Origin of the sequence: Pantoea sp. JGM49, from assembly GCF_018257655.1 — a bacterium.
GTDB classification, from domain to species: Bacteria; Pseudomonadota; Gammaproteobacteria; order Enterobacterales; family Enterobacteriaceae; genus Pantoea; species Pantoea communis.
In genome coordinates this window covers 1-115,343 of record NZ_JAERJM010000002.1, presented here as the reverse complement: position 1 = coordinate 115,343, position 115,343 = coordinate 1, and the positions used below count along the sequence as shown (strand labels likewise).

At 54.8% G+C, this 115,343-nt stretch carries 111 protein-coding genes and 2 tRNA genes (1 of these 113 running past the window's edge); 39 read left to right on the top strand and 74 right to left on the bottom strand.

Features of this window, described 5'->3' with window-relative positions; translation table 11 throughout:
* On the bottom strand, window positions 1-447 hold the 5' end (the start) of the coding sequence (phoR, locus tag JK231_RS03680) for a phosphate regulon sensor histidine kinase PhoR (protein WP_211728023.1). Its footprint begins 864 nt before the window's first position; only the first 447 of its 1,311 coding nucleotides appear in the window; the start codon lies at window positions 445-447; the stop codon falls past the left edge of the window.
* Window positions 448-462: 15 nt separating this feature from the next.
* Window positions 463-1,152, bottom strand: coding sequence for a phosphate response regulator transcription factor PhoB (gene phoB, locus JK231_RS03675; RefSeq protein ID WP_034830536.1), 690 nt, complete (start codon window positions 1,150-1,152; stop codon window positions 463-465).
* Between the two features lie 197 nt (window positions 1,153-1,349).
* Here phoB and sbcD point away from each other — a divergent pair, with 197 nt between their 5' ends.
* The 3 genes from sbcD to JK231_RS03660 all read left to right on the top strand — a co-directional run bounded on the left by sbcD (window position 1,350) and on the right by JK231_RS03660 (window position 6,847).
* A complete protein-coding gene (gene sbcD, locus JK231_RS03670; RefSeq protein WP_211728022.1) occupies window positions 1,350-2,561 on the top strand; it encodes an exonuclease subunit SbcD in 1,212 nt (403 codons plus the stop codon).
* Window positions 2,558-6,235 carry an SbcC/MukB-like Walker B domain-containing protein gene (locus JK231_RS03665; RefSeq protein ID WP_211728021.1) on the top strand — a complete coding sequence of 1,226 codons (3,678 nt, stop codon included), beginning with the start codon at window positions 2,558-2,560 and terminating at the stop codon, window positions 6,233-6,235. The genes sbcD and JK231_RS03665 overlap by 4 nt, the downstream gene beginning before the upstream one ends.
* 192 nt (window positions 6,236-6,427) lie before the next feature.
* Window positions 6,428-6,847 carry a cell envelope integrity TolA C-terminal domain-containing protein gene (locus JK231_RS03660; protein ID WP_160834007.1) on the top strand — a complete coding sequence of 140 codons (420 nt, stop codon included), beginning with the start codon at window positions 6,428-6,430 and terminating at the stop codon, window positions 6,845-6,847.
* Here JK231_RS03660 and JK231_RS03655 read toward each other — a convergent pair.
* Together JK231_RS03655 and JK231_RS03650 are read right to left on the bottom strand one after the other, a co-directional pair.
* Window positions 6,807-7,868: an AraC family transcriptional regulator gene (locus JK231_RS03655; RefSeq protein WP_160834008.1), complete on the bottom strand. Its 1,062-nt coding sequence runs from the start codon at window positions 7,866-7,868 to the stop codon at window positions 6,807-6,809. The genes JK231_RS03660 and JK231_RS03655 overlap by 41 nt on opposite strands.
* Before the next feature lie 471 nt (window positions 7,869-8,339).
* Window positions 8,340-9,344, bottom strand: a complete 1,005-nt coding sequence (locus JK231_RS03650) for a phosphotransferase (protein ID WP_211728020.1) — start codon at window positions 9,342-9,344, stop codon at window positions 8,340-8,342.
* Between the two features lie 270 nt (window positions 9,345-9,614).
* Between JK231_RS03650 and eat the strand changes: the two genes are divergently transcribed.
* Window positions 9,615-10,979, top strand: a complete 1,365-nt coding sequence (gene eat, locus JK231_RS03645) for an ethanolamine permease (RefSeq protein ID WP_034830527.1) — start codon at window positions 9,615-9,617, stop codon at window positions 10,977-10,979.
* Window positions 10,980-11,044: 65 nt separating this feature from the next.
* Here the strand turns inward: eat and mak are convergent, their stop codons facing one another.
* Complete coding sequence (mak, locus tag JK231_RS03640; RefSeq protein WP_058961461.1) at window positions 11,045-11,956, bottom strand: fructokinase; 912 nt, start codon at window positions 11,954-11,956, stop codon at window positions 11,045-11,047.
* Between the two features lie 145 nt (window positions 11,957-12,101).
* Here mak and rdgC point away from each other — a divergent pair, with 145 nt between their 5' ends.
* Window positions 12,102-13,013, top strand: a complete 912-nt coding sequence (gene rdgC, locus JK231_RS03635; protein WP_034830523.1) for a recombination-associated protein RdgC — start codon at window positions 12,102-12,104, stop codon at window positions 13,011-13,013.
* 105 nt (window positions 13,014-13,118) lie between these two features.
* Here the strand turns inward: rdgC and ppnP are convergent, their stop codons facing one another.
* From ppnP to aroL, 7 genes are all read right to left on the bottom strand, one after another.
* Window positions 13,119-13,403 carry a pyrimidine/purine nucleoside phosphorylase gene (ppnP, locus tag JK231_RS03630; RefSeq protein WP_034830521.1) on the bottom strand — a complete coding sequence of 95 codons (285 nt, stop codon included), beginning with the start codon at window positions 13,401-13,403 and terminating at the stop codon, window positions 13,119-13,121.
* 104 nt (window positions 13,404-13,507) lie between these two features.
* The gene (locus tag JK231_RS03625; protein ID WP_211728196.1) at window positions 13,508-14,185 is read right to left on the bottom strand and encodes an AroM family protein; all 678 of its coding nucleotides are present in this window, start codon (window positions 14,183-14,185) and stop codon (window positions 13,508-13,510) included.
* Window positions 14,186-14,187: 2 nt separating this feature from the next.
* Window positions 14,188-15,120, bottom strand: coding sequence for a DUF1177 domain-containing protein (locus tag JK231_RS03620; protein ID WP_211728019.1), 933 nt, complete (start codon window positions 15,118-15,120; stop codon window positions 14,188-14,190).
* A gap of 15 nt (window positions 15,121-15,135) precedes the next feature.
* Window positions 15,136-16,695 (bottom strand): OPT/YSL family transporter, encoded by a 1,560-nt coding sequence (locus JK231_RS03615; RefSeq protein ID WP_058961463.1) that lies wholly within the window; start codon window positions 16,693-16,695, stop codon window positions 15,136-15,138.
* Between the two features lie 170 nt (window positions 16,696-16,865).
* On the bottom strand, window positions 16,866-17,618 hold the full coding sequence (locus JK231_RS03610; protein ID WP_034830515.1) for an IclR family transcriptional regulator: 753 nt from the start codon (window positions 17,616-17,618) through the stop codon (window positions 16,866-16,868).
* A 290-nt stretch (window positions 17,619-17,908) separates the two neighbouring features.
* Complete coding sequence (locus JK231_RS03605) at window positions 17,909-18,100, bottom strand: YaiA family protein (protein WP_034830514.1); 192 nt, start codon at window positions 18,098-18,100, stop codon at window positions 17,909-17,911.
* Between the two features lie 111 nt (window positions 18,101-18,211).
* Window positions 18,212-18,736 (bottom strand): shikimate kinase AroL, encoded by a 525-nt coding sequence (aroL, locus tag JK231_RS03600; RefSeq protein WP_034830512.1) that lies wholly within the window; start codon window positions 18,734-18,736, stop codon window positions 18,212-18,214.
* A gap of 286 nt (window positions 18,737-19,022) precedes the next feature.
* Here aroL and JK231_RS03595 point away from each other — a divergent pair, with 286 nt between their 5' ends.
* Complete coding sequence (locus JK231_RS03595) at window positions 19,023-19,727, top strand: DUF2076 domain-containing protein (RefSeq protein ID WP_058961466.1); 705 nt, start codon at window positions 19,023-19,025, stop codon at window positions 19,725-19,727.
* Here JK231_RS03595 and JK231_RS03590 read toward each other — a convergent pair whose 3' ends face one another.
* The gene (locus JK231_RS03590; protein WP_034830508.1) at window positions 19,728-20,171 is read right to left on the bottom strand and encodes a YaiI/YqxD family protein; all 444 of its coding nucleotides are present in this window, start codon (window positions 20,169-20,171) and stop codon (window positions 19,728-19,730) included.
* A gap of 141 nt (window positions 20,172-20,312) precedes the next feature.
* On the opposite strand from JK231_RS03590, the gene proC reads away from it, so the two are divergent.
* A complete protein-coding gene (proC, locus tag JK231_RS03585; protein WP_211728018.1) occupies window positions 20,313-21,125 on the top strand; it encodes a pyrroline-5-carboxylate reductase in 813 nt (270 codons plus the stop codon).
* A gap of 66 nt (window positions 21,126-21,191) precedes the next feature.
* Here proC and JK231_RS03580 read toward each other — a convergent pair whose 3' ends face one another.
* The 7 genes from JK231_RS03580 to JK231_RS03550 form a co-directional block, all read right to left on the bottom strand.
* Entirely contained in the window at window positions 21,192-22,727 is a 1,536-nt protein-coding gene (locus JK231_RS03580; RefSeq protein ID WP_097117523.1) for an FAD-dependent oxidoreductase, read from the bottom strand.
* Window positions 22,728-22,881: 154 nt separating this feature from the next.
* Complete coding sequence (locus JK231_RS03575) at window positions 22,882-24,036, bottom strand: amidohydrolase family protein (protein ID WP_249221624.1); 1,155 nt, start codon at window positions 24,034-24,036, stop codon at window positions 22,882-22,884.
* Window position 24,037: 1 nt separating this feature from the next.
* The gene (locus JK231_RS03570) at window positions 24,038-24,811 is read right to left on the bottom strand and encodes a glucosamine-6-phosphate deaminase (RefSeq protein WP_211728016.1); all 774 of its coding nucleotides are present in this window, start codon (window positions 24,809-24,811) and stop codon (window positions 24,038-24,040) included.
* A 2-nt stretch (window positions 24,812-24,813) separates the two neighbouring features.
* A complete protein-coding gene (locus tag JK231_RS03565) occupies window positions 24,814-26,337 on the bottom strand; it encodes a sodium:solute symporter family protein (RefSeq protein ID WP_211728015.1) in 1,524 nt (507 codons plus the stop codon).
* Window positions 26,338-26,572: 235 nt separating this feature from the next.
* The gene (locus JK231_RS03560; protein ID WP_034830548.1) at window positions 26,573-26,875 is read right to left on the bottom strand and encodes a PsiF family protein; all 303 of its coding nucleotides are present in this window, start codon (window positions 26,873-26,875) and stop codon (window positions 26,573-26,575) included.
* Between the two features lie 136 nt (window positions 26,876-27,011).
* Window positions 27,012-27,266, bottom strand: a complete 255-nt coding sequence (gene iraP / locus JK231_RS03555) for an anti-adapter protein IraP (RefSeq protein ID WP_034830496.1) — start codon at window positions 27,264-27,266, stop codon at window positions 27,012-27,014.
* 206 nt (window positions 27,267-27,472) lie between these two features.
* Window positions 27,473-27,622, bottom strand: coding sequence for a hypothetical protein (locus JK231_RS03550; RefSeq protein ID WP_211728014.1), 150 nt, complete (start codon window positions 27,620-27,622; stop codon window positions 27,473-27,475).
* A gap of 253 nt (window positions 27,623-27,875) precedes the next feature.
* Between JK231_RS03550 and JK231_RS03545 the strand changes: the two genes are divergently transcribed.
* The gene (locus tag JK231_RS03545) at window positions 27,876-30,956 is read left to right on the top strand and encodes a beta-galactosidase (RefSeq protein ID WP_211728013.1); all 3,081 of its coding nucleotides are present in this window, start codon (window positions 27,876-27,878) and stop codon (window positions 30,954-30,956) included.
* Here JK231_RS03545 and JK231_RS03540 read toward each other — a convergent pair.
* Window positions 30,895-32,202 (bottom strand): multidrug efflux MFS transporter, encoded by a 1,308-nt coding sequence (locus tag JK231_RS03540; protein ID WP_034830491.1) that lies wholly within the window; start codon window positions 32,200-32,202, stop codon window positions 30,895-30,897. The two genes, JK231_RS03545 and JK231_RS03540, sit on opposite strands and share 62 nt — an antisense overlap.
* A 393-nt stretch (window positions 32,203-32,595) precedes the next feature.
* On the opposite strand from JK231_RS03540, the gene JK231_RS03535 reads away from it, so the two are divergent.
* Window positions 32,596-32,850 (top strand): biofilm development regulator YmgB/AriR family protein, encoded by a 255-nt coding sequence (locus tag JK231_RS03535; protein WP_097117529.1) that lies wholly within the window; start codon window positions 32,596-32,598, stop codon window positions 32,848-32,850.
* Between the two features lie 114 nt (window positions 32,851-32,964).
* Here JK231_RS03535 and JK231_RS03530 read toward each other — a convergent pair whose 3' ends face one another.
* The 3 genes from JK231_RS03530 to JK231_RS03520 form a co-directional block, all read right to left on the bottom strand.
* Window positions 32,965-33,282 (bottom strand): hypothetical protein, encoded by a 318-nt coding sequence (locus JK231_RS03530; protein WP_058961474.1) that lies wholly within the window; start codon window positions 33,280-33,282, stop codon window positions 32,965-32,967.
* Between the two features lie 172 nt (window positions 33,283-33,454).
* Window positions 33,455-33,754: an I78 family peptidase inhibitor gene (locus JK231_RS03525; protein ID WP_097117531.1), complete on the bottom strand. Its 300-nt coding sequence runs from the start codon at window positions 33,752-33,754 to the stop codon at window positions 33,455-33,457.
* A gap of 320 nt (window positions 33,755-34,074) precedes the next feature.
* Window positions 34,075-36,669: an EAL domain-containing protein gene (locus JK231_RS03520; protein WP_211728012.1), complete on the bottom strand. Its 2,595-nt coding sequence runs from the start codon at window positions 36,667-36,669 to the stop codon at window positions 34,075-34,077.
* A 216-nt stretch (window positions 36,670-36,885) separates the two neighbouring features.
* On the opposite strand from JK231_RS03520, the gene JK231_RS03515 reads away from it, so the two are divergent.
* Window positions 36,886-37,533 carry a CPBP family intramembrane glutamic endopeptidase gene (locus JK231_RS03515; RefSeq protein WP_211728011.1) on the top strand — a complete coding sequence of 216 codons (648 nt, stop codon included), beginning with the start codon at window positions 36,886-36,888 and terminating at the stop codon, window positions 37,531-37,533.
* A 42-nt stretch (window positions 37,534-37,575) separates the two neighbouring features.
* On the opposite strand, the gene JK231_RS03510 is transcribed toward JK231_RS03515, so the two are convergent.
* On the bottom strand, window positions 37,576-37,761 hold the full coding sequence (locus JK231_RS03510) for a hypothetical protein (protein ID WP_034830477.1): 186 nt from the start codon (window positions 37,759-37,761) through the stop codon (window positions 37,576-37,578).
* A gap of 213 nt (window positions 37,762-37,974) precedes the next feature.
* Here JK231_RS03510 and JK231_RS03505 point away from each other — a divergent pair, with 213 nt between their 5' ends.
* Both JK231_RS03505 and JK231_RS03500 read left to right on the top strand, forming a co-directional pair.
* On the top strand, window positions 37,975-38,145 hold the full coding sequence (locus tag JK231_RS03505; protein WP_007887091.1) for a hypothetical protein: 171 nt from the start codon (window positions 37,975-37,977) through the stop codon (window positions 38,143-38,145).
* 111 nt (window positions 38,146-38,256) lie between these two features.
* Window positions 38,257-38,490, top strand: coding sequence for a hypothetical protein (locus JK231_RS03500; RefSeq protein ID WP_160834018.1), 234 nt, complete (start codon window positions 38,257-38,259; stop codon window positions 38,488-38,490).
* Between the two features lie 111 nt (window positions 38,491-38,601).
* Here the strand turns inward: JK231_RS03500 and yniD are convergent, their stop codons facing one another.
* The 6 genes from yniD to JK231_RS03475 form a co-directional block, all read right to left on the bottom strand.
* Window positions 38,602-38,709: a small membrane protein YniD gene (yniD, locus tag JK231_RS25455; protein ID WP_097117533.1), complete on the bottom strand. Its 108-nt coding sequence runs from the start codon at window positions 38,707-38,709 to the stop codon at window positions 38,602-38,604.
* Window positions 38,710-38,787: 78 nt separating this feature from the next.
* Entirely contained in the window at window positions 38,788-39,216 is a 429-nt protein-coding gene (locus JK231_RS03495) for an OsmC family protein (protein ID WP_034830472.1), read from the bottom strand.
* 66 nt (window positions 39,217-39,282) lie between these two features.
* On the bottom strand, window positions 39,283-40,473 hold the full coding sequence (gene lldD, locus JK231_RS03490) for an FMN-dependent L-lactate dehydrogenase LldD (RefSeq protein ID WP_097117534.1): 1,191 nt from the start codon (window positions 40,471-40,473) through the stop codon (window positions 39,283-39,285).
* A complete protein-coding gene (gene lldR, locus JK231_RS03485; protein ID WP_034830467.1) occupies window positions 40,473-41,258 on the bottom strand; it encodes a transcriptional regulator LldR in 786 nt (261 codons plus the stop codon). Before lldR ends, lldD begins: the two co-directional genes overlap by 1 nt.
* Window positions 41,255-42,904: an L-lactate permease gene (lldP, locus tag JK231_RS03480; RefSeq protein ID WP_211728010.1), complete on the bottom strand. Its 1,650-nt coding sequence runs from the start codon at window positions 42,902-42,904 to the stop codon at window positions 41,255-41,257. The genes lldR and lldP overlap by 4 nt, the downstream gene beginning before the upstream one ends.
* 228 nt (window positions 42,905-43,132) lie before the next feature.
* On the bottom strand, window positions 43,133-44,302 hold the full coding sequence (locus tag JK231_RS03475) for a cyanate transporter (protein ID WP_211728009.1): 1,170 nt from the start codon (window positions 44,300-44,302) through the stop codon (window positions 43,133-43,135).
* 87 nt (window positions 44,303-44,389) lie between these two features.
* On the opposite strand from JK231_RS03475, the gene JK231_RS03470 reads away from it, so the two are divergent.
* A complete protein-coding gene (locus JK231_RS03470; RefSeq protein WP_211728008.1) occupies window positions 44,390-45,250 on the top strand; it encodes a LysR substrate-binding domain-containing protein in 861 nt (286 codons plus the stop codon).
* Between the two features lie 89 nt (window positions 45,251-45,339).
* Window positions 45,340-46,707 (top strand): amidohydrolase family protein, encoded by a 1,368-nt coding sequence (locus JK231_RS03465; protein WP_211728007.1) that lies wholly within the window; start codon window positions 45,340-45,342, stop codon window positions 46,705-46,707.
* 78 nt (window positions 46,708-46,785) lie between these two features.
* Here the strand turns inward: JK231_RS03465 and JK231_RS03460 are convergent, their stop codons facing one another.
* Window positions 46,786-46,983 (bottom strand): hypothetical protein, encoded by a 198-nt coding sequence (locus JK231_RS03460; RefSeq protein WP_034825302.1) that lies wholly within the window; start codon window positions 46,981-46,983, stop codon window positions 46,786-46,788.
* 388 nt (window positions 46,984-47,371) lie between these two features.
* Between JK231_RS03460 and dbpA the strand changes: the two genes are divergently transcribed.
* From dbpA to JK231_RS03445, 3 genes are all read left to right on the top strand, one after another.
* The gene (gene dbpA, locus JK231_RS03455; RefSeq protein ID WP_211728006.1) at window positions 47,372-48,751 is read left to right on the top strand and encodes an ATP-dependent RNA helicase DbpA; all 1,380 of its coding nucleotides are present in this window, start codon (window positions 47,372-47,374) and stop codon (window positions 48,749-48,751) included.
* 126 nt (window positions 48,752-48,877) lie between these two features.
* Window positions 48,878-49,840, top strand: coding sequence for a chemotaxis protein (locus JK231_RS03450; protein WP_034825306.1), 963 nt, complete (start codon window positions 48,878-48,880; stop codon window positions 49,838-49,840).
* Between the two features lie 300 nt (window positions 49,841-50,140).
* A complete protein-coding gene (locus JK231_RS03445) occupies window positions 50,141-51,697 on the top strand; it encodes a methyl-accepting chemotaxis protein (RefSeq protein ID WP_097117540.1) in 1,557 nt (518 codons plus the stop codon).
* 37 nt (window positions 51,698-51,734) lie between these two features.
* Here JK231_RS03445 and JK231_RS03440 read toward each other — a convergent pair whose 3' ends face one another.
* The 11 genes from JK231_RS03440 to proB form a co-directional block, all read right to left on the bottom strand.
* Window positions 51,735-53,024, bottom strand: coding sequence for an HAAAP family serine/threonine permease (locus tag JK231_RS03440; protein WP_097117541.1), 1,290 nt, complete (start codon window positions 53,022-53,024; stop codon window positions 51,735-51,737).
* A 498-nt stretch (window positions 53,025-53,522) separates the two neighbouring features.
* Window positions 53,523-54,518, bottom strand: a complete 996-nt coding sequence (locus JK231_RS03435; RefSeq protein WP_097117542.1) for a glycosyltransferase family A protein — start codon at window positions 54,516-54,518, stop codon at window positions 53,523-53,525.
* Complete coding sequence (locus JK231_RS03430) at window positions 54,515-55,822, bottom strand: oligosaccharide flippase family protein (RefSeq protein ID WP_058961536.1); 1,308 nt, start codon at window positions 55,820-55,822, stop codon at window positions 54,515-54,517. Before JK231_RS03430 ends, JK231_RS03435 begins: the two co-directional genes overlap by 4 nt.
* Window positions 55,823-57,000: 1,178 nt before the next feature.
* Window positions 57,001-58,746 carry an amylovoran biosynthesis protein AmsF gene (locus JK231_RS03425; protein ID WP_097117543.1) on the bottom strand — a complete coding sequence of 582 codons (1,746 nt, stop codon included), beginning with the start codon at window positions 58,744-58,746 and terminating at the stop codon, window positions 57,001-57,003.
* A 201-nt stretch (window positions 58,747-58,947) separates the two neighbouring features.
* The gene (locus JK231_RS03420; RefSeq protein WP_097117544.1) at window positions 58,948-59,241 is read right to left on the bottom strand and encodes a hypothetical protein; all 294 of its coding nucleotides are present in this window, start codon (window positions 59,239-59,241) and stop codon (window positions 58,948-58,950) included.
* Window positions 59,238-59,582: a hypothetical protein gene (locus JK231_RS03415; protein WP_176505737.1), complete on the bottom strand. Its 345-nt coding sequence runs from the start codon at window positions 59,580-59,582 to the stop codon at window positions 59,238-59,240. The genes JK231_RS03420 and JK231_RS03415 overlap by 4 nt, the downstream gene beginning before the upstream one ends.
* Window positions 59,583-59,584: 2 nt before the next feature.
* The gene (locus JK231_RS03410) at window positions 59,585-60,052 is read right to left on the bottom strand and encodes a hypothetical protein (RefSeq protein WP_034825324.1); all 468 of its coding nucleotides are present in this window, start codon (window positions 60,050-60,052) and stop codon (window positions 59,585-59,587) included.
* Window positions 60,053-60,233: 181 nt separating this feature from the next.
* Window positions 60,234-60,512 carry a hypothetical protein gene (locus JK231_RS03405; protein WP_034825325.1) on the bottom strand — a complete coding sequence of 93 codons (279 nt, stop codon included), beginning with the start codon at window positions 60,510-60,512 and terminating at the stop codon, window positions 60,234-60,236.
* 413 nt (window positions 60,513-60,925) lie between these two features.
* Window positions 60,926-61,657, bottom strand: coding sequence for a helix-turn-helix transcriptional regulator (locus JK231_RS03400; RefSeq protein WP_211728005.1), 732 nt, complete (start codon window positions 61,655-61,657; stop codon window positions 60,926-60,928).
* 352 nt (window positions 61,658-62,009) lie between these two features.
* The gene (proA, locus tag JK231_RS03395; protein WP_211728195.1) at window positions 62,010-63,263 is read right to left on the bottom strand and encodes a glutamate-5-semialdehyde dehydrogenase; all 1,254 of its coding nucleotides are present in this window, start codon (window positions 63,261-63,263) and stop codon (window positions 62,010-62,012) included.
* 10 nt (window positions 63,264-63,273) lie between these two features.
* Window positions 63,274-64,377: a glutamate 5-kinase gene (gene proB, locus JK231_RS03390; RefSeq protein ID WP_034825331.1), complete on the bottom strand. Its 1,104-nt coding sequence runs from the start codon at window positions 64,375-64,377 to the stop codon at window positions 63,274-63,276.
* A 246-nt stretch (window positions 64,378-64,623) separates the two neighbouring features.
* On the opposite strand from proB, the gene ompC reads away from it, so the two are divergent.
* A complete protein-coding gene (gene ompC, locus JK231_RS03385) occupies window positions 64,624-65,742 on the top strand; it encodes a porin OmpC (protein ID WP_097117547.1) in 1,119 nt (372 codons plus the stop codon).
* Window positions 65,743-65,854: 112 nt separating this feature from the next.
* Here ompC and crl read toward each other — a convergent pair whose 3' ends face one another.
* The 3 genes from crl to gpt all read right to left on the bottom strand — a co-directional run bounded on the left by crl (window position 65,855) and on the right by gpt (window position 68,193).
* Entirely contained in the window at window positions 65,855-66,256 is a 402-nt protein-coding gene (crl, locus tag JK231_RS03380) for a sigma factor-binding protein Crl (RefSeq protein ID WP_097117548.1), read from the bottom strand.
* Window positions 66,257-66,365: 109 nt separating this feature from the next.
* Window positions 66,366-67,613, bottom strand: a complete 1,248-nt coding sequence (gene frsA / locus JK231_RS03375) for an esterase FrsA (RefSeq protein ID WP_211728004.1) — start codon at window positions 67,611-67,613, stop codon at window positions 66,366-66,368.
* 121 nt (window positions 67,614-67,734) lie between these two features.
* Window positions 67,735-68,193 (bottom strand): xanthine phosphoribosyltransferase, encoded by a 459-nt coding sequence (gene gpt / locus JK231_RS03370; protein ID WP_034825338.1) that lies wholly within the window; start codon window positions 68,191-68,193, stop codon window positions 67,735-67,737.
* Between the two features lie 254 nt (window positions 68,194-68,447).
* On the opposite strand from gpt, the gene pepD reads away from it, so the two are divergent.
* The 4 genes from pepD to JK231_RS03350 all read left to right on the top strand — a co-directional run bounded on the left by pepD (window position 68,448) and on the right by JK231_RS03350 (window position 73,837).
* Entirely contained in the window at window positions 68,448-69,908 is a 1,461-nt protein-coding gene (gene pepD, locus JK231_RS03365; RefSeq protein ID WP_166933648.1) for a beta-Ala-His dipeptidase, read from the top strand.
* 330 nt (window positions 69,909-70,238) lie between these two features.
* The gene (locus JK231_RS03360; protein ID WP_211728003.1) at window positions 70,239-71,744 is read left to right on the top strand and encodes a sugar ABC transporter ATP-binding protein; all 1,506 of its coding nucleotides are present in this window, start codon (window positions 70,239-70,241) and stop codon (window positions 71,742-71,744) included.
* The gene (locus JK231_RS03355; protein WP_160834030.1) at window positions 71,741-72,739 is read left to right on the top strand and encodes an ABC transporter permease; all 999 of its coding nucleotides are present in this window, start codon (window positions 71,741-71,743) and stop codon (window positions 72,737-72,739) included. Before JK231_RS03360 ends, JK231_RS03355 begins: the two co-directional genes overlap by 4 nt.
* A gap of 27 nt (window positions 72,740-72,766) precedes the next feature.
* Entirely contained in the window at window positions 72,767-73,837 is a 1,071-nt protein-coding gene (locus JK231_RS03350) for a sugar ABC transporter substrate-binding protein (protein WP_211728002.1), read from the top strand.
* A 73-nt stretch (window positions 73,838-73,910) separates the two neighbouring features.
* Here the strand turns inward: JK231_RS03350 and dinB are convergent, their stop codons facing one another.
* Window positions 73,911-74,966, bottom strand: a complete 1,056-nt coding sequence (gene dinB / locus JK231_RS03345; RefSeq protein ID WP_038648775.1) for a DNA polymerase IV — start codon at window positions 74,964-74,966, stop codon at window positions 73,911-73,913.
* 243 nt (window positions 74,967-75,209) lie between these two features.
* On the opposite strand from dinB, the gene dpaA reads away from it, so the two are divergent.
* The gene (gene dpaA / locus JK231_RS03340) at window positions 75,210-75,953 is read left to right on the top strand and encodes a peptidoglycan meso-diaminopimelic acid protein amidase (protein ID WP_058961547.1); all 744 of its coding nucleotides are present in this window, start codon (window positions 75,210-75,212) and stop codon (window positions 75,951-75,953) included.
* Here dpaA and JK231_RS03335 read toward each other — a convergent pair.
* Both JK231_RS03335 and lpcA read right to left on the bottom strand, forming a co-directional pair.
* On the bottom strand, window positions 75,924-76,691 hold the full coding sequence (locus JK231_RS03335; RefSeq protein WP_058961548.1) for a class II glutamine amidotransferase: 768 nt from the start codon (window positions 76,689-76,691) through the stop codon (window positions 75,924-75,926). The genes dpaA and JK231_RS03335 overlap by 30 nt on opposite strands.
* A gap of 49 nt (window positions 76,692-76,740) precedes the next feature.
* Window positions 76,741-77,319, bottom strand: coding sequence for a D-sedoheptulose 7-phosphate isomerase (lpcA, locus tag JK231_RS03330; RefSeq protein WP_211728001.1), 579 nt, complete (start codon window positions 77,317-77,319; stop codon window positions 76,741-76,743).
* A gap of 243 nt (window positions 77,320-77,562) precedes the next feature.
* On the opposite strand from lpcA, the gene fadE reads away from it, so the two are divergent.
* A complete protein-coding gene (fadE, locus tag JK231_RS03325; protein WP_097117554.1) occupies window positions 77,563-80,007 on the top strand; it encodes an acyl-CoA dehydrogenase FadE in 2,445 nt (814 codons plus the stop codon).
* A gap of 124 nt (window positions 80,008-80,131) precedes the next feature.
* On the opposite strand, the gene mtnK is transcribed toward fadE, so the two are convergent.
* A complete protein-coding gene (gene mtnK, locus JK231_RS03320; protein ID WP_097117555.1) occupies window positions 80,132-81,331 on the bottom strand; it encodes an S-methyl-5-thioribose kinase in 1,200 nt (399 codons plus the stop codon).
* A 105-nt stretch (window positions 81,332-81,436) separates the two neighbouring features.
* Here mtnK and mtnA point away from each other — a divergent pair, with 105 nt between their 5' ends.
* Window positions 81,437-82,456: an S-methyl-5-thioribose-1-phosphate isomerase gene (mtnA, locus tag JK231_RS03315; protein WP_160834031.1), complete on the top strand. Its 1,020-nt coding sequence runs from the start codon at window positions 81,437-81,439 to the stop codon at window positions 82,454-82,456.
* 168 nt (window positions 82,457-82,624) lie between these two features.
* Here the strand turns inward: mtnA and JK231_RS03310 are convergent, their stop codons facing one another.
* From JK231_RS03310 to JK231_RS03300, 3 genes are read right to left on the bottom strand one after another with little or no spacing between them, the layout of a single operon-like run.
* On the bottom strand, window positions 82,625-83,167 hold the full coding sequence (locus JK231_RS03310; RefSeq protein WP_097117557.1) for an acireductone dioxygenase: 543 nt from the start codon (window positions 83,165-83,167) through the stop codon (window positions 82,625-82,627).
* Window position 83,168: 1 nt separating this feature from the next.
* Window positions 83,169-83,852, bottom strand: a complete 684-nt coding sequence (mtnC, locus tag JK231_RS03305) for an acireductone synthase (RefSeq protein WP_034825368.1) — start codon at window positions 83,850-83,852, stop codon at window positions 83,169-83,171.
* The gene (locus JK231_RS03300) at window positions 83,849-84,463 is read right to left on the bottom strand and encodes a methylthioribulose 1-phosphate dehydratase (RefSeq protein WP_211728000.1); all 615 of its coding nucleotides are present in this window, start codon (window positions 84,461-84,463) and stop codon (window positions 83,849-83,851) included. The genes mtnC and JK231_RS03300 overlap by 4 nt, the downstream gene beginning before the upstream one ends.
* Before the next feature lie 130 nt (window positions 84,464-84,593).
* Between JK231_RS03300 and JK231_RS03295 the strand changes: the two genes are divergently transcribed.
* Together JK231_RS03295 and JK231_RS03290 are read left to right on the top strand one after the other, a co-directional pair.
* Complete coding sequence (locus JK231_RS03295) at window positions 84,594-85,754, top strand: pyridoxal phosphate-dependent aminotransferase (RefSeq protein WP_211727999.1); 1,161 nt, start codon at window positions 84,594-84,596, stop codon at window positions 85,752-85,754.
* Window positions 85,742-86,515, top strand: coding sequence for an amidohydrolase (locus tag JK231_RS03290; protein ID WP_211727998.1), 774 nt, complete (start codon window positions 85,742-85,744; stop codon window positions 86,513-86,515). Before JK231_RS03295 ends, JK231_RS03290 begins: the two co-directional genes overlap by 13 nt.
* 41 nt (window positions 86,516-86,556) lie before the next feature.
* Here the strand turns inward: JK231_RS03290 and katG are convergent, their stop codons facing one another.
* The 10 genes from katG to hpxU form a co-directional block, all read right to left on the bottom strand.
* Window positions 86,557-88,755: a catalase/peroxidase HPI gene (katG, locus tag JK231_RS03285; protein ID WP_097117561.1), complete on the bottom strand. Its 2,199-nt coding sequence runs from the start codon at window positions 88,753-88,755 to the stop codon at window positions 86,557-86,559.
* Between the two features lie 263 nt (window positions 88,756-89,018).
* A complete protein-coding gene (gene uraH / locus JK231_RS03280; RefSeq protein ID WP_034825380.1) occupies window positions 89,019-89,354 on the bottom strand; it encodes a hydroxyisourate hydrolase in 336 nt (111 codons plus the stop codon).
* Complete coding sequence (gene uraD, locus JK231_RS03275) at window positions 89,351-89,845, bottom strand: 2-oxo-4-hydroxy-4-carboxy-5-ureidoimidazoline decarboxylase (protein ID WP_160834033.1); 495 nt, start codon at window positions 89,843-89,845, stop codon at window positions 89,351-89,353. Before uraD ends, uraH begins: the two co-directional genes overlap by 4 nt.
* Window positions 89,846-89,856: 11 nt before the next feature.
* Window positions 89,857-91,116, bottom strand: a complete 1,260-nt coding sequence (hpxK, locus tag JK231_RS03270; protein ID WP_211727997.1) for an allantoate amidohydrolase — start codon at window positions 91,114-91,116, stop codon at window positions 89,857-89,859.
* On the bottom strand, window positions 91,113-92,348 hold the full coding sequence (locus tag JK231_RS03265) for an alanine--glyoxylate aminotransferase family protein (RefSeq protein ID WP_211727996.1): 1,236 nt from the start codon (window positions 92,346-92,348) through the stop codon (window positions 91,113-91,115). Before JK231_RS03265 ends, hpxK begins: the two co-directional genes overlap by 4 nt.
* Window positions 92,349-92,368: 20 nt before the next feature.
* The gene (locus JK231_RS03260; RefSeq protein ID WP_034825388.1) at window positions 92,369-93,100 is read right to left on the bottom strand and encodes an amino acid ABC transporter ATP-binding protein; all 732 of its coding nucleotides are present in this window, start codon (window positions 93,098-93,100) and stop codon (window positions 92,369-92,371) included.
* Window positions 93,081-93,737 carry an amino acid ABC transporter permease gene (locus JK231_RS03255; protein ID WP_058961561.1) on the bottom strand — a complete coding sequence of 219 codons (657 nt, stop codon included), beginning with the start codon at window positions 93,735-93,737 and terminating at the stop codon, window positions 93,081-93,083. The genes JK231_RS03260 and JK231_RS03255 overlap by 20 nt, the downstream gene beginning before the upstream one ends.
* On the bottom strand, window positions 93,734-94,402 hold the full coding sequence (locus JK231_RS03250) for an amino acid ABC transporter permease (RefSeq protein ID WP_211727995.1): 669 nt from the start codon (window positions 94,400-94,402) through the stop codon (window positions 93,734-93,736). Before JK231_RS03250 ends, JK231_RS03255 begins: the two co-directional genes overlap by 4 nt.
* Before the next feature lie 4 nt (window positions 94,403-94,406).
* Entirely contained in the window at window positions 94,407-95,192 is a 786-nt protein-coding gene (locus JK231_RS03245; RefSeq protein ID WP_097117567.1) for a transporter substrate-binding domain-containing protein, read from the bottom strand.
* A gap of 194 nt (window positions 95,193-95,386) precedes the next feature.
* Entirely contained in the window at window positions 95,387-96,226 is an 840-nt protein-coding gene (hpxU, locus tag JK231_RS03240) for a MurR/RpiR family transcriptional regulator HpxU (protein ID WP_097117568.1), read from the bottom strand.
* A gap of 175 nt (window positions 96,227-96,401) precedes the next feature.
* Here hpxU and JK231_RS03235 point away from each other — a divergent pair, with 175 nt between their 5' ends.
* Genes JK231_RS03235 through hpxZ form a run of 4 tightly spaced genes read left to right on the top strand, consistent with a single transcriptional unit; the run spans window position 96,402 to window position 99,965 of the window.
* The gene (locus JK231_RS03235; protein ID WP_211727994.1) at window positions 96,402-97,988 is read left to right on the top strand and encodes a gamma-glutamyltransferase family protein; all 1,587 of its coding nucleotides are present in this window, start codon (window positions 96,402-96,404) and stop codon (window positions 97,986-97,988) included.
* An 11-nt stretch (window positions 97,989-97,999) separates the two neighbouring features.
* On the top strand, window positions 98,000-98,185 hold the full coding sequence (gene hpxX, locus JK231_RS03230) for an oxalurate catabolism protein HpxX (protein WP_211727993.1): 186 nt from the start codon (window positions 98,000-98,002) through the stop codon (window positions 98,183-98,185).
* Window positions 98,182-99,579 (top strand): AtzE family amidohydrolase, encoded by a 1,398-nt coding sequence (locus JK231_RS03225; protein ID WP_211727992.1) that lies wholly within the window; start codon window positions 98,182-98,184, stop codon window positions 99,577-99,579. Before hpxX ends, JK231_RS03225 begins: the two co-directional genes overlap by 4 nt.
* A gap of 2 nt (window positions 99,580-99,581) precedes the next feature.
* Window positions 99,582-99,965, top strand: a complete 384-nt coding sequence (gene hpxZ, locus JK231_RS03220) for an oxalurate catabolism protein HpxZ (RefSeq protein ID WP_097117571.1) — start codon at window positions 99,582-99,584, stop codon at window positions 99,963-99,965.
* A 107-nt stretch (window positions 99,966-100,072) separates the two neighbouring features.
* Here hpxZ and puuE read toward each other — a convergent pair whose 3' ends face one another.
* From puuE to JK231_RS03205, 3 genes are read right to left on the bottom strand one after another with little or no spacing between them, the layout of a single operon-like run.
* The gene (puuE, locus tag JK231_RS03215; RefSeq protein WP_097117572.1) at window positions 100,073-101,032 is read right to left on the bottom strand and encodes an allantoinase PuuE; all 960 of its coding nucleotides are present in this window, start codon (window positions 101,030-101,032) and stop codon (window positions 100,073-100,075) included.
* 34 nt (window positions 101,033-101,066) lie between these two features.
* Window positions 101,067-101,798, bottom strand: coding sequence for an allantoin racemase (gene hpxA, locus JK231_RS03210; protein ID WP_097117573.1), 732 nt, complete (start codon window positions 101,796-101,798; stop codon window positions 101,067-101,069).
* Entirely contained in the window at window positions 101,795-102,517 is a 723-nt protein-coding gene (locus JK231_RS03205) for a GntR family transcriptional regulator (RefSeq protein WP_097117574.1), read from the bottom strand. Before JK231_RS03205 ends, hpxA begins: the two co-directional genes overlap by 4 nt.
* Before the next feature lie 145 nt (window positions 102,518-102,662).
* Between JK231_RS03205 and JK231_RS03200 the strand changes: the two genes are divergently transcribed.
* Window positions 102,663-104,156, top strand: a complete 1,494-nt coding sequence (locus JK231_RS03200) for an NCS1 family nucleobase:cation symporter-1 (protein WP_034825407.1) — start codon at window positions 102,663-102,665, stop codon at window positions 104,154-104,156.
* 79 nt (window positions 104,157-104,235) lie between these two features.
* On the opposite strand, the gene JK231_RS03195 is transcribed toward JK231_RS03200, so the two are convergent.
* From JK231_RS03195 to dnaQ, 3 genes are all read right to left on the bottom strand, one after another.
* Window positions 104,236-104,312, bottom strand: a tRNA-Asp gene (locus JK231_RS03195).
* Window positions 104,303-104,431 (bottom strand): hypothetical protein, encoded by a 129-nt coding sequence (locus JK231_RS25640; protein WP_255464768.1) that lies wholly within the window; start codon window positions 104,429-104,431, stop codon window positions 104,303-104,305. The genes JK231_RS03195 and JK231_RS25640 overlap by 10 nt, the downstream gene beginning before the upstream one ends.
* A gap of 15 nt (window positions 104,432-104,446) precedes the next feature.
* On the bottom strand, window positions 104,447-105,178 hold the full coding sequence (gene dnaQ / locus JK231_RS03190) for a DNA polymerase III subunit epsilon (RefSeq protein WP_034825408.1): 732 nt from the start codon (window positions 105,176-105,178) through the stop codon (window positions 104,447-104,449).
* A gap of 53 nt (window positions 105,179-105,231) precedes the next feature.
* Between dnaQ and rnhA the strand changes: the two genes are divergently transcribed.
* Window positions 105,232-105,699: a ribonuclease HI gene (rnhA, locus tag JK231_RS03185; protein ID WP_034825410.1), complete on the top strand. Its 468-nt coding sequence runs from the start codon at window positions 105,232-105,234 to the stop codon at window positions 105,697-105,699.
* On the opposite strand, the gene JK231_RS03180 is transcribed toward rnhA, so the two are convergent.
* On the bottom strand, window positions 105,684-106,418 hold the full coding sequence (locus JK231_RS03180; RefSeq protein ID WP_097117577.1) for a class I SAM-dependent methyltransferase: 735 nt from the start codon (window positions 106,416-106,418) through the stop codon (window positions 105,684-105,686). The genes rnhA and JK231_RS03180 overlap by 16 nt on opposite strands.
* A 40-nt stretch (window positions 106,419-106,458) precedes the next feature.
* Here JK231_RS03180 and gloB point away from each other — a divergent pair, with 40 nt between their 5' ends.
* The 5 genes from gloB to JK231_RS03160 all read left to right on the top strand — a co-directional run bounded on the left by gloB (window position 106,459) and on the right by JK231_RS03160 (window position 110,976).
* Window positions 106,459-107,214 carry a hydroxyacylglutathione hydrolase gene (gloB, locus tag JK231_RS03175; protein WP_211727991.1) on the top strand — a complete coding sequence of 252 codons (756 nt, stop codon included), beginning with the start codon at window positions 106,459-106,461 and terminating at the stop codon, window positions 107,212-107,214.
* Window positions 107,215-107,285: 71 nt separating this feature from the next.
* Window positions 107,286-108,656, top strand: coding sequence for a murein transglycosylase D (gene mltD, locus JK231_RS03170; protein ID WP_034825415.1), 1,371 nt, complete (start codon window positions 107,286-107,288; stop codon window positions 108,654-108,656).
* A 298-nt stretch (window positions 108,657-108,954) separates the two neighbouring features.
* A complete protein-coding gene (locus JK231_RS03165; RefSeq protein WP_249221613.1) occupies window positions 108,955-109,929 on the top strand; it encodes an MFS transporter in 975 nt (324 codons plus the stop codon).
* Complete coding sequence (locus JK231_RS25450; protein WP_249221612.1) at window positions 109,887-110,273, top strand: MFS transporter; 387 nt, start codon at window positions 109,887-109,889, stop codon at window positions 110,271-110,273. The genes JK231_RS03165 and JK231_RS25450 overlap by 43 nt, the downstream gene beginning before the upstream one ends.
* 7 nt (window positions 110,274-110,280) lie before the next feature.
* Window positions 110,281-110,976, top strand: coding sequence for a cyclase family protein (locus JK231_RS03160; protein WP_211727990.1), 696 nt, complete (start codon window positions 110,281-110,283; stop codon window positions 110,974-110,976).
* Here JK231_RS03160 and JK231_RS03155 read toward each other — a convergent pair.
* Together JK231_RS03155 and JK231_RS03150 are read right to left on the bottom strand one after the other, a co-directional pair.
* Window positions 110,973-111,773: an endonuclease/exonuclease/phosphatase family protein gene (locus JK231_RS03155; RefSeq protein ID WP_058961574.1), complete on the bottom strand. Its 801-nt coding sequence runs from the start codon at window positions 111,771-111,773 to the stop codon at window positions 110,973-110,975. The genes JK231_RS03160 and JK231_RS03155 overlap by 4 nt on opposite strands.
* A gap of 148 nt (window positions 111,774-111,921) precedes the next feature.
* Window positions 111,922-113,100, bottom strand: a complete 1,179-nt coding sequence (locus tag JK231_RS03150; RefSeq protein WP_211727989.1) for an MFS transporter — start codon at window positions 113,098-113,100, stop codon at window positions 111,922-111,924.
* 100 nt (window positions 113,101-113,200) lie between these two features.
* Here JK231_RS03150 and yafC point away from each other — a divergent pair, with 100 nt between their 5' ends.
* Entirely contained in the window at window positions 113,201-114,109 is a 909-nt protein-coding gene (gene yafC, locus JK231_RS03145; protein WP_211727988.1) for a DNA-binding transcriptional regulator YafC, read from the top strand.
* A gap of 12 nt (window positions 114,110-114,121) precedes the next feature.
* Here yafC and dkgB read toward each other — a convergent pair whose 3' ends face one another.
* Window positions 114,122-114,925, bottom strand: coding sequence for a 2,5-didehydrogluconate reductase DkgB (dkgB, locus tag JK231_RS03140; RefSeq protein ID WP_211727987.1), 804 nt, complete (start codon window positions 114,923-114,925; stop codon window positions 114,122-114,124).
* 169 nt (window positions 114,926-115,094) lie between these two features.
* Window positions 115,095-115,171 (bottom strand) — tRNA-Asp (locus JK231_RS03135).
* Window positions 115,172-115,343 lie beyond the last annotated feature (172 nt).

Genomic DNA, 115,343 nt, shown 5'->3' with positions numbered 1-115,343 from the left:
ATAGCGCAGCAAGTTGAGGATGTTCTGGCCATTATCTTCTGGCCAGCGCAGCCCGAGATGCTGTTGTGCCAGCCCGTTGCACCAGAAAATGGTGCCCTCTTCGGTGGTCAGGATCACTGCATCCGGCAGGGATTCCGCGCCGCTACGAAAGCGCTTAATCAGGTTACCCAGCTCGCGACGTCGACGGCGGTTACGCAGTTGCATCTGGTACAAGCCGTAGAACAAGGGCTCCCAGCTACCGCGACCGGCGGGCGGCGTCATGGAACGATCGACCCACAGCCAGTGCGACAGACGCATCAGATTTCTAAAGTGCCAAAACATCACACCTGACACCGCGATCAGCAGTAGCCAGGGCAGATAACCGAACAACAGACCAAGCACCAGCGCGGGCAAACAGACCAGCGCCAGCTCAGTCAATAATCTCTTCCAGGAGAGTCGTTCCAGCACGGTAAAAGACTCCGTTTAGTAGCGGGCAGAGAAACGATACCCTGTTCCGCGTACGGTTTGAACCATGCGATCGTGGCCAGATACTTCCAGTGCTTTACGTAAACGACGGATATGCACATCAACGGTACGATCTTCAACGTAGACGTTGGTGCCCCATACGTGGTTCAGCAGTTGTTCACGGCTGTAAACACGCTCCGGATGCGTCATAAAGAAGTGCAGCAATTTATATTCGGTGGGTCCCATTTCCAGCGGGGTACTTTCCGACATCACGCGATGCGAGGAAGGATCGAGGCTCAGACCCTGCATCTCAATCACCTCTTCCACCGCCATCGGTGAAATACGGCGCATCACCGCTTTGATACGTGCCATCAGCTCTTTCGGTGAGAAAGGCTTGGTGATGTAGTCATCGGCGCCGACTTCCAGACCGCGTACGCGATCTTCTTCTTCACCGCGTGCCGTCAGCATCATCACCGGGATGTCGCGCGTCATGGCTTCACGTTTCAAATGTTTAATAAACTGAATACCGCTGCCGCCAGGCAACATCCAATCCAGCAGAATTAAATCAGGCCAGGGTTCGATCAGCTTACCAATCGCGCTGTCATAGTCTTCTGCCTCAATAGGCTGGTAATCATTCTGTTCCAGCACGAAACATAACATTTCACGGATGGGAGCTTCGTCTTCCACAACCAAAATGCGCTTAGCCATTATAACTCCTGCTTTTGTGACAATAGGTCACTGGGATTTGCGGCGCCATTATGCGTCAGTTTTATGACACTTTTATGAAAAACCCTCCCTATGATAGATAGTGATAAAACAGAAATGTGACAACGACTATCGCTTTTTTTTCTTTGCGATCTGAAGAGGTTATAATTCGCCTTCGCTTAACGAAGCAGGGAGTATTCATGCGCATCATTCACACCGCGGATTGGCATCTTGGTCAGTTCTTTTACAGCAAAAGCCGGGCGGCCGAGCATCAAGCCTTCCTCGACTGGCTGCTGGCACAGATTACGCAGCATCAGGTGGATGCCTTAATCATCGCGGGAGACCTGTTTGATACCGGTTCGCCACCGAGCTATGCGCGTGAAATGTTTAACCGCTTCGTGGTGGCGCTACAGCCAACGCACTGTGAATTGATTGTGCTGGCGGGCAACCATGATTCTGTCGCTACCCTGAATGAATCACGCGAGTTACTCGCCTGTTTAAATACGCGAGTGATCACCAGCGCCACGCCACAGGGCGAACAGCAGGTGCTGACGCTGCATCAACGCGATGGCACGCCGGGCGCACTGCTGTGCGCGATTCCCTATTTACGTCCGCGCGATATTTTGCGCAGCCAGGCGGGACAATCCGGGCGCGAGAAGCAGATCTCACTGCTGGAAGCGATTGAGCAGCATTATCAACAGTGTTATGCCGCAGCGCTGGCCGAGCGGGCAGATCGCGCACTTCCCATCATTGCCACCGGTCATCTCACCACCGTTGGCGTGACCAAAAGCGACTCGGTGCGCGATATCTATATCGGCACGCTGGATGCCTTCCCGGCGCAGGCGTTTCCCGCCGCGGATTACATTGCCCTGGGCCATATTCACCGTGCCCAGCGCATTGCTGATAGCGATCATATTCGCTACAGCGGTTCACCGATTCCGCTCAGCTTTGATGAATTAGGTCGCGAGAAAAGCGTGCTCCTGCTGGAGTTCAGCGCTCAGCTGGAAAGCGTCACTCCCCTCCCGATCCCGCAGTTCCAGCCAATGCAGATGCTAAAAGGCTCAATGGTGGAGATCGAACAACAGCTGAGCGAATTTAGCGAGGGAGATCGCGAGCAGCCCGTCTGGCTTGATATTGAAATCACCACGCAAGAATATCTCAGCGATTTACAGCGCCGTGTTGAGCAACTGACCGAAGCCCTGCCGGTGGAAGTGCTACTGGTACGCCGCAGCCGCGAACAGCGTCAGCGCAGCCTGGCACGCATGGATAATGAAACGCTAAGCGAATTGAAAGTCGAAGAAGTGTTCGCCCGCCGTCTGGCGCAGGAAGAGCAGTTTGATGCCGAACAAGCCGAACAGCTCACCCAACTGTTCCGCACCACCCTCGCCGCGCTGGAGAACCCGTCCGCATGAAAATCCTGACGTTACGCTTTAAAAACCTCAATGCGCTGCGCGGTGAATGGTTTATCGATTTCCGCCGTGAACCCTTTGCCAGCAACGGCTTATTTGCCATAACCGGCGCGACCGGCGCGGGGAAAACCACCTTGCTGGATGCCATTTGCCTGGCGCTCTATCACCAGACGCCGCGCCTTGGCGTGCTGTCGCAGACGCAAAACGAACTGATCACCCGCGACACCGCCGAATGTCTGGCAGAAGTGGAATTTGAGATCAAAGGCGAAGCCTGGCGCGCCTTCTGGAGCCAGAACCGCGCACGCGGCCAGGCGGATGGCAAATTGCAGGCACCGCGTGTCGAGCTGGCGCGCGTGGCGGATAACCAGATTGTGGCCGATAAGGTGGGTGACAAACTCAAGCTCATCGAAACGCTCTCAGGCCTTGATTTTGACCGTTTCACCCGTTCAATGATGCTGTCGCAAGGCCAGTTCGCTGCCTTCCTCAACGCCAAGCCGGGCGAACGCGCCGAACTGCTGGAAGAACTCACCGGCACCGAAATTTACGGCCAAATCTCGATGCAGATTTACGAGCGCTGGCGCACCGCACGCAGCGATCTGGAGACACTGCGCGCCCGCGCTGGCGGCATGATGCTGCTGGATGAGACGCGTCGCACAGAGCTGATGCAGCAGGTTGAAGCCTTAACGGCGCAGGAAAAAACGCTGAGCGAGCAGCTTGAGCAAGCGCAACAGCAACAACAGTGGCTGACGCACTCGCAACAGCTGGCGCAGGAGCAGCAGCAAGCCGCACAGGCGAACCTGGATGCCGAACAGGCATGGCAGCGGGCGGAAAGCGATCGCCAACGTCTGGCACGCGCGGAACCGGCTGAAAAGCTGCGAGAAAAACTTCAGCAGCGTGAGCAGTTGCAACAAGATTACCAGCTCGCAACCCAGCAGGCGCAGCAGCTCCACACGCAGCAGCAAAATGCGCAAACCGCGCTGCAGCAGGGTGAAAAAAGTTATCAGACGGCACAGCAGGCGCGTGAGCAGGCACTCGCCGATCAGCAGCAGCTGGAAACCTTGCTTACCGAACAGGTGATTCCGCTCGACCAACAGCTCGCCAGCCGAGCACAGCAGTTGGCGGAGCAGCAGCGCCTGCATGCGCAACAGTCACAGACAGTGCAGCAAAGCCAGATCGCGCTCAGTCAGCATCTGCTAACACGTGAGCGCTTACAACAGCAGCTGGCAGAACAGCAGACATTTCGCAGCCGTGAAGCGGCGGTAGCAGACTGGGGGCCAGAACTGACGCGCTGGCAAGCTGATATCGCCCGTTTCGATGAACGCGAGCAGGCGCTGACACAACTTCGTGCGCAACAGCAGCAGCAAAACGCGCAACTGACCCAGCAGCAGCAGGCGATTGCCGAAGGTGATCGCAGGTTAGAACCTCTGCAGCAGGCTGAGACGCAGGCCAGCCAGCAACGTCAGCAAGCGGAGCAGGTACTCACTTCACTTGAGACTGAAATCAGCAGCACCTCACTGCGTGACGCGCTGACACAGCATCAACAGCAGCGCGCGGCACGCCACCAGCTCAGCTTACTGGCGGCGCGCTGGCAATCGTTGCAGCCGCAGTTGCAACAGCGGCAACAAAAACTCACGCTGTTACAGCAACAGCATCAGCAAGACGAACGCGCTTTGCAGGCACTGCGCGACGATTACAAACGTGAGAACCAGACGCTGCTCGATCTGCGCAAAATCTGCGAGCTGGAGCGCACCATTGCACAGTTGGCTGATGAACGCGCCCGGCTGCAGCCCGATCAGCCCTGCCCGCTGTGCGGTTCGTGCCAGCATCCGGCTATTGCGCAGTATCAGCAATTACAACCAGGTGAAAACCAACAGCGGCTGGCGGCACAGGAAACGCGGGTTAACAAGCTCAAAGAATCAGGCACGGCGAAAAGTGAACAGCACAAGCTGTCGCTTCAGCAGCAGCAGGTGCTGCAACAGGAGATTGCCGAATTCGAACAGCAACTCGCGGTGGCGCGCGAGCAGTGGCAAGCTTTCAGCGGTGAGCTGGCACTTACCTGCACGTTAGATCAGCAGGAAGTCTTTACGGCGTGGCAACAGCAGCAGGATGCGCAGGAAGCCACGCAGCAGCAGCAACTGCAGCAGCGCGAAAATGCGGCGCGAGCGTTACAACAGGCCAAAGACGCGCATCTGGTACAGCAACAACAGTGGCAGCAGCAGCATAGCGCACAACTGCTGGCACAACAGCAACTGAACAACCTGCAGCAAACGCTGGATGAACTTAATCAGCGGGAAACTCAGGAACATAGCGCCTGGCAGCAGTTAGCGCAGCAACTGGAACAGCAGCTTACGGCACATCAGTTTGCGCTGCCCGAACGCGATGCCCGTGCCAGTTGGCTGGCTACGTTGCAGCAGCGCTGGCAAGCCTGGCAGCAGAGTGAGCGCTTGCTGGCTGAGTTACAGCCGCAACTGGCTAAAGCCGACAGCGAGCAGAACAACCTGCAAAGCAACCTGACGCGCGAGCAGCAGCAGCTGGAGACATTGCAGCACGCGCTCAGCAGCCTGCAACAGCAGCACGCAGAACAGCAGCAGCAGCGTCAGCAACTGTTTGGCGATCGTCAGGTGAGCGTTGCGCGTCAGCAGCAGCAGGCCTTGCTGCAACAGTGCGAACAGGCGCTGGCGCAGCAGTTACAACTGTGGCAGCAGGCACAAAGCCAGCTGCACAGCCTGAATGGTCAGTGTGAGCAAATTGATAGCCAAATTCAGGCCATGCATCTGCGTATGCAGGCGGCAGAAACGGCGTTTAACAGCGCACTCCAGCAGAGCGCCTTCGCCGACGAGCAGGCATTGCGCAGCGCGTTGCTGGACGAACAGGACATTCAGCATCTGCGCCAGCATCTGCAAGCCCTGGAGCAACAGCGTCAGCAGCAGATTACCCTGCACCAACAGCTGGCGCAGCGCGTCACTGCCCATCAGCAACAGCGCCCTGCCACGCTAAGTGACGAAGTGGCGGCGGGTATTGCTGAACAGCTGGAATCCCTGCGTCTGGCCCTGCGCGACAATGCCCGTCAGCAGGGTGAAGCGCAGCAGCAGTTGCACAGTGATGCCCAACAGCGTCAGCAGCAGCAATCATTACTGACGCAGATTGCCAATGACGAGGTGGAGTTGACGCAACTGGGTCGCCTGAATGATTTAATCGGTTCAGCCAAAGGCGATAAATTCCGCCGCTTCGCCCAGGGATTAACGCTCGATCATCTGGTATGGCTGGCGAACCGTCAGCTGGATCGCTTACACGGACGCTACCTGTTGCAACGCCGTGTCACCGATGAGCTGGAGCTGGAAGTGGTCGATACCTGGCAGGCCGATGCCACGCGCGATACCCGCACGCTGTCCGGCGGCGAAAGCTTCCTGGTGAGTCTGGCACTGGCGCTGGCGCTGTCTGATTTGGTCAGCCACAAAACGCGCATCGAATCGCTGTTCCTTGATGAAGGCTTCGGCACGCTGGACGCCGAAACACTCGACACCGCGCTGGATGCCCTCGACGCATTGAACGCCAGCGGTAAAACCATCGGCGTGATCAGTCACGTTGAAGCGATGAAAGAACGTATTCCGGTGCAGATCAGGGTGCGGAAGATGAATGGACTGGGTTACAGCAAGCTGGAGTTGCCGGGGGAATAAACGTCCGTCCCGCCATCAAATGAGCCTCTTTTCACAGGGTGCGGCTGTCTGGCCGCACCTGACATTCAGCTGTGCGTCGTGCGAGCCATTGAGCGAAAAATTCTGGATCTAATCAGAGTCAGAGAAATGCCATAGCAATCCCCTTACTGCTCGGTAAACTGGCCACCATGTTTTGCAAATCCGGGCAAATAGATGAACGTATTTCGCCGTATTGCTGGCACATTGTTGTTGAGTACCCTACTCAGCGCCTGCCAGCATGCCCCATCGCATCCCATGGAAAGTATGACCAACCTGTGCCAGCCACAGAGCGAACCGGGCAGCGCATCCTGCAAATGGACTGATGAGATGCAGCGACAGCTCAACCGGCAATTTTCCGATGCGGCACATTACGCGGGACAGCAATGTATGGTGCGACTGGAGTGGCAAAACAGCGGGCGCTATGCAGTCACGCAGACGCAAGGTGATGAAACCCTGTGCCTGCGCGCCTGGCAGTTGATTGGTCAGTCGAAAGGATTACCGCCGCCACCGGATCGCACCCAACCCGCGTGGTTCGGCTTTGCGCCGCATCAGGCTAACTCGCCAGCCCATCCTGTCGCCACTGGCGCGGGCTAATGCCAAACCAGCGCCGGAAGGCGCGTGAAAACGCACTGACTTCGGAATAGCCCAGCAGCAGCGCCATCTCCGAGATCGGCAACTGCTTTTGTTGCAGGTAGTGCGTGGCCATTTCGCAACGCACTTTATCCACCAGCGCGGTGAAGCTGATGCCCTCTTCGCGCAGCCGCCGTTGCAACGACCAGCTCGACAGCCCCATTTTATCCGCGATCTCTTCCAGCACCGGTTCGCCCTGCATCAACGATAAGTTGACCTGCGAACGCGCCTGCTCCACCACGCTTTGCAGTGAAGCGCTGCTATTCAGACGGCGGATGGCATCCTGCATCACCATTAACAACATCGGATCCTGCTCTGGCATGGTGCGCAGCAGATCGCGTTTGGGGATCAGCAGTGAGTTGAACGGTTGATCGAACCACACTGGCGCATCAAACACTTTGCAGTGCTCGTGCCACTGCTCCGGCCGGGGATGCTCAAAATGCACCTCGCGCGGCGCCCAGTTTTTGCCGGCCACGTGACGGATCAGATTGAGGAACATGCCGAGCGTCAATTCCGCATCCTGCCGACGTGAGAGGATCGCCCCGTGTCGCACCTGATAATCCAGCCGCCAGCAGTCGCCTTTATCGACCAGGCGCGTCAGCGTATCGTGCTGATGCCAGGGGAAAGCATTCACCACGTTGTGCAGCGCCTGCTCCAGCGTCGGTGAGCATAAGCCGATATAGCCAATCAGCCCTAATGACTGCGGTTTGAACTGCTTGCCGTAATGCAAACCGAAGTTATCAAAACCAGAGTGGCGCGCCGCTTCTTCCATCACTCGGCAATAGTTGACCAGACCAAGGCTGAGCGTCGGGCTGGCCAGCAGTTCGGAATCAATGCCGCTGATACCAAAAATACGATCAACATCGCCGCCTTTGTCGGTGATAAAGGTGCTTAAGCCGGTTGCAGCTGCTGCCAGCACGCCACGGTTGTTGGCTTGTGCCGAGAGCGAGCTGTACGCTTCAGAAGGAGTCATCAGTGATTGCATCGGAACCTCACAGGGATCGCGCGAGTGAAACTAATGGTGGGATCCAGCAAGATTCGTACCATGACGCACTCAATGGTCGTCATCAATGACGACGCGGCAAGGTTCGGGAGTATTCTCCGGCATGCGCGTTGGTGCACACGCGGCCCAATGGTCCGGTGACGTACCGTAACGTGCACATTGCTGCACACCTGGCTAAAAGCAGCCCAATGATCCGGTGACATTCGGTAACGTGCGCATTCCTGCTCAACAGAATAAAAGCGGCTCAATGGCCCGGTGGCATTCAAAATGCATGCACATTGATGCACATCTGGCTAAGCGCGGCCCAAAGGTCCGGTTGCATTTAGTTTCGCCGCGACCGCTTTCTGTTCATATCATAGCGGCGCGATTTATCGCGCAACGGCGTGAAGGTCATCTCACAGAGCGCAATAAATTGCGCCGCTACGACGCACTGCTGCCCGCTACTGGTGCAACTCAAACGCCAACCGGCAACTGATTGGTTTCCAGATAGCGACGGCACAGACGCACTGAGTGATCGGCCCAGCGCGGCCCCAGACTCAATGCCATCTCGGTGTCGGCATGGGTGCCCATCCACGCTGTCATCTGAATGCGACGTTGGATCAGCAGCGTCGGCACCAGCGCCATCTCCTCATCAGTGATGTGCGCCACACGCTCGTAACCCTGGATCCAGTTATCCACCCATTCGGCGGCACGCGGATGATGCTCAACAAAACTGATCGCCGCCGCCAAATCGTGCAGATACCAGCCCATGCCGCAGTCATCAAAATCAATCACCCGGGTTTCACCTTTGTGCAGCAGCAAATTGGTGAGGCGCAGATCAGCGTGGATCAAGCCATAACGATCCTGTCCTTTACCAAAGCCCTGCAACTCTTGCCCGACCCGCGCCACTGCTTCAGCGACAATGCCATGATCGGCAGGATTGAGATTGGGCGCATCCTGCCAGCGGCCCCAGTGGCTGTGATCGCTGACCATGGTGTGATGATCCCAAATGATACGCTGGAAGCCAGCCGGTTTTTGCCAGCTGCGACTGTGCTGATGCAGGCGCGCAGTGATGTGCCCGAGCTGCTGGAAGGCTTTGGGATCGACCTCGGTGGTGGGCATCTCGCCCTCGATCCAGTGGAACAGCACCGCATGTCGCATGCCGCCATCGGGCATGGCTATTGTCAGCACCGTTTCGCCATCACTGGCCGGGATCGCCTGCGGCACCATAATGCCAATCTCACGCAGCGCGTCGAGCCACAGCAGCTCACTCTGGATATCCGCTTTGCTGTGATAGTCAGGTCGATGCAGGCGCAACGCATAACGTTTACCGCCCGCCAGCAACAGAAAGGTGGCGTTCTCCGAGCGACAAAGTAGCTTCAGCTCGCCCTGCAAGGGCGCGGGATAACAGGCCAGCGCCTGCTGTGCCAGCACGGTGGTTTCCGCATCAGTAAGGGTATCGGATTGTTTGGCGCTCATTCATCTGTCTCCAGCATCAATCTTAAAGGAAGCAAGTGTTATCAGCATGGGATGACAGCGTTCTGACTGCTTGACCGCAGATAACCCAAAGTTGACCGCAGCGTACATCTGGCACTTTTCTTGCCTCAGAGTTGACCGTGGAGGACAAAACTCACTGCGCCTGCGTCAAGTTTTCCCGCTGCAGGCGGCGGCATTATCACTTCACTGTAGTGCATAGAACAAAACAGCGCGGTGCAGCCGCCGCACAACAATCACGACGGGGAGACGATTATGACGAGTAAGCTCAAACCCACGCTGGGCACTCTGCATTTGTGGGGTATCGCGGTTGGACTGGTAATTTCCGGGGAGTATTTTGGCTGGAGTTATGGCTGGGGCGTAGCGGGCACGTTGGGGTTCCTGATCACTACCGCACTGATCGCCACCATGTACACCTGCTTTATTTTTAGCTTTACCGAGCTGACCACCGCCATTCCACACGCCGGTGGCCCGTTTGCTTACAGTCGCCGCGCCTTTGGTGAAACCGGTGGTTTGATTGCCGGTCTGGCGACGCTGATTGAGTTTGTGTTCGCCCCACCGGCGATTGCCATGGCGATTGGTGCTTATCTCAACGTGCAGTACCCGGATCTCAATCCGAAAACCGCTGCGGTCGGCGCATATCTGGTTTTCATGACCCTCAATATCCTCGGCGTGAAGCTGGCAGCGATGTTTGAACTGGTGGTGACGGTGCTGGCGGTGCTGGAACTGCTGGTGTTTATGGGCGTAGTGTCGCCGGGCTTCAGTATCGCCAATTTTGCCGCTAACGGTTGGGCGGGAAGCGATCATTTCGGTATGCCAGCCCTTTCCGGCATCTTCGCGGCTATTCCTTTTGCCATCTGGTTCTTCCTCGCCATTGAAGGCGCCGCCATGGCCGCCGAAGAGGCCAAAGATCCGAAGCGCACCATTCCCAAAGCTTACATCACCGGGATTCTGACGCTGGTGGTACTGGCGATTGGCGTGATGCTGTTGGCGGGCGGCGCAGGCGACTGGCGTAAACTGTCTGACATCAACGATCCGTTGCCGCAGGCGATGAAGATGATCGTCGGCGAGCATTCAAACTGGATGCATATGCTGGTGTGGATTGGCTTATTCGGACTGGTCGCCAGCTTCCACGGCATTATCCTCGGCTATTCACGTCAATTCTTTGCCCTGGCGCGCGCCGGTTATCTGCCGCAGGGTCTGGCGAAACTGTCACGTTTCCAGACGCCGCATCGCGCCATTATTGCCGGTGGCGTAATTGGTATCGCGGCAATCTACAGTGATGGTCTGATCAACCTGCAGGGCATGACGCTGACGGCGGCGATGATCACCATGGCAGTATTTGGCGCCATCGTGATGTACCTGATGAGTATGCTGAGCCTGTTCAAATTGCGCCGCACCGCACCCGACATGGAACGCAGCTTCCGCGCGCCGGGTTATCCGATTATTCCCGGTATCGCGCTGGTGCTGTCACTGGTGTGTCTGATTGCCATGCTGTGGTTCAACCCGGTGATTGGCGGCCTGTTCGTGGGGATTATGGTGGTGGGATATATTTACTTCCTCGCGACCAAAACTCAGCGTCAGAATGCGCCGCAGGATGCGATGTTGATGGGTGAGTAATCGCGGGACCAGAGGGCGCAAAACTGCGCCCCTGTCCAAAGGTCGCTATTGAGGCGACCTTTTTTCTAGGATTTCAGCGGCCATAACCATGCCGCACCGCGCACACCGCTTGAATCGCCGTGCACCGCTTTCAGCACTGGCGTTTCGCACTCGCGGCCAAACACCCACTGCTTCATCAGGGCTGGCACTGTCTGATACAGGCGATCGTTATTACTCATCCCGCCGCCCAGCACGATCACATCCGGATCGAGCAAATTCACTACCTGCGCCAGCGACTTAGCTAAGCGCATTTCGTAACGGCTCATCGCCAGCTCTGCTACCGGATCCTGCTGCTCAATCAGTTTGATGATCTCTGCGCCCTTCAATGCTTTACCGCTCAAACGCTGATAATCGATGGCAAAGCCGGTACCCGATACAAAGGTTTCAATACAGCCCTGCAAACCGCAATAGCAAGGTACTTCTTCGCGATGGCGAAGTTCATCTTCATCCATCCACGGCAAAGGATTGTGGCCCCACTCGCCCGCATTACCATTGCCGCCAATGCGCGATTCACCGCCAATCGCCACGCCCGCGCCCGAACCGGTGCCGATGATCACCGCGAACACCAACGGCTGACCCGCGCCTGCACCATCCACCGCTTCGGAAACCGCTAAACAATTCGCGTCATTGGCGATGCGCACGTCACGATTCAGCGCCTGCGCCAAATCCTTGTCCAGCGGCTGTCCATTCAGCCAGGTGGAGTTGGCGTTTTTTACCCGCTGGGTGTACGGCGAAATCGTGCCGGGAATGCCAATGCCCACCGTGCCTTTTTCCCCGGTTTTCTCCTCTGCCAGCAGCACTAAATCCACAATCGCCTGGACTGTGGCGGCATAGTCATCGCGCGGGGTATTGACGCGGTGACGGAACAGCTCTTGCCCCTGATCGGAGAGCGCAATCACTTCAATCTTGGTACCGCCTAAATCAATCCCAATACGCACGATTTATTCCTCATTATTCGTTCAGGTGACAGATACAGTAGAAGGCTGAATCGGGAAAGGCAATGAAACCAATCCGATGTTTCGCTATCATGCGCGCTGACTTTGAGACTTGTGCGCCCGATCGCACCCACGGTAAGGAATCCCGATGTTGTGGTTTAAAAATATGATGGTTTATCGTCTGAATCGTGACATCCCGCTGTCCGCAGACGATCTGGAAAAACAGCTCGACGCCTTCACGTTTTCGCCGTGCGGCAGCCAGGATATGGCGAAAACCGGCTGGGTGTCACCGATGGGCAACCGCGGCGAAGCGCTGACGCATGAAATCAACGGCCAGATCGTGATTTGCGCCCGCACTGAGCAGAAGATCCTGCCTTCGCCGGTGGTGAAGCAGGCGCTGGAAGCGAAGATCGACAAGCTGGAAGCGGAACAGAGCCGCAAGCTGAAGAAGACCGAGAAAGACTCGCTTAAAGATGAAGTGCTGCATAGCCTGCTGCCACGCGCGTTTAGCCGTTTCAGTCAGACGTTTATGTGGATCGACACCGTGAACAACCTGATCATTGTCGATTGCGCCAGCGCTAAAAAAGCAGAAGACACCCTGGCGCTGTTGCGTAAAAGCATCGGTTCGCTGCCGGTGGTGCCGCTAACGCTGGAAACCCCGATTGAGCTGACGCTGACCGAATGGGTGCGTTCTGGTGAATTGCCGGCCGGTTTCGCGCTGATGGATGAAGCAGAGCTGAAAGCGATTCTGGAAGACGGCGGCGTGATCCGGTGTAAGAAACAGGATCTGATCTCCGATGAGATCGCCACCCACATCGAAGCTGGCAAAGTGGTGACCAAACTGGCTCTGGACTGGCAGGAGCGTATTCAGCTGGTGATTGCCGACGATGCCTCGATCAAGCGTCTGAAGTTCAGCGACACGTTGCGTGAGCAGAATGACGACATCGACCGCGATGATTTTGCCCAGCGTTTTGATGCCGATTTCACCCTGATGACCGGCGAACTGGCCGCGTTGATCAGTAATCTGGTGGAAGCGTTAGGCGGCGAAGCCAAGCGCTGAAGCCTGAATCGTTTACCCCCCACCTGGCTACGCTGAAGCCAAAAAGAAACCGGGAATGCTAAAAGCATTCCCGGTTTAATGATGACTCATGCTGAAAGTCCGCGTTTACAGATAGCGGCAGAGATAAGACGTTGGCTCAGCCACCTGCAAGTGGAATTCGCTGTGACCCGGCACGTTGAAAACCGAACCGGCTTCGTACCATTTCCACTCGGTTTCACCTGGCAGCAGCACTTTCAGTGCGCCGCTCACGACCGTCATCTCTTCCGGCTGTCCTGTACCGAAGGTGTACTCACCTTCTGCCATCACGCCAACGCTGGCACGGCCAATGGTTACGCTGTCGAAACCAATGGATTTCACTTTTCCGTCGAAATACTCACTTACGTTGAGCATGTTACTTCCTCACAGCACATTATGGTGTCTGGCAGATTACAAGGGAACTCGCTGATCTGTCACGCGAAAAAGCAATACAGATCGCGACTTGTGATCGGCCTCAGTCAGACGATCAACTCTGCCGCTAACTTCGCCACCAGCACGTTGGATAACAGTACCGGAATGCCCAGCATTTTCTGCAGGAAATCCCGGTGCTTCTGGTGATAGCCAATACAGTCGAGCACCACCACATCTGCCCCCTGCTCTTGCAGCGACAGGCCCGCCTCGATCAAATCATTCTGCTGTGCCAGATAAGGGCTGGCGACGGCAAAGCATGGCGCGCTGTTCAGATTCCGCCATTTACTGGCCTGCTCAGCGATCTGCTCTTCTACCGGCACGACAATCCCCACTTTATGTTCCTGCACGATGGCCTTGACCAACGGTGGGATAATGCGGTCCGGCTCCAGCAACAGCGCCTTTTCGGTTTTCAGCGTGCCAAATTCACCGGTGCACAGCAGCAAAATCGTATCGTAGCCCTGCTGTTCCAGCGCCGTAATCTTGCGTTGCAGTCCCTGCTCAACTTTTGGCCCCGACAGGCGCACCTGCTCGCCGGTGGTCATACGCGAAACCAGCACTTTCTCACCCGCTTCAGGCGAGAAGAACTGCTCCACCTCAGCGAGTGTCAGGCCGTCGAGTAATCCGGCGTGAGCGACTTGCTCTTCCGGTAAGTGATCCTGCAGCAGCGGCAGAATATCGCTACGCGGGGATTGAGCAATCGTTAAGGTAACCAGGGACTGTTTCATCATTAAGCTTTCCGCGTACGCAGGTGACTGAGACTACCATACAAAGAGTGTAGTAATGCATACTCTTGTTTGTCATAGAACTGACAGGTTTCACGGCCAAACTCTTTCGCCACTTCCACCGCAAACTTCACGGTCGCCGCGATATCGACTTCATGGCTGGCACCGGTGCCGCAACCTGGCACGACCGATTCCGCGCAGATCGCCACGCCAACCACTGGCACATCGGTGGCGGTTGACGGCTGCAGGATGCTGTTAAGGTGATACACACCATTGCCATAAGGCGTGATGTCCTGCGTAGTGATCGGGAAGGTCACAGCAGGAAGACCGCTGGTCATCTCCATAATGCGCAGCAGATCTTCTGATACGCGCAGGATGTAACCCTCTTTCACTGTCGGCGAGATCGCGTAGCCTTTATGATTCAGGATACGGTTACCTTTGGTGGTATCGATGGAGAGAATCGCGTCCACGCCGTCGATCACTTCGTTGTCATTCATGGTGATGTCATCGCATGGCGAGTCCATGAAATCCACCGGCTCATGCGGACGGGTTGGCGCATCCGGGCAGATGTGAGTAGTGATAATCACGTCACCCGCCAGCACATCGCCTTTGGTCTGCATCTGTGTCAGCTTCAGCGCACTGCTCACCGCCGCCACTGCGCCATCTGCATCCGACACCATACCGATACGCGTTGGACGCGCACCGATGCCGCCTAAACGACCGACAATGCCCAGCGTGGGTGCGGTGCCGCCTTTGCTCTTGCCCTGCGCACCAGGAATATCAATGCGCACGAAATCAGTACGCCCTTTCGGGCCGGTGACGCGCTTGAAGCTGGCGGTCACGCCTGGGTAGCCGGCAAAAAGATCCACCACCTGCTGGCCATCCACGTAGGCGCTATCGAGTAACTCAAAAACCTGCAGTGTCTGCTGTAAACTCATATTGAATTCCCTGGGTTATTTCTTGGTGCTACTGGCAAAAAGAGAATGGAAGAAGCTGTACAGCGCGTCGCCCGCAATAAACCCTGCGGCCATCACCTCCATCGGTGAACGTCCACGCTCGCCCCACACTCGAATGATCAGGATACGCAGTGCGATCCCCACCATCACCGCCCAACCTGCTGCGGCGTTGTTGATTAACAAACCGGTCGCCAGCAATACGCCTAACTGACGCTTCGGCCCACCGATAAACTGAATAATCGCACCCGGAATCGCCCACATCAGCAAGCTTCCGGCAATGCCTGGCTCGGCACCGGCCTGAATGGTTTTGGCGTAAACGCGTGCCACTGGTGGCAGCAGGTTTTCGGCGAAGAACAGGTTGTGTGCGTACCACACCACTGGAATACAGATCACAAAGGCGATCATCGCGGCGATTAACTGGATACGGCGGCCCCACAGCTCTTGCTGTAGATCGGCACCGTTACCGCGCAGGATAAAGCCGGCTTTCAGGTCGTAGCCCATATCGGCAAAGGCCGGTCCTGTTGCGGCGGTGAAGCCACACAACAGGCAGAGCGCCAGCGGCGGGAAGCCGAGCAAAATACCGAGGATCAGGGTTATCAGCGCTACGGCAAAGGCCGGGAACCAGCCTGAGTGCATCGCGGCGATGCCGACAATCAATTCATGCACGAAGGCAGCAAACGCGGCATACACGATAAACAGCACCAGCATCGGCAAGCCCATCTGGCTCCACAAACCGCCCGCCAGTGCCAGCAGCGTGGAGATGATGATGTAGCCAACGGTGCCGAAGCCGAGAGAACGCTTCACTTCGCTGTCGCTGCGGCTGACATTCAGCTGATCGTTGCGACGGCTGACAATCACCTGCACGACCTGAATCAGCGCCACCAATCCAGCGCCGACCATCATGCCGTGTGGGATATACAACGCATTGATATCGATACCAGCAACCGGTTGCGCATATGCACGCAACAGAAAACCAATACCCAACATGCTCAGCGCCCAGATATTGCCAATAAAAGCAGTACCGAAGGCTGACATGGGGATTTTCAACATCGAACCGGCAATGCCGCCGACAATACCCACCACCAGCAACCACGCCTGACGGCCGCCTTTATCGCCGGCTTTGATCGCTTCCGCGGCTGCCACGCCCGGTGGCCACGCATTGCTGGCCGGGAACACGCGGGTATCGAACAGGCGGTATAGCAGATAGGCATCCAGCAGCATCGCCGCACTGACACCGACAAACAGCGGCAGTACCAGCTGCGGTTCACCCAGCGCCCACGGCACGGCAATCGGCATCAGCAGACTGTTCGCCGCACCAAAGGTGGCAGAAGAGATGGCGGTTTGCGCAAGGTTCTGTACTTCGATGGAGCGATAACGACGGAACCATTGCAGAGGAATGCGCGCCAGCAACATGGCAAACAGCGCACCGATAATAGAGGTATTGGGTGTCACCCCAATGGTGGTAATCAGCTGAACCCCGATGATGGCACCTGCTACAGACAGCAGAACCAGCATTAAGCCCACGCCGATACTTTTTATTGGATTATGTTGACGCATATTATCCCCGTATTTTCACCCTGTAGAAAACGCGTAATACGTTTTATGCCCGACACGCGGGACATCAACGCTTTTAATAAATCGTTCCCTGATTTTTGAAATAGGCAGGTCCGAAGACCTGCTATTTCCCTGGTGTGGCGCGAATAAACGCCTTTAAATCGAAAATAAGGTTATGCGCCGTATTTCTCGGCCATCAATGCAGCCGTTGCGCGCAGTTCGCTGAGCAGCGCGTCCGGATAACCCGGGGCCGCTTCTTGCGAGAGAAACGAGAGACACAGTGCGGCACTTTCGCCGCGATGTTTATTGGTGACCGCCACCGCCAGTGAGCTGATGCCCGGCAACGTCTCATTGCGTGCCAGTGCCCAGCCCTGCTGGCGAATCACCGCTAATTCTTTACAGAGTGCATCAATGTTCAGAGGCGAGTTTGCGGATGCGGCTTGCCAGTCATCGGCAAAACGCGCACGCACTTCGTCATCACTCAATTGTGCCAGCAGCACGCGCCCGGTAGAGGTACCGGAAAGGGAAACACGCGTACCTGGCGGCGTGACGAGTTGGGTGAAAAAACGGCCGTGATACATGCGCATCACCAGAACGTCTTGCCCATCCAGCACGGAGATGTACCCCATACAACCACTGCTGGCCGCCAACTGCGCCATCGGCGCAGAAGCACTATCAACCAACGGCGTTGATAAGTAGTGCCCCGCAACTGAAAGCAACACACGACCAATCTGGAAACAGCGACTATCGGGATCACGCTCAAGCAATCCTTCACTTTCCATGGTCGCCAGCAGGCGAGAAACGGTACTTTTCGGCAATCCCAACGCGTCAACCACCTCGGTGAAGGTCAGGCCCGGATGGCCCTGCGTCACGCCAAAGCGCTGGAAAAGCTTAAGTACGGCAGCGGCGTTTTCGAGTGTGGTCATGGCGTCGGTTTCACTATGTGGAACTGAGTTCCTATATCAATACAGTGAAAGTAATTCGCTCTGCTGATCGGGTCAAGCGCAAATTTTGAACCGGCTATATTTGCGTCGATTTAACGCAGGATAAAATACGGCGCAAACTGAAAATAAAGTGACGTCATCAGGCAAGCAGGAATAACAGCAGAAAAGGATGGCGGTTCTGGCGGGCATATTAGTCATTTTAAGGCAGTTGAAAATAACTGTTTAGCCACGGAAAGTCATCACTGGTTAACAGGCGTCCCTGCCCGCGAGATTTACTCTTTATCCGCGTCTTCATAACGCGCTTTGGCATCCTGCGCTTCGGCTTCAGTTTTGTGCTCACTGATCAGTGAATCGGGCTTCGGATGGTCAGCGCGTAACTCATACCACGTCACAGTATTGCCTGCCGCGCCTTTCTCAACGGCAACGATGCGCGCTTCTCGCGGGTACGGTGGTTTGGTTGGCATAGATTTCCCTCTTATGTCTGGTTTCCACACAGACAGCGGCGATCCCCCTGTCTCTAATAAAGTATAGACAATGGAGGATCGCGAGAAAAAAGAGGGATAAATCTGAAGGGGTTAGCTGGCGCGGGCGAGCGAGAGGGATTGCAGAATTTGATCAACAACCTGTTCTGGCGCCTGCATGGCATTCACTTCATGGTGCGCGGTCTGGCGGTAAAGATGCGCGCGCTCGCGCAGAATATCGCTCATCTCCTCGGCAATCGGACGACCGGTTAGCGTCGGGCGCTGTGCGGCTTCGGGCTGACGTTCAAGACGATCGGCCAGTACCGTTGACGGGGCATTTAACCAAATCACCTGCCCATGTTCGCGCATAAAGCGACGATTCACCTCAGCCAACACCATCCCGCCGCCGGTGGCAATCACCGTTGCCGGCGCTGTGACCGCCCGCAGCGATTCAGTCTCGCGCGCACGGAAGCTGTCCCAGCCTTCAGCCGCGACGATTTCCGCCACGGTGCGCTGCGTCGTGAGCTGCAGGTTATGATCGGTATCGCTAAAGGCATAACCAAGCGCCTGAGAGAGGGCCTGGCCGATAGTGGTTTTACCGCAACCGCGTGCGCCGATCAGATAGATGGGTAATGACATCCGGGCTCATCCTCCGCCGTATTTATGCCGCACGGGCAAGGTCATCAGGTCAATATTGCGTCGCATGATACCTGGATTTTATTTTATCAGCCACCCGCGAAGCACGATTTACGCGTATTTACGGCCATGAATTCACTATCAACATGATTAATAAAGATAAAATGATGCGTATTTCGTGCATCAACCTATTTGTAAGCACGGGCAACATTTCCTTACCAGGCCATTGATTTACTTTCTGTCACGTTGACCACATATAAGAAGGTACGAATCATTGGAGGTTCACACCATGCAGAATGAAGAACAACAGTTAATTGATAATCTCTTTAGCCGACTGAAACAGGCTGAAACCCAGAGCGGACCGCGTGATGCCGGTGCCGAACAGCTGATTAAACAGCACTTGCAGAGCCAGCCTGGTGCGCCTTATTACATGTCACAGGCAATCCTGATTCAGGAAGCAGCGCTGAAAAAACTCAACGCTCAGGTGGCCGACCTGGAGAATCGCCTGGCACAGGCTCAGCAACAACAACAGCAAGCACCGCAGCAAAGCAGCGGTGGTTTCCTGTCGAGTCTGTTTGGCGGCGGTTCTCGGCAGTCTGCACCGCAGCAGCAACAGCCAGTGTGGGGCAGCGCGCCGCAGCAGCCTCAGCAGCAATACGCGCAGCCCCAACAGCAATATGCGGCTCCGCCTGCGCGCGGCACGGGTTTCCTCGGTGGTGCATTACAGACAGCTGTAGGTGTGGCCGGGGGCGTGGTGATGGCCGATATGCTCACCAGCATGTTCCATCATTCTCAGCCGGAAGAGATTGTGAATATCATCAACGAACCGGCGCTGCCGCAGGTGGATAACAGCCTCGATACCTTTAACGGTAATGACAGCAACAATGCCTTCCTGAACGACAACGCCAGCTGGGATAACAACAGCTTTGCGGATAACAACGACTTCAGTGACTTTGGTGGCGGCGACTACGACGACGATGACAGCTTCGTCTGATTAGCGCTGGCGTAACCACTTATCCAATTCGTTAGCAAACAGCTGGCGGTCACGTTGGTTTAGCGCCGACGGGCCGCCACTTTGCACGCCACTCGCTCGCATTGTTTCCATAAAATCACGCATGGTCAGACGCTGACGAATGGTATCCGGTGAGTAGCGCTCGCCGCGCGGATTCAACGCCGCAGCGCCCTTCTCCAGCACTTCTGCCGCTAAGGGAATATCCCCGGTGATCACCAGCTCGCCCGGCTGCACACGCTTCACAATCTCGTTATCAGCCACATCAAATCCCGCCGCGACCTGCAGCGTTTTCAGCCACGGTGATGGCGGTACGCGCAGCGGCTGATTCGCCACGAAAGTCACGGTGATTTTGGCGCGTTCGGCGGCTCGGTACAGCACTTCTTTGATGACATTGGGGCAGGCATCGGCATCAACCCAAATCGACATGTGTTTTCCTTTTTCCTACAGAATTGCAAGCGATCTTGCCCGCTTGCGGCAGAATGGCAAATATTTTTACGCGGCTTGTTATTCAGCACAGCTGTCGTAAGCTAACTCGCACGAGAAAATGAACACTTAAAGGATAGAGCGATGCTGGAGAAGAAAATCGGGTTTATCGGCTGCGGCAATATGGCGAAGGCCATTATCAGCGGACTGGTCAACAGCGGGCTGATTGCCCCGGCTAACATCTGGGTTTGCGACCGCAAACCGGCCACCAATCAGGCGATGGCAGAGCAATATGGCGTGACAGCGGCTGAAAGCCCAGAGAGTCTGGCACGTGAAGTCGATATCCTGTTTGGTGCCGTGAAACCGAATGCGATTCTCAAAGTGCTGAAAGATCTCGCGGGTCAATTGAAGAAGGATTCGCTGGTGGTGTCGATCGCCGCAGGCGTCACCCTCGATTCACTGGCTGCCGTGCTGGGGCACGACCGCAAAATCATCCGCGTGATGCCGAATACGCCGTCGCTGGTGAACGAAGGCATGACTTCGATTACCCCTAACGTACTGGTGGAACCGCATGAAGTCGACGAAGTGGTTGGCATCTTCGAGAGCTTCGGCAAAGCGGCGGTGGTGAATGAATATCTGATTCATGCCGTGGTCGGTGTGAGTGGTTCGGCTCCGGCCTACGTATTTATGTTTATCGAAGCAATGGCAGATGCTGCCGTGCTCGGCGGCATGCCGCGTGCGCAGGCCTATCAGTTCGCGGCACAGGCGGTGAAAGGTTCCGCGCAGATGGTGCTGGAAACCGGCAAACATCCTGGCGAATTGAAAGATATGGTGTGCTCACCCGGCGGTACCACCATCGAAGCGGTGAAAGTGCTGGAAGAGAAAGGCTTCCGCGCGGCGGTGATCAACGCGATGCAGCAGTGCATGGCCAAGTCCGAAGCATTAAGTAAGCAGTAACCTACCCGGTTTAATCAGGTGCGCATGCCTGCGCACCTGAATCCGTCCAATGTTGTGCAGCCCTCTTTACGCGCCCTGCCCCTGATACGCTTCAAACAGCGCCAGCCCTTGCGCCAGCGTCATCGGTTGCTGCATGGTTTCCACCAGCGCCGCTGTCAGCGTGTACATCCCTGCTGAACACACCGCCGCGATGATGCCCTGACGACAATAAAAGGCGATAAAACTTTTGTCCTGAAGCGATCCCAGCAGTCGGTAGTCGTCCCACTCTTCGGCATGGCCCAGATATTCGTAGCGCGTACCGTAGTGTGCGGTCCAGAAAAACGGCACGCGATCATACATCATACCTTTGCCCAGTATATTGAGAGCCGCGATTCGCCCCTGCTGCTGCGCCACACGATAATGCTCAATACGCTGCGGGCCACGCGGCGTGAGATAACTGGCGATATCGCCCGCGACCCAGATATTGTCAGCAACGCGTAGCTGCCCGTCGGCGAGCAGGCTGCCATCGTCCTGCAGTGGCAAATCATGGATGAAATCCGTCGCCGGTTTCACGCCAGTGGCAAACAGCACCTGACTTGCTGGCACCGATTTGCCCCCTTTCAGACGCACCGCTTGCACCTGTTCTTTCCCTTCCAGCGCTTCCGGCTCACCCTCAACAAATTTCACCCCATTGCTGCGGTGCAGATCGTGAAAATAGCGTCCAATCTCTTCACCAAACTGCTTAGCAAACGGCAATGGATGGCGGGCAATCACCGTGACATCCACATCACGATTGCGCAGTGCACCCGCCATCTCCATACCGATAAAACTATTGCCGATGATCACCAGCTGCTCTGTTTGATCCACCTGTTTGAGCAGTTCATCCGCCTGATTTAGCGAACGTAACAGATGCACACCCTGCAAATCCTTACCGGGGATGTTAAGAGGCTGCGGCACGCCGCCGCTGGCAATAATTAGCTGGTCAAATTTCACTGTCTGACCATCAGCAAGAATCAACGTCTGATCCTGCGCCTTGAGTTGCGCGACCTCGCCCTGAATACGCTGTAGCGAACCCAGCACATCCGGCTTAAGGAGTTTAGGCACGTCCTCAATCGCCATTTTTCCCGAAGGCACAAACTTGCTCAGCGCGGTGCGATCGTAAGGGGCGGCGGATTCGCGCTCCACCAGCACAATGCGCCCGCTGAAACCTTCATCGCGGAGCGTCCAGATCGCCGCACTGCCTGCGGCTCCGGAACCTAAAATCACGCACACCGGTGATTCGCCCTGAGCGGCGGGCGCACTGGCGGGTGTCATCGCTTGTGGATTCACCAGCACCTTGCCCTGTTCAACACGCACCGGATAGCGTTTGAGGTTGGCCAATGCCAGCGGCTCACACATCTTGCCATCGCGCAGTTGAAATACCGCCTTGTGCCACGGACACACCAGCTTGTCGCCGCAAATTGCACCCTGCTCTAACGGCGCTCCCGCATGGGGGCACTTTGCCTGCAACGCCTGCACCCGTTCGCCATCGCGAACCAGTACCATATCGATATCACCCACGGTGAATTTGGTGGGTTTGTGCTGCGCCAGCGACTTGAGTTCCACGACAGATTGATAGCTCACGATTAGCCTCCTGCGTTGTTATTGGATTTGACGACATTAAATCCCTACAAACAGTAAGCCTGGCAAAGCAGGAGAATTTCGCTGAAGAAACAAAGCGTAACGGCGGATAAGATATTACTTATCACACCGTTAGCGAGGAAAATAAAATCGCGCTTCAGGCTGAGGCGGCTTGCCACACCTTTTTGCCCTGTTTGAGACAGGCGACTAACGCCACGCCCCCATCTGGCTGGGGTTTCAGCAACAACACATCCGCCGGCGCACCGGGTGCCAACCCATGCTGCTGTGGCAAATCTAACTGCCGTGCCGGACGAATCGATGCCATCTCAATCGCCTGCTGCAAAGAGGCTAATTGTTGCCGCAGCAGAAAATTGACGCCATCCAGCAGGCCCCGCGCGGAACCGGCCAGCAGCTGTGGCGCATCCGCCATACTCAGCCGCCCTTCCGCGCTCAGTTGCACGCGTCCGCCTATTGCCGAATCGTAGATGCCCGGCGGCTGCCCGGCAAAGCAGGTCACATCACTCACCAGCAGCGCCTGCTCGCCCTTCGCCCGTAAAAAGACTTTCAATACCTCAGCGGGCAGATGATCACCATCGGCAATCAGCGTGGCCGCCAGCGCATCTTCCGCCAGCTGCTGCCAGATGTAATTGGGATGGCGCGGCAGTTGCAGGTGCGCGCCATTGCCCAGATGAGTTGAAAGCGAAGCGCCCGCCAGCACCGCATCATGAATCTGCGCGGCAGAGGCTGAGGTGTGCCCAATCGCCACCCGCACCTGCTGCTTCACGCAATGCTGGATGAGCTCGCTGCTTTGCGGCCATTCCGGTGAGAGCGTCAGCAAACCAATGCGCTGCTGCGCGGCCCGTTGCCAGCTTTCAAACAGAAACACATCCGGCGCACAGATCGCCTCCCGTGGATGCGCACCGCGCGGGCCGTCCTCCGGTGACAAAAATGGCCCTTCCAGATGAAAACCCGGCACCGCCAGCGCGACGTCCGAATAGTGTTCACAGGCGCTGGCCAGTCGCTGCAACGCTTGCGCAATCTCTCCGGGCTGAGCGGTGATCACCGTCGGCATAAAGCTGGTGACCCCTTGTTGCCACAACGCGTGCGTGGCATTCAGCACATCCTGTTCGCTAAAAGGAAAGTGATTAAAGTCCACGCCCTGAAAGCCGTTAACTTGCAGATCCACCAGCCCCGGCGCCAGAATCAGATCGTTATCGGGCTCTGGCAACGATCGCACCTCTGCCAGCAGGCCTTCACACATGTAGAGCTCAATCGGATCCAGCGTGCGGTAATCGCGACCGCGTAATAGCATTTCAGTCAAAAATCACCTCCGCGCAGGCATCGGCGTCGGTATATAGCGTGCAGTTGGGATGCTGGCGCAATCGGGTTGCCGGGCAAGCCGTGGATATCGCGTCGTGCAATGTTGCCTGCACCGCTGCGCGTTTGGTCGCGCCCGGCACCATGCAGAACAGCCTGGTGCCACGCATCAAAGCGGGAATCGTCAGCGTCACCGCGTGCGTCGGCACCTGCTCGAGTGTGGGGAAACAGCCGTCGTTGACCTGCTGCTGACGGCAGGCGTGATCCAGTTGCACTGTCTTGACGCTAAGCGGATCGCTGAAATCCGCTACCGGCGGATCGTTAAAGGCCAGATGGCCATTTTCACCAATGCCCAGACAGACCACATCGATCGGTGCCGCCTCCAACTTGCGCGCATATTCGCGACACACTCCCGCTGGATCGCCACCTGAAGGGATGAGATACACTTCACCAGGTTGTACCCGGTCAAACAGATGTTCACGCAGGAAATGGCTAAAGCGCTGCGGCGCATCTTCATTCAACCCAATGTATTCATCCATATGAAACGCGTGAATACGCGACCAGTCGAGATTCGGCGCGGCAGCCAGCGCGGCAAGAAACTCAAGTTGTGAGGGGGCGGCAGCAAATACCATCCGCACCACCGCCTGCTGTTGCAGTAATTGCTGCAAATAGGCGATGGCATCCTCTGCCGCCGCGATGCCTAATGCATCACGATGGGCGAAGCGCTTGACCCACAAGCAGTCGCGCTTTCCCTGTTGTAAAAGCGTCATTCTTATCCCTCCTGAGAAGCGTTGTGACTTTTCGGCCAGTGCGCACTGGCGGGCATATCCTGATCCTGATTGAGTGCCGCGAGCAGCGCGTCGACTTCCGGACTGACCGGTGCACGACGCAGCCATCCCATCACCACAAACAGCACCAGCGATGACATCACGGGGGCGGCCACCTGAGTGGCAGTGCTGACATCAGTAAAGATAAATTTCACGCAGAAAAAGGTGCCCACGCCCACGGCCCAACTCACCAGCGCCGCGGCACTGCCGCTACGACGAAATGCGGGCAGTAAGCCTAAAAGCATCGGAATCGAAATGGGCCCCACTAATCCACCGAACCAGATAATCAGCAGAGACAGCACACCGCCGAAACGGCTGGCATTCATGGCGATAATCAACGTGGTGATGATGAAGAGAAAAGCCGTCAGACGCGCGACGAGCAGCGAGCTTTTACCGCGCTGAAAATGGCGCGGCAGCATGCCGGGCAGAATGTCACGCGTAACCACCGCCGTGATGGCATTGGCATCTGATGAAGTCATCGACAGTGTGTGAGTGAACATCGCCACCAGCACTAATCCTATTAACCCATTCGGCAGTAATTCCATCGCCATCACAGAGTATGAACGTGAGGGATCGCTAAGATTGGGGAACAGCAGCGGTGCCGCCCACATCGGCCAGAACAGTATCAGCGGCCAGATCAGGTAAAGTGCGGCCGAGAGCAACGCCGCTTTACGTGCATCGCGACCCGCCGGTGCGGCGATGAAGCGCTGTGCCAGATTCCAGGTGCCGCCGTTGTAGCTCAGGGTGTAAATCACAAAGTAGGCGAGGATAAAGCCGAGCGTATACGGCTCCTGAACGATGTCGGTGTGCGTAGCGGGCAAGTGCTGCCAGATGGTGAACAGTTCGCCGAAACCGCCCAGATGCATCGCCACGGCCACCACCATGACCATCGCGGCAACAAACTGCACCACAAACTGGCCGAAATCATTACAGGCATCGGCCCATAAACCGCCCATCACGGTATAAAACAGGCTAAGCGCCCCGGAGATGCAGATGCCAATCAACGGATTTAACCCGGTAAAGACATTGATGATCACGGCAATGGCGGCCCATTTGGCGCCGACGTCGAAGGTTTTCAGCAGCACCCCACTCCACGCCAGCACCATTTGCGTTGGCAGGTTATAACGCGTCGCGAGGTACTCCATCGGCGATTCGATATTCATATGGATTCGCAGTCTGGCCCAGCGTGGGGCAAACAGGCGCGACCCGATTAATACCGCAACGGAGATGGGAAACGCCCACCAGAAATAGATGGTGATGCCCATGTTATAAGCCACTGCCGCATAGGCCACGAACACGGCCGCACTGTAGCCGGACATATGATGCGAGACGCCCGACAACCACCAGGGCATTTTCCCGCCTGCCGCAAAGAAATCACGCGTGCTGCCGACTTTACGCATCGCCCAGAGCGTAATGGCCACTATCATCAGCGCATACAGCGCCATCACAGCATAATCAAGCACATTCATAGCCGTCTCCACAGGTCAAAGCTGCCCGACGAAAGCATCCGGTTCGAGGGGAAGGATAGATTATTTTTTAATTAGTCCTTATTTAGGATTAATACATCCTGGCAGCATTACCGCGTTTAAAATGTGACGACGCTCCGGCTATTACTTTTTCTTCTGACCGGTGAATGGGAGCGAGTGAGAAGCAATAAAAAAGGGCTCATACACAGTATGAACCCTTAAATCAGGTGCAATTCGATTAGGCTTTTTTCAGGCAGGAACTCATAAAGGTCTTGCGTGCATCGCCGCTGAGTTTTTTATCAGCCGCGTCGGTATTACAGGTTTTCATCTTCATTTGCTGCGGCGTCATGCTGCCCATCTTGCTGTCTTTTTTCAGACAGTCGCTCATGAAGGATTTACGCGCATCCCCTTTTAAATCCTGAGAAGATGCGTGTTGATTACACATTGTCATTTTATTTTGTTGGGCGGTTTTCTCTGCTGCACCCGCATTGCCCGCCAACAGCAGGCCTGCTGCTATCATTGCCAAAAGACACGATTTCATTGCCGGAATCTCCATAGAATTATTGCCTCTTAATCATGGCAGGAAATAAGCAATGCAGAAAAAAATATATTCCCTCGTCCAAAGCTTGCTGCGAGCACGCTAACAGCAAAATCGGTTCTTCAGCGTGGCGTGACGCTTACACGCGGGGATGATTCAGCAGCTTTTCAACGTAGTTACGCAGCAGAGTGGTATCTGGGGTTTCTGCCGCAGGGGCAAGTGGAGGCATCGCGGTGGCGATACCGGCCGCAATCTCGTTGAATTGTTCAGGATCCAGCTTACGCAGCATGGCCGTCAGCACAATTTCTAATGCCTCTACCTGGACCACTAATTCTTTTGACTCTTCTTCTTTCTCAGCCAGTTTTAGCAGAAGTTCCGCGATAAGGTTTTTCATGCGACAGGCTCAATAAGAGATGGAAAACAGACGTTAGCATTGAGGGGGTTAAAACAACAGGGATTTTTGGCGGTTTGCTTAAAATTTAGAATAAGCGCAGCGTTAAAAAAGAAACGGAATTTCAATATGTAACGGCGAAACGTTTCACTTCATTGATAGGGCTTTTTCGAAACGTTTCGCGCGTAATCATGCATTAACGTCTGGCGCTAATTAATGGGTCCCATAAAGCCACGACCTGGACCGCCACCGCCGCCAGGACCACCCCAACCGCCTCCGCCACCCGGCGGTGGGAAGATACAACCGCTCAACGCGGTCACCAATGCCACAACGGCAGCGAGTTTAATAATACGGACCATAATTACCTCTGGATGGTGAAATCGGGCTGAGTGTATGAGGCGGTAACGGGCACGACAATACAGAATTCTCTGCAACCCGGCGCTATTCATCTCTGCTCACCACGCTTAACAAATTACTGGCACTACGCCCGCAAAAAAACCACAGAGGCATCATCATATCGAAGAAAATTTCAACCATTGCGGGCGGTCGATCACTTTACACGCCGCGCGAAATGACGCAATGTGAGCGCATTACAATCAATGAGATCTTACCATGACCCTGCCCACCCTTTCTCTCAGTGATATCCTGGCGCGTCGCGACTGGGAAAATCCGGTGATCACTAGCCTGAACCGTCTGGATGCCCATCCGCCGTTTTCCAGCTGGCGCGATGAAGTCAGTGCGCGCGACGATGCCCCTTCCCCATCACGCCAGTTACTGAATGGACAGTGGAGTTTCAGCTATTTCTCACAGCCTGAAGCGGTGCCACAAAGCTGGTTGCTGCAGGATTTGCCTGGCGCGCACTCCCTGCCCGTGCCTGCAAACTGGCAGTTGCATGGCTTTGACGCGCCAATCTACACTAACGTGCAATATCCGATTCCTGTGAACCCGCCGTTTGTTCCTAAGGAAAACCCCACCGGATGTTATTCGCTCACATTCAATATCGATGAGAGTTGGCTGACGCAAGGACAAACGCGCATTGTGTTTGACGGCGTTAACTCGGCCTTTTTCCTGTGGTGTAACGGCCAGTGGATCGGCTATTCACAGGACAGCCGCCTGCCAGCCGAGTTTGATCTCAGTCAGGCATTACAGCGTGGCCAGAACCGACTGGCAGTGATGGTGTTGCGCTGGAGCGATGGCAGCTATTTAGAAGATCAGGATATGTGGCGCATGAGCGGGATATTCCGCGACGTCAGCCTGCTCCATAAGCCATCAACCCAACTGGCCGACGTGCAAATCGAAACGGCGCTGAGCCCGGAATATATCCGTGGGGATCTGCGCGTGAGTGTCAAAATTAACGCCGGTGAACGACTGCTCAATCAGTGCCGCCTGCGTGTGAGCCTGTGGCAAGGCGAAACCTGCATCGGCAGTGAAGAACAAGCGCCGGGCAGTGCGGTGATTGACGAACGTGGGCATTACCCAGAGCGCGCGCTGCTGGTGCTGCCGATAAAAAATCCCCTGCTGTGGAGTGCGGAAACGCCCCATCTCTATCGTGCCGTGGTGACGCTATTGGATGAGTACGGGCAGGTGGTTGAAGCCGAAGCCTACGATGTCGGCTTCCGGCGTGTCAGCATTGAAAACGGTCAACTGTGCGTCAACGGCAAGGCTCTGCTGATTCGCGGCGTGAACCGTCATGAACATCATCCGGAAAATGGCCAGGTGGTGGATGAAGCCAGCATGCGGCGCGATATTGAATTAATGAAGCGCCACAACTTCAACGCCGTTCGCTGTGCGCATTATCCCAACCATCCGCTGTGGTATCGCCTGTGCGATGAATATGGCCTGTATGTCGTCGATGAGGCCAATATTGAAACCCACGGCATGCAGCCAATGAACCGTTTATCGGCCGATCCACGCTGGTTCGCCGCCTATAGCGAGCGCGTCACGCGCATGGTTCAGCGCGATCGTAACCACGCTTGTATCATCATCTGGTCACTCGGCAATGAGTCCGGCCATGGCAGTACCCATGATGCGCTCTATCAATGGGTGAAAAGCAGCGATCCGACCCGTCCGGTGCAATATGAAGGCGGTGGCGCCAATACTGCCGCCACCGATATTGTCTGCCCAATGTATGCGCGCGTCGATCAGGATCAGCCCTTCCCTGCCGTACCGAAGTGGTCATTGAAAAAATGGATTGGCCTGCCGGGTGAAACGCGTCCGCTGATCCTGTGCGAGTATGCGCACGCGATGGGCAATAGCTTCGGTGGCTTCGCCAAATACTGGCAGGCCTTCCGTCAGTTCCCGCGCCTGCAGGGCGGTTTTGTCTGGGATTGGGTCGATCAAAGCCTGACGCGTTATGACGAACAAGGCCAGCCATGGCAGGCTTACGGCGGCGATTTTGGCGACACGCCTAACGACCGCCAGTTCTGTATGAACGGTCTGGTGTTTGCCGATCGAACGCCGCATCCGGCTTTGTTTGAAGCGCAGCGTGCACAGCAATTTTTCCAGTTCCAACGCGATGCCAGTAACGCCTGGCGTTTCACGATCTCCAGCGAGTACCTGTTCCGCGGCAGCGATAATGAAGTGCTGCGCTGGTCGATTGAACAGGATGGCGTTTCCGTCGCGCAGGGCGAATTACCGCTGCATCTCACCGCGCAGGGCAGCCAGACGATTGATATTCCAGCCGCTGAACATTTACAGGGGAATGCGTGGCTGAATCTCGCGGTGCATCAGATCGCTGCCACCGCATGGTCGGAAGCCGATGCCCGCGTGGCCTGGGATCAGTGGCCGCTGCCCGCCGCGTTAATGCCTCGTGTGATTGATGCCACGCCCACCGCGCCAGAGCTGATTGCCAATCACGATTTGGTTGCCGTGCAACTGCCGCAACAGCGTTGGCACTTCTCGCGCCGCAGTGGGGAGTTGGTGCAATGGTTTGTTCACGATGAAGAGACGATGCTGACGTCATTGCAGGAGTGCTTTGTACGCGCGCCGATTGATAACGATATCGGCACCAGTGAAGCCGCCAATGTCGATCCCAATGCCTGGGTGGAGCGCTGGAAACACGCGGGCTATAACCAGCTGGAAGCGGTGCTGCTGGATATGCAGGTCGATAGTCTGAAACACAGCGTGCTGATTGAAACCTGGCATCAGTGGGAGGCCAATGGGCAGGTGATCTTTACCAGCCACAAGCGTTATCAGATCGGTGGCAACGGTGAGTTGAGCGTCAGTGTCGAGGTGCAACAGGCGCCGGGCTTGCCTGCTCCCGCGCGCATCGGGTTGCGTTGTCAGTTGAGGAGCGCGCCGCAGAGTGTGAGCTGGCTCGGCCTGGGCCCGCATGAAAACTATCCGGATCGTCAGCTGGCGGCGCAGTTTTCACACTGGCAGCAGCCGCTGACTTCGCTGAGTACCGCCTATGTGTTTCCCGGTGAAAACGGATTGCGCTGCGGTACGCGCCAGCTTGATACCGGCAGCTGGCAGGCGAGCGGCGATTTTGCGTTCTCGCTCAGCCGCTACAGCCTCGAACAGCTGCGTGATACCTCGCATCGCCATCTGTTGCGGGAAGAGGAAGGCTGCTGGCTGCACCTTGATGGCTTCCATATGGGCGTGGGCGGTGACGATTCCTGGAGCCCCAGCGTCAGCCCGGAGTTTTTGCTTTCTCAGCAGCAGTGGCACTACGCGCTGACGCTGCGCCAGTAGACTTCTTCGCCGCCTCACCTTGCTGGCTCAGCGGTGGAGTCAGCTCAGTTTTCGGGCGGCGATAGAAGCGGCGCAGAAGCAGGACATTCAACAGCACCACCACGGCGGTAGCGAAGAAGACCCAGCGATAGCCGGTCGCAGCAGACACCGCCGCACCCAATAGCGGGCCGGCCACGTTGCCGAGATACATAAAGGATTGGTTGTAGCCAAAGATGCGTCCGGTGACATTATCGCGCGAGTGGCGTACCAGCAGCGTTTGTACTGCAGGCATCATCGCGCCATCGGCAAAGCCCAGCAGGAAACGCAGCACGCCTAACTGAGTGGCGCTGGTAACGAATGACATCGCCATCAGCAACACCAGAGAAAACAGCATGGTGCCCATCAGAATGCGCTGCGTGCCAATGCGATCGCCCAGCTTACCCAAACGAGGGGCGGAGATCAGCGCCGAAACGCCCGGCAGTGCGGCAATCACACCACTGAGGAAGGCAAGATTCTGCGCATCGGGCGCCAGCTCACGCACGAACAGCGTCAGGATCGGGTTCACCGAACCGTTACACATCTGGATCACCATGGTGGTGACGAACAGACACATCATCAGGCGAGGATTGTCGAGGCTGCGGAACACCTCGCGTCCGCTCATTTTGTCCTGCTTGCTCACTGGCGTGTAGCCGGTCTCTTTGATCAGGAACAACGTGACAAGGAAGCTCACCATCAACAGCACTGCCGTGACAATAAACACCATGCGCAGTCCCAGCCAGTCAGCCAGCAGCCCGCCAATCATCGGCCCCAGAATCACACCGCCAATTTGCCCGGTGGAGACACAGCTCAATGCCCAGCCGCTGCGCTCGCGCGGAACCTGAGCGGCCACCAGCGCCATCGCATTGGGGATATAGCCAGAGGTTAAGCCCATCAGCGCACGCAACAGCAGCAACTGCCACGCTTCGGTCACAAACGCCTGCAGCAGTATCACAGCGCCCATGCCAAAGGATGCGCGTAACAGCATCAGCTTGCGCCCTTTACGGTCAGCCAGGCTGCCCCACAGCGGCGCTACCGCAGCAGAGACGATGAAGGTAATACTGAAGGTGAGACCCGACCAGACGCTTAGTGCATTGGCGCCATGGATACCGAGTTCCTCAACGTAGAGCGGCAGGAAGGGAATGATCTGGCTGATAGCTAATCCGGTAAAAAAACAGCCAAACCAGACCGATATCAGATTGACCTTCCAGGACTCGATGGAGCGTAGCATGGGCGTGTGCATCAGAAAAAATGAAATGAGGGTTCAGTCTAACAACCTCATAACATCGCTGGACGGCAAAACATGGCATCGGGTTAAAAACGCAGTTTTCCGCTGCCTTGCGTGATTCTGCTCACAGCAAATAGTGTAAGGGACACGATTTATAGTGTCTTTATGTGCTGTAACAAACAACTCAGCAAGATAAGCGCGTCGCGACGAAGCGCAAACGTGAAAAAATATGTCTATCCATTACTGACAATATTCGACGCCGCATCTATGTTTAAAAAATCACCGGCCATCGCCGGCGAGGCGCTGCCCGTTCTGGACAGTTCCCATGCTTAACCCATATTTCCCAATGCTGCCAATAACCGGCGGTGGGCATCGTTGTCTCTGCGGAGGTCAGCCATGAGAATACATCCTAACAGCGCCAGTCGGGCGATTACCGACTACTTTAACAGCCCTGCCTGGCATGCGCCGCACGAGAGCGATCTGCTGGCAGCGATCATGCGCGAATTGATGGATGATGGTCAGCCCGCTACCAGCAAAGCGATCATTGCGCGGGTGATTGCCAAACTGGAGTTTGAAGGGGATGAGCAGCAGCTCCAAAGCTATCGTAATTTGCTGGCGCAGTTGCTGGAAGACAGGCAACAAAAGCCGTAAGGTACCGTCATTAAACCACCGAAGAAATCACCTTGTGTGCGGCGGATCTAAAGGACAATTGCAGCGTTCAGGGACTTCAAGACGCGCCGTAAGCGGGCGCGCCTCCATATCGTGTTACTTCACTGCGCGCAGGTGATCGGCCTCGCTGACCACCGCTTTTCCGCTTGTACGCTGGTACAGGCACAGCTCACGCCCAATCTGATTTTTCATGTGCTTCTGCGGATAACGCCCTTCCAGCAGTACCGCGTCGTAGCCGACGCTGTCGTCATACTGAATCGGTTTCCCCACCACCTTCACCCCTTTCAGGCCGCTGGCTTTCAGACAGGCTTGCTGCCGGGTTTGGCTGTTTTGCTGCCAGGCGGCTTCGCTCGAGGCGTGCGCCAGTGGACTTAATAGCAGGGTGATTAGCAGAATTTTTTTGGTGTGTCTCATCGTCGCTCCTCATCAATCCAGTACGGATTAATAGATAAAAAAATTCCCGCCGAGGCGGGAAGAAACAAGACGAGCATTGCATATTCGAGAGTGACGAGGAAGTCTCCGTAATGCGCAGCTATCCTCGCCCGGCGCCATGACAGCCCAATGACAATGCGATGTCCGTTTGAATTTATCCGCAATAAACCCGCGAAATTTTACCACTCTGATCAGCAGTAAAGTTCAGGCGGCGCAGGTTGAAGTCCATGGTGACGGCACCGTTCCACGGAATGGCGCGCACCGGCACCGCAAAGCGTTGGGTATCAAGGCTGCTCAGTGGCTGGCCGATATAATTCTGATATTGCGATGCGCCACACTGATCGGTTTCGGGATCGTGGCTGGCGGCAGCGGTGCTGTCCGGTTTGCTGGCTGACTGGCAGGCGGTTAAGGCAAAAAAGGCCGTGGCCAGTAACGCTTTTCCATAATGGGTCACAAGTTTCTCCTCCTGGATAGTAAACGAACCATTCCCGAGAGTAACAAAGCAAGCCGTTGATGTGAAAACAATGCCAGCGGATTGGTCGAAGAATTGTGCTGTAACACGCGATCTTCCTCTCATTTTCCAGGATTAATCGCACGCGCTGTCTAAAAATTACGCACTCAGTCACTATAATTAACTAAGAATTATCTGAGGAGACGATGATGGAACTTGCTATTTTTATCGGCTTTGCCATCCTGATGACCGTGGTTGCGGTTCGGGTGCGCTAAGCCACGATAATGCTGGCGGCAAAACGGCCGCCATCAACGAGAGGCCGCCTATTGAGCGGCCTCTTTTTCATCCTGCAAACGCGCATTAAATGCCGCAACCGGCATCGGTTTGCCGAGAAAATAGCCCTGCCCCTCTTCACACGACAGCGCTTTTAGCTCGTTGAGTTGCGCTTCGGTTTCAATCCCTTCTGCCGTGATGGTGAGCGCAAAGGCGCGTGCCAATCCGACAATCCCCGCCACCACTGATTGCGCCTGCCTGGATTCCGGGAACTCTTTCATCCATGATCGATCGATTTTCAAGCCATTGAACGGGAAGGTTTTGAGATAGCCTAAGGCAGCATAGCCAGTACCAAAATCATCCACCGTCAGCCGCACGCCCAGCGCACGCAACCCCTGCATGATTTCCAGCGCACGATCGGGATGCTCGAAGGTCACGTTTTCAGTGATCTCCAGCTCAAGTCGGGTGGCCGGTAAGCCGCTAACCGCCAGCGCATGCGCCACACGATCCACCAGATCGCTGTTGCGGAACTCCACCGGTGAAATGTTCACGGATACATAGCGCTGGTCGCCCCAATCGCTGGCATCATGGCAGGCGCGCATGAGCACCCAGTCACTGATGGCAGCGATCAGCCCATTCTCTTCCGCCAGCGGAATAAAGCGGTCAGGGGTAATCCATTTATCCTCGCCCACCTGCCAGCGAATCAGCGCCTCTGCGCCAGCCAGCTGTCCCGTTTGCAGTTGATAGCGCGGCTGGTAGTGCAGTGAAAATGTGTTGTTGCGCAGCGCCTCTTCAATCGCCTGCACCATATCGCGCTTCGATTGAATATGGTTGGCCATATCGTTGGAGTACCATACCCAGCGATCGCGTCCAGCCGTGCGTGCCTGGCCGAGAGCGATGTCCGCAAGCCGTAGCAAGGCTTCCGGTTGGCTGGCGTCCTGCGGTGCGCTGACGATGCCCATGCTGGCTGTAAGACTCAGTTGATGCGATCCGCTGATAATCGGCTGATGTACGGCGCGTTGCAGTGCGCGGCAGCGATACTCCAGACCGGCGCGCGAGCTTTCGCGCAGCAGTAGAATAAACTCATCTCCGCCCAGTCGTGCCGCCAGTTCATCTGGGCCGATCAGGTTTTTCAGCCGTTGAGAGATCTCATTCAGCACCACATCGCCCACCGCGTGGCCCCAAGAATCGTTGATCGGTTTGAACTGATCGAGATCGAAGCTGATCACAAACAGCGGTGCCTCTTGCGTGGCATTTTCCAGATGTGTGGTCAGGAATTCCTGTAGCTGCATGCGGTTGGCGAGGCCAGTGAGCAAATCATGACGTGACAGGAACTGGATGCGCGCTTCTGCATCCACCTCATGGGTAATATCGGACACCGTGCCGCGAAAGCCGGTGCGCAGTCCATTACGACGAATGGTTTTCGCCATCAATTCGCCGATGCGGCGCTCACCATTGGCGGCCATAAACTGGCAGCGCAGCGGCACATGCTGCATTTCATCGCCCTGACGCAACAGCCAGGCCACCAGCGAATGGCTGGGATGACTGAGGAGTTGATCCAGCGGCCGCCCAATCCAGCTTTTGACCTCGTGTCCTGTCACGGCGGCAAACCGCGAGGAGAGATAGCAAAGGCGGCCCTGATCGTCCACTTCCCAAATCCAGTCCGAGGCCGCTTCTGCAAGATCGCGAAAACGCTCTTCACTGTTCGCCAGTTCACGCTGGCTGATGGCCAGCATTTCAAAGCGACGATCGGAAATAACTGCATTATGCAGCGCATGGCGAATCACCCGGCGCGTCACCAGCGCAACCGCTAACGCCGTAAACAGCAACAGCGGCATCATCAGCCATATCACACCAAAACCGGGATTTTTGGCCTGCCAGCGCAATACCAGCGATTCGCCCTGAATCACCGGTTCGACCAGACGCGGTTCATACAACGCATCGTTTAAGCCATTCGCAATACGCGGCGCAATCACATTGAGCGATTTGCCCAGCGCCTGCAGTTTTTCCGGAGTCATGATGTTGACGAACACCATCACCGAAGAAGGGCCAGAGATGGTGGGGAGATCGGGCACCTTGCCTGGGGTGATCGGTGCGGCCACCACCAATGCCGGCTGCTGATTGATTATCACGTTACGTGTGATGCCATCTTCGGGCTGGTGACGTGCGGCGGCCAGCAATAGTGCAGCTTGCCCACCTAACCAGCTCTCCAGCGACGCCTCTGACAATTTGCCATTCACCACCGCATAGCGCGTTTTGCCGGCGCCATCGATCACAAACACGCCATCGTAGTGATACTCTTTGTACAGGCTGGGGCCAAAGTTCTCTTCGTCCCACGCCCAGACTTTATTCACCGTCAGGTGCAAATTTTTCCAGCCTTCCCCCCAGTTCGCATAATCACGCACATCGATGATCATCTTCTCCTGCTGCTGTAGCCAGGCCTGGCGCATCAGGTTGACATCCTGCTGGATCGAGTCGCTGTTTTGTCGGTGGGCTATCACCAGCACCATCACGACTGAAAGCAGCAGCACGCCAAACAGCAGCGATGTCAGAGTGCGCAGACTGCGTCGCGTCACCCGAACGGTGTGTGCTTCCATATTAGCCCTGTCAGGCAAGGTCGCGTGCCGGTGATACTCAGAATTCATGCAATATGCTCGCAAAACAGAGGCAGCAAAAAAGAAGACAGGGTGCGCGTTCATGGCGCCTCTGTCCTGTAATGGTTTTTTCGGTTATCGGCGCAGGCCGCCGCAGATTTAGTCCTCACGGCGGAATTTTTGAGCAGTGCGATTCTGTGTGGGGCCATCTCGACAGCAATGATCGCCATTGCTACTATGCGTTTTCCTCTGCCCATTGAGCTGACTATGGACACCCAATCCGACAAGGTGACGCTGACGCTGTTCTACGCCGCGAGCTTTGTGGTGTATTACGTCGTGACCATGCTGATTACGCTGTTTCCCAACTATGGGGCGCTGCGTAATAACGGTTTACTGGTGCCGGTGCTCTGCTTATTCGAATTCGCGGTGATTTACCCGCTGTATCGTTTTTACTGCCAACGCCGCACTGACATTCCGCTGGGATATCTCCGTCCCGGTCAGGCGCTGCTGTTTGTGGGTGCGCTGGTAGCGCTGATGGTGGCGCAGACGCAATTCCTGCAACCGGAAGGCTGGTTGATTGCGCAGAGTCAACAGGGACGCAGTTCGATGCTGATCCTGCTGCTGACTGCGGTGCTGCTGGCACCGGTGTTTGAAGAGGTGTTGTTCCGCGGTTTTCTGTTACAGGGGTTTCTGTTATGGGCGCCGAAAAGTCGCTTCGCCTGCATGCTGCTCACCTCGCTGCTGTTCGCCGCGATGCACACGCAATACGTGCATTGGGAAACCATCGTGGCCCTGACGCTGTTTTCACTGTTGCTGTGTTACGCCCGTCTGCGCAGCAATAGCCTCGCGCTGCCCATCTTCATGCATACGCTGAATAACCTGATCGCGATTCTGCCCGCCTGGTTCTATGCATAAAAAAACAGCGCAAGAGATTGCGCTGTTTTCAGAATAAAAGCATCAGGAAATGGCCGAGTCTTTGTGTTTGTCCGCCTCAAAATGGGCTTTGAACTGCTCGTAAATAGAAATCATGTTTGAAGCATCGCCTTGCATTGGGCTGAGTTTGCCTGCACGCACCAGTTCAATCACCAGTTGCAGCGCGGCTTGTTTTGGGCTGCTGGCCGGATGGGCAATTTCGTTCAACATTGGTCACTCACTCATCATTTTTGTCAGGGCCGCACAGTTTAGCTCAGATTGTCATGCTGTTGTGCGTCCGGCTGGTTATAATCTCACCGTTCGCACCACCAGGCCGCTCAGGGTGATCATTGACTCTCGTGCCGTTTGGCTATACTGGATTAAAAAAAGGAACGAACAGCCACTGCTTCCGTATCATCAGGAACGTGTTTAAGGAGTCCAATCATGCTGATTGGTTTTGTGTTGTTAGTGAGCGCGTGTGGACATGATGCCTGTGACGCCTTACCGGTGTCAGAACGTATCTACCCGACCAAAGTGGCCTGTGAGCAAATGGCCGACCGCATCCATAAAGTTCGACCGAATGTGGTCCTGCTGTGCGGGGAAGTGCACCGTTAATTCGGTGCCAGTTTTATTTGAGCTGTACAAAAATAAGCCAGACGGCATTGCAAGATCGGCGCATAGCGTCCAAAATATAAGCTGCTTTACACTATTACCGTTGTGAATCCCATGAAGAAGACTCGCCCCCGTCGTCCAAACGGACGCTGGGTTTATTACATTTTGTATGATGGCATTCTCTGGCCCTGCCCGGTGCGCTGGGAGTGGGAGAGCAGCTTTGAAGGCTGGTTGCCATTCTACTACTCGCCGACCTTTGAGTTTGTGGCGGGCGACCCACGCAAGGCCTATCGCATTGCGCGCAGCAGTGTGCGTAACGTTCGTCAGCCAGACAGCGAATACGCCTGAATCAACCGAGCTGCCACGGTAACCAGCTGGCGGTCAGCAGATAGTGCACCCCTTCCAGCACCAGAATCACCATCACTAGCACGCCGAGCTTATGGCGGCAGATCCAGTCTTTTAACCCCATATCATCGCCGCCCAGCGAATCAGCATCAGCGCGCCGCAGATGCACAGCAGCACCACAATCATTTTCCAGTGTTTAGTTGCAGCCAGTTTTTTCCCCACGCATCCTCCAGACGGCAGAAAGCAACGATGCGCCCTAAGGCGCATCGCTATTCTACCGCTGGTAACCCGTAAGGGCGATTAATTATTCAGCGTGTAGTCCAGGCTAATCTCGGCATTAAGCACCTGAGATACCGGGCAGCCCGCTTTGGCTTTCTGAATAATCTCATCAAATTTGGCACTGTCGATGCCTGGCAGCGCGATGGTGCTGGTGAGTGCAATTTTGGTAATGGCAAAACCTTCACCTTTCTTGTCCAGGGACACATCCGCGGTGGTGTCGATGCTTTTAGGCGGATGCCCAGCCTGACCCAGCATCAGCGACAACGCCATGGAGAAGCACGCCGCATGTGCAGCACCGATCAGCTCTTCCGGATTGGTGCCCTTCTCACCCTCAAAGCGGGTATTGAAGCCATAAGGCTGGTTGCTCAGCACGCCACTTTCGGTGCTCACGGTACCCTTGCCTTTGATGTCGCCTTCCCAATGGGCCGATCCTTTCTTATGAATGGTCATGTCATTCCTCCTGTTAGTCAGACAGCAGTCAGTATAGACAACCCCTCTCATTTTGCTTTCCGCAATTCAGCTCACGGCACGTGGTCGAGCCGGATGTAAACCCGCTTCGCTCAGCAGCGCATTCGCCTGCACCAGCGAGTCCTGGGTGATCTCGGCAATGGTTTTGGCCCCGGTCAGCGTCATCGCCACTTTCATCTCTTTTTCGATCAAATTCAGCAAATTCTCAACGCCACGCTGACCATGGGTCGCCAGTGCATAGATAAAGGCGCGACCCAGCAGGACAGTGTCTGCACCCAGCGCGATCATGCGCACCACATCCAACCCGTTGCGGATACCACTGTCGGCCAGAATCGCAATATCGCCTTTCACGGCGTCTGCAATGGCAGGCAGTGCGCGCGCCGATGACAGCACACCATCCAGCTGGCGTCCGCCATGGTTAGAGACCACAATGCCGTCCGCGCCGAAGCGCACCGCATCACGCGCATCTTCCGGATCCAGAATGCCTTTGATCACCATCGGCCCATCCCAAAACTCACGAATCCACTCCAGATCTTTCCATGAGATCGACGGGTCAAAGTTGTTCGCCAGCCAGCCAATATAATCTTCCAGTCCGGTAGGCTTGCCAAGATAAGCGGAGATATTACCGAGATCGTGCGGACGCCCATGCACCCCGACATCCCACGCCCACTGCGGATGCGTCACCGCCTGCCAGTAGCGACGCATCGCCGCATTTGGCCCGCTCATGCCCGAATGCGCATCACGATAACGCGCGCCCGGCGTCGGCATATCCACGGTAAAGACCAGCGTCGAGCAGCCCGCCGCTTTCGCGCGTTCCAGTGCGTTGCGCATAAAACCACGATCGCGCAGCACATACAGCTGGAACCACATCGGACGATTAATGGCTGGCGCTACCTCTTCAATCGGGCACAGCGATACCGTGGAGAGCGTGAACGGAATACCTTTCAGTGCCGCTGCACGCGCGGCCTGCACTTCCCCGCGTCGCGCGTACATGCCGCACAACCCCACGGGCGCTAACGCGACCGGCATCGACAGCGTTTCGTTGAACAGTTTGGTTTCCAGACTGAGATCGGACATGTTCTTCAGCACCCGCTGACGCAGCGCCACGTCCGACAGATCGGACACATTGCGCTTCAGGGTGTGTTCGGCATACGCGCCGCCGTCAAGATAGTGGAACAGGAACGGGGGCAGGATGCGTTGCGCCGCGGCGCGATAGTCACTGGCTGCAGAGATGATCATCAGTTTTTTTCCTTACGATTATCCAGGGATTCGCCTGGCAAGCGGGTAATGCGCGCCTGCCGGGCTTCATCTTCATGGAGTGATTTCAAGGTGGTATGCACAAAGCCGAGGTGATCCATCGCTGCCTGGCGTGCCGCCTCGGCATCACCGGCCATCACCGCATCGAACATCGCCTGGTGCTGTTCATTCAGGCGATTAAAAATCACCGGCTGGGTGTACATGCGCTGGCGGCTATGCAGTACCGAAGACTGCAGCAAATCGAAGAAACCACGCATGGTTTGCAGCAGCACTACATTGTGCGAGGCCTCAGCGATGGCGAGATGGAAGCGCAGGTCGGCCTGCGCCGCGATATCGGGATCGTCACAGTCGTGCATCTTGAGCAGAGCATCAAAAGCGAGGCGCAGCTTCTCTTTATCCGCTTCAGTGGCACGCAAGGCGGCGTGCCAGGCGGTGCTGGCTTCGATGGCGTGGCGCGCTTCCAGAATATCCCAGCGATAATCGGGATCGTCCGCCAGCAGTTGGCGAATCGGCTCAACAATACGCTGTTCCGACCAGGGCTCCTGCGGCTCACACAGCCAGGTACCGCCGCCGCGTTTACTGATTAACACGCCGCTACTGATCAGCTGCTGAATCGCCTCACGCAATGATGAGCGTGACACACCGAACTCAGCGGCCAGCTGGCGCTCGGCCGGTAAGCGCATACCCGGCTCCAGCTGGTGTTCCTCAATCCAGGCGAGCAATCGCGCCCGTAGCGTTTCCGCTAATCGCGGCGTGTTTTCTGTCATGGAATCATCCAGGTTAAGACATAAGCTTGCAGCGTTGTGATCACCCCCACCATGCAGGTGAAGATCAGACTGTGTTTAACGGTAAAGCGGAACAGATCCGACTCTTTACCCACCAGCCCCACGGCGGCGCAGGCGATGGCGATCGACTGAGGTGAAATCATCTTACCCGTCACGCCACCCGTGGTGTTGGCGGCCACCAGCAGCACATCCGACACACCAATCTGCTGCGCGGTGGTGGCCTGCAACGCCGCGAACAACGCATTTGAAGAGGTATCAGATCCTGTCAGAAACACGCCAAGCCAGCCAAGGAACGGCGAGAAGAAAGTAAAGGCATTGCCGGTGTGCGCCAGCGCTAAGGCCAGTGTGGCAGACAATCCGGAGTAGTTGGAGATAAAGGCGAAGGCCAGCACCATACCGATGGAGTAGATGGGCAGTGCCAGTTCTTTCAGCGTCTCACCGAAGGTCTGGATCGCCGCAGCGGGCTTCATACGCAGCCAGATCACGGACAGCACCGCCGCCACGATAATCGCTGTACCGGTGGCTGACAGCACATCAAACTTGAAGATGGCCGCATAAGGCGTTGCCGCACTCACCACCGGCGGCATACGTGCCACCAGCTCATGCAGCAGCGGTACCGGAACGCTGAATACCCAGTCATACATCACGCCACCTTTAGCAAACAGCGCCTTGAACGGCGGTATGCTCCACAGAGTGACGGTAGCCGTGAGGAACAGGAATGGCATCCACGCGCGCACAATCTGGCCCAGCGTATAGCGCTGAGAGGTTTGCGTCGGGTCAACGGCGGTTTTCTCATCGAAACGGAAAATACGTACTGGCTTCCAGCGGCGCAGGAACAGCGTGAGGCAGATAAGAGAGGCCAGTGACGAGATGATGTCCGGCAATTCCGGGCCGAGGAAGTTGGAGCTGAGGAACTGCGCAATGGCAAACGATCCACCCGCGACGATCACTGCTGGCCATGTTTCCTTGATACCGCGCCAGCCATCCATAATCGCCATGATCCAGAACAGCACAATGAGGGTCAGGAACGGCAATTGACGCCCGGCCATCTGGCCAATCTGGAAGCTGTCGAGTCCGGTGACTTGCCCGGCGACAATAATCGGAATCCCCATCGCACCAAAGGCTACTGGCGCGGTGTTGACGATCAAGCATAAGCCAGCCGCGTACAGCGGATTAAAGCCCAATCCCACCAGCAGGGCTGCGGTGATTGCCACCGGTGCGCCAAAACCCGCCGCCCCTTCGAGAAACGCGCCGAAGGAGAATCCGACGATCAGCATCTGCAAGCGCTGATCGGGTGTGATGGAGAGGATCGAAGCACGGATGATGTCGAATTGCCCGGTTTTCACCGAGATTTTATATACAAATACTGCCGCGACGATGATCCAGGCGATTGGCCACAGGCCGTACAGGAAGCCATAGACCACGGAAGCCAGCGCCTGGCCCAACGGCATGCCATACAGGAACAGCGCCACCAGCAGTGCAATCACCACCGTGGCGGAGCCCGCCTGATAGCCTTTCAGCTTGAGCTTCAGCAGGGCGAAGAAGAAGAACACAATCGGGATCACCGCCACCAGGCTGGAGAGCCACAGATTGTTGAGAGGATCGTAGTTTTGTTGCCACACCGGCATGCCGTTATCTCCAGAGGTTACCAGATGAGTGCAGCGCAACGGCAATGCAGGTTTGCGCCGCAGGTCTTGCCCTTCTGCTCACTGAAATTGGTAGGACCAAATTGCAGTGTGGGGCTTTCTGGCTCCAGATAGTTAATGCATTGTTAACCTAAAGCAACGAGGCTGGGGTTATTTTTCGTGTTCTGTGACGATGTGGCAACATTTAAATCGTTTTGGTAGGACCAATCATCATTCTGTCTGACCAAAGGCCCGACGATAACTGTGGGGATGAAAGCGAAGATTCAGCACGATCAATCCCACCGTTACGGTGCCCTGCATCATCCACACGCTGGTAAAACTGTGCGTCAGCACCTGCAACTGACCGGCGATAAACGGCATACACCCGGCGATAATGAAACCTGCGCCCTGCATAAACGCCACCAGGCGTGCACCCGCCTGCGGATGTGGCAGGTGATCGAGCGCCAGCACCATCGCCAGCGGGAACGCAGCCCCTAAACCAAATCCGGCAATCGCCGCCCACAACCATGGCGCCAGCAGGGGAGCAAACAGGAAACCGCACATACCGACCAGCTGGCAAACCAGACTGATGATCAGCTGTGGACGACGATCCGCCTTGCGCGCCAGCAAGGGCATGAATAATGCGCCAGCCACCTGGCAAAGGATCATCACCCCCAGTAACGAGCCGCCCGCCTGTGCTGACCAGCCAAGGTGGTGATAAGCATCCGGAAGCCAGGCGACGCACGTGGCATAACCGCCATTGACCAGGCCAAAACTGAGCGCCAGCGACCAGGCGCGCGGTTTTCGCCATAGCGAGGGCATAGATACCGACTCTGCGCTTTGCGCCACCGGCACACGCACGATCCACCACAGCACAATCGCCAGCAATACGGGCAGTGCCCAACCGGTGAGCGCCAGTGACCAGCCGAAATGCGCACTGAGCCACGGCGAGAGTGCTGCCCCTAATCCTCCGCCGCCCATCAACGCGCCCGCCCACAACCCGGTAACGGGGGCGCTGCGCTGGGCAAAGCGCTGGCGGATCAACCCTGGCATCGCCATCTGCACCACGCCAACCCCCAGCCCGGCAAAAAGCGCGCTGACCACCAGCCATTGCCCGTCGTGAATCACACCGCGTGCGGCCAGCGCCAGCAGCAGCAGGACTAGCCCGGCGATCAACAAACGTTGCAGCGGAACACGTTGCATCAGGGAGGCACTGAGTAGCGCCACCGCGCCCATCATCACCATCGGTACGGCGGGTAACAACGAAGCGGCAATGGAAGAGAGGCTCATGGCCTGGCGGAGTTCGCCCAGCAATGGGCTAACAGAAGTCAGTAACGGACGCATATTGAGCCCGGCCAGCACCAAAGCGGCGAGCGTCAATCCGTTGGAATGTCGGTTCATACACAATCCTGCAGTAGAAAGATTGTCAGGGTCGCAGCAATGGTTACTATTTGGAAATGAAATAACACCATAGTGATCAGTGGAAAAATGAATCGTCAGCCGATGTTTACGCCACAGCAGTTACTCAGTTTTGTTGCGGTATGCGAAACCGCCAGCTTTACGCGCGCCGCCGACCGCGTGCATCTATCGCAATCCACCGTCAGCCAGCAGGTGCGCCGCCTGGAGGAGATGATTGGCAAAGCGTTGCTGGAGCGCACCTCGCATCAGGTGGTGTTAACTGAAGAGGGAGAGAAATTACTGGGCTATGCCCGCCGCATTATTGCGCTCAACGGTGAAGCGCACGATGTGCTGAGCAACAAGTGGCGCGATGGCGTCCTGCGCCTCGGCGTACCGGAGGATTTTGCTGCCCCCACCGCAGCACTGCTGGCGCAGTTCAGCCGCGAGCATCCGCAGCTGCGCCTCGACGTGATGAGCGGCATGTATGTCGACTTGCATCGTGCGTGGCAGCGAGAAGAGCTGGATATCATGCTGATCAAGCAACCCGGCGGTGAACGCCCATTGGCAGCGCGACCGGAGCCCCTGCTGTGGCTGGACAGCGCCGAACACCCCTGCTTTGAGCAGACGCCAGTGCCGCTGGTGGTATTTCCCCAGCAGGGACTGTATCGCGAGGAGATGTGTCAGACGCTGGATGCGCTGGGCCGCAGCTGGCGCATCAGCTACAGCAGCGCCAGTCTGGTGGCACTCGCCAGTGCCAGCGCGGCCGGATTAGGTTTAACGCTGCTGCCTGCCAGTTGTCGCCTGCCCGGCCATCGTGTGCTGGACGAAGCCGCAGGCTTACCGCCGATCAGCCACTTTGAGCTGGCGCTGTTTTGCCGCTCTCCACAGGATGATTTGCAACAGGCGCTGGCCGTGGCGTTAGTGGAATTTTGCCAGTTAAAGTGGCAGTGATTTTCCCACTGCTCAGCAGTGGGAAATATCGCAGCGCCGCGCCCCGGGTTTTGCCAGATTAACGTTTTACTTGTTGACTGGAGCCTCTGATGCACCTCACTTCACCTAGCCGTCGCGATTTCATTAGCCAGGGCGTCCGCCTCACCGCAGCCGGAAGCCTGCTGGCAGCCGGTATGAACGCCGCCGCCTCATCGCCCTCTTCCGCCGCAGCGCCAATCTCTACGCCGCCGCCGCGCGTGGATCATTACCAATTGCTCAACGTACGCCTCGAGGAAGGCTTTGAGCGTGAGGGCAACGACATCATCGCGACGCGTACTGCGCTTTACGATATCACTGTTAAAGACGGCAAATTTGCCGCCATCGAAGCCGCTGGTAAAGCGCGCAACGCCGACATTCCGCAGTGGGATGCCCATGGTTCGCTGCTGTTGCCGCGCACCCGTGACATGCACATCCACCTGGACAAAACATTTTATAGTGGCCCCTGGCAAGCGCCACGCCCACGTCAGGGCAAAACCATCATGGATATGATTGCCCGTGAGCAGGTATTAATCCCGCAGTTACTGCCCACCTCACAGGCGCGTGCCGAAGCTTTGATCGGTTTGCTGCACAGTAAAGGCACCACCGAAGCACGCAGCCACTGCAACATCGATCCGGTGAGTGGCCTAAAAAGCCTGGAGCATCTGAAGCGGGCGCTGGCGAACCACCCCGAATTTCCCTGTGAAATTGTCGCCTTCCCACAGCACGGTTTACTGCATTCCAAAGTGGATGGCCTGATGCGCGAAGCGATGCAGATGGGCGTGCAGTACGTTGGCGGATTGGATCCCACCAATGTGGATGGCGCGATGCAGGCCTCGCTGGATGCCATGTTCCAGATTGCGCTCGATTTTGATCGTGGCGTCGATATCCATCTGCACGAAACCGCACCTTCTGGCGTGGCGGCCATTCAGTATATGGTGGACACCATCGCGAAGAACCCGCCGCTCAAAGGCAGAGTGACGCTGAGCCATGGCTTTGCGCTGGCCACGCTGGAAGGCAAAACGCTCGATAAGATGATTGCAGGCATGGCTGAACAACAGATGAGCGTGGCGTCCACCATCCCCATCGGCAAACTCACCATGCCGTTACCGCAATTGCAGGCCGCGGGCATCACGGTAATGACCGGCACCGACAGCGTGATCGATCACTGGTCACCGTTTGGCACCGGCAGCATGCTGGAGAAAGCCAACCTGTATGCACAACTCTATCGCGGTTCGGATGAGTTTGGTTTGAGCCGGGCACTGCACATTGCCACCGGCGGCATCTTGCCGCTATCTAACCAGGGCGAGCGCCAGTGGCCGAAAGTCCAGGATGACGCCAGCATGATGCTGGTTGAGGCGAGCTGCTCCGCTGAGGCTGTCGCCCGCATCTCGCCGGTACGAGCCACCTTCCACAGCGGTATGCCGGTGTTCAGCGTCTGAGATCAAAAAAGCCTCCTTACGGAGGCTTGATGAACGAAAAATGCAGGGGCGGCAAGCGCCCCATACGAGTTGCTGGATTTACGATAACATCTGAATCGCCAGCGCATACAAACGCTGGTTTTCATCGTCGCTAGCTGGCTCTTCTTCCGCGTAACAGGCAATCATGGAACTAACTTTATCCGAAGATAAGGTCTCTCCGTGCAGATGCAGGGTTAACACGGCGCGGCCGACGATTTTCAGAATGTCTTCGTTTTGTCCCTGGACGTAAAGACTCAAAGTGGACCTCTGAAGATATTATTGTTTGCCAAGTGGCGCGCCAAATATAAAGCAAAACGGCAGGGTATTTTAATCGGAATTTTACCCATCTTAAGTCACACATAAGCGTAACATAGACAAAAACAGGTCAAAAAGACGCTATATAGTCCCTTTATCAACGCTAATTGCACCTTTTCATTCAGGAAAGACGTTTCACATCTTTTGAAGCAACCGGTCACAAAGAATAAAATGATTAGAATTTTACACCTATTAAAGGCGAAAATTTAATCAAACGATCGTCACGCTAATTGATTTCAATGCGTTATCAATTGCGCGATTTGCATTGCCGATAGCAGCCCTTTCTGCGAGACTGACCGCCGCAATCCTGACCGCTATTTGAGACATTCCCGTGACCGCTTTTTCTACCCTGACGCAACTTCCTGCCAGCCAACTCGACAACCTGCGCGAGATGGGCTTCGACGCCATGACACCTATTCAGGCGGCTTCATTGCCCGCCATTCTTGAAGGGCGCGATGTGCGTGCGCAGGCGAAAACCGGCAGCGGTAAAACGGCCGCCTTTGGTATTGGCTTGCTGCAGCGCATTGACAACACCCGAAGCCAAACTCAGGCGTTGATTCTGTGTCCAACGCGTGAACTGGCCGATCAGGTGAGTAATGTGCTGCGTCAGCTGGCACGTTTTACCCGCAACATCAAAATATTGACGCTGTGTGGCGGTCAACCGATGAGTGCGCAACGCGATTCGCTGGTGCACGCACCGCAAATTGTGGTCGGCACGCCGGGCCGCATCCTTGATCACCTGAAGCGCGACAACCTCGATCTCAACGCACTGCAAACGCTGGTGTTAGATGAAGCCGATCGCATGCTGGAGATGGGCTTCCGCGACGATATGGAAGCGATCATTGGTTTCACACCGGATGCACGCCAGACGCTGCTGTTCTCTGCCACCTGGCCAGATACCATCGCCAGCCTCAGCCAGCGTTTCCAGCGCGATGCATTGGCCGTGGCCACAGAAGACAAAGCGGAACTGCCTGCCATTGATCAGCAATTTATCGAAGCCAGCGCCAGTGAGCGTGGCAATCTGCTCAGTGCCCTGCTCAGCCAGCAGCAGCCCGCTTCTTGCGTAGTGTTCTGTAATACTAAACGTGAGTGTGATGACGTCGCAGCGGCATTGAACGATCGTCAGATCAGTGCACTGGCACTGCATGGCGATTTGGAGCAGCGCGATCGTGAACGTGTGCTGATCCGTTTCGCCAACGGCAGCATCCGCGTGCTGATTGCCACCGACGTGGCTGCACGCGGACTGGATATCAAATCGCTGGCGTTGGTGGTGAACTTCCAGCTGGCATGGGATCCTGAAGTGCACATCCACCGCATCGGCCGCACCGGTCGTGCAGGCGAAAAAGGACTGGCGGTCAGCTTCGTCGCGCCCGATGAAATGGTGCGCGCTAATGCGCTGGAAGAGTATCTGAGCCAGAAACTCAACTGGGTTTCCTCCGCTACTCTGAAAGGAAAAGCGGCGCAAGCTCTGCCTGCCACTAAAATGACGCTGTGCATTGATGGTGGTCGCAAAGCCAAAATCCGCCCTGGTGATATCCTCGGCGCGCTTACCGGTGAAGCCGGATTCAGCGGCGATCAAATTGGTAAGATCGATCTGACGCAAACCCACGCTTATGTGGCGATCGATGCGGCACAGGCGAAGAAAGCGCTGATCAAGCTGAAAGAAGGCAAGATCAAAGGCAAAAGCGTCCGCGCCATCCTGCTGAAGTAATCCCCTATGCGCGAGGGTATCCACTCTCGCGCTAAATTTTCTGCCCCGCCCCTTCATTTTTTTTCCGCGCTGCCGATAAGTTAATCATTGCCCCTTTACCTAGCCCAGATTCCGCTTGAGGCCATGATGGATAATTTTCAGAAAGAGATCGATGAACGCGCTAACCTTGCGCTTTCCAATAAATTCGAACTGCTGCTGTTCCGCCTGGGTTCCGATCAGCTGAAAGGCAAATCTGAGCTATACGGCATTAACGTGTTTAAACTGCGCGAAATCGTACCGATGCCCACCATTACCCGTGCAGCGGGTATGCAGTCACCGCTGCTCGGTATGGCCAGTATTCGCGGTCAGTTTATCCCGGTCATCGACCTGCCCGCAGTGACCGGTTGTAAACCGGAAACCGGCCTCAATCTGCTGCTGGTGACCGAATATGCGCGCAGCACCCAGGCCTTCGCGGTGGAGTCGGTGGAGAATATCGTTCGTCTCGACTGGAACCAGGTGCACACTGCCGAAGCCGGCATTGGCAGCCGCAACATCACCAGTATCGCCTGCCTCGATACCGACGGTCAGAGCAACAATCTGGCAATGGTGCTGGACGTTGAGCAGATTCTGTATGACATCATCCCTTCGGTGCGTGGCGTTGAGCCAAGTGCTGAGACGGCGAAAGATTTCAACCTCAAGCCTGGCCAGGTGGCGATTGTCGCGGAAGACTCCAAAGTGGCGCGTCAGTTGCTGGAACAGGGTCTGAAAAGCATGGGCATTCCGGCCATCATGCATAACACCGGTCTGGAAGCCTGGATCAAAATTAACGAGATGCAGAAAGAGGCCGCTGCGGCAGGCGAGTCGATCCACGACAAAATCGCGCTGGTGTTAACCGATCTGGAAATGCCAGAGATGGATGGGTTTACCCTGACGCGTAATATCAAACGTGATGATGCATTGCGTCAGATTCCGGTGGTGATCCACTCCTCTCTCTCCGGCAGTGCCAACGAAGACCACGTGCGTAAAGTCGGCGCCGATGGCTATGTGGCGAAATTTGAGATTAATGAACTGTCGAGCGTGATCCATCGCGTGCTGGAAAAGAAACGTTAATCCTTTCTAATCTCACCTACCTCCCTATAAGGCGCGTTATTCGCGCCTTTTTTACGTCCTGCCTTCCCTGATAAAACCGATCCACTCATTAATCATGTTAACGGTTTTGTGACGCACCTCTAAAAAATTAAAGTTAAAACATTAACAACCGATAACTGATAGCGCTTGAACCGGTGCTGCCATACCAGATTAATTACGCCCGGAAAGTATCTTTACCTTATAAAACATCAGCCTGATGCGGGCCCTCAGCCTGCTTTTCCGTCTTGAAAACAACACTATTTAGCATTACGGGGAGAACCAATGTTGAGCTTAAAGAATATGAAAGTGGGCGTCCGTTTAGGGATAGCCTTCGCACTTGTTGTGGCCCTTCTGGGGGTAGTCGGTGTGACGTCGATTATGAAAATCAACAACATTAAAAACGGCATCACCTCCATTGTGGAAGACCGCTATGTCAAAGTCCGTCTGGGTTTTGACGTGCGCGATGGTGTGAACGATCAGATCAAATACTTACGCGGCATGGTGATTGATACGCTGCGCCCGGAAAACAACGTACAGCGTTTTAAGCAGCTGGATGAGGCAACCGAGCGCACCAACAGCGCTATGAAAAAGATCGAAGCCATTCAGATTACCGAAATCGGTAAAAAGAAAATCGCCGGTCTGCTGGCCGCCAGCCAGCTGTTTGAGCAGCAAAAGAATGAAGTGTTGGACTTAGTGCGCGCAGGAAAACTGGATGAGGCGAGCACGTTTGTGCTGAAAAAAATCACCAGCACCCAGAATACCTTCCTTGATAGTGCGGTGGCTTTCGCCAACTCACAGTCCGATCAGCTGCGCAAAGAAGGCACTGGCATTATTGATGACGGCTCGACTGCGATTGAAATCACGCTGATCTTCTCAGCCATCGCGATTGCTGCCTCTGTGCTGCTGGGCTTTATGTTGACGCGCTCAATTGTCCGCCCGTTAAATGAAGCGGTAGGCATCGCCGAGAAAGTCGCGGCGGGCGATCTCAGCTCGCACATTGAAGTCAGCGGCAAAGATGAAACCGCCGTGCTGATGCAGGCACTGCAGGCGATGAACGATAACCTGCTGACCATCGTGTCCAACGTACGCGCCGGTTCTGACACCATTGCCGTGGCCTCAAATCAAATCTCCAGCGGTAACATTGATCTCTCATCCCGTACCGAGCAGCAGGCCAGCTCGCTGGAAGAGACCGCCTCCGCCATGGAGCAGATGACCGCGACCGTGAAGCACAATGCGGATAACGCGCGTGAAGCCAATCAGCTGGTGGCCACCACCTCAACCGTTGCCAAAGAGGGTGGCGTGGTGATGGAACAGGTCATCGAGAAGATGGAGGCGATCACTCTCTCTTCTAAAAAGATTGTCGATATCATCAGCGTGATCGACTCCATTGCCTTCCAGACCAACATTCTCTCGCTTAACGCTGCGGTTGAAGCTGCTCGCGCCGGTGAACAAGGCCGTGGATTTGCTGTGGTCGCCACCGAAGTGCGTAATCTGGCACAGCGCTCCGCCTCTGCCGCGAAAGAGATCAAAGTCCTGATTGAAGACTCAGTCTCGAAAGTGGATGAAGGCAGCCGTCTGGTGACGCACGCGGGAACCACCATTGGTGAAGTGGTGAACAGCGTGAAGAGCGTGGCGGATATCATGAGTGAAATTACCATTGCCAGCAGCGAGCAGAGCAGTGGTATTAGTGAGATCAATCTGGCCATAACCCAGATGGAAGCGGTCACTCAGCAGAATGCCGCGTTGGTGCAGGAAGCCTCTGCCGCTTCACAAGCGTTGCAGGAACAGGCCGATCGTCTGGCGCAGTCAATGAGCGTCTTCAAGACAGCGGCAGTGTAAGACAGAGCGGCGCGAGGAGTCGCGCCGCCCTTTTGCATCAATGCATCAGCGAATACGCAATCGACGAAATCGCTAACAGGCCAACAATCACCACAAACACATTGCTGATTTTGCCACTGTACTGACGCATCGCCGGGACTTTCTGAATCGCGTACATCGGCATCAGGAACAGAATCATAGCAATGATCGGCCCGCCGAGGGTTTCAATCATGCCGAGAATACTCGGGTTCCAGGTGGCAACCAGCCAGGTCGTCAGCAGCATAAAGCCGGTTGTGACGCGGTTCAGACGCTGAGGCGACACGTTTTTTCCCCGGCTGCGCAGCGATTTCACCACCATTCCATTGAAGCCTTCACGCGCACCCAGATAGTGGCCGAGGAACGATTTGGTGATCGCCACCATCGCCACAATCGGTCCCATCCAGGCAATCATCGGCACATTAAAGTGGTTTGCCAGATAGGAGAGAATGGTGATGTTCTGCTCTTTCGCCGCCTGCAAATCCGCCGGTGACAGGCTCAGCACACAGCTGAACACAAAGAACATCACCGTCACCACCATCATCAAGTGTGCGCTAGCGAGAATGCGTGAGCATTTCTTTTCCGCTGCTGCGCCATACTCGTTGCGCTTCGCCACCGCGAACGACGAGATAATCGGCGAGTGGTTAAAGGAGAACACCATCACCGGAATTGCCAGCCACAGCGTCATCCAGATGCTGCTATCGCCAGCGCTTTGGCTAAACGACAGCGTTTCCAGTGCAGCGCCGTGCCAGTGTGGCACCAGATAGGCGGCCAGTAGCATCAGCACCGCGACAAACGGGAACACCAGCACGCTCATTGCCTTGACGATCATCTGCTCGCCAAAGCGTACCACCGTCATCATGCCGATGATCAGTACCAATGACAGCACCACGCGCGGCGGCGAGACCATCCCGAGTTGATGCACGATAAAGCTGTCGACGGTGTTGGTGATCGCCACGCTGTACATCAGCAGGATCGGGAAAATAGCGAAGAAATAGAGCAAGGTGATGATCTTGCCTGCGCCCACACCGAAATGCTCTTCCACCACTTCAGTAATATCTTCACCGGGGTTTTTACCCGACAGCACAAAGCGCGTCAGAGCTCGGTGTGCATAGTAGGTCATGGGGAACGCGAGGATGGTCATAATAATCAGGGGGATTAGACCACCTGCACCTGCATTGATAGGCAGGAACAAAACGCCTGCGCCTATCGCTGTACCGTAGAGGCCCAGCATCCACACGGTATCACTCTTACGCCAGCCTGTTGAACGGGCCTCAACCGTGCCCTGCGCAACGGTTTGTGAGTTGTCCATCTGTCTCTCCAGAATTTAAAGCTTTTTAAACAATGCAGCCGAAATCACGGCGGCTAAACATGCCATTGGTGCGACGGGGCACATGCTACGTGTTTTTGACGACTTAAGGTTGCCTGAACGCAAGACATGCATCACAAAGCCGTCATAAATGCGCGAATCGGTTATTAAATCAACAAAAATGCATGATTCGCGCACGCAAACGTTTGCATGGGGCGCTATTTGACCTGAGAGCATGAAGGAGTGCAAGGATTTGTCGGGTTCGATTTGCAGGCTGAACGGGATGCTGACAGGAGAGTGATGCGCGAGTGGGAGGCGTTGAAAGTGGGCTATGCGGACGGGGAAAATGTGGCAACGGCGAACCGTTGCCACAGGCACTGCAGTAGAGAAAGGTGAAACTCCCCCGGCAACTGCTCTCTGGCGAAGCCAATGTTCCACTCGGTATTCTGAGGAATATCCGCAGCAGACAATGACAGAGAATAATCCCGGGAGAATTTCAAATCAGAATGCGCGCATTCTGTAGAGTGCATAGAGGAAATAGTACGCTGTGATAGTATTCAAATTCATAATCATGTACTTCAGTTTTTCATTTTTATTCAGCAGAATGAAAATCCCTTTCGAGTATTTCCCCCGCTTTATTTCATTAATTTCCTGCGCGATATCTGCAGGTGAAAACGACGAATGATACATCGCCGTGACAATTTGCATATCTAACGCCAGCACGCGTTTTGAAATGCCCTTTAGCAGGTAATCGAGATTACTCCCCTGATATTTCTCAACGATAGAATCATACAGCGTGGTCAGAAACTGTTTTCTGACTTTGAGCTCGCTGTAATGCACCTTTTGCTTGGATAATGAACCGGCAACATCTTCATAATGGTAAGCCGTTCCCTGAGTGACCAGAAAATTGCTAATACAGCTGAAGAATTTGAGGTTAAATAAAAGATCCTCACTCATTGAGATCCCCTCAATAAAGCGAAGATTCAGCTCACTCAGTATCTGACGGCGATAACACTTATTATGCAAATAACCAATGTTGTCGCTCATCTCCAGCTCACCGAGCACATAAGGAATATCCTCGTTGCTGAAGAAGCCAGCCTGAGAGACCTTGCCCACACGGCCGTCGTTGAGGTTTCCTACCATCAAATCTACCGACTCCGTTGGCCATGCATCCAGATTCAGTTTGAAGATCATTAGAAAATCATCATCCACCCAATCATCTGCATCGAGGAAAAGAACATATTCCCCACTGGCCTGTTGCAATCCGCTGTTGCGAGCCGCGCTGACACCGGCGTTCCTTTGGTTTATTACCGTGACCTGAGAATAACGTGAAAACTCCTCCAGTACGTTTAGGGTTGAATCAGTGCTACCATCATTTACCACCACAATTTCATAATCGCTGAACGTCTGATTAAGCACACTCAGCAATGTCCGCTTGATGGTTTTTTGTGAGTTATAGACGGGAATAATAATACTGAAAAGTGGTTTTTCATTCATGATAAACTCTCTTTACTGTCTGAGGTTTTGTAATTGACAAATAACTGCCATAGTTTCCTGGGGTTGATAAAAATCTGATGAATACGCATCACCGGTTGCGCAGTGAAGAAATAATTAAGCAGCGAGAAAGAGAGGAATTCGGTTAATACCACGCTGAGGGCAGCGCCGGTTAAACCCAAAAGCGGCACCAATAAAATGGACGATGCCAGGCAGATAATTAATACCGCAAAGGTCTTTTTCACTAAAAAGCGATAACCGTTGTACTTAATAATAAAACGGTCCATGAGGCTGCTGAGCACACCACACATCGCGCCCACACTGAGCAGCAGCGTCGGCGCGATGGCATCGAGATACGCCTCGCCGTAAAAGTCACGGATAAACCAGCCTGCGAGTTGCCATATCGCCATGATCACAATGGCGGACACCCCCACGACCAGCAGATGCAGTTTTTGCGCTTTGACAATTGACTGCTCATCATCACGCTCGGCAAAGAACGCCGGAAAAAATGAGGCCAACAAGGCATTAGGTAAAAACACCCATGAGGTTGCCAGCGTCATGGCAACAGCAAATATCCCCGCCTCCTTTACACCGAGGAAATACGAAACGCTGAGTTGGTTGACGCGGGTATAAATTGCGATAGCGATCACCGAGAACACCAGCGAAATGCCAGAAGCCACCATGTAGCGCGAATACTTTTTGATGTGGCGCAGCGCCGGAATCGGCCCCTGGCGATGATAGCGCCAGAAAATCGCCAGCTTGATGCTGAACGGCAGCAACGTAGCCAGCACAATGGGGATCGCCAGAAACTGAGGGTCCAGTTGCAGATACGAAATAATGAAGCGCACTGACAGACTGATGGCGAGGCCGATCACGTTGGCGATCACATTGAGTCGAGCGTTGAGCATGGCCTCGTTGTAGATATTGACCAGATCAATCGACGAGAACAGACAGGCCATCGCCGCTGCGCAGATAAATACCAGCGCTTCACGGCTCCACGCCTCTCCCATGATCACCATGCCGCTGAGCGCTAAACCGCAGTAAATCAGCATCACCAGCAGAAAAGTCGCCATCATCAGGCGAATACCTGAATGACGATTTTGCGAAATACGCTTCAGCAAAATCACATCGCTGCCCATCACGGCGATCGACTGAATAAACTGAAACACCAGCATCGAGAGTGAGATAATTCCGAAGGTGGTCGGTCCAACATATTTCGCGACATAGGACGTCACAAAAATCAGACCAAACACTGCGATGAGTTTTTCAGCAATCATCCACATCGAATTTTTTAATTTATCTTTCACAGATCAACCTCAGTGAGAATCATGACTAAGCCAAACTTCACGTCCCTTTCGCCCGGCTTAACATTAAATTTGATTTATTTAGGAGTTTCCTCAGGCAGAAATCGCCGGCCTTTTAACTCTCATAAAACGGTGGGTTAAATAAGATTATCGCTAATCAAATCGTGCAATTTTATTATTCATTCATTTAACTAAATACGCAGGCTACCGCCCCTGGCTTACAGCTACCAGTGTACTGACTACCTGTTACGGGCTATTTTTGGCGCAAGGAACCGCACTGCACTCAGACGAGTTCAGTTAAATATCATGCAGTTACATTAATTCTTATTTCGAAGACAAGATGACACTTAGTGCAATCACCGTGACATCAATAAGAAACGCCAATTATCAATATGCCATTCAATATGATTAAAACAGGTGCAGCCTACTGAATTTTTTTGCACCACAAGAAATGCCGACCGGGATTGAAAAGGTACATCTAAAGACGGCCTTCTCAACGAACGTTACGACATTCACGATTTTGCTGTATGCCCTGCCTTTTTATTATCTCGATGCGTCTTTCGCCGTTCGATAATGGCAAGTGGCGTTAATTCAACATGACTCTCGCAGCCGTGTTGCAATGGGCTCAGGGCCCTAATTTTGCGATCTGATTCAAACTTTTAATCGCATTCTCACCAGACATTGCGATGAGGTCAATGGCCTGGAGGCCAATACGGAATTTACTTAGCTGGAAATGGGATATCGCAGAAGGGGAAAGATTAGCGCGGATGAATCGGTTTTCAGAAAATTGATTAAGGCGACAGTCAAATACTGTTAGGAATAATAAGATCGAAATGGACTTACAAGACCATTTTTCGCTAACACCTTGTTCTGTAAGTTAACCTGCAAATTATCCGGGCAAATTAAACTGTAATGAATCTGGAGATAAGAACGGACCTGATATATCGAACCGTTTTATTGCCTGGTGCCGTACTGAAAACTACACCATCTCCAGATTAACGTTTTTTTGTACGCATTAACGTAAATAAAAAGAGAATTAACACATTCCATCTGAGAATATCGCCATCCTATGCGGCTGGCGTGCCAGGAACCACTGTTAAAGAGACAACTCACCTGAGACGCTCTGCGTGTATTTTGGTCAAAAAAAAAGCGAGGCCGCAGCCTCGCCAGATAGATGGGTCTCAGTCGTAATAGGGAAGTTTACGATCGACACCGTTGATATTCACCAGCACAAAGCCGGTTGGCGCGGTTTTATTGGTTGGCGTTCCGGCGGCGGTGGCCATCGTCAGCACGCCCTTCTCATTAGCCCCAATCCCCGCCAGCCCATTGTGCATGCCAAAGCGTGCGGCTGGCTTCAGTGTGCCCATGTTGGTGGTATCGGTAACAACTGACAGATCAGACTGGAACAGCGAGCATGAGCCTGAATCGAAACGCGTTGGGCCGGTGGTTTTCAGGTTCAGCATGGTGTCGCCACTGTTCGCTTTCAGCTTCACCCACACCACGGCATAAGTGGTACCGACACGGCCGTAACGCATATCCAGGATGGCGGGCTGCCCCATATGAAAAGCATCCGCCCACACCGTTTCCAGCCGTTGCAAATTGATCCAGGTTTTGCCGCTACTTGCCACGTTAACCGGGGTGCCGGCAGTGCCGGTGGGCTGGGTGGCATCGGCTTTACCAATAAACTCCATCACCCACTGCTGGTTCGCATTCGGGAAGAACAGCTGCCCCAGGCGATACCAGTTGTCAGTTGACGTGTTATTGGTGATCTTGTAGCCGCTATAATAGCCGGCACGTAGCGATCCGGTCAGGAAACTACCGTAGCTCTCGTCGCGACGATAACCATATTCGAAGGTGGAGAGCCATCTGCCGGCCACCAGATCGTTCGACACTTTCGCGCCAGACTGCAGGTTGATTTGACGCATCACCACGCGCGCATTATTGAGATTGAAAGGATTGCCGCAATCCTCAATATTGAGCGTATCAATGGTCCAGCCACCATCCGACAAGTCTCCTGGATTGCGCGTGTGCTCGATCCACACATTGCGCAAAATCCCCTGTGTACAGCGCGGCATATACAACGTGGCGTCACCATAACCCGTCTGGAAGTTACAGTTACAAATCTCAATCGCGGTAGAGTGATCCCATACCCCATTCGGTGAATTTGACCAGCCCACATCGAAGACGCGCGCATAGGTGTAGAGGGTATAAATCTGGTCAAATTTGGTGTCCAGCGTATCCAGCACTTTAATCACCGTGCCGCCGTTATTCTGTGCGCGGAAACAGTAGATGTTTACCGTGGTGCCTTCGATACAGGTATTTTCGAAGAACGGCTGCACGTTGCTGCACATATCGGCCGTGATGGTGCCTTTGTTGGTGGTGATATCTGCTGAAGCCTGACCATTCCAGGCAATGCCTCGAATCGAGGTGCGACGCGCCTTCACCTTGAATACCGGGTTGGCACTCTTATCCGAGATAATCGTGGTACGCGGCAACGAACCCAGCTCAACATCATCACCCTGCAGACCGAAGAAGGCGTTATCGGTGCCGCTGATATCAATTGGACTGATCAGAAACTTCCCGCCGGGAAAACGAATCGGCAGGTCCTTAATATTACCGCTGTAATTCTGCGTCCAGGTTAGCATGCGATTAACCGCGTCCGTGTCATTGGCATAACCGTCTCCTTTCGCACCAAAGTGGTAAACGTTGATGTCGGACGGATCGTTAATCACACGTTTCCAGTAAAAGCCATTACCTACCGCCAGCGTCCCGCCATCATCAGTGGCAGTGGTGGTGCCGATAAAACCGGTGAAGTCACCGCCACCGTGGAAGGTAGAGTCCGCGTTATAGCGACGCAAAAACGCCAAATCGCCGTTTTTGCTGGGAACGGTAGTACGCAGTTCAGCATAAGAGTTAACTTCGATCATCATAGCCTCCTCGGCCTTTTCAGGTTTGCAATGCAAGTGTGGGAACAGCGTTAGTGCGCCGATGTGCCGCAGTGCTGATCCCAGAGATCGTTGTGGTTGTTGATGGCGCGCACGGTGCGAACATCCATACGCTCGGCATCGTTGCCGTGGGTGTAAATCGGGGAGAAAAGCGTGCAAGCAGAGTCGATAACGACGGGGGATTCAGGGCTGGTTGTATTTCGAGTGCTGCAGCTTGTCGCGAGCAGCAGCGTCATCAAGATTAAGATTGCTGGCTTCCACACGTTTAGCCTCCTCGCGCAACTGTTGTTGCTGCTGGTTAACCGCGACAGCTTGCACGGCCGCTTTGTTCGCGGAGTCCACCTCTGATTTGGCTTGTTGCTGCACCTTGCCAATCTTTCTGCCACCGAAGTAGCTGGCCACCAGTGCCGCAACAATGCCCGCCAGTGCAGCCAGCCAGTGCCAGCTGCCGCCAAGCAGTGAAGTAATAAGCGTCATGGTTTCTCCTCCAACGTCTTGCGCTGTTCAATCAGGTTTTTCTGTCGGACAAACTGCGCCAGAACCCCCATCGCCACCATGAAGGCACCAATCAACCCGAGGTAGTTGTGGGGAAGAATGTCTTTGATGTCCTGAGGCAATGCATTCCAGGCATCCAGCGCGGATGAGGGGAAGGATTGCGCCCAGGCGCTGAGCATCGAACCCAATGAAGCCAGCCATACTGACCAGGTTTTGAACAACAGTCGCGCATGCTTCACAAACTCCAGCGTGGTAAAACGCTGGAGCAACAACAGCACAATCACTGCTGCCAGCACCGCGATGACAAACACCATCCATCTCATGTTCATAACAGCCCCCGATAAATGTCGTAGCTGCCGCTGCGCATGACTTCAGCGTGACGCCGTGCGCGCCCGGGCGTTTGCCGTGCCCACAAGCTGTCGAGCATGGCATTGGCGGCGCCATTAAAGTCCCCCTGGGTGATGGCGCTCAGCATGCCGCGAAACAGGGATAACCCATCAACGCCCAATTGATATGCCATGCTGATCAGCACATCACAGCGCGCCTCACTGCACTTGCTTAGCGCTTGCTGCACCAGAGCACGCTGGTTCATCTCCAGCACTTTGTTCTCCACAATGCACTGCTTCCACACATCCCCGACTCGTCGCGGTACCTGGAAGATGTAGTTGCTGAGTGAGGCTCCTTTAGGCCCGATGCGGATACCGCCGGCCACGGTAGGAAACCCTTGCGTATCAAGGTAGGGCGCCTCGCGGTAGCCCTCTTCAAAATTCAAAATGGCAATAATCTGGCTCATAGCGATTCCTCTTTGACGGGCGCAACGATGCAAAAATGACTGCGCAAAGACTCCAAAACATAAATCTCACTGATCTATCCGCCCTTCTGAGACCACGCGTAATCCGCGCTACGCTCAAGCGAGGCTAAACAGTGAGCAATAACGAAACGTTCCGCTTAAAGCTGGGAAATATGACAAGGATTTAGCGCACGGCGTACAAATGGACGTGGGGCAGACAGCAGTTGTCGAAGCTGGCGCTTTCGGCCTGACGTGGTGTGGGGGCCATTACCGCACAGTCGACTCGCGATTGCGTCTGGCGCTGGCAGATGCGCTCTGCGCTACGCAGGCTTGGGTTATCGGGCTCAAGGCCTAAGGCGCAGTCGATACTGCGCTTCAGGCGGCTAAGTGACTGGCGGCGTCGGTGACGGCGGGTGCGCGCGTTCCCGGTGAAGACTGACTTGCCATACTGGATAATCGCCATAACTCCTCCTGTGAATGAGTCTTTGGCGATGGGGTGGCAGGCGCGGCGTGTCGGCTGAAGCCGAGGCGTCCGTGATTCCACTGCAAACACCCGACATCGACCCGCCCGGCTGCGTTCGCGGCCAGGGATAAGCAGAGGAGAGTGAAGTCAGAAGAGAGCTGACGACGCTGCATAATGCGCATCCACCCCATCCCAAAATTCACTGACTTTGGGTGGTGGGTATCGCGCTTGTGCAGCGCCTCAATTGTTTAAGAGCGGGCTCATCCGGGAGCAGTGATGTCGTCCTTCCATGGTCAAATTATTAACAGGTTCTAATGCATTGGCAAACACCAACAGTTAATTTTTTATTTACCATCGGTTAAATTTATGATTTCAGCCGGAATATTTTTTTACCTGCTCAGCGCGTTTTGTGATCAACCTAAAATCTGGTAATCACGCGCCTGGCTCATGATGACGCGCGCCACGACCTGCAATGAGGCCGCCTCATCCAGCGTTAAGTACCAGGTCTCATAGCGCTTGTTGTCGGAGATGACCGCGACCTTTCTGTGCTGCAGCTGCAGACGTTTGAGATAAAGTTGATCATCCAGCGTAAACAGGTAAATCCCGTCTCCGTCAAAGCGATGCACGCTGATGTCCACGAACAGCTGATCACGTGGCGCAAAGGTGCCGGCCATCGAATCATTGTTTAGCGCGATGAGGCGGATGCTCTCTGCCGGACGGCCGCTGAACAGCACGCGTGCCTCATCCAGCCCATACTCGATAGCCTGAATGGTTTCGACCAGTTCATCACGCGCAGCAATGCCCTGAGCACTTCGCTGCCCAATATCCAGACTCTCGACGCGGAACCGATGTTGCGGGTCAATAAGTGCATGCTGGCTCACCGTGGCATCGGGTTGCTCCATGCCAAACTGCAGCCACTCTACGCGCACGTCCAGCAACTGGCTGAGCGCCAGTAGATTACTGTCATCCGGAATCGATTGAGCGTTAAACCATTTCCAGACCCCCGGTGTTGAGATCCTGTATCCCCTTTTCTGCAGCGCCTGTGCAACCTGTTTGTTTCGTCCATGTCCGACAATTCCCGCGCTATCACACGCGGCAATCAGCCTGGCAGTAAAAGCTTGTCTGTTACTCTCTTTTTTAACCATCAGTTAATAATCTGCCATCAGTTAAAGACTGAATGTTATTTTCTTTTTTGCTACCAGTTCATTTTATATTACCGTCAGTTTACTACCCAACAGCTTTTATCAATGAAGCTGGATGATCATTATCCTCTTCGACGGGGTGGAAACCAGCAATGAATGCCCTACAGCTTGTTCTGACAGGGGTTTTCAGGATTGTTCTGTGACGCTGATACCAGCACCTAAAACAAAAAATGCGCGAAAAAGCGCGTCGGCGCCATAGATGACAGAAATAAATCAAAAAGCTCTGGAAATAATTGGATCGGAAGCAAAAAAAATGGGCACCCTTACGGTGCCCATTGTGTTGCAGAAGTGAAAATTAGCCGCGCAGCGTATCGTCGCCCCAGCCAATCCACTTGTAGGTCGTCAGCGCTTCCAGACCCATCGGGCCACGCGCATGCAGCTTCTGCGTACTGACCGCGACTTCCGCACCCAGACCGAACTGCCCGCCATCGGTGAAACGCGTACTGGCATTGACATAAACGGCGGAGGAATCGACCTGATTCACAAAGCGGTTGGCGTTGCCAATGCTGCGCGTCAGGATGCCATCCGAATGCTGCGTACCGTGTTCGCGAATGTGTGCAACCGCATCGTCGAGATCCGCCACCAGCTTGACGTTAAGGTCGTTGGATAACCACTCATCGTCATACTGTTCGGTTTTCACCGCCACCACGCTGGCCGGGCCGTTTTGCAGCAGCGGCAGGACATTTTCATCGCCGTGCAGCGGGATGTTTTCCTGCGCCATGCGCTGCACAAATGCAGGAATAAAGCGTTCAGCCTGATCGCGGTGAATCAGCAAGGTTTCCAGTGAATTGCAGGCGCTTGGACGCTGTTTTTTCGCATTAACAATCACCTCCAGCGCGGGTTCGATTTCCATGGTTTCATCAAGATAGAGATGACACACACCGATACCTCCGGTGATCACCGGAATCGTCGAGTTTTCACGACATAGCTTGTGCAACCCTGCACCGCCGCGTGGAATCAACATATCGACGTAGCGATCAAGTTTCAGCAGTTGGTTAACCAACTCGCGATCCGGGTTTTCAATCGCCTGCACCGCACCTTTTGGCAGGCCATGCTCGCTCAGCGCGTTTTGGATTACGCGAACGGTAGCCGCGTTAGTGCGATAGGTCTCTTTACCGCCGCGCAAAATCGCCGCATTGCCGGTTTTCAGACACAGAGAAGCCACATCCACGGTGACGTTAGGACGCGCTTCATAAATCACCCCAATCACGCCCAATGGCACGCGGCGACGTTCAATACGTAAACCGCTGTCCAGCACGCCGCCATCGATCAACTGTCCGACCGGATCGGCCAAACGGCACACCTGACGCACATCGTCAGCGATACCTTTCAGACGCTGTGGATTGAGCGTCAGGCGATCCAGCAATGCCGCGCTCATGCCATTCTGCCGCGCATCGGCCAAATCCAGCTCGTTAGCCGCCAGGATGTCGGCACTTTCCGCTTCCAGGCGATCGGCAATCGTAAGCAGCACCTGATTTTTTTGTTCAGTGGAGAGTTCTGCCAGCTTGTACGACGCTGCACGCGCCGCTTTTCCCATTTCTTCTAACATCATCTGCTCCTTAACTGACGATCATGTCGTCACGATGCACCGCAACCGGGCCATATTCGTAACCGAGGATGTCGCTGATTTCCTGGCTGTGATGACCGGCAATCATGCGCATGGCGTCGCTGTTGTAGCGCGTCACGCCGTGGGCGATATCGCGGCCTTGCAGGTTACGAATGCGGATCACTTCGCCACGAGAGAAGTTGCCCTGCACTTCACGCACGCCTTTCGGCAGCAGTGAGCTGCCGCGCTCTAATACCGCAGCCAGTGCACCGTCATCAATGACAATTTCGCCAGCCGGCGGTGCGCCGAAGATCCAGCGCTTGCGGTTCTCCAGCGGTGATTGCTGTGCGTGGAAACGGGTGCCCACCGGTTTGCCATACAGCACGTCGCTGATCACATCCGGGCGGCTGCCCGCCGCAATGATCACGTCGATACCGGCGCGGCAGGCCACATCGGCCGCCTGCAGTTTGGTCGCCATGCCACCCGTGCCGAGGCCGGAAACACTGCCTCCGGCCAGCGTGCGCAACGCATCATCAATCTGGTGCACATCGCTGATCAGTTCCGCTTCCGGATTGGTGCGAGGATCGGCGGTGAACAGGCCCTGTTGATCGGTCAGCAGCAGCAGTTTATCCGCGCCGCCGAGCATCGCCGCCAGCGCAGACAGGTTGTCGTTATCGCCCACTTTGATTTCAGCGGTAGCAACAGCATCGTTCTCGTTAATCACCGGCACGATGTGGTTATCGAGCAGCGCACGCAGCATGTCACGTGCGTAGAGGAAGCGTTCACGATCTTCCATATCCGCACGCGTCAGCAGCATCTGACCGATATGAATCCCGTAAATTGAGAACAGCTGCTCCCACAGCTGAATCAAACGGCTCTGCCCCACCGCAGCCAGCAGCTGCTTTGAGGCGATGGTAGGTGGCAGTTCGGGGTAACCCAGGTGTTCGCGTCCGGCGGCAATCGCGCCTGATGTGACGATAACGATACGATGACCCGCCGCGTGCAGTTGTGCACACTGACGAACCAACTCCACCATGTGCGCACGATTCAGCCGACGCGAACCGCCGGTGAGGACGCTGGTACCCAATTTGACCACAAGGGTCTGACTGCCACTCATGTTTTTCCTGCCATATAAGAAAAAAATTCTGCGAAGGGACGTTTTATCAGGAGTGAGCGAGGAAGCCAATAACAGCAAGGGGAAAAGCACAAAAATCCCCTGACAATGCAGTAGACCAAAAGTTCGCGATTAACAAGAAATCAGAAAAACTGTCATAAAACTTTCATCACCAGTCGGTAAAAAGTCCCCTGTTTTCCAAACCCTTTCAAGGGTACAACAAATTTTACTCATTGGGATTGATAGCAAATGAAGAAGAGCACACTGGCATTAGTCGTATCAGCGCTGGCACTGGCTTCCACCGCACACGCCGCAGAAGTTTATAATAAAGACGGTAACAAACTGGACTTCTACGGCCGCGTTAAAGCTGAGCATTATTTTAGTGATGCCGCTTCAAACGATGGTGACAAATCTTACGTTCGTATCGGCTTCAAGGGTCAGACCCAGATCAACGATCTGATGACCGGCTACGGCCAGTGGGAATACCAGTACAACGTTAACAACTCTGAAGGTTCTGACGCTAACTCAGGTAACAAAACCCGTCTGGGCTTTGCGGGTCTGAAATTCGGTCAGTACGGTTCATTCGACTACGGTCGTAACTACGGCGTGCTGTACGACGTTGAGGCATGGACTGACGTATTCCCAGAATTCGGTGGTGACGGTACTGCGCGTACTGATAACTTCATGACTGCGCGTGCGACGGGTGTTGCGACTTATCGTAACAGCAACTTCTTCGGTCTGGTTGATGGCCTGCGCTTCGCGCTGCAATACCAGGGTAAAAACGACTCTACCAGCGCTAACGCACGTGGTAGCGCCACTGATACCTCTCGCCAGAACGGCGACGGTTACGGTGCGTCACTGGGCTACACCATCGGCAGCACCGGCATCAGCCTGATGTCTGCTATCACCTCTTCTGACCGTACTAATCAGCAGCAAGCGCGTGCTTACGGTTCTGGTGACAAAGCGGATTCATGGGGCGCGGGCATCAAGTATGACGCTAACAGCGTTTACCTGGCCGCAATCTACACCGAAACCCGCAACATGACCCCAATCAGCGGCACCAACTCAGTGACCGGTGCTTCCGTGTCAGGTGCAGCGAACAAAGCGCAGAACATTGAATTGGTTGCACAGTACCAGTTCGACTTCGGCCTGCGTCCGTCTATCGGCTATGTGCAGACCAAAGGTAAAGACATCGAAGGTATCGGCGATGCGGACCTGGTTAAATACATCGACGTTGGCGCGACTTACTACTTCAACAAGAACATGTCTACCTTCGTTGATTACAAAATCAACCAGCTGAACGACGACAACCGTCTGTCACTGAACAACGACGACATCGTTGCTGTTGGTCTGACTTACCAGTTCTAAGTCGTCTGATTTACCCTCAATGTGTCTATAAAAAAAGAGCCGGCTCATCACCGGCTCTTTCTTCTTTTTGTCTGTTTAGCGGGCTTAAAAGCCGAGTCCGACGATGGCGTGATTAAGCGCTGAGCTTCACCGGCTCTTCTTTAAAACCCGATGCAGGTTTAAGATCCAATTTAAGATCCTTCAACACCGCTTTTAGACGCTCATGGAAATTACGCAGCGTACTCTCCACTTTCTCGTTGTTCTCTTTGCCTTTAATGGTTGCCACACCCCAATCACCCTCTTTATCAAACAAACCAAAGTGGTATTCATAGGTGAAATGGTCTTCGTGCGCTTCCAGCGTCATCCACCAGCCCCAGAACTCGCGGAGTTCGGGTGCGGGTTTGACGTTGACACACGCTGCCAGGCAATCGAAGAAGAAACGCTGCTCTTCACATTTTCCTTCACGGATGTACGGCCCCAATTCGGTGAAGCGCTTCAGCAGGCGACTACGGGGATGACCACTCGGTAACGTCATGCTAATTCTCCCTCAAATAACCGTAAAATTGTTTCTCGTTACGCGAATCACGCGCGCAACGCAAAATATCCCGGATATAAGTAGTAGCAGAGCGTCGAATTTTTGCCAGTCATACACCCAATTGTTTTGTTAACCAGTCACAGATTTGATTTAACGCTTTCTCAAAACTGGAGAACACCGGCGTGGCGGGTATTGCCAATACTTTGCCCTGTGCGGAAGAGTTGGCAATCAATTGAGCCTCCTCTTCTGGGCTGAACAAATCGCCCGGCCAGTATGCCGCCAGCATCGGCGTCGGCGTGCGACGCCCCAACAGCCCCTGCACCTTCAGTGAATAGCGATTGAGCTCAATGCGCAGGTTGCTGTCAGACGCGGACGGCATCCCCAGGCGACTGGCCAGCATATCCATGTACATGTCCGGCAGTTGTTGCTGGCGTTGCTCATCGACAAACACGTTATGCACCATCGCGCCCAGTGTCGCGACCGCACGCAGGCATGGCACTTCCAGATAAGCCAGTCGGGTGGCGACATTGGCGCCAAAGCGATAGCCAAACAGCGCAACGCGCGTGTGATCAATCCACGGCACATTGCTCAGCTCACGCAGCACCTGCTGGTGAAGCTGGCTGGTGTCCTGGTTCAGCTTCCATTTGCTGCTGAAGCCCACAGAGGGCATATCCAGCGTCAACATGGCGATGCCACGCGGAGCCAGATAATCGTGGAACAGGCGATAATGATCGCTCTGCAGCGAATCCAGGCCACCGCACAGCAGCACCGTTGGGTATGGGGCTTTGGCCTCAGCAGGCATATGCAGGAAACCGGTGACCGGGCTGCCACCGCTGATCTGGAAGGTCAGCGCTTTCAGCTCACCAGGCAGACGCTGCGTGGCCTCTTCGTATGCCCGGTTTGCCAGCACCTGTGCCTGATCGGCCAGATCATCGCCTTTGATATAGGGATAGGCGGCAATACTGTAGAGATTAGATGCGCGCATCCACTGATGCCCGGCTTCCTCGTGATCTTCATTCTCCATCGCGCGCTGTTGCCATAAGGCGGCCTGCTTCGACCACTCATAGTTCCAGTTCCCGCCGCGATAACCAATCACCGTGTCGAGTTGGGTGTCATCAGTGTGCTCATACTCACTGATAGCGATGCGCGCCAGCACTTCGCTGATCTCCTGCGGAGACAGGCCGCGCCACGTCCACAGCAGCTTGTTGAGCATGCGATACCAGCAAGGTTGGGTATCCCCTTCGAGGGTGTTGTGCACCTGAACCGGATGATGGTGCTGACGATGCACCAGAGAGGAGGTTTCCGGGTGTTTAAAGCGGGGCTTAAAAAGCTCTTCGCTGAGGTTTTTATCCGACATCTTAGACGTTCTCCCGCGATAGTCGCATAGATGCCTAAGAGTGTACTGCACCCACATGTTGGGTGCGAGGCGTAGAATGCACAACGCCCGGCATAACCGGGCGTTGTTTGCGTTGCATCAATCAGCTTTTGACGATTGGCGGGATGTAAACCACGCCCATGTCCCACGGCTGTTCGATCCAGGTGTTCTGCGGAATATCGACAATGTAGTCGTCCACCAGCGAACGACCAGCTGGCTTAGCGAAGATGGTGCAGAAACGCGCTTTTGGATACATATCGCGGATCGCTTGCGCGGTGCCACCGGTATCCACCAGGTCATCAATCACGATGAAACCTTCACCGTCGCCTTCCGCACGCTTCAGCACTTTCATTTCGCGCTGATGATCGTGGTCATAGCTTGAGATGCAGACGGTATCGACATAGCGAATACCCAATTCACGCGCCAGCAGCGATGCCGGAACCAGACCACCGCGGCTTACCGCAATGATACCTTTCCACTGTTCCACAGGAAGCAGGCGCTGGGCCAGTTTGCGGGCATGGATCTGCAACATGTCCCAGGTGACGACGTATTTTTCGCTCATAAAAGAAATCCCGACCAACAATGTTGGTTTAAAAATAGGCAAGGGGGAAAAGGTTGCGCGAGATTATAAGGATCTGACGCGTTAAAAACCAGCATCTGTCGCATTGGATGCAGGATTTTAGCGCGCCTGAGTACGCACCCGGTGAAAAACAGTGATATTCTCAGCCACATCACGTCAGATGTGCTGACGGCGATCTTTCACTGGAACCCGGCGTGCGAGCGGTATGTCCGCCGCGCTGACACAGGAGATGCATTGTGTCTGAATTGTCGCAACTTTCCCCCCAACCGCTGTGGGATATTTTCGCTAAAATCTGCTCCATTCCACACCCTTCTTACCATGAAGAAGCGCTGGCCGAACACGTGGTCAACTGGGCCAAAGAGCAAGGCTTTTGGGTTGAGCGCGATCAGGTCGGCAATATCCTGATTCGTAAACCGGCCACTGCGGGCATGGAAAAACGTACCCCTGTCGCGCTGCAGGCGCACCTCGATATGGTGCCGCAGAAGAACAACGATACGGTGCACGACTTCACTAAAGACCCGATTCAACCTTATGTTGATGGCGAGTGGGTTAAAGCGCGTGGCACCACGCTGGGTGCCGACAACGGTATTGGCATGGCTTCTGCGCTGGCGGTGCTGGCTGATAACAGCCTGACCCACGGCCCACTGGAAGTGCTGCTGACCATGACCGAAGAATCGGGCATGGATGGCGCGTTTGGTCTTCAGCCAAACTGGCTACAAGCCGATATCCTGATCAACACCGACTCTGAAGAAGAGGGTGAGATCTACATGGGTTGCGCGGGGGGTATTGATTTCATCACCACCCTGCCATTAAACCGTGAAGCCGTACCTGCGGGCTTTGAAACCCTGAAGCTAACGCTGAAAGGCCTGAAAGGCGGCCACTCCGGTGCCGATATTCATCATGGTCTGGGCAACGCCAACAAGCTGCTGGCGCGTTTCTTTGCGGTCTACGCGCAGGAACTGGATGTGCGTCTGATTGAGTTCACTGGCGGCACGCTGCGTAATGCGATTCCGCGCGAAGCTTTTGCCACGCTGGCAATCGACAGCCATAAAGTGGATGCACTCAAATCGGCTGCGGCTCATTTCCAGGCCACGCTGCTGAACGAGCTGGGCATTAAAGAGAAGAACATTGCGTTAACCACCGAGCCGCTGGCACATCAGGGCCAGGCGCTGACCACCGACAGCCGCGATCGCTTCATCAACCTGCTGAACAGCACCCCGAACGGTGTGATTCGCAACTCTGACGTGGCCAAAGGCGTGGTGGAAACCTCGCTGAACGTCGGCGTGGTGACCATGGATCAGGACAATGCCGAAATCATCTGCCTGATTCGTTCACTGATCGACACCGGCAAAGATTGGGTGGTGGAAACCCTGACTTCACTGGGCCAGTTGGCTGGCGCGAAAACCGCACCAAAAGGCGGTTATCCTGGCTGGCAGCCTGATGCTGATTCACCGGTGATGGCGCTGACGCGTAAAACCTATGAAGCCCTGTTTGGCAAAACGCCAAACATTCAGGTGATTCACGCGGGTCTGGAGTGTGGTCTGTTCAAGAAGCCGTATCCGAACATGGATATGGTGTCGATTGGGCCAACCATTACCGGTCCACACTCACCGGATGAGCAGGTGCACATTGAGAGCGTCGGTCTGTACTGGAAACTGCTGACTGCGCTGCTGAACGTGGTGCCAGAGAAGGCGTAAGTCTTTGCGATGCTGTAAGGAACCAGGCTAAGGCCTGGTTTTTTTATGCCTGCAATCCTGAGGTTAAGGATTCTCTTGCTAATAAGGTCGCAATATTTGCCGGAACCCATTTTGAGACCGACAGTAACATGCAGCATATTTCACTATAAATCCTGCTTATTACCCCAGCATTCTACCACTCCACACTCCCTCTCTAGTTTTAGACGCCGTTACGCCCAGATGTCTGGATGGCTAATAAGATTTCGTGCTAGCTTATGCGCTTTCGTTTGTTGCCCAGCGTTATGGGTTCAGAAAAAATGCCACCCACTCTCTTAATGAAAGGCCTGCCCCATGAGTGCGATTAACCGCCTGGAGATGCGTAATATCTCCATCGCTTTTGGCGGTTTTGCCGCACTGACCCAGGTCGATTTTCTGACCGAGGGCGGATCGGTGCATGCGTTGACCGGAGCCAATGGCGCGGGAAAATCCACCCTGATGGCAGTGCTATCCGGCGCGCACAGTGATTACAGCGGCGAGATTCTGCTGGACGATGCGCCGGTCTCCATTCGTTCACCGCGCGATGCCAAAAAACTCGGTATTCATTTGGTGCAGCAGGAGGTGGATGTGGCGCTGGTGCCGCAGCTCAGCGTGGCAGAAAACATTCTGCTCGATCAGCTGGCAGAACCCGGCCATGTCTATAGCTGGCGCGAGATCCGCCGTCAGGCGCGTGCCCTGCTCAATCAGCTGGAAGTGAACATCGATGTTAATCGTCTGGTGGAACGCTGCTCGCTGGCGGAGAAACAACAAATCCTGCTGGCGCGCGCCCTCTCCCATCACTGCCGTTTTCTCATTCTGGATGAACCGACCGCGCCGCTGGATCAGCATGAAAGCGAGCGTCTGTTTACCGTGGTGCGTCGTTTACAAAGCAACGGCATTGGCGTGGTGTTTATCTCCCACCGCATTCACGAACTCAAAGCGATTTGCGATCGCTTAACCGTGCTGCGCGATGGCCGCTTGATTGAAAGCAGCCCGATGGCGGCACTGAGTGGCGAGCAGATTGTTGAGAAAATGCTGGGGCACCAGTTGACCGATGTCTATCCACCTCGCCGTGAACAGAGTGAGCAACCGCTGCTGCTCTCGGTGGAAGGTCTGCACGATGATCAACTGCTGGCGGACATTTCACTGCATCTGCGCAAAGGCGAAATTCTCGGCATCGCCGGCCTGGCGGGCGCGGGGAAAACCGAGCTGTGTAAGGCGCTGTTTGGCGCAAGCAAAAGCCGCGTCGAAAAAGGCGAGCTGCACGGCAAACCGTGGCGGCCGCGTTCACCGCACGATTCGGTGGAAAACCGTATGGCGCTGGTGCCGGAAGAGCGTCGTAAAGAGGGTATTTTCATTGATGAACCGGTGAGCATGAACCTGAGCGTCAGCGCGGACAACAGTTTTTCCCGCTGGAGCCTGTTCGGTCATCGTCAGGCCTGGCGCTGGGCCGAAGAGGTGATTCAGCGCCTCAACGTGCGTACCACCGGCCCGGCGCAGATTCTGCGTCGTCTGTCGGGCGGGAATCAGCAAAAAGTGGCGATTGGAAAATGGCTGCGCAACAACGCCGATGTGCTGATTCTTGATGAGCCAACTAAAGGTGTCGATATCAAAGCCAAAACCGATCTGTTCAGCCTGATTGACGGCCTGGCACGTGAAGGCAAAGGCATCATCTACGCTTCGGGCGAGTTTTCCGAACTGGTCGGCTTATGTGACCGTATTTGTGTGCTCTGGGATGGGCGCATTGTGGCAGAGATGGAAGGTCGTCAGGCCACAGAAGAGATGCTATTGCTTTATTCCACCGGAGGAACCCCTGCGTGAGCAGCAAAGAACTATCCCTGAACCCGCAGGTTTCTCTGCGTCATAAACTATTCGATTTTCTCTATAAATGGGGCATGTTGCTGACCGTGGTGATTCTGATCACTGGGTTTGGTCTGGCATCGGACAGCTTCCTCGAGCCCACCAACATCATCAACATCCTGCGTTCGATTGCTATCGTCACGGTAATTGCGATTGGTGTGTCGATTTCGCTGACCATCGGCGGCTTCGATTTGTCGGTAGGCTCAACCGCCTCACTGGCCAATGCGCTGGTGATTTCGCTGTTTGTCTGGCACGGCTTTGGCACCACCGAAGCCATTATCATCACGCTGCTGCTGTGCACTCTGGTGGGGCTGCTAAACAGCTTCCTGATCGTGATTCTGCGCATTCCCGACATGCTGGCTACACTGGCCACCCTGTTTGTCATTCAGGGCGTGGCGATGACTTACAGCTTCGGCGGTTCGATTACCGAGAATATGGTGATGCCAAGCGGCGATATGGCGGAGGGCACTATCCCCGCAGCGTTCGGTCTGTTGGGTCAGGTGCCGACCATTGTGATCATCATGCTGGTAGTGACGATTGTGGCACAACTGGCACTGTCATTGACCAAGCATGGCCGTCGCATGTACGCGCTGGGTGGCAATCCAGAAGCCGCACGCCTTTCCGGTATTCGCACCACGCGCTACCGCGTTTTGGCCTATGTACTCGCATCGCTGCTGGCCGGATTAGGCGGCATTCTGCTGGCATCGCGTATTGGCTCCTCGCAGGTGAACGCCGGCAGTGGATATTTGATGGATGCCGTTGCCGCGGCATGGATCGGCTTCTCGCTGGCCGGTTCCGGCAAACCTAACGCGCTCGGTACGCTGGTGGGCGCGGTGATTCTGGGTGTGTTGCAGAACGGGCTGGTGATGTTGTCCGTGCCTTATTACGCCATGGACATTATCAAAGGCCTGGTGCTGGCTCTGGCCCTGGCGATTACCTACATTCAGCGCCGCTAAGGCGCGTTTACTGAGAAAGAGATTCTAATGAAAAAAATTACCCTTTCGCTGCTGGCCTTAAGCCTGCTGAACGCCAGCGCTGCCTTTGCCGATACCGTTACCCCGGTTCCCGCAGCGATTGCGAATCACGAAGGTCCGGTGCGCATCGCCATCATCCGTAACCTGGGGTCTGACGATAACACCACGCAGTTTATTGCCGGTGCCATTCAGCAAGGTCGTCAACTGGGCTTTAAAGTCAGTACTTTCCTGAGTAACGGCGATGATGCGCGTTTCCAGGACTTTGTTAATCAGGCGATCAGCCAGAAATACGATGGCATCATTCTCTCTCACGGCAAAGAACCCTACTCCACCGCTCTGGTGCAACACATTGTCGATGCAGGTATCAAACTGTCCGTCTTTGATACCCCGGTAAATACGCCGGTCAATGGCGTGACCGTCACTGCGCAGGATGATGCCTCGCTGGCGCAGGCGTCACTGGGTCAGTTGATCAGTGATTTCCATGGTAAAGCCAACATCATCAAACTGTGGGTCGCAGGCTTCCCGCCGCAGGAACGCCGCCAGGTGGTGTATGAGAAACTGCTGAAAGAGAATCCAGGCATTCATCAGCTGGAATCCATTGGCGCAGTTTCTACCGATGTACAGGGCGACACCGCCAACAAAGTGGGTGCGATCCTGGCAAAATATCCTAAAGGTAAAATAGATGCGATTTGGGCGTCGTGGGATGCGTTCAGTCAGGGTGCTTATAAAGCGCTACAAGAGAATGGTCGTACTGAAATCAAAATCTACAGTATTGACGTGTCCAACCAGGACTTGCAGTTGATGCATGAGAAGAACAGCCCATGGGTGCAGACGGTCGCGGTCGATCCAAAAACCATCGGTGCGGTCAATATGCGCTTAGTGGCCAATAAAATCGCGGGTGAAGCCACTCCGGCAAGCTACGAGTTTAAAGCGTCTTCCATTTCGCAGCAGTTGCTGAATAGCCAGCAAGGGGCGATTAACGTAGCAACCCTGAACAAGATTATTCCAGGCTGGGGTGTGAACAACGATTTTGTTGCGCCGTGGTTTGCCACGCTGCAAGCGAAGTACGCTAAGAAGTAATTCAGTGGCCGAATAGGGCATCCTGGCGGCGCTTCAAGCCGCCAGGATGATAGCCAAGGCCATACTCAAGGTTTTACCAACCCAACACTAGCTGCCGCTCCAATTGCGGATCCACCAGCGTCACATGCAATCCCACCAACCGCACGCCGCGCCCGGCACGCCTTTCATCCCATGCCTGCCGCGCCACTGCGATCATGTCATCCTTGTTCAACACCGGCCAGACATGCTCCTGCGTGGTCTGCTGGAAATCATTAAATTTGAGCTTCACGCCCTGACGCGCGATTTGCTTGTCGGGACGGATATTTGTCAGGCGTCGATCCAGCTCAGCATAGAGGTAATCAATGATTGCCAGACACTGCTCCCAGTTGTGGATGTCCTCCATCAATGTGCGTTCGACACCGAGCGATTTGCGTTCGCGCTCCACCACCACATCGCGTTCATCAATGCCGTTGCTGCGCTCCCAGAGCACGCGGCCGAATTTACCAAATCTCTTCAGCAGCAAGGCGAGATCGGCTCTTTGCACATCGGCGCAGGTGCGCAGTCCCATCTCTTCCAGTTTTTTGGTCGCCACTTTTCCTACGCCAGGAATTTTGCTCAACGGTAGCGTCAGTAAAAAATCCGGCATCACTTGCGGTGTAATGACGTATTGCCCGTTGGGCTTATTTAAATCGGAGGCGATCTTGGCGAGGAATTTGATCGGCGCAATGCCAGCCGAGGCGGTTAAACCGGTTTCGCGCAGGATATCGGCACGTATCGCCTGCGCCATTAGCGTCGCTGATCCCTGACAATGCTCGCTATCGGTGACATCAAGATACGCTTCATCCAGTGATAAGGGCTCAATCAATGGGGTGTAGCGTGCGAAAATATCGCGTATCTGGCGTGACGCCTCTTTATAGGCATCGAAGCGTCCAGGCAGTAATTTCAGATGCGGGCAGAGCTTGAGCGCCATTGCCGTCGGCATCGCGCTGCGCACGCCATATTTGCGCGCGGGATAGTTGGCGGTGCTGATGACACCACGCTGCACCCGGCTGCCGCCAATGGCGATAGGTATATCCGTTAATGAAGGATCGTCGCGCATTTCAACGGCCGCGAAAAAGCAGTCCATATCGACATGAATGATTTTGCGCATACGCCCTCCGAATACTGGATAAGTATACAGCAGCAAAAAACTTCGGCAATATTTGTTGAGCGATGAATTAAAGTTTACAAAATTCTGGTCGTAATCCCTTTAGGATTGCACCATTTTCACGGAGACTGTCTTGATTAAACCTCAGACAATGTTAATGTTGCGCTGCGGTAGCGGATATTTCCGATAATGCAATACCAAGACGCTCAGCGTCATCGTCTCTCTTCACTTCAAGGTACACACAGAATGGGCAGAATCGCATTGTGGCTTGCGATGATTCTTATGCCAGTCCTTAGCTGGGCCATTTCGCCAGAGCCAACGCAACTGTCGGCACCGGTGAGCAAAGAGTTAAAGAAACAATTACTTGGCACTCCTGTTTTTATTCAGATCTTCAAGGAAGAGCGTACGCTGGAACTGTACGGCAAAATCGGTAATGAATATCGTCTGCTGGACAGCTATCGCATTTGTAATTTCTCTGGCGGATTAGGGCCTAAGCGTCGTCAGGGCGATTTTAAAAGTCCGGAGGGGTTTTATAACGTTAAGCTGAACCAGTTAAAACCGGACAGCCGTTTCTACCGCGCGATTAATACCGGCTTCCCGAATCAATACGATCGTGATAAAGGCTATGACGGTAACTATTTGATGATTCACGGTGATTGCGTCTCAATTGGCTGCTACGCCATGACAAACGCATCAATGGACGAGATCTTTACCTACGTCAACGCTGCGCTGCGCAACGGTCAGCAGGATGTACAGATCAATATCTATCCGTTCCATATGACCGATAGCAACATGCAGCGTCATCGCTACTCAACGTACATCAACTTCTGGCGTGAACTGCAGCCGGGTTATGCGTACTTTGAGAAGTACCACATACCGCCAACGGTTAATGTGACGACGACGGGTCAATATGCGGTGAACAGCACGCCGGTGATTTCTACACCGGATGCTGCCTCGAAGTCATTCCTGGCGCTCACCCAGGCAAAATAATGCCCACTCGCCTGGCACTATTCGGTGCCAGGTTTCATTTCCTGTCAGCGGCTGTGTCGCAATCACCGTCACAACGTCCTTCGGTGTTGTTTGCTGCATAAAATCAATTTCTACATCCTGATCGAGCAACTTGGCTTTGCCAAAAGGCGCACGACGAGTGATCCAATACAGATTGGTCGAGCAGAACGCCATCAGATAACGACCGTCCGACAGCAGCATGTTAAACACGCCCTTCTCGCGCATCTCAGCCGCCAGCTCAGCAATGTAGCGAAATACCGCCGGCCAGTTGCCCGGAGTGCGCGGATAACGCTCAGACAGCTTATGCAGGATCCAGCAAAACGCTTTCTCACTGTCCGTTTCGCCAACGGGGCGGAAAGTCCCGGTTTCCAACTGTTTGTAGCCTTTCAGCTGCCCGTTGTGCGCGTAGGTCCAGTTACGTCCCCACAGCTCACGGGTAAACGGATGGGTGTTTTCCAGCGACACTTCACCACGATTCGCCTGGCGGATATGAGCGACCACGGAATGTGATTTGATCGGGTATTCCTGCACCAAACGGGCGATCGGTGAGTTAAAGCTGGGCTGAGGATCTTTGAATGTGCGGCACCCTTTTCCTTCATAGAAAGTGATGCCCCAGCCATCTTTATGTGGCCCGGTTCCGCCGCCACGCTGCACCAGACCGGTAAAACTGAAACAGATGTCCGTGGGGACATTGGCGCTCATCCCGAGCAATTCGCACATAGCAACCGCCTTAAGTCAGCACTCCCACGTGAGCAGGAGTGACGCGTCATTACTTAACCATCTCTTTTTCGATCAGCAGCATCAGGATATGAATCACTTTAATGTGAATCTCCTGAATGCGGTCAGCGTAGCCAAAATGCGGTACGCGAATTTCGATGTCCGCTGTGCCTGCCATTTTGCCGCCATCTTTACCGGTCAGGGTAATCACTTTCATCCCTTTGGCGCGTGCCGCTTCGACCGCTTTGATAATGTTCGCCGAGTTACCTGAAGTGGACAGGCCCAGCAGTACATCGCCTTCACGGCCTACGGCTTCGATATAGCGCGAGAACACATGGTCATAGCCAAAATCGTTGCTGACGCAGGAAAGGTGGCTCACATCAGAGATGGCAATCGCCGGGTAGCCAGGACGATTTTCACGGTAGCGCCCCGTCAGTTCTTCAGCAAAGTGCATCGCATCACAGTGAGAACCACCGTTGCCACAGGAGAGCACTTTGCCCCCTGCTTTGAAGCTGTCTGCCAGCATGACTGCCGCGCGCTGAATCGCGTGAATGTTCGCTTCGTCACTCAGGAATTTATTAAGCGTATCGGCTGCTTCATTAAGTTCTGAGCGAATAATGTCCTGATACATAGGGATGTCCTTTAAAGGAAAGATTTACTCTGCAAGTTTAACGGAATGGGACAAAGCCGCAAAGCGCCTGCATCGGGGAAAAAGGCCCGGGCTTTGCCATTCCTGCTCTGTTGGTGTCCAGAGAGTGCGATTTTGTGAGTTCTGTTGTAATTGCGATGTAAACAGATTGCTAAAAAGCGACCACTGCTCTAAACCTTACCTTATAACAGGTCAGACCTCTTACAACTTACGGAGCGGTTCATTATGTTGCTTGCCTCGATTGTCGCGACGCTGATTGTCATTAGCGCCCTCTTTTACCATCAAGTTTCGCTGCGGCTCAGCAGCGTAATCCTGTTGCTATGGACCGCCGGGCTGGCTGCTGCAGGCCTGTGGACGCCGTGGCTGCTGCTGCCACTGGCGATTATCCTGCTGCCCTTCAATCTGCCGGCCATGCGTCGCAGCATGTTCTCCAAACCTGCGCTGCACAGCTTCCAGAAAGTGATGCCGCCGATGTCGCGTACGGAAAAGGAAGCGATTGATGCCGGTACGACCTGGTGGGAAGGCGATCTGTTTCGTGGCAAGCCAGACTGGCAGAAACTGCACAACTATCCGCAGCCACGTCTGACGGAAGAGGAACAAGCCTTCCTCGAGGGGCCGGTCGAAGAAGCCTGTCGTATGGCGAATGATTTCCAGATCACTCACGAACTGGCCGATCTTCCGCCGGAACTGTGGGCGTATCTCAAGCAGCATCGCTTCTTCGCCATGATCATTAAGAAAGAGTATGGCGGCCTAGAATTCTCCGCCTATGCTCAGGCGCGCGTCTTGCAAAAACTGGCGGGCGTTTCCGGTATCCTGGCGATCACCGTGGGTGTACCTAACTCACTCGGCCCAGGCGAACTGTTGCAGCATTACGGCACCGATGAGCAGAAAGATCACTATTTACCACGTCTGGCACGCGGCGATGAAATTCCGTGCTTCGCGCTGACCAGCCCGGAAGCGGGTTCGGATGCGGGTGCCATTCCGGATACTGGCGTGGTGTGCATGGGCGAATGGCAAGGCCAGCAAGTGCTGGGCATGCGCCTGACATGGAATAAGCGTTACATTACGCTGGCACCGATTGCTACCGTGCTTGGCCTGGCCTTTAAACTCTCCGATCCCGATCATCTGCTGGGTGAGACTGAAGAGCTGGGCATTACCTGCGCCCTGATCCCGACGCAAACGCCGGGCGTAGAGATTGGCCATCGCCACTTCCCGCTTAACGTGCCGTTCCAGAACGGTCCAACACGCGGTAAAGATATTTTCGTGCCGATCGATTTCATCATTGGTGGCCCGTCGATGGCCGGTCAGGGCTGGCGTATGCTGGTTGAATGTCTGTCAGTCGGTCGCGGCATCACCTTGCCTTCCAACTCGACCGGTAGTCTGAAAAGCATTGCGCTGGCAACCGGTGCTTATGCGCATATCCGTCGTCAGTTCAAAGTCTCTATCGGTAAAATGGAAGGCATCGAGGAACCGCTGGCACGCATTGCCGGTAACGCCTACGTGATGGATGCGGCGGCTACGCTTATCACTAGCGGCATTATGCTGGGTGAAAAACCGGCGGTGCTGTCGGCGATTGTGAAATATCACTGCACCCACCGCGGCCAGCGCGCCATTATCGATGCGATGGATATCGCTGGCGGTAAAGGCATTATGCTGGGCGACAACAACTTCCTGGCGCGAGCTTATCAGGGCGCACCGATTGCGATTACCGTGGAGGGCGCCAATATCCTGACGCGCAGCATGATCATCTTTGGCCAGGGCGCGATTCGCTGCCATCCATGGGTGCTGGAAGAGATGAACGCTGCGGCGAAAAACGATCTGGTGGCCTTTGACCGTGCCTTGTTCAGCCATATTGGCCATGTCGGTAGCAACAAAGTGCGCAGTCTGTGGCTCGGTTTAACCGGAGGCCGCACCAGCGCGTCGCCAACCCGCGACGTGACCCGCCGCTACTATCAGCAGCTCAACCGCCTGAGCGCCAACCTGGCACTGCTGTCAGATGTGTCGATGGCAGTGTTAGGCGGCAGCCTGAAACGTCGTGAACGTATCTCAGCACGTCTGGGGGATGTGCTGAGCCAGATGTATCTCGCCTCTGCCACCCTGAAACGCTTTGACGACGAAGGCCGCAATGAAGCCGATCTGCCGCTGGTGCACTGGGGCGTGCAGGATGCGCTGCATCAGGCTGAAGTGGCGATGGATGACCTGCTGCGTAACTTCCCTAATCGCCTGGTGGCAGGCGCGCTGCGCATGGTGATTTTCGCCGGTGGCAAACACTGCCCGGCACCGTCTGACAAACTGGACCACAAGCTGGCGAAGCTGTTGCAACTGCCGTCAGCCACTCGTACGCGGCTGGGCCGTGGCATGTACCTGACGCCAAGCGAACACAATCCAGCAGGCCAACTGGAGCAGGCGCTGCAGGATGTGATGGCAGCGGAAGTGATTCATGAACGTCTTTGCCAGCAGCAGAAAAAACATCTGTCGTTTACCCGTCTGGATGCGCTGGCACAGCGTGCGTTGAAAGAGGGCTGGATTGATGAGAGCGAAGCCAAAGTACTGACGCGCGCTGAAGCCAGCCGTCTCAAAGCCATCAACGTCGATGAGTTTGTGCCGGAGGCACTGGCCTCACCGAAGCCGCAGGATAAAGGCGCCACACGCGCCAGTGAAGCGGCATAAAACGAAAAAGCCTCCTGACGGAGGCTTTTTTAATGGGGCCTGGCATAACTTATCCCGCATACATACAGCGGTTTCGCTGCCAAAGCGGGTAGTGAATGGCGCACTTATAAGATTGAAGCCTGACTTACCCCGCCTGACGAATACGCGCAATTAACGCATCGACATCCGCAATATGATCTGCCGCGAGAATCAACGTACGGCCCAGCGTGATGCAGCTACGAATACATTCGGTACGCATGGTATCATCAGCAATCTGTTTAAAATCGGCAACGTGTGACATGCCCACGGTGCGACGAATCAGTTCCGTGCCGCAATAACCAATGGTGTCGCTCCATACTTTGCGCAGGAAGGCTTCCGCATAGCCCGGATACGCCAGCGCCACATCAGAAGTGTTGGCGTGTGCCAGTTCGAGGAAGCGGCTGGAGAACTGCGTCCAGACTTCATGCGCATCGCTCAGACGACGCTCACGCCCTTCTGCCGCTTCACGCGGGGCCAGCAGGCCCGGCAGGCAGCAGTAGTTAATCAGCAGATTGCCAATCGCGCTGCCGACATCAAAGCCTATCGGACCGAAATAGCCAAACTCCGCATCGATCACCTTCAGGCTACCATCGGCCACGAAGATGGAGCCGCTGTGCACATCGCCGTGCAATAGCGCTTCGGCATCGGCAAAGAAGCGGTGCTTCAGCCCGGCCACCGCGATTTTCAGCGCATCGTCAGTGCGCAGGCTGACCACCAGCGGCTCCAGTGCCGCCGGGTATTTATTACGCTCATGATCGATAAAGGGATCGTTGAAGAACAGGTCTTCGGTGATTTCGCACATTTCCGGGTTGATGAAACGCGCGACTTCGGCCTTTTTCTTGTGAGGATGCAGGAAAAAATCAGAAGTATGGAACAACGTCTGCGCCAGATATTCGCCCAGCTGACGACCCGCTTCAGGGTAGTAAGCACCTTGCACCAGCTCGCCGCGCCAGATGCGATGGCTGGAGAGATCTTCCATCACCATCACCGCCAGTTCGGCATCGTAATGGGTGACGTTAACCGTGTGCTCTGGGCAATGTTTATAGTGCTCAACCAGCGTCTGCGCTTCGAGGCGCGCGCGATCCAACGTTAACGGCCAGGACTCACCCACGCAACGCACATAAGGCAGTGCCTGTTTCACCACCACACGGCTCTGTCCCTGGTTATCGAAAATCTTGAACACCAGGTTGAGATTACCATCGCCGATCTCTTCTGCGCTGACCAGCGCTGACGGATCGTCCACACCGCCAAATTTTTTAGCATATTCCACCGCATCAGCAGCGGTGAAGGTACGGTATTGCGACATTGCCTGTTCCTCGACATTCGATAGTAATAAGCCGTTTGGACGTCTATACATCCGTCACGCATGTTGGCACAATAGCCGCTATTAACGCAACAGGGATTTCACACCATGCAAACACTTCGTACCACCAGTCTTGAGGTCCGCGATAATCAACTGTGGATCCTCGACCAGCAAGCGCTGCCACAACAACAAAACTGGCTGCCTGCGCACACTGTGACGCAGTTGGTTGATCATATCCATGCGCTCCGCGTGCGCGGCGCTCCGCTGATTGGCCTTTCAGCCAGCTTGCTGCTGGCGCTGTTGGGCGAGCAAGGTGTCACCCGCGCGGCATTGGCGGAAGCGCTGGAGGTGTTGCGTGCGTCACGCCCGACTGCCGTCAACCTGATGAACAATCTGGATCGTATGAAGATTGCGCTGGCGGAGAGCGATCACGTCAACGCCCTAAGCGCCGAAGCGCTGCGCCTGGTGGCAGAAGATAAGCAGCTGTGTGACAACATTGCCCGCGCCGGCAGCGCTCTGGTCAAGCCCGGCAGCCAGCTCCTGACGCACTGTAATACCGGCGGTCTCGCCACCGCAGGCGTGGGTACCGCACTGGGCGTGATTGCGCATGCCCATCAGCAAGGTTTGGTGAAAAGCGTCTGGGTGGACGAGACGCGACCACTGCTGCAGGGCGGTCGTTTAACCGCGTGGGAGCTGGGCGAGCTGCACATTCCCTACCAGCTGATCACCGATTCGATGGCTGCAAGTTTAATGGCGCGCGGCGTGGTCGATGCGATTTGGGTCGGCGCGGATCGCATTGCCGCCAACGGCGATGTGGCGAACAAAATCGGCACCTACAGCCTGGCGGTACTGGCGCACTATCACGGCATTCCGTTCTATGTGGCGGCGCCGCACACCACGCTGGATCGTCAATGCCCGAACGGCGATGCTATCCCGATTGAGCAGCGTGCCGCCAGTGAAGTCACCGGCGTATCCGGCAGTTTTGGTAGTGTGCAGTGGGCACCGGATAATGCGGTGGTCTACAACCCGGCGTTTGATGTCACGCCAGCTGCACTGATTAGCGGCTGGGTGTTGGATACTGGCGTCGTGACGCCAGATCAGGTTAAGGAAGGGATTTTTCAGCCTTAAGGGTGCACCAGATGGCGTATCCTGTGTTGACGTTGCGCCAGATATGTAAAAGTCGCCATAAATGGCGACCTTACGATGCCGAGCCCTATGGTGTCAGATGCACTCTGAAGAGTGACCTTTCAAAGGCTGATTCCATTTATGCATATGCAGGTTTAAGCACACAGCGCGTTATGCCAGACGAGGATAAGCATCCGCAATCTTGTCGCCGGTAAAGTTGGCGATCCAGCCTTCCTGATTATCGAAAATACGAATCGCGGTAAAGTGCGGCTCAGAACCCATATCAAACCAGTGTGCCGTGCCTTCAGGTACTGAAATCAGATCATTCTTCTCGCACAAAATCTGGTAAACCTCATTGCCAATATGCAGGCAAAACAGGCCAGACCCTTCGACGAAGAAACGCACTTCATCTTCGCTGTGCGTGTGTTCATTCAGGAACTTCTCGCGCAACGCCTGCTTGTTAGGATTGTCTGCACGCATGCTCAGCACATCCCAGCTCTGATAACCTTTCTCTGCCACCAGACGATCGATCGCGTGCTGATACGCTTTGATCACCGTTTCAGCGTCAGGGTCGTTACCCAGATCGCGATCCGCTTCCCAACGCTCAAAGCGAACGTTTTTGGCGTTCAGGCGCTCGCGAATCGCCTCGGCATCGGTACTGTGCCACAGTGGCTGGCTGGACTCGGTATCGCTAAAAATTGTCAGTGCACTCATGTTAAATCGACTCCGGATTAATCTGCGAAAAATCGTTTACCTGATGATGGCGACTGGCGTTATCGGCCTCGCCACGAATTAACTGCAATGTGTGCCAGCCTGCTTGTGCCGCGGCATCCAGTTCCTGATGGATATCTGACAGGAACAGCAACGAAGAGGGTGCCAGGCCAATGTGTTCGGCGATGTTGTGATACGACTGGGTTTCACGCTTGGCGCCAACCGCTGTATCAAAATAGCCGCTAAACAGCGAGGTTAAATCACCTTCATCGCTGTAGCCAAATAACAGTTTCTGCGCAGGCACCGATCCCGAGGAATAAACATACAGGGCAATCCCTTGTTGCTGCCAGCGTTCAAAGGCGGGCAGCACATCGGGATAAAGGTGGCCGGTGAACTGACCTTCAACATAACCCGCACGCCAGATCATCCCTTGCAGCGCTTTCAACCCCGGCGATTTGCGATCTTCATCAATAAAACCGATCAGCGTGGCGATGAGGTCATCCAGCGATGCTTGTGGCGCCGCTGACTCTTCACGCACTGCGTTTAGCGCCGCAACCACCTTCTCATCCGTTTGGTTATCCCGCACGAAGGCTGCCAGATGCTGACGTGCATAAGGAAACAGGACATTGTGCACAAACTGAATATCACTGGTGGTGCCTTCAATATCAGTAACAATCGCGCGAATCATTGGGTCTCCAGCAGTCGACGTTGCAGTTCACATTCAAACAGGAATTCCAGCCCTTCCAGGTGGCGGCGCGCTTCGTTGACGTCCTTGCCCCAGCAGGTCAAGCCATGGCCACGTAACAGGAAGCCGTACCGCAACGGCGTGTCCGCCGCAAAAGCTTCAATGCGCTGCGCCAGTGCCTCAATATCCTGGTCGTTATCAAACAGCGGAATCGCAACGGTATTGAGATGCGTGTCCTGACCCGTGAGGGTTTTCTGCATCTCGTAGCCGCTCAGCAGCAACGCACTGCCCTTCTCTACACGCGACAGTACGGTAGAATTCACCGTATGGGTATGCAGTACAGCCCCGGCCTGTGGGAACAAGCGATAAATCAGGGTATGCAGCACGGTTTCCGCCGACGGTTTACGTCCCGAAGGGACACTGTTTGTCGCGATCTCCACCTGAATAAAGTCATCACGCGTCAGACTGCCTTTATCTTTACCTGATGCGCTTAGCAGGCAATATTCGGCATCCTGGCGCACCGACATGTTTCCGCCCGTCGCGGGTGCCCAGCCTTTTGCGCCAATCCAGTGGCAGGCGGCCACTAAATGTTCCAGTGGGAGAAAATCCGTCATAGTGAAGGTGAGGCTCCGCAGTTGTTTTAGACGTCTAAGCGTCTCGATTGCCAAATATTAGCATCCTGTGTAGAGTGGCAGCAACACAGGGTTTCTCCGCATCGACATTCGCGCTTAAGGCCACTAAATAATGACGCAGCTCAACCTGACTCCCGAGAGCAAATTACCGGCGCTCGGCACCACGATTTTCACGCAAATGAGCGCCCTTGCCGCGCAGTTCAACGCCATCAATTTATCACAGGGTTTTCCGGATTTTGACGGCCCGCAATATTTACAGGATCGTCTGGCCTATCATGTGAGCCAGGGCGCAAACCAATATGCGCCGATGATCGGTGTGTTACCCCTGCGTGAAGCGATTGCCGATAAAACGGCTGAGCTTTACGGTCACACGCCCGATGTTAACAGTGATATCACTGTAACCGCCGGCGCGACCGAGGCACTGTATGCCGCGATTACGGCGCTGGTGCGTCCGGGCGATGAAGTGATCTGCTTCGATCCCAGCTACGACAGTTACGCGCCTGCTGTTCAACTGGCCGGCGGCGTGCTGAAACGCATTGCATTGCAGCCACCGGGATTCCGCGTTGACTGGAGTGAATTCCGCAGCTTGCTGAGCGCGAAAACCCGTTTAGTCATTCTGAATACGCCGCACAACCCTTCTGCGACCGTGTGGCGAAAAAGCGATCATGCCGAGTTATGGCAGGCGATCGCTGAGCAGGAAATCTATGTGTTGAGCGATGAAGTCTACGAACACATCTGTTTTGATGCAGAGTGCCACGCCAGCGTGTTAGCGCATGCCGAGTTACGCCAGCGTGCCGTTGCCGTCTCTTCGTTTGGCAAAACCTTCCATATGACCGGATGGAAAGTGGGCTACTGTGTTGCACCAGCAGCGATCAGCGCCGAAATCCGTAAAGTACACCAGTATCTGACGTTTTCGGTTAATACCCCGGCGCAGCTGGCGATTGCCGATATGCTGCGTCAGGAGCCGGAACACTATCGTGACCTGCCGGCCTTCTATCGCGAACGCCGCGATTGTCTGGTTGATGCATTGTCGGGTAGCCGCTTCAAGGTGTTGTCGTGCGAAGGCACTTACTTTGTGCTGCTGGATTACAGCGCCATTTCCGATCTGGATGACGTCAGTTTCTGCCAATGGCTAACCAAAGAAGTGGGCGTGGCAGCCATTCCGCTGTCGGTATTCTGTGCCGATCCGTTCCCGCACAAGCTGATTCGCCTGTGCTTTGCCAAACAACCCGCGACACTTATCGCCGCTGCGGAGCGCTTATGTCAGCTTTAAAAATTACCGTTCTGCAGGAAACCCTGAGCTGGATGGACGGCGAAGCCAACCTTCATCACTTCGATGGCGTATTGAAAGGCATTGAAGGTCGCGATCTGATTCTGCTGCCCGAAATGTTCACCACGGGTTTTGCCATGGAAGCAGCAGAGAGTTCGCTGCCGCAGCAACAGGTCATTGAATGGCTGCACAGCCATGCGAAAACCAGCAATGCGCTGGTCGGTGGCAGCGCAGCCATCCAGACTGAAAAAGGCGCCGTGAACCGTTTTCTGCTGGTTGAACCGAATGGCACCGTGCACCAATACGACAAACGTCATCTGTTCCGCATGGCCAATGAACATCAGCATTACGTTGCGGGTGATACGCGAGAAGTGTTCACCTGGCGCGGCTGGCGTATTCTGCCGCAGATTTGTTACGACCTGCGTTTCCCGGTGTTCTCACGCAATCACAATGATTACGATCTGGCGCTGTACGTTGCCAACTGGCCAGCACCACGTGCGCTGCACTGGCAGTCACTGCTGATGGCCCGTGCGATTGAAAATCAGGCGTATGTCGCCGGTTGTAACCGTGTCGGCAGCGATGGTAACAGCCATCAATACAGTGGAGACAGCCGGATTATTTCGCCGCTCGGTGAGATACTCGCCGCTGGCGAACCTTTTGCCCGCGCCCGTCTCGATGCGGAATTGTCGCTGGACGATCTGCAAGCCTATCGCGAACGCTTCCCGGCGTGGCGAGATGCCGATGGCTATACATTGAAGTCATAAAAAAACCCCGGTTTTCCGGGGTTTTATTTATCGCAAGTTGATTACAGATCGAAGCGATCCAGATTCATCACTTTGGTCCAGGCAGCCACGAAGTCATTGACGAACTTCTGTTTGGCATCGCTGCTGGCATAGACTTCAGCCAGTGCGCGCAGGATAGCATTGGAACCAAACACCAGATCGGCACGGGTGGCGCTGTATTTCACTTCACCGCTGACACGATCGCGGCCTTCGAACAGCTCGGCGCTCTCATCGGTGGCGCGCCATGCGGTGCGCATATCCAGCAGGTTGACGAAGAAGTCATTGCTCAATACGCCAACACGATCGGTGAACACGCCATGCTGACCGCCGTCGAAGTTGGTGCCCAGCACACGCAAACCGCCCAGCAGCACGGTTAATTCCGGTGCGCTCAGCGTCAGCTGCTGTGCTTTATCCAGCAGCAGGGTTTCAGTCGATGAGCCACCCGCAATACGGCGATAGTTACGGAAACCATCGGCGAGCGGTTGCAGCACGTCAAATGACTCCACCTCAGTTTGGTCCTGACGCGCATCGACACGGCCTGGCGTAAAGGGCACTTGCACCGCCACGCCTGCTGCTGCCGCAGCCATTTCAATACCCACGCTGCCGGCCAGAACGATCACATCCGCCAGCGACGCTTTACCAGACTCCTGCTGAATTTTTTGCAGGGTTGGCAGCACATCGTGAATCACGCTGGCGTTCACCGCCCAACCGTTTTGCGGTGCCAGTGCCAGACGTGCACCGTTGGCCCCGCCACGTTTGTCACCGCCACGGAAAGTGGAAGCAGATGCCCAGGCAGCAGAGACCAGTTGGCTGGCGCTGAGACCGGAAGCAGCAATCTTCGCTTTCAGATCGGTGATCTCATCAACGGTTGGCTGGTGGATCGCGGCAGGCAACGGGTCCTGCCAGATCAGATCTTCTTTTGGCACTTCCGGGCCGATGTAACGCGCTTTTGGCCCCATATCGCGGTGGGTCAGTTTGAACCAGGCACGGGCAAAGGCTTCATTGAACGCCTGTGGATCGTTGAGGAAACGGCGGGAGATCTTGCCGAACTCTTCGTCAAAACGCAGCGTCAGATCGGTCACCAGCATGGTGGGCTTGCGCTTTTTCTCGGGATCGAACGGGTCTGGAATGATCGCTTCCGCATCCACCGCTTCGAACTGGATCGCGCCTGCTGGGCTGTGTGTCTGTACCCATTCGTATTTGAACAGGTTCTCGAAGAAGTAGTTGCTCCACTGGGTAGGCGTCTGCGTCCACACCACTTCCAGACCGGAGGTAATCGCATCCGCACCGGCACCGCTGCCGTAGCTGCTGCTCCAGCCGAGGCCCTGCGCTTCAATTGGCGAGGCTTCTGGATCAACACCCACGTGGCTGGCGGCAGCCGCACCGTGGGTTTTACCCAATGTATGACCACCGGCAATCAGCGCGACGATCTCTTCATCGTTCATGCCCATATTGCCGAAGGTGGCGCGAATCGCTGGTGCCGCTGATTTCGGATCGCCGCTGGCTTCCGGGCCTTCCGGGTTGACGTAGATCAGGCCCATTTCGGTGGCACCCACCGGCGCATTGGCAAGACTTTCTGGGTGGCGATGCGCCAGCCATTCAGTTTCGTTACCCCAATCCACATCCAGATCCGGTTCCCACACGTCTTCACGTCCGGCACCAAAACCAAAGGTGCGGAAGCCGGCATTTTCCAGCGAGACGTTACCCGCCAGAATATAGAGGTCGGCCCAGGAAATTTTCTGACCGTATTTCTGTTTTACCGGCCACAGCAGGCGACGTGCTTTATCGAGGCTAACGTTGTCTGGCCAGGAGTTAAGCGGCGCGAAACGCTGCTGCCCACGGCCGGAACCGCCACGACCATCCACGGTGCGGTAAGTACCGGCACTGTGCCACGCCATGCGAATGAACAGCCCAATATAGCTGCCCCAGTCGGCTGGCCACCAGGATTGAGAGTCGGTCAGAATAGCGCGGATATCCGCTTTTAACGCCGGGTAATCCAGCTTGCTGAACTCGTCGCGGTAGTTGAAGTTTTCACTGAGAGGATTGGAACGGTTGGAGTGCTGATTTAACAGGTCGACACGTAACATATTTGGCCACCAGTCGCGGTTGGTTGTTCCGCTCCCCGCGCCACGTGCCAGTACGCTTTTTTCTTCAGACGCCCCGTGATGAAAGGGGCACTTACCTGACGCTGCTGCATTATCGTTATTGTCGTGCGTGCTCATTTTTCGGCTCCGTTTGCTTCACATTGTCCGGTAAAGATAACCGTACCTTGTGAAAGAATATATTTGGATGAACCGAAGGTTTTGATAGTTACTGTCTTTCAAGCGCAGCGTGTGACATGACGCACAAAAAGTAGGGTTTTATCGTCAGCTGCGCATAATTTCGTCACTAAAACAGGTGTCGTTTGCAGCCAGTTGTCCCTAAATGCGCACCCTGCAGTCACTGGAGTGTTGCAGGGTCGCCATTTAGGGTGGCCGTGACAAAATTAGCTGCCGCGATAGGTTGACCACGACCACGGTGAGATCAGAAACGGCAGATGATAATGGCTGCCCGCCGAACCAATCACAAAATCAATCTGTGCACTGACGTACAGCGCATCGCGTCCGTCAGCAGCGAAATAGTCACCGATCTCTGCGGTCAATCGATAATGGCCTGGCGCTAACGGCTCGGGCGTTAAATCCTTAATACGGCCATCGCTATCGGTTTCCCCCTCCGCCATCGGCAACCAGCCTTCCGGGCTGTTCTGCTCCAGGGAAATGGCCACGCCGATGGCCGGTTTACCCAGCGCGGTATCCAGAATGTGAGTGGTAATGGTGCTCATACAATGCTCTCCTTAAGCCGTAACAGGGTGATTTCACGCAGTTGCGTCAGCGCTTCCTGCTGCTCTGTCTCTGCATCATTGTTGAGCCTGCGCTGCAATTCCGCCAGCATCTCCTCGCCACTCCGCCCTTTGGCACGAATCAAAAACACCCGGTTGAAGCGCTTTTCATAGGATTGATTGCCCGCCAGCATGGCAAATTGCAGCGCGCCATCGGCCTGCTGCATCGCCGACTGCTCATTGCGTGACAATACTGCCTCTTTGCCCGCGCCCGCGGCTTTTTCACCAATACGGGGGTGAGCGCGTAATGCTTGTTCCAGTTCGGCACCTTGCCAGCGCTTTGCCAGTGTTTCGGCGGTCGTATAGAGCGCTTCCACATCCGCAAAAGGCCGTGCGGCCACCAGCGCCTGCTGCCAGTCAGGAATTGCCACGCAGTGGGCTATCGCTGTGTGTGCCTCATTGGGCGTGGCATCGTTAAACACCGCTAACTCCATGCAACGGCTCCTTAAGCCTGTGTCAGATCGTTGACCGCTTGCAGATAAGCCTGCACGCCCAATGCCACATCTGCTACCTGCACGGACTCGGCTGGATGATGGCTAATACCGCGATAGTTGCGCACGAACAGCATACCCACTGGCCAGCGATCGGCGATCGCAATCGCGTCGTGCCCTGCGCCGCTTGGCAAAGAAACGCTGCGGCCCTGTACGGTTTCCACCGCGTGGCTCAGCGCCTGTTGCAAACGTGCATCACAGGCGGTTGCCGCAATACGGTAATACTCGCTAGCGGTAAAAGTCAGTCCACGCCGCAAGGCAATCGCTTCGGCTTGTGTCAGCAGCGCGGACAACAGGCGCTCCAGCGGCTCATCCTGCGGCCCACGCACATCCAGTGAAAACTGCACTTCACCGGGGATAACATTCACGGCGCCCGGCAAACAGCTCAGGGTGCCGACCGTGGCCACCAGTTGTGGATCTTGCTCGGCAGTGGTGTGCTCAACAAACACCATCCACTCGGCGGCGGCGGCCAGTGCGTCTTTACGATGGGTCATCGGCACCGTGCCAGCGTGGCCCGCTTCACCGATAAAGCTGCAATTCAAACGACGCGCGCCGTTAATCGCGGTCACCACGCCAAGCGCCAAATCTTCCTGTTCCAGACACGGCCCTTGTTCTATGTGCAGTTCAAGGTAAGCCGCAATGTCGTTGACGTCGCGTGCTGCCTGCAAAATGTTGGCAGCGTCCAGACCGAGATCCTGCATCGCTTCCGCCACAGTTATACCGTTTCCATCCGGATGCGTTACCCAACTCTCGGGCCATGTGCCGGTAATACCCCGGCTGCCCAACAGCGTGATGCCAAAGCGCGTGCCCTCTTCATCGCCGAACCCGACAATCTCAATCGCCAGCGGTAAGCGCAGCTGACGATCGTGCAGCCACTGTACGGTTTCAATAGCACTCAGCACACCCAGCATGCCGTCATAGCGCCCGGCATTGCGCACCGTGTCCAGATGAGAGCCCAACAGCAGCGCCTGCGCGCCGGGTTCAGCAGACTCATAACGACCACAGATATTGCCCACAGCATCTTGCCAAGTGGTCATGCCGGCCGCCTGCATCCATTCTGCCACGCGGGCGTTGGCGCGGACCTGTTCAGGCGAGAGATAGACACGCGTCAGACCATCCTCACTTTCACTGATTTCAGCCAGGGCATCGCAGCGTGCCATGACGCGGGCAGCGGCGGACTGCGCCTCGCTGGCGGTCATCAGGCTTTTGCTCATGCGTGGCTCCCGTAATGATCCCACGCCGCCTGCATGGCCGCGCCTTGTGTCGAACGGTAACCCACATGGTTCAATACCGCTTCCAGCGCGCTCAGGGTTTGCATCACGCAATCTTTGCGCGCGTTGTAGCCCATGGTGCCGATGCGCCACACTTTGCCGTGTAGCGGGCCAAACGAGGTGCCGATCTCAATACAAAAATCTTCCAGCACCAATTTGCGCACCTGGTCGCCATTCACGCCCTGCGGGATCACCACACCGAGCACGTTGTTCATTTTGTGTTTCAGGTCGCCAAAGGTTTCGAGGCCCATGCCCTGAATGCCTTTCAGCATCGCCTCGCCGTGCAACTTATGACGTGCAATGCCGTTATCCAGCCCTTCCTGCATCATCAAACGCGCGCACTCACGTGCACCAAACAGCGCGGTAGTGGCTTCGGTATGGTGGTTCAGACGTTCCGGCCCCCAGTAATCCATGATCATGCCGAGATCGAAATAGTTGGAATAAATCATCTCCTCATCACCATCCTGATGATCCGCGGTACGGATGCCCTCTTCCACACACTTACGTTTGCGGATCACCGCTTCCATCTGCGGGCTGAGGGTGATCGGAGAAGTACCCGACGGACCGCCAAGGCACTTCTGCATACCGGCAGAGACCGCATCCAGTCCCCAGGCATCGGTTTCCAGCACGTTACCGCCCAGTGAAGCTGTGGCATCGGTATAGAACAGCACGCCATATTTCTGGCAGATGGCGCCGAGTTGTTCCAACGGCTGCAGCATGGTGGTGGAAGTATCACCCTGCACCGTCAGCAGCAGGCGCGGCTGCACTTTTTTGATCGCGTCTTCAATTTGATCGGGGGTGAACACTTCGCCCCACGGCACTTCAATAGTGTGCACTTCGGCGCGGCAGCGGCGGGCAATCTCACACAGCAGATGGCCAAAGCGGCCAAACACCGGCACCAGCACTTTGTCGCCCGGACGGATAGCCGAGAGCAGAATCGCTTCGATACCGGCGCGCGAGGTGCCGTCAATCAACATGGTCCAGCGGTTTTCGGTACGAAATACACCACGATACAGCGCCATCACTTCATTCATGTAGTGCGTCATCGCCGGATCGTACTGACCCAGCAGCTGGCTCGACATGGCGCGCAGGACACGCGGATCGGCGTTGATAGGACCAGGGCCCATCAGCAGGCGTTGTGGTGGATTTATTTGCGAAAACTGACTGATATCCATGTGCTATTCCTTTTGAAGACTTAAAGACGGACGGTGGAGATAAACTGTTTAAGCTCGGCGGTCTGCGGGTTGGCAAACAGCGTTTTGCTGTCACCCTGCTCCCAGACGCGGCCCTGATGCATAAACACCACGCGATCGCCCACATCACGGGCGAAGTTCATTTCATGGGTAACGAGGATCAAGGTCATGCCCTCGGCAGCCAGCTGTTCCAGCACCTTCAGCACTTCACCCACCAGTTCAGGATCGAGCGCTGAGGTGATCTCGTCACAGAGTAATACTTTCGGCTGCATTGCCAGCGCACGGGCAATCGCCACACGCTGTTGTTGTCCACCGGATAAATTGGCCGGGTAGTAGTTGATGCGTTCGCCAAGGCCGACCTTTTCCAGCATCTGCGTCGCCAGCTCGCGACATTCGGCTTCGCTCTTCTTCAGTACCCGGCGCGGCGCCAGCATCACGTTTTCCAGCGCGGTCATGTGCGGGAACAGGTTGAAGTTCTGGAACACCATGCCCACCGAGCGGCTGATTTCACGCGCCTGGGATTCACGGTCGGTGATCGTCATACCGCCGAGTTTGATGCTGCCTTCCTGGTAGCCTTCCAGCCCGTTCATGCAGCGCAGCAAGGTACTTTTGCCCGAGCCGCTGCGGCCGATGATCGAAATCACCTCGCCGTTGTCGATATCCAGATCGACACCTTTCAGGACGTGGTTGTCGCCGTAGTACTTCTGGACCTGATTAATGGTGATGAGCGGCATTGAATTTTTTCTCCAGGTACTGGCTGTAACGCGACAGCGGATAACACATCAGGAAGTAACCCAGCGCCACCAGGCCAAATACCTTAAAGGGCTGATACGTCACATTGTTCAAAATAGTGCCGGCTTTCGTCAGCTCGACGAAACCGATAATCGAGGCCAGCGCGGTGCCTTTAATCACCTGAACGGCAAAGCCTACGGTCGGCGCGATGGCGATGCGAATCGCCTGCGGTGCCACCACGCGAAACAGCGTTTGACCAAAAGTCAGGCCGAGGCAACGCGATGCTTCCCACTGGCCTTTCGGCAGCGCACGAATACTGCCGTGCCAGATATCCACCAAAAATGCGCTGGTGTAGAAAGTTAATGCCAGCGAAGCGGCGGTCCAGGGCGCCACATCAATGCCAAACAGCCCGACGCCAAAGAAGGCGAGGAACAGCTGCATCAACAACGGCGTGCCCTGAAACAGTTCGGTGTAGCAGCGAATCAGGCGCGTCAACCATGGGCGCTTCAGCAGGCGCAAAAACAGCAGCGGTAAGGTCACTAGCGTGCCGCCAAAGAAGGCCACCAGCGACAGTAAAATCGTCCAGCGCGCCGCCAGCAGCAGGTTGCGCAGGATGTCCCAGTCAGTAAAGGTTGTCATGCGGGCTGCGCTCCAAACCATTTACGCCCCAGCGCCAGCAGCAGCTGTCGCATGGCAATCGACAACGCCAGGTAGATCAACGTGGTCACCAGATAGACTTCAAAACTCAAGAAAGTGCGTGACTGAATCAGGTTGGCGGCGAAGGTCAACTCTTCGTACGACACCTGCGACACCACCGATGAACCCAGCATCACAATGATGCACTGGCTGACTAGCGCCGGATAAATACGTTGCAGCGACGGCGGCAGAACCACGCGAATAAAAGTCTGCGTGCGGGTCAAGCCCAGCACACGGCCCGCTTCCCACTGCCCTTTCGGCGTCACCTGAATTCCGGCGCGGATAATTTCGGTGCTGTACGCGCCAAGGTTAATCAACATCGCCAGCAGCGCCGCTTCGCCCGCCGTCAGTTTCAGACCAAGATTGGGCAAACCAAAGACGATAAAAAACAGCTGTACCACGAATGGCGTATTACGGATCAGTTCGACATAAACGCCCCAGATGCGACTCACCCAGCTCGGTTTGCCACTGCGCAGTGCCGCGCCGAGAATCCCCAGGCTCACCCCGCCGACGGTGGCGAGAACCGTTATCTGAATCGTGACCCACAGCCCTGCCAGTAACTCTGGCCAGTGCGGCCAGAGATCTGCAAAATTGAGTTGCCCAATCATTGCGTTATGCGCCGAGGTTGGCTGGCAGTGGGGCTTTCAGCCACTCTTCTGACAGCTTGTTCAGCGTACCGTCTTTGATGCCCTGCTCAATCAACGCGTTCACTTTACCTTTCAGCGCTGGCTCATCTTTCTTCAGGCCGATAAAGCACGGTGAATCTTTCAGCATGAACTGCGGCACCGGCGCTTTTTCTGCGTTCTGGCGTGCAATGGCAGCCACCACGAGGTTACCGGTCGCGACATACTGCACCTGACCTGACAGGTAAGCTGACAGCGTGGTGTTGTTATCTTCATAACGCTTCACCTGTGCATCTTTTGGCGCCACATCGCTCAGCACCATGTCCTCCACTGCACCGCGCGTCACACCAATTGATTTACCGCTCAATGCTGCCGCATCTTTTAGTGGCTCACCTTTCGGGCCAAACACCCCAAGGAAGAACGGCGCGTAAGCACGGCTGAAATCGATCACTTTCTCGCGTTCGGCGTTTTTGCCCATGCTGGAAATCACCAGATCCACTTTATCGGTTTGCAGATAAGGCACGCGGTTGGCGCTGGAGACCGGCACCAGCTGCAACTTCAGTTTCATCTGCTTCGCCAGGTACTTCGCCATGTCGATGTCATAGCCTTGTGGCTGTAAATCAGTCCCTACCGAACCAAACGGCGGGAAGTCCTGCGGTACCGCAACACGGATGACGCCACGCTTCTGAATGTCTTGTAGCTGATCGGCCATCGCACTGCCGACCTGAGCCATCAGCAATGCTGCGCCTGCGACTGCCAGTAAAACTTTTTTCATTATGCACCCCGGTGAGTTTATCGTGAAACAAAAGATTCTTGATAAAACGATTTGCAACTAATGTGCCAACCGCAGGGTGTGGGGCGCAAAGGGAAGAAAAACGAATAAACACGGAGTTTAAGGCGATAAAAACGGGCATTACGCCCGTATTAAAACCCGATCAAAAAAGGTGCAGAGCACCAAAGTGGTGCCCACTATCGGTGTTCCAGTTCATCTAGGTGCTGATAAAGATCGGCAATTTGATGAATACGCTGACGGCCTTGCGACAGCATTTCATGCAGCAGTGCATTTGCCAGCAGGTTGATCAGACTCATCGCCGAGGCATAGCTATCAAAGGCGGAGACGCTATCGAGCGGCGCGCATAGCTGCCAGTGTGCCAGGGTGATAATGCCCTGTGCCTGCGGCTCGCACAGCGCCAGCACCGGGATGTTGCTCTGCTGTAGCTGCTGCATCAGCGGGCGGATGATACGTGGACGGCGGCGGAAGGCCATCACGACCACAATATCTTCCGCTGTGATATCCACCAGCTCCTCGCCCAGCGTCTGGCCGGGTTGTGGTAACACATGTACCTGCGGACGCGCCTGCATCAGCTGCTGACGCAGGTGCAATGCCACCGGATAGGCGTTACGCATGCCGATAATAAACACCCGCTTTGCAGCACCCAGCGCCTGAATCACTTCGCCAAACTGCTGCGGGTCGATGCTGTTCACCCACTGCGTCAGGTTGGCCATCTCCTGCTTGTAATGACGCGACAGTAAGGTATTGCCCTGCACTGCATCGCGATTGTCGGTGAGGGGCATCCCGCTCTGACGCAGCGTACGCAGCTCATCACGCATGTCCTTGTATTTCTCATAGCCCAGACGTTTAAACAGGCGGCTGACTGTCGCCTTCGATACCCCGCTCAGCCGCGCCAGCTCGGCGCTGTTGTAGCTGATCAGGTCATCAAAATGGTCAAACACAAAATCGGCAATACGCTGCTCCTGCGGCGACAGTTGCGGATAGTGACTGCGAAGGCGTTCATCAAGCTGTTTCATCATTGGTCCTGTAACTTTCGTTTCATCACAAGCTAGCACAAATCGATCCACATTGATGTCCGACCAAAACTGGAACAGCTCTTGCTTAGATCACCTCACGGATTTGTAGGGACTCCCATTACGGCGACCACTAACCCAATCCCCCTACAAAAGAATCAATGATGAAGAGTTCACTATGATACAGAGCAACATGGCCCCGCTCGGCATGGCCGTCACCCCACATCATCTCGCCAGTGAAAGCGCACTGGCGGTTTTACGCGAAGGCGGCAACGCGATTGAAGCGATGGTAGCGGCAGCGGCCACTATCGCGGTTGTCTACCCGCACATGAACGGCTTGGGTGGCGATGGGTTTTGGTTGGTCGTGCCGCTCAATGGCGATCCTATCGCTATCGATGCCAGTGGCGCAGCAGGCTCACTCGCCCACCTCGACTTCTATCACGGCGAAAGTCACATCCCGCATCGCGGCCCCAAAGCCGCGTTAACCGTGGCGGGCACGGTGAGTGGCTGGCAGGAAGCGTTAACGCTGGCTGAAGAGCTGGGTTCTGCGCCGTTGCCGTTAGCCCGTTTGCTGCGTGACGCCATTCGCTATGCTGCCGATGGCATTCCTGTTACCGCATCGCAGGCTGCAGCCACTGCCGCAAAGCAACATGAATTGCTTGATCAACCCGGCTTCGCGGCGACCTTCTTGCCTGACGGCACCGTGCCTGGTGCCGGTAGCCGTTTTACCCAGCCCGCGCTTGCCAATACACTTAGCGTGTTGAGTGAACAGGGTCTGGAGAGTTTCTATCGCGGCGAACTGGCCCACCATCTGGCACGTGAAATGACCGCGCTGGGTATGCCGATCACCCTGGAAGATCTTCAGAAACAGCACGCGCGCCGCTGCACGCCGCTACATCTGGCACACAGCGAAGGCGACATCTGGAATATGACGCCTCCGACGCAAGGTTTGGTGTCGCTGGCCATTCTGGGCATCACCGACCGGTTGAACATGGCAGAGGCGGATGAGGCACAAACTGTGCACCGCATTGTTGAGGCCACCAAAAAAGCCTTTGCCTTGCGCGACGAACACATCACCGATCCGCGCCATATCGACTTCAATGTGCAAGACCTGCTCGATGCCGATCATCTTTCCACACTGGCAACGCAAATTAATGACCAACAAGCCGCGCCGTGGGGAACCGGGCGAGGTCCTGGCGATACCGTATGGATGGGGGTGATGGACAGCAGCGGGCTGGCCGTTTCCTTTATCCAGAGCATTTATCACGAATTTGGCAGCGGCGTCGTGCTACCGGGTACAGGCATTACCTGGCAAAACCGCGGTGCAGCCTTTAGCCTGCAACCGGGCCATCTGCTGGCACTAAAACCCGGTAAACAACCGTTCCATACCTTAAATCCAGCGGCTGCGCGCCTGAAAGATGGTCGCACGATGGTTTACGGATCAATGGGGGGCGATGGCCAACCACAAACGCAGGCAGCAATTTTTACCCGCCACGTAATTCAGGGACAGCCACTTCAACAGGCGGTCAGTGCACCGCGCTGGTTGTTGGGGCGAACCTGGGGACAATCCTCTGACTCTCTCAAACTCGAAGCGCGTATGTCAGCAGAAACGGTGCAGCAGTTGCGCGAACTCGGTCATGACATTGAGCTGTTGCCTGATTTCAGCGAAGTCGTCGGCCACGCTGGCGCCATCGTCAGACACAATAACGGCATGCTGGAAGGTGCCTTCGATCCACGTAGCAACGGCAGCGCAGCCGGCTTTTAAAGGAAACCATCATGCATTCGCAACCGGACTGGGCGGCTTATATCGCTCAAATGGAACAGATTCTGGCTCTGGAGCTGGACGAAGCACGTCGCACTGAATTGCTGGTGCAGTTCAATCGCATCGCCGCCATGGCTGAACCGCTCATGGCTTTCCCGCTGGATGACCGTCTGGAAGTGGCAGGAGTGTTTCATCCATGAAACTGGCATCGTTATCCATCAAAGCGCTCAATCATGCGCTGAATCAAGGTGATATTAGCGCCCGTGAAGTGGCGCAACAGACGTTGAACGCCATTGAACAGCACAATCCTGCACTCAATGCGTGGACCGAAGTCACCGGTCAGCGCATGTTGCGCGAGGCGGATCAGGTCGATTTGCAACGCCAGCGCGGTGAAGTATTGCCTGTGCTGGCGGGTATTCCTTATGCGGTTAAAAACCTGTTTGATGTCGCCGGTCACAGCACCCTTGCTGGTGCCAGCTTATTCAGTGAACGTGCAGCGGCCCGCGAAGATGCGTGGGCGGTGAGTCGACTGCGTCAGTCCGGTGCACTGCTCTCCGGCATGCTGAATATGGATGCCTACGCTTACGGCTTTACCACCGAAAACACCCATTATGGCCCGACCCATAATCCGCGCGATTTGAGCCGCGTGGCCGGTGGTTCCTCCGGCGGCTCGGCGGCGGCCGTCGCGTCAGGCTTAGTGCACTTCTCACTGGGCACCGATACCAATGGTTCGATCCGCGTGCCGGCCTCGTTGTGCGGTATCTATGGACTCAAACCGACCTTTGGTCGCTTATCGCGCAGTGGCAGCCATCCTTTTGTCGCCAGCCTCGATCATATCGGTCCGTTTGCTCGCTCGGTGGAAGATTTGAGTCTGGTGTACGATGCGCTGCAAGGTCACGATGCCAGCGATGCTTTCCAGGCAGCGCAGGCGAAGGAACCGGCCAGTGACGGATTAGTAAAAGGCGCAGAAGGCATACGTAGCGCAGTGCTGGGTGGTTTCTTTTCGACCTGGTGCAGCGAAGAAGCGCGTGCCGCCGTGCAAGTGGTGGCACAAGCGCTGGATGCCAGCGAAGCCGTCACGTTAGCCAACGCGGAAATTGCCCGTTCAGCGGCCTTTATCCTCACCGCCTCAGAAGGCGGCAATCACTATCTGCCCGCTTTGCGCAATATTCCCGAGCAATTCGAACCGAACTCTCGCGAGCGCCTGCTGGCCGGAGCGATGCTGCCTTCCGCGTGGTATGTGCAGGCGCAGCGCTTCCGCCGTCATTTCCAACAGCAGGTGTTACCGCTGTTTGAACAATTCGATGTCCTGATTGCACCGGCGACCCCTTGCACCGCAACCACCATTGGGCAAGAGACGATTCATATTAACGGCCAGGATTTGCCGACGCGCGCCAGTATGGGCATGTTAACGCAGCCGATTTCCTTCCTCGGCTTGCCGGTCTGTACCGTGCCTTTGCAAACTGCCAGCGGATTACCGATTGGCTTACAGTTAATCGCAGCACCGTTTAAAGAACATCTTGCACTGCGCGCCGCCTGGGCACTGCAGCAGCAAGGGTTGACCCTGCCACAAACTACCCTGATGGATGCGTAACCATGACACCTGAACATATTGATCGTCCTGCTGTGCTGGCTGAGGTGACCGCTGCGTTTTACCGCTATGAAGAAGCGCTGATCAGCAACAATGTCGATGTGCTGGATGAATTGTTTTGGCACGACGATCGCACCGTGCGTTTGGGCGCAGGGGAAAATCTGTATGGCATTGATGAGATCCGTTCATTTCGCGCTGCCCGTCCATCGAAGGGATTGGCGCGCACGCTACGTAATACGGTGATCACCACCTTTGGAGATGACTACGCGGTGTGCAGCACTGAGTTTACGCGTGAAGGCGTGGAGAAGATTGGTCGCCAGCAGCAAACATGGGTGCGCATGCCTTATGGGTGGCGGATTGTCGCGGCGCAGGTGAGTTTAATGAGCTAGCGGGGTAAACCGGCGCTCGTCAGTAAGACTTAACTCGCGTGGTCAGGGCCGGTACGACAGTTCATGTCGTACCGGCCAAATGTGTCGGCGCGGAGTATCGCTGGTCGTTAAACAGCAGGAGCCGGGTGCGTCTCCATCCAGTGATCAGCGATTTGCTGGCGCGTACAAACCCACACATTCTCATGCTGCTGGATATGGTCAAGGAAACGCTGCAAGGCACGGAATTTGCCCGGGCGGCCGAGCAGTCGACAGTGCATGCCAATCGACATCATCTTCGGCGCGGTGTCGCCCTCTTCATACAACACATCAAAGGTGTCACGCAGATAGACAAAGAACTGCTCGGCGGTATTAAAACCCTGTGGCGAGGCGAAGCGCATATCGTTACATTCCAGCGTATAAGGAATGATCAGATGCGGTTTCACCGTGCCATCCTGGCAGGTCACCTGCGTCCAGAACGGAAGATCGTCGCCGTAATAATCGCTGTCATAACTGAAGCCACCGTTCTCCACCACTAAGCGGCGGGTGTTGGGGCTGTCGCGGCCGGTGTACCAGCCGGTAGGCGCTTTACCAAAGAGATCGCGCAGTACATCCACCGCCTGCTGCATGTGCTGACGTTCGGTTTTGGCATCCATCGACTGATAATGGATCCAGCGCCAGCCATGGCTGACTACGTCGTAATCCGCGACTTTGATGGCGTCCACAATCTCCGGATGACGCGCCAGCGCCATCGCCACGCCGAAAACCGTTAATGGCAATCCGCGCTTCTGGAACTCGTTGTGAATGCGCCAAAAGCCTGCGCGCGAACCGTATTCATAGAGAGAATCCATCGACATATGGCGGTCGGCGTAACTGGCGGCGCCAATGATATCGGACAGGAATTGTTCAGATCCGGCATCGCCGTGCAGCACATTGTTTTCTGCCCCCTCTTCATAGTTGAGGACAAACTGCACCGCCACTTTCGCGTTGCCCGGCCACTGTGCGTGCGGCGGATGGTTAGCATAACCAATCAGGTCACGCGGGTAGTTTTTGTTGAAGCTGTACTCTTTCTTTTCAGATACATCGCTCATTCTGTAAATTCCTTAGTCAGTCCTCAACCAGCACTTAGTTTAGGTGCTGAAATGCGCCGCTGAGCGGTTTTTCGATCGGGTAATCTAAATCGCCATGTTTACTGGTACCAAAGCCCAGCGCCACCAGTGATTCCACCATTTTTACCGCAGCGCTGACGCCATCAATCACCGGCAGACCCAGCTCTTTCGTCAGCTCCTGTGCCAGTGAGGCCATACCGCCACAGCCCAGCACTATCGCGCCGCTGCCATCTTCTCGCTTCGCCTGAATGCAACGCTGGCGCACTTTTTCCTGCGCCACACCGCTGCCATCTTCCAGCGCCAGCACCGGGAGATCGATAGCGTGCAACGCCGCACAATGATGGCTAAAGCCATATTGTTGCAGCAGATGGCGGGCAATCACCAGGGTACGCGGTAGCGTGGTGACGATTGAAAAGCGTGTCGCCACCAGCGTTGCCGTGTGCATCGCGGCTTCCGCAATGCCGATCACCGGACCGCTGGCCAGTTCACGCGCGGCCAGCAATCCCGGATCGCCGAAACAGGCAATAATGTGGCCACTCACGCCCTGTGCTTTGCCGACCCTGACCTGTTCCAGTACGCCAATCGCCGCAATGGCTTCATCGAAGTGCCCTTCAATCGAAGGCACCCCCTGGCTCGGACACACCGCCAGAATTTCAGTTCCTGGTGCCGCTACCGCACGTGCGGCTGCACCGATGGTTTCTGTCATCGCCAGGCTGGTATTGGGGTTGATCACCTGAATCAGGCTCATGATGCGGCTCCATTGTGACCGGAAAATAACCGGGTGAAGTCGGGTAAGGTTTCGCCGCTGCGCTCAAAATGCAGGCTGGCCACGATGTGTTGGAAGTGATGCTGTAAGGCTGCGGTGAGCGCGGGAAGATCTTTCTGCCGCAGTAGCTCCACCAGCCGATCGTGATGATCGCAACGACACCCGCGTTGCCAGGGCGCACCATAGGCGGCAATCACTAATGATGAGCGCTGTGTCAGGCGCGTCACCATATCCGTCAGCACCTGATTACCGGAAATCGCCTGTAGCTGAATATGAAAAGCCGCAGAGAGCCGAATTGCCGCCGCACCATCGTGCTGTTCGTGAGCCTGCTGCTCTTCCTCAATGAGTGTGCTCAGGGCAGCAAGGTGTGGTGGCTGAACGTGAGCCAGCACCGCGGGCAAATTGGCGCACTCGAGTAAGCTGCGTGTGGCAAAGATATCGCGCGCCTCGTCAACGCCCGGCGTGGCCACTTGTGCACCACGCCTGGGCGACAAGGTGATCATTTGCACCGCCGCGAGGCGTTGTAGCACCTTGCGAATGCCGGTACGGCTCACACCAAAAGCTTCTGATAGCGCCTCTTCTGGCAATTTGCTGCCCGGTGGCAGCTGATGTTCCACAATGGCGGTGAGTAATGCCTGATAGATGGGTTCGTCGCGATCATTCAGATCGGCAGCCGTTTTCTGGCCTGTTTCGCTCTTCATTACCTGCTCCGGTAAGTGTCTGTGCACAGCACATCGTATACGTGAAATTAATTTTTTGTATACAAGAAATCAATTCTGGCCTGGATCCTGCAATACCGTTTCACGCTGTGATTATTTTTCCCATGTTGTTAGAGGAGCAGGTTTCATGCCAAATCATTCTGAAGTGACCTCCGGGGTGGCCTCTGGCGCCAACGCCCACTACAGTCCACGCCTGTGTAATGAAGATCTGGCGCCCACGCGCGACCAGAACTGGTCGTGGTATAACATTTTCTCTTTCTGGATGTCGGATGTGCACAGCATGGGTGGCTATGTGGTCGCCGCCAGCTTCTTTACGTTGGGACTGGCGAGCTGGCAGGTGCTGCTTTGTCTGCTGGTAGGTATCTGCATCGTACAGTTGTGTGCCAATCTCGTCGCCAAACCGAGCCAGATGGCGGGCGTGCCTTACGCGGTGATTTCACGTCAGGCATTCGGCGTGTTCGGTGCCAATATCCCCGCGGTGATTCGCGGCCTGATCGCTTTCGCCTGGTATGGCATTCAAACCTATTTAGCGGCTAATGCGCTGATGCTGGTACTGCTGAAGTTCTTCCCTTCATTAAGCGGGATGACGCAAAGCAGCTGGCTGGGGTTGTCTCAACTGGGCTGGTGCTGCTTCGGCGTGATGTGGTTCCTGCAGGCGATGGTGTTCTGGCACGGCATGAGCGCGATTAAACGCTTTATCGATGTGGCGGGTCCGGCTGTCTACGTGGTGATGGTGGCGCTAGCGGGCTGGATTGTATACAAAACCGGCTTTGACGGTATCTCCTTTACGCTGGCCAGCAAGCAGTTAAGCACTGGTGAGCAAACCTGGCAGATGATCACCGCCACCGCATTAGTGGTCTCTTACTTCTCTGGCCCATTACTCAACTTTGGTGACTTCTCTCGCTACGGTAAAAGCATGGGGGAAATCCGCCGGGGGAACCGCTGGGGCCTGCCGTTTAACTTCCTGCTGTTCTCGATTGTCACCGTGGTGATCGTGTCAGGTACCCAATCGCTGTTCGGCCGCATGATTACCGATCCCATTGAGACCGTGAGCATGGTTGGCAATGATGTCGCCGTCGCGATTGGTTTACTCACCATGATTATCGCCACTATCGGCATCAACATCGTGGCGAACTTTGTTTCCCCGGCTTTCGACTTCTCAAATTGCTCACCGCAGAAAATCAGTTTCCGTACCGGTGGAATGATTGCCGCAGTGGGTTCTGTTCTGCTGACGCCATGGAATCTGTTCCAGTCACCGGAGTTGATTCATTACACGCTGGATGTGCTGGGCTCCTTTATCGGCCCGCTGTTTGGCATTTTGGTGGCCGATTTCTATCTGATTAAGCGCAGCAAGGTTTACGTTGACGACCTGTTTGATGACACACCAAAAGGACGCTACTGGTATCGCGGGGGCTTTAACCCAAAAGCGATTGCCGCACTGCTGCCGTCGGTAGGTATTTGCCTGGTGATCAGCTTTATTCCGTCACTGCATGCCGTGGCAAACTTCAGCTGGTTTATTGGTGTGGCATTAGGTGCAGGTTGCTATCGCTGGCTGGCTCGCGCCGATCGTGAAGTCTCAGTGGGCACCTATCGTCAGGAAGTGGCGGTGCAGAAGGATTGATCTGGTGATCAGGTTGGCGCCGATGCCAGCCTGAAAAAGCAAAAAGCCGATGCATTTCTGCATCGGCTTCTTTAATGATTGGCGGAACGGACGGGGCTCGAACCCGCGACCCCCTGCGTGACAGGCAGGTATTCTAACCAACTGAACTACCGCTCCGCGCTTTGTTCCCCGTCGAGAACGAGGCGAATATTAATGGCAGCCTTATGAACCGTCAATGCTTTTTCTGAGGGAATGAATCGTTTGCCGATTTTTTCAGCTTTACGTTGCTTTTCCACGCAAAATCAGCCCATTCAGGCCCGCCACAGGCAGCTTCCGCCCTTCTTCAACACTAAATCCAGACGGCTTTCATGTGCGATAATCTCATCATCGCTGGCGTTGACCACGCGTAATCCTGAACTCGGACGCACGATGCGCTGAATGTTATCGCCGGTATTTTGGCTGCTCTGATCGCCTTCCGCCGAGAAAGCCAGCGAAGTTTGGCCGCCCGTCATCATCAGGAACACTTCAGCCAGAATTTCGGCATCGAGCAATGCGCCGTGCAGCGTACGTTTGCTGTTGTCGATTTCGTAGCGATTACACAGTGCATCGAGGCTATTGCGCTTGCCTGGATACATTTTACGCGCCATCGCCAGGCTATCTGTCACCTGACAGAAGGTGTCGGTTTTGCCGATACCGCGCTTAAGCATGCCAAACTCATAATCCATAAAGCCGATATCGAACGACGCGTTATGGATCACCAGCTCTGCACCACGGATGTATTCGAGGAATTCATCGGCGATGTCTGCAAACATCGGCTTATCGGCAAGAAACTCATCGGCAATACCGTGAACGCCGAAAGCTTCCGGATCCACCAGCCGATCGGGCTTGAGATACATATGGAAGTTGTTGCCGGTCAGGCGACGGTTAATCACCTCAACCGCACCGATTTCAATGATGCGATGTCCTTCATAGTGCACACCGATCATGTTCATGCCGGTGGTTTCGGTATCGAGGACGATCTGGCGGTTATTTGCAGTGCTCATAGGACTCGTTTTATGTCAGACTTGGCGTTTTGTCAGAAGGAAGTCTACCAGAGATGCGCAAACAGGTAGAAATATTCACCGATGGATCCTGCCTGGGCAATCCCGGCCCCGGCGGTTACGGTGCCATTTTACGTTATGGCCCACATGAAAAAGAGTTCAGCGCCGGTTATCGACTCACGACCAACAACCGCATGGAAATGATGGCGGCGATTGTGGCGTTAGAGGCGCTAACGCAGCCCTGCGAAGTGGTGCTCAGCACCGACAGTCAGTATGTGCGCCAGGGCATCACCAGTTGGATCCATAACTGGAAAAAGCGCGGCTGGAAAACGGCCGATAAAAAGCCGGTGAAAAATGTCGATCTCTGGAAGCGGCTCGATCTCGCGCTCAGCCACCATGAAATAAAGTGGGAATGGGTAAAAGGCCACGCCGGTCACCCGGAAAACGAGCGCTGCGACGAACTGGCACGCAGCGCAGCCGGTCATCCGACGCAGGATGATGTCGGCTATCAGGTCGAATCCTGATCCTTCACTGCACGAAATTGCCGGGTGGCATTCACCGTTTGTCTGACCTGCGCTTTGTTTAAGCTCTTCTTCGCTTTGGTGGGCGTTAATGGGAATGTTCGTTTGCGTGCCACCACAATGTTCAGACATCCCAGCGCGGGCAGGTGCGCACTGATTACTTTGCCGCCCTGCCGATGCCACGGCACCACTTGAAAACGGGTGCGATAGACCACTTCATAGTTGAGCAGGCTGAGCCAGTCGAGCAAGCGTACCTGGCTGAACATGCGTCCGCTCCATGGCGCACGGGCGTGCAAACCCGGGATACCTTTGCTGATCCCCAGCAGACTGAACGGGTTGAACCCGCTGATAATCATCCAACCATCGTCAATCAGGACGCGATCCACTTCTCGTAACACGCGATGGGGATCCTGACTCCATGCCAGGGTATGCGCCATCAAACAAGCATCAATCGATTTCGCTTCAAAAGGTAATTGCGTGGTATTGGCGATCACCTGCAAGTCATCGCCCTCAATGCCCACATTTACCTGATGCGATATGGCACACTGACGGGTATTGATTTCTGCGCTGAGGCTGCCAAGTTTAAGCATATGAAAGCCATACAGCTTTCCAAGGTAAGGCTGCAACTGCTGCGTGAGTGCATCGCGAAAATAATCGCCCCATGGCATATCGCGCCAGGAGCGCGGCGCAGTCAGAACCTGGCGTGTTTTCGCTGGCTTCATGCTCTACCATCATCCTTTTTCTACGACCTGAGAGGTGTTTATGAATCTTACCAGTATTCCCGCGTTGCAGGATAACTACATCTGGACACTGACGGACGATGATAAAAACTGTCTGATCGTCGATCCCGGCGAGGCTCAACCGGTGCTGGATAAAATCAGAGTCAACAAGTGGCAACCGGTGGCCATTTTACTCACGCATCATCATCACGATCATGTCGGCGGTGTCGCCGAATTATTGCAACACTATCCCGATATCGCGGTTTACGGACCAGAGGAAACCGCGGATAAGGGGGCAAAACACATCGTCTCTGAGAATGATGAATTTACCCTGCTTGGGCTAGATTTCCGTGTCATCGCAACACCCGGACACACTTTAGGACATATCTCATATTTCAGTTCACCTTATCTTTTCTGTGGTGACACGATGTTTTCTGGCGGCTGTGGAAGATTATTTGAAGGCACAGCAGAACAAATGTTTGATTCATTTCAAAAGCTTAACCAACTCCCTGCGGACACCTTGATTTGCTGCGCTCATGAGTACACATTATCCAATATGAAGTTTGCTGCGGCTATTCTGCCTCATGACCCGAAAATTTTGGCAAGGTATCAGCAAATTAAGGACTTACGTGCAGAAAATCGCATTACTTTGCCAACAAAACTGGCACTTGAGCGGGATATAAATTTATTTCTCCGTACGCAAGATGCTGATTTACAAAAGGCTTTGGGGACTAATGTTGCTTCCTCCCCGTTATGGCAAACTTTCGCTGATCTACGCGAGAAGAAAGACCGTTTTTGATATTTAAGGTTGTGTTGTGTGTACCCCTAACGTATAGTTGCTCGTCTTTTAAGCGAACTATTGACACACACATGAAGGCTAAAGCGATCTTACTCGCCTCGGTCTTGCTGGTAGGATGTCAGGCATCAAGGAATGACGCCAATATCCCCGTACAGCATGCACAGAGCCTGTCTTCAGCTGGTCAAGGTGAAAATGGAAAGTACGGAGATCAATTATTATCGCAGCGCTGGCAGGATGATGGAACAAGCCTCGCAGAAGATACCGATCTCTGGAATCACATTAGTGACGAGTTGAAGATGGGGATTCCGGAAAACCCCCGGATCCGCGAACAAAAAACAAAGTTTTTAAAAAATAAGAGCTATCTCCACGATGTAACATTACGGGCAGAGCCGTACATGTACTGGATTGTCGAGCAGATACAGAAACGTAAAATGCCGATGGAACTGGTACTGCTACCCATAGTGGAGAGCGCTTTTGACCCACATGCAACATCTTCTGCGAATGCCGCTGGCATCTGGCAGATTGTTGCACAAACGGGCAAAAACTATGGTTTGAAACAGAACCAATGGTATGACGGACGCCGCGATGTGGTGGCCTCGACCAAAGTTGCGCTGGATATGATGCAGCGTCTGAACGGTATGTTTGACGGTGACTGGTTGTTAACAGTGGCCGCCTATAACAGCGGTGAAGGACGCGTGCTGAAAGCGATAAAACAGAATAAGGCGCGCGGCAAGCCGACTGATTTCTGGCATTTATCGTTACCACGCGAAACCACGGTCTATGTACCTAAGATGTTGGCCTTGAGTGAAATCCTCAAGAACAACAAGCAGTACGGTATCAAATTGCCGACCCCGAACGAAAGCCGTGCTTTAGCACGTGTGGAAGTGGGACAGCAAATTGAACTGACGCAGGCTGCAGATATGGCCGGCATGTCGCTCAACAAGTTGAAGAGCTTCAACGCCGGTTATAAAAATGGCACCACTGCGCCAAACGGACCGCACTATATTATGGTGCCTAAGTCCAACGTTGCTAAACTGCGCAATTCACTGGCATCCGGTGACATTGCATCCGTGCAGCCTGTTGAAATGGCGAAAGTCAGTGCAGCAGGAAACAACTACACGGTACGCAAAGGCGACACCTTGTCAGCAATTGCTAACAAGCTTGGCGTCAGCGTCAGTGCACTGAAACAGCAGAACAACTTGCGTAGCGCTTCCGTTCGCATCGGTCAGAAATTGACGGTGGGCGGTAAAGCAACGCAGTTGGCGGATAACGGCAACAGCATCACCTACCGTGTACGTAAGGGTGATTCTTTTGCCAGTATTGCAAAACGTCATGGTGTGAACACCCAGGATGTTATGCGCTGGAACAGTGATGCTAAAGACATTCAGCCGGGCGATAAGCTCACGCTGTTTGTGAAGAATAGCGCAACACCTGATACCTAATGCGTCGAAAAGGCTGACTTTTGTCAGCCTTTTTCATTTTTATTACCTCAACGAGGTCGTGGCAACCTGTTATCTCTCTCCTCATTCCCCTTCTGAAGACTTTTATCCCGATTAAAAACCCTTAGACGTGATGTTGGTCAAATATCCACCTGGAGCAACTTGTATGGTAGAAGCCAACCGATGGTGTTAACGAAAGGCGCCGCATTCGTAATTTAAATGTTACATGGCGTGCATTCACTCTATCGCTGAACCGTAAGTTCAGTGATTTGATAAACCATCGGTAGGATAAGGGTTGAGAATGAGCGATAGCCTTAACGAACAGCTTAAGGAAGCAGGTAATGCTTCAGGGCAGCAAACGAACACGACAACACCACGCTGGTTACCACGTGCCCATTCTTTATCATGGGCCATGCTGGTCATCACGACACTTGCTATCTTGATGAACTCGATAGACCGTATCATCTTACCCACCCTATTGCCGGCAATAATGAAGGATTTCAATCTTAGTGAAGTGCAGGCTGGGTGGATTAACTCGCTAAGCTTCTTCGGTACGTTATCAGGTGCGGTGCTATTTGGCCTGCTTTCCGATTATATCGGTAGCGGTTATCGCCGCTCCTATAGCTGGTGCCTGGCAGTTTTGGTGGAGATCATATCTGGTGTTGCTACAGCATTTTGCAAATCGCTGGGGGCATTTCAGGCGCTGCGTGTTTTTATGGGGATGGGTACCGGCGGCTCAGAGCCAATTAATGTGGCATTGCTCGGCGAGTGGTGGCAAAAAGAAAATCGAGGTTTCGCCATTGGCGTACATCACACCGGTTTTCCGCTTCGGCAATTCATTGGTCCGATTTTAATTGCAGCGATTTTAATGTTTGGTGATTGGCGCCATGCATTTCTGTTTATCCCTTTGATCGGATTAATCATCGTGGTATTGCAGTTGATTATAGGAACCAAAAAAAATCATCAACGCGTCTTTAATTGGATCGACGAACACAAATTGACTCGCCCGATCGAAGCCAAACCGCAGAAATCCAGCCTGAAAAATTCCTTTAGCTGCCTTAAAAACCGTAATTGCCTGATTGCGATTGCACTGGTCTTTGGTTTTATCTGGGCTGAAATGGGGATTGCAAACTTCTTAACCCTCCAACTCACACGTGAGGTCGGTTTGGACCTATCCACCGCCGCCATCATTTCGGGTGCTTCGGGCATCACCGGCTGGATTGGTCAGATCGTTTGGGCAGTTTTTCGGATAAACGCGGGCGTAAGACATCTCTGACGATCATTATCGCGGGCTGGATCCTTGCCTGTTCGCTCTGCATTTTTATTCATTCTGTTGCACTTGCCTGGGGGATCCTGATTTTTTGGGGGCTGTTCCGCAATTCGCCCTATCCTGTTGCGTATGCGCTGCTGATTGAACCTTCACCTCATGCAGCAGCTTCGAGCCTTGGATTGATGATTGGTTTGGCGGTGGGTATCGCTGGCATTCTGGTCGCCCCTGTTAGCGGCTGGATTATCCATACGTGGGGTTTCAGCGTGCACTATGCCGTAATCGTCGGGATGCTGCTGCTTTCTTGCATTCCCCTTGCCCTGCTCAAAGAAACGGTAAATGTGAATAAGTGAGGATGACATGACAGCTCTCTGGAAACAGATTCGCAGCAGCAAAATAGTAGAACTGAGTCATTTACATCAAACCAGCATGCCCGTATGGCCGACACACCCGAAATTTATCCGTGCGGATAATGAAACTTATTCAACCGGCGATGGAAATTATAACTGCCAGATAATCATGGGGGATCATTGCGGGACCCATGTCGATGCTCCCTCACACTTTATTGAAGGTGGCAAGACAATTGAAAACATTGATGTATGCCAGTTAATGGGCCGGGGCCTGCTGCTGGATATGCGACATATTGCGCCCAGCCACACTTTTGGTGTTAAGGATATTCAACTTTGGGAAAGGGACTTTGGCGCAATTGAGGCTGATGACATCGTCATTTTTCGCACAGGCTGGCATGAAAAATGGGCTCTTAAACCCGATCACAGCGCATTTCTGCAGGATTGGCCGGGGCTTTCTGCAGAAGCTGCTGCTTATCTGATTGCAAAAGGTGTAAAGGTATTTGGCACCGATGCCCTCTCGCTTGATGCCTTTGGCAATGCAGAAAATCCCGCGCATTTAGCTGTACTGGGTAACGATAATCTTATTATCGAAAATCTGGCCAACTTAGAGATGTTGCCTGCGCACTTTTGCTTTCTTGCACTACCACTTCGAATTGAGCGCGGGTCAGCCTCGCCGGTGCGGGCGATTGCGTTCATTGAGACTTAGCGGGCAAGCGCTGTTGGCGTGAACTCGACTAACAGTGGATTGTGATCAGAAGCGCGCGTGACCAGCACAGAAGCCTCGCTAACTTTCATATCACGGTAGAAGACAAAATCTAACGGACGGCCAAACGCTTTACGCCGATGGTCATCCGTGAAATTCACTTCGTGTAATGCCATCTCTGCGGCAAAGCGATACAGCGCGTTCATGCGCTGACGGCTCCAGGCATTGAAATCGCCGGCCATGATCACCGGTCCGCGATGATGTTGAATCTGTTCGCCAATCGGACCAAGTTGCTTGCTGTAGACATCCACGCCAAGGCTGAAATTCACCGCGTGGATATTGACCACCATCAGCATTTCGCCGGTCGGCAGTGGATAGGCCGTCACCAGCGCCGACTTAGCCAGGCGTAACAAAGGTTCGCGTTCACGCAATGGACAACAATACACAGGATGCGCAGAAGCCAGCGTCATCACGCCGGAGGGATGTTGGGGTAAGACGAAGGCAGGCACCTGATCGGCCGCCAGGTAGTTACTGGTAGCGAATTTGACCAACTCAGGGGTGGTTTGTGCTTCCTGAAGTAAAACCAGGTGAGCATCTTTACCGAAACCCTGCAGTACGGACATCCAATCTGCCCGCTGCTGCTTGAAGATATTCCAGACTAAAACCCGCAATGCAGGATCCGCAGGTAACGGTGCACCAGGCGGCAGCGCCTGTCCCAGATGCAACATCGCCCCAGGCGGAAATATCCGCTCTGCAGGCTGACCCGCTGTATAACGCATTGCATATGTTTTCTTTCGCACTTTCCCGCCTGGCTGATTTACGACTACAACTTCACCTGACAGTTATAGGGATTTTAGGACAGGGTTTCAATTGGCGTTGTTAATTGTCGGAATTAGCTTCACAGCATATTACGGTAACAACCCGCCCTTTAGCGGGTTGTTGACCTCATTATTCCGTGGCAAATGCAGTACGGGGTTTGTCGAGCTGACCGCTCAGTCTTACCAGCAATAGCGCGATAAAAACAATGACAGCGCCAACCCAAGGGGTTTGAGCCAGACCGTAGTGTTCGACAATATGACCACCAACCAATGACCCTAGTGCAATCCCGATGTTAAACGCCGCGATATTCAGTCCTGACGCCACATCAACTGCACCAGGCGCATAGGACTCAGCCTTCTGCACCACATAGACCTGCAGGCCCGGTACGTTAGCGAAGGCAAAAATCCCCATTACCAGCACCGTTGCCAGCGCCATAAAGTGTGTATTAGCCGTAAACTGGAATATCAACAGCAATACCGCCAATGTGCTAAAGATCAGCGTTAACGCGGGTACAGCCCCGTGACGATCGGCCAACTTGCCGCCCCAGATATTGCCGATGGCTACAGAGATACCATACCCCAGCAGAATGATACTGACCGCTGTCGGGGAAAAACCGGCTAATGACTGCATCATCGGCGCCAGGAAAGTAAAGGCAGTAAACACACCACCGTAGCCCAGCGCGGTGATGGCATAAATTAATAGCAGGCGTGGATTCACCATGACGCGCGCTTGCTGCGCCAGAGTAGTAACAGGTGGCTGCGCAATATTACGTGGTATCAGTACCATGCTGCTGACTAAAGCAATCACACCCAACATGGAAACTGCGAGGAAACTTTCACGCCACCCAAAGTGCTGACCAATCAGTGTACCCAAGGGCACTCCGGTTACCAATGCCACCGTCAGACCGCCAAACATGATGGCGATGGCACTTGCAGCCTTCTCCTTACTCACCAGACTGGTCGCAATCGTTGAACCGACCGAGAAGAATACACCGTGCGCGAGTCCCGTTAGCAAGCGAGCAACGACCAACGTCTCATAGTTCGGTGCCAACCAGGCGACCAGGTTGCCCACCGTAAAAAGCACCATCAGCCCTATCAGCAGTGGCTTGCGCGGCACTTTGCCGGTTAAAGCAGTAAGCACTGGCGCCCCCACGGCGACACCAAGGGCGTAAATTGAGACCAACATACCTGCTGAAGGTAGCGTGATGTTAAGTTGTTCCGCAATCGTAGGGATTAAGCCTACGATCACGAACTCAGTGGTTCCGATAGCGAAGGCGCTGATAGTCAGCGCCCAGAGTGCAAGTGGCATGATTGACTCCCATGTATGTTTTGATGGGCGCCATTATCGACTCATGCTTTAATGACAAAAAGATGCAAAGTGAGAATAGACTTTTGCCTCGGGGAGCATAATGAAAGCATCGTCGGATGAGTTGAAAGTTTTTATTGCTGTGGTCGAAAGCGGTAGTTTTAGCCGTGCGGCGGAACAACTGCAGATGGCGAATTCGGCGGTGAGCCGTACAGTTAAAAAGCTGGAGAATAAACTTGGAGTGGCATTACTCACGCGCACCACGCGTCAGCTCGCGCTCACTCAGGAAGGTGAGGACTACTTTAAACGCGTTCAGAAACTTATGCAGGAGATGTCGACCGCTGAAAATGAGCTCATGGAACGTCAGCAGGCTCCGCAAGGTCTTCTGCGCATAGACGCTGCCACGCCGGTCATTCTGCATTTGATTCTGCCGATGATTAAACCCTTCCGTGAGCGCTACCCCGACGTCACCCTGTCGCTTATCTCGTCGGAGAGCTTTATCAATCTGATTGAACGTAAAGTCGATGTAGCTATTCGCGCAGGCAACCTGACGGATTCGACCTTACGAGCACGTTTGCTGTTTATCAGCTATCGCAAATTGGTAGCAACTCCGGCTTATCTGGCGAAAAGGGGTGTCCCCCTCTCTACATCGGATTTGATAAATCATGAATGCCTTGGATTTGTAGAACCGCTGCGCCTGAACCGTTGGCCTGTGTCTGAGAATGGTCATGACCTTTATGACATCGTGCCGGGAATGTCCTCAAACAGCGGTGAAACTATTAAACAACTTTGTCTCGATGATCAAGGTATCGCTTGTTTGTCCGATTATATGGTAGACAGTGAAATCGCGGATGGGACATTTATTGAGGTGTTGGCACAACAGCGAGTACCCGTAGCGATGCCGTTCAACGCGGTCTATTACAGCGATCTGGGCGTTAGCCAACGAGCACGTGCTTTTATCGACTTTCTCAGTGAGTGGGTTAAGCAACAGCCCTGGCGAATGCAGGACTGAATATTTCGTCACTTAATCCCAGTCCGGAGCCAACCCTTCAGGGCTAACCAACCGCTGCTGGCGATCCAGTGATGAGATGCTTTTCATATCCTCCGCATCAAGCATTAAGTTAGCAGCATCCATATTGCTGGCCAGATTATCGCGCTTAGTTGAAGAAGGGATCACGCTGAAGCCAGATTGCATCGCCCACGCCAGAACGATTTGTGCCGGTGTCGCCTGATGTTTGTGCGCAATCGACTGGATGGTCGCATCCCTTAGTGCCTCTCCATAAGCCAGTGTCATGTAAGACGTGATATGCAATCCTTGCTGCTTAGCAAATTCAACAACTTCGCGGTTTTGCAGGAACGGATGGAGTTCAATCTGGTTAGTGGCGATGTTTTCAATGCCAACCGCAGCAATGGCCTCTTTCATCAACGCAATCGGGAAGTTTGAAATGCCGATTTGACGCGTCAGCCCTGCTTCTTTCGCAGCCATTAATGCCTGCATACTCTCTTTTACCGATACTACTGCGCCGGGTGAAGGCCAGTGGATCAATGTAAGATCAACATAATTGGTGCGCAGTTTTGACAGACTTTGCTGCAAACTCGGTATTAGCTTTTCAGCCGATAGGTTTTCGATCCAGATCTTGGTAGTAATAAAGAGTTGATGACGAGCTATGCCACTTTCAGCAATAGCCTGACCAACAGCGGCTTCATTTTCATAGATTTGGGCAGTATCGACCGCACGGTATCCGAGTTCCAGTGCCGTTTTCACGGAATGGATTACAACATCATCTTGCAGGCGAAAAGTGCCTAAACCAAAGGCTGGGATTGTCATGATTTCCTCATCGTTTGTGGATTATTGCGATGGGAAGTATTTTGGCAGCTTTATTGTTGACGAAAAATCCGCTTATAAGCAGAAGAATATTGCGTTTAAATCAATAATTAACACTGAATTTTGCACATGAAAAAGCCCTGACTTATTAAGTCAGGGCTATTCAATTAAGTGGCGGAACGGACGGGGCTCGAACCCGCGACCCCCTGCGTGACAGGCAGGTATTCTAACCAACTGAACTACCGCTCCACCGATTCTGTACCAAAATCAGAAAACCGTTCTGACTTCGGGTGTTTCGCCCTTTCAGTGTCACCTGAAAGGTCACGACTCACGAATGAGTCTTAATTTGATGCCTGGCAGTTCCCTACTCTCGCATGGGGAGACCCCACACTACCATCGGCGCTACGGCGTTTCACTTCTG

Coding starts and splice junctions, on each gene's coding strand:
- hpxX (WP_211727993.1), top strand. CDS start 98,000: ATGCATTCGCAACCGGACTGGGCGGCTTATATCGCTCAAATGGAACAG.
- JK231_RS03445 (WP_097117540.1), top strand. CDS start 50,141: ATGTTGAGCTTAAAGAATATGAAAGTGGGCGTCCGTTTAGGGATAGCC.
- JK231_RS03425 (WP_097117543.1), bottom strand. CDS start 58,746: ATGATCGAAGTTAACTCTTATGCTGAACTGCGTACTACCGTTCCCAGC.
- crl (WP_097117548.1), bottom strand. CDS start 66,256: ATGACGTTACCGAGTGGTCATCCCCGTAGTCGCCTGCTGAAGCGCTTC.
- proB (WP_034825331.1), bottom strand. CDS start 64,377: ATGAGTGGCAGTCAGACCCTTGTGGTCAAATTGGGTACCAGCGTCCTC.
- JK231_RS03470 (WP_211728008.1), top strand. CDS start 44,390: ATGAATCGTCAGCCGATGTTTACGCCACAGCAGTTACTCAGTTTTGTT.
- JK231_RS03205 (WP_097117574.1), bottom strand. CDS start 102,517: ATGAAGAGCGAAACAGGCCAGAAAACGGCTGCCGATCTGAATGATCGC.
- katG (WP_097117561.1), bottom strand. CDS start 88,755: ATGAGCACGCACGACAATAACGATAATGCAGCAGCGTCAGGTAAGTGC.
- JK231_RS03225 (WP_211727992.1), top strand. CDS start 98,182: ATGAAACTGGCATCGTTATCCATCAAAGCGCTCAATCATGCGCTGAAT.
- dpaA (WP_058961547.1), top strand. CDS start 75,210: ATGGGCAGAATCGCATTGTGGCTTGCGATGATTCTTATGCCAGTCCTT.
- JK231_RS03440 (WP_097117541.1), bottom strand. CDS start 53,024: ATGGACAACTCACAAACCGTTGCGCAGGGCACGGTTGAGGCCCGTTCA.
- JK231_RS03405 (WP_034825325.1), bottom strand. CDS start 60,512: ATGGCGATTATCCAGTATGGCAAGTCAGTCTTCACCGGGAACGCGCGC.
- JK231_RS03435 (WP_097117542.1), bottom strand. CDS start 54,518: ATGAATGAAAAACCACTTTTCAGTATTATTATTCCCGTCTATAACTCA.
- hpxK (WP_211727997.1), bottom strand. CDS start 91,116: ATGAGCAAAAGCCTGATGACCGCCAGCGAGGCGCAGTCCGCCGCTGCC.
- JK231_RS03620 (WP_211728019.1), bottom strand. CDS start 15,120: ATGAGTTTACAGCAGACACTGCAGGTTTTTGAGTTACTCGATAGCGCC.
- uraH (WP_034825380.1), bottom strand. CDS start 89,354: ATGAGCACCATTACCACTCACATTCTGGATACCGCGCTGGGTAAACCG.
- JK231_RS03650 (WP_211728020.1), bottom strand. CDS start 9,344: ATGAGCGCCAAACAATCCGATACCCTTACTGATGCGGAAACCACCGTG.
- JK231_RS03200 (WP_034825407.1), top strand. CDS start 102,663: ATGCCAAATCATTCTGAAGTGACCTCCGGGGTGGCCTCTGGCGCCAAC.
- JK231_RS03575 (WP_249221624.1), bottom strand. CDS start 24,036: ATGCTATTACGCGGTCGCGATTACCGCACGCTGGATCCGATTGAGCTC.
- JK231_RS03505 (WP_007887091.1), top strand. CDS start 37,975: ATGCTGATTGGTTTTGTGTTGTTAGTGAGCGCGTGTGGACATGATGCC.
- mtnK (WP_097117555.1), bottom strand. CDS start 81,331: ATGTCGCAATACCGTACCTTCACCGCTGCTGATGCGGTGGAATATGCT.
- JK231_RS03530 (WP_058961474.1), bottom strand. CDS start 33,282: ATGAGACACACCAAAAAAATTCTGCTAATCACCCTGCTATTAAGTCCA.
- JK231_RS03545 (WP_211728013.1), top strand. CDS start 27,876: ATGACCCTGCCCACCCTTTCTCTCAGTGATATCCTGGCGCGTCGCGAC.
- proA (WP_211728195.1), bottom strand. CDS start 63,263: ATGTTAGAAGAAATGGGAAAAGCGGCGCGTGCAGCGTCGTACAAGCTG.
- JK231_RS03465 (WP_211728007.1), top strand. CDS start 45,340: ATGCACCTCACTTCACCTAGCCGTCGCGATTTCATTAGCCAGGGCGTC.
- JK231_RS03420 (WP_097117544.1), bottom strand. CDS start 59,241: ATGACGCTTATTACTTCACTGCTTGGCGGCAGCTGGCACTGGCTGGCT.
- hpxU (WP_097117568.1), bottom strand. CDS start 96,226: ATGAAACAGCTTGATGAACGCCTTCGCAGTCACTATCCGCAACTGTCG.
- sbcD (WP_211728022.1), top strand. CDS start 1,350: ATGCGCATCATTCACACCGCGGATTGGCATCTTGGTCAGTTCTTTTAC.
- JK231_RS03360 (WP_211728003.1), top strand. CDS start 70,239: ATGAGTGCGATTAACCGCCTGGAGATGCGTAATATCTCCATCGCTTTT.
- JK231_RS03150 (WP_211727989.1), bottom strand. CDS start 113,100: ATGCCACTTGCACTCTGGGCGCTGACTATCAGCGCCTTCGCTATCGGA.
- JK231_RS03560 (WP_034830548.1), bottom strand. CDS start 26,875: ATGAAATCGTGTCTTTTGGCAATGATAGCAGCAGGCCTGCTGTTGGCG.
- JK231_RS03615 (WP_058961463.1), bottom strand. CDS start 16,695: ATGCGTCAACATAATCCAATAAAAAGTATCGGCGTGGGCTTAATGCTG.
- JK231_RS03535 (WP_097117529.1), top strand. CDS start 32,596: ATGAGAATACATCCTAACAGCGCCAGTCGGGCGATTACCGACTACTTT.
- frsA (WP_211728004.1), bottom strand. CDS start 67,613: ATGTCGGATAAAAACCTCAGCGAAGAGCTTTTTAAGCCCCGCTTTAAA.
- dinB (WP_038648775.1), bottom strand. CDS start 74,966: ATGCGCAAAATCATTCATGTCGATATGGACTGCTTTTTCGCGGCCGTT.
- JK231_RS03180 (WP_097117577.1), bottom strand. CDS start 106,418: ATGAAGCCAGCGAAAACACGCCAGGTTCTGACTGCGCCGCGCTCCTGG.
- JK231_RS03165 (WP_249221613.1), top strand. CDS start 108,955: ATGAGCGATAGCCTTAACGAACAGCTTAAGGAAGCAGGTAATGCTTCA.
- hpxZ (WP_097117571.1), top strand. CDS start 99,582: ATGACACCTGAACATATTGATCGTCCTGCTGTGCTGGCTGAGGTGACC.
- mltD (WP_034825415.1), top strand. CDS start 107,286: ATGAAGGCTAAAGCGATCTTACTCGCCTCGGTCTTGCTGGTAGGATGT.
- lldD (WP_097117534.1), bottom strand. CDS start 40,473: ATGATCATCTCTGCAGCCAGTGACTATCGCGCCGCGGCGCAACGCATC.
- JK231_RS03665 (WP_211728021.1), top strand. CDS start 2,558: ATGAAAATCCTGACGTTACGCTTTAAAAACCTCAATGCGCTGCGCGGT.
- JK231_RS03540 (WP_034830491.1), bottom strand. CDS start 32,202: ATGCTACGCTCCATCGAGTCCTGGAAGGTCAATCTGATATCGGTCTGG.
- JK231_RS03515 (WP_211728011.1), top strand. CDS start 36,886: ATGGACACCCAATCCGACAAGGTGACGCTGACGCTGTTCTACGCCGCG.
- JK231_RS03570 (WP_211728016.1), bottom strand. CDS start 24,811: ATGACGCTTTTACAACAGGGAAAGCGCGACTGCTTGTGGGTCAAGCGC.
- JK231_RS03655 (WP_160834008.1), bottom strand. CDS start 7,868: ATGCAATCACTGATGACTCCTTCTGAAGCGTACAGCTCGCTCTCGGCA.
- lpcA (WP_211728001.1), bottom strand. CDS start 77,319: ATGTATCAGGACATTATTCGCTCAGAACTTAATGAAGCAGCCGATACG.
- JK231_RS03410 (WP_034825324.1), bottom strand. CDS start 60,052: ATGAGCCAGATTATTGCCATTTTGAATTTTGAAGAGGGCTACCGCGAG.
- mtnC (WP_034825368.1), bottom strand. CDS start 83,852: ATGATTCGCGCGATTGTTACTGATATTGAAGGCACCACCAGTGATATT.
- JK231_RS03450 (WP_034825306.1), top strand. CDS start 48,878: ATGGATAATTTTCAGAAAGAGATCGATGAACGCGCTAACCTTGCGCTT.
- JK231_RS03245 (WP_097117567.1), bottom strand. CDS start 95,192: ATGAAAAAAGTTTTACTGGCAGTCGCAGGCGCAGCATTGCTGATGGCT.
- gpt (WP_034825338.1), bottom strand. CDS start 68,193: ATGAGCGAAAAATACGTCGTCACCTGGGACATGTTGCAGATCCATGCC.
- JK231_RS03590 (WP_034830508.1), bottom strand. CDS start 20,171: ATGTCGATTTGGGTTGATGCCGATGCCTGCCCCAATGTCATCAAAGAA.
- ppnP (WP_034830521.1), bottom strand. CDS start 13,403: ATGCTCAACGTAAGTGAGTATTTCGACGGAAAAGTGAAATCCATTGGT.
- fadE (WP_097117554.1), top strand. CDS start 77,563: ATGTTGCTTGCCTCGATTGTCGCGACGCTGATTGTCATTAGCGCCCTC.
- dkgB (WP_211727987.1), bottom strand. CDS start 114,925: ATGACAATCCCAGCCTTTGGTTTAGGCACTTTTCGCCTGCAAGATGAT.
- JK231_RS03495 (WP_034830472.1), bottom strand. CDS start 39,216: ATGACCATTCATAAGAAAGGATCGGCCCATTGGGAAGGCGACATCAAA.
- lldR (WP_034830467.1), bottom strand. CDS start 41,258: ATGACAGAAAACACGCCGCGATTAGCGGAAACGCTACGGGCGCGATTG.
- dnaQ (WP_034825408.1), bottom strand. CDS start 105,178: ATGAGCACTGCAAATAACCGCCAGATCGTCCTCGATACCGAAACCACC.
- JK231_RS03350 (WP_211728002.1), top strand. CDS start 72,767: ATGAAAAAAATTACCCTTTCGCTGCTGGCCTTAAGCCTGCTGAACGCC.
- JK231_RS03625 (WP_211728196.1), bottom strand. CDS start 14,185: ATGAAACAGTCCCTGGTTACCTTAACGATTGCTCAATCCCCGCGTAGC.
- eat (WP_034830527.1), top strand. CDS start 9,615: ATGACGAGTAAGCTCAAACCCACGCTGGGCACTCTGCATTTGTGGGGT.
- JK231_RS03235 (WP_211727994.1), top strand. CDS start 96,402: ATGATACAGAGCAACATGGCCCCGCTCGGCATGGCCGTCACCCCACAT.
- yafC (WP_211727988.1), top strand. CDS start 113,201: ATGAAAGCATCGTCGGATGAGTTGAAAGTTTTTATTGCTGTGGTCGAA.
- hpxA (WP_097117573.1), bottom strand. CDS start 101,798: ATGAGCCTGATTCAGGTGATCAACCCCAATACCAGCCTGGCGATGACA.
- uraD (WP_160834033.1), bottom strand. CDS start 89,845: ATGGAGTTAGCGGTGTTTAACGATGCCACGCCCAATGAGGCACACACA.
- JK231_RS03500 (WP_160834018.1), top strand. CDS start 38,257: ATGAAGAAGACTCGCCCCCGTCGTCCAAACGGACGCTGGGTTTATTAC.
- ompC (WP_097117547.1), top strand. CDS start 64,624: ATGAAGAAGAGCACACTGGCATTAGTCGTATCAGCGCTGGCACTGGCT.
- JK231_RS03160 (WP_211727990.1), top strand. CDS start 110,281: ATGACAGCTCTCTGGAAACAGATTCGCAGCAGCAAAATAGTAGAACTG.
- iraP (WP_034830496.1), bottom strand. CDS start 27,266: ATGAAAAACCTTATCGCGGAACTTCTGCTAAAACTGGCTGAGAAAGAA.
- JK231_RS03265 (WP_211727996.1), bottom strand. CDS start 92,348: ATGGATATCAGTCAGTTTTCGCAAATAAATCCACCACAACGCCTGCTG.
- mtnA (WP_160834031.1), top strand. CDS start 81,437: ATGCAAACACTTCGTACCACCAGTCTTGAGGTCCGCGATAATCAACTG.
- JK231_RS03310 (WP_097117557.1), bottom strand. CDS start 83,167: ATGAGTGCACTGACAATTTTTAGCGATACCGAGTCCAGCCAGCCACTG.
- aroL (WP_034830512.1), bottom strand. CDS start 18,736: ATGTCATTACCCATCTATCTGATCGGCGCACGCGGTTGCGGTAAAACC.
- JK231_RS03260 (WP_034825388.1), bottom strand. CDS start 93,100: ATGCCGCTCATCACCATTAATCAGGTCCAGAAGTACTACGGCGACAAC.
- JK231_RS03610 (WP_034830515.1), bottom strand. CDS start 17,618: ATGACCACACTCGAAAACGCCGCTGCCGTACTTAAGCTTTTCCAGCGC.
- puuE (WP_097117572.1), bottom strand. CDS start 101,032: ATGAGCGATGTATCTGAAAAGAAAGAGTACAGCTTCAACAAAAACTAC.
- JK231_RS03510 (WP_034830477.1), bottom strand. CDS start 37,761: ATGTTGAACGAAATTGCCCATCCGGCCAGCAGCCCAAAACAAGCCGCG.
- JK231_RS03475 (WP_211728009.1), bottom strand. CDS start 44,302: ATGAACCGACATTCCAACGGATTGACGCTCGCCGCTTTGGTGCTGGCC.
- JK231_RS03520 (WP_211728012.1), bottom strand. CDS start 36,669: ATGAATTCTGAGTATCACCGGCACGCGACCTTGCCTGACAGGGCTAAT.
- lldP (WP_211728010.1), bottom strand. CDS start 42,904: ATGCCGGTGTGGCAACAAAACTACGATCCTCTCAACAATCTGTGGCTC.
- rnhA (WP_034825410.1), top strand. CDS start 105,232: ATGCGCAAACAGGTAGAAATATTCACCGATGGATCCTGCCTGGGCAAT.
- proC (WP_211728018.1), top strand. CDS start 20,313: ATGCTGGAGAAGAAAATCGGGTTTATCGGCTGCGGCAATATGGCGAAG.
- rdgC (WP_034830523.1), top strand. CDS start 12,102: ATGTTGTGGTTTAAAAATATGATGGTTTATCGTCTGAATCGTGACATC.
- JK231_RS03565 (WP_211728015.1), bottom strand. CDS start 26,337: ATGAATGTGCTTGATTATGCTGTGATGGCGCTGTATGCGCTGATGATA.
- phoB (WP_034830536.1), bottom strand. CDS start 1,152: ATGGCTAAGCGCATTTTGGTTGTGGAAGACGAAGCTCCCATCCGTGAA.
- JK231_RS03595 (WP_058961466.1), top strand. CDS start 19,023: ATGCAGAATGAAGAACAACAGTTAATTGATAATCTCTTTAGCCGACTG.
- JK231_RS03605 (WP_034830514.1), bottom strand. CDS start 18,100: ATGCCAACCAAACCACCGTACCCGCGAGAAGCGCGCATCGTTGCCGTT.
- JK231_RS03400 (WP_211728005.1), bottom strand. CDS start 61,657: ATGGTTAAAAAAGAGAGTAACAGACAAGCTTTTACTGCCAGGCTGATT.
- JK231_RS03335 (WP_058961548.1), bottom strand. CDS start 76,691: ATGTGCGAATTGCTCGGGATGAGCGCCAATGTCCCCACGGACATCTGT.
- JK231_RS03290 (WP_211727998.1), top strand. CDS start 85,742: ATGTCAGCTTTAAAAATTACCGTTCTGCAGGAAACCCTGAGCTGGATG.
- JK231_RS03300 (WP_211728000.1), bottom strand. CDS start 84,463: ATGACGGATTTTCTCCCACTGGAACATTTAGTGGCCGCCTGCCACTGG.
- JK231_RS03250 (WP_211727995.1), bottom strand. CDS start 94,402: ATGATTGGGCAACTCAATTTTGCAGATCTCTGGCCGCACTGGCCAGAG.
- gloB (WP_211727991.1), top strand. CDS start 106,459: ATGAATCTTACCAGTATTCCCGCGTTGCAGGATAACTACATCTGGACA.
- JK231_RS03255 (WP_058961561.1), bottom strand. CDS start 93,737: ATGACAACCTTTACTGACTGGGACATCCTGCGCAACCTGCTGCTGGCG.
- JK231_RS03295 (WP_211727999.1), top strand. CDS start 84,594: ATGACGCAGCTCAACCTGACTCCCGAGAGCAAATTACCGGCGCTCGGC.
- JK231_RS03550 (WP_211728014.1), bottom strand. CDS start 27,622: ATGGTCCGTATTATTAAACTCGCTGCCGTTGTGGCATTGGTGACCGCG.
- JK231_RS03660 (WP_160834007.1), top strand. CDS start 6,428: ATGAACGTATTTCGCCGTATTGCTGGCACATTGTTGTTGAGTACCCTA.
- JK231_RS03415 (WP_176505737.1), bottom strand. CDS start 59,582: ATGAGATGGATGGTGTTTGTCATCGCGGTGCTGGCAGCAGTGATTGTG.